At 67.4% G+C, this 114,795-nt stretch carries 91 protein-coding genes and 20 pseudogenes (1 of these 111 cut by a window edge); 54 read left to right on the plus strand and 57 right to left on the minus strand.

The window, feature by feature from the left end; all coding sequences use genetic code 11:
- Window positions 1–4 precede the first annotated feature (4 nt).
- Window positions 5–139 (minus strand): annotated as a pseudogene (locus ACZ4WQ_RS13790) (IS5/IS1182 family transposase); the annotation flags it as partial.
- A 90-nt stretch (window positions 140–229) separates the two neighbouring features.
- Window positions 230–1,159: an NADP-dependent oxidoreductase gene (locus ACZ4WQ_RS13795; RefSeq protein WP_385346870.1), complete on the minus strand. Its 930-nt coding sequence runs from the start codon at window positions 1,157–1,159 to the stop codon at window positions 230–232.
- An 89-nt stretch (window positions 1,160–1,248) separates the two neighbouring features.
- On the opposite strand from ACZ4WQ_RS13795, the gene ACZ4WQ_RS13800 reads away from it, so the two are divergent.
- The 3 genes and pseudogenes from ACZ4WQ_RS13800 to ACZ4WQ_RS13810 all read left to right on the plus strand — a co-directional run bounded on the left by ACZ4WQ_RS13800 (window position 1,249) and on the right by ACZ4WQ_RS13810 (window position 2,775).
- Window positions 1,249–1,629 carry a winged helix-turn-helix transcriptional regulator gene (locus tag ACZ4WQ_RS13800; RefSeq protein ID WP_385346872.1) on the plus strand — a complete coding sequence of 127 codons (381 nt, stop codon included), beginning with the start codon at window positions 1,249–1,251 and terminating at the stop codon, window positions 1,627–1,629.
- 335 nt (window positions 1,630–1,964) lie between these two features.
- Window positions 1,965–2,143, plus strand: a pseudogene (locus tag ACZ4WQ_RS13805) (transposase); the annotation flags it as partial.
- Window positions 2,144–2,190: 47 nt separating this feature from the next.
- Window positions 2,191–2,775 carry a hypothetical protein gene (locus ACZ4WQ_RS13810; protein WP_468022204.1) on the plus strand — a complete coding sequence of 195 codons (585 nt, stop codon included), beginning with the start codon at window positions 2,191–2,193 and terminating at the stop codon, window positions 2,773–2,775.
- Here the strand turns inward: ACZ4WQ_RS13810 and ACZ4WQ_RS13815 are convergent, their stop codons facing one another.
- The 3 genes from ACZ4WQ_RS13815 to ACZ4WQ_RS13825 form a co-directional block, all read right to left on the minus strand.
- Window positions 2,776–2,994 (minus strand): hypothetical protein, encoded by a 219-nt coding sequence (locus tag ACZ4WQ_RS13815; RefSeq protein ID WP_385346876.1) that lies wholly within the window; start codon window positions 2,992–2,994, stop codon window positions 2,776–2,778.
- A gap of 183 nt (window positions 2,995–3,177) precedes the next feature.
- Window positions 3,178–4,200 carry a zinc-dependent alcohol dehydrogenase family protein gene (locus tag ACZ4WQ_RS13820; RefSeq protein ID WP_385346878.1) on the minus strand — a complete coding sequence of 341 codons (1,023 nt, stop codon included), beginning with the start codon at window positions 4,198–4,200 and terminating at the stop codon, window positions 3,178–3,180.
- A 137-nt stretch (window positions 4,201–4,337) separates the two neighbouring features.
- Window positions 4,338–5,573: an MFS transporter gene (locus ACZ4WQ_RS13825; protein ID WP_385346880.1), complete on the minus strand. Its 1,236-nt coding sequence runs from the start codon at window positions 5,571–5,573 to the stop codon at window positions 4,338–4,340.
- Window positions 5,574–5,708: 135 nt separating this feature from the next.
- Between ACZ4WQ_RS13825 and ACZ4WQ_RS13830 the strand changes: the two genes are divergently transcribed.
- From ACZ4WQ_RS13830 to ACZ4WQ_RS13845, 4 genes and pseudogenes are all read left to right on the plus strand, one after another.
- The gene (locus ACZ4WQ_RS13830) at window positions 5,709–6,656 is read left to right on the plus strand and encodes a helix-turn-helix domain-containing protein (protein ID WP_385346882.1); all 948 of its coding nucleotides are present in this window, start codon (window positions 5,709–5,711) and stop codon (window positions 6,654–6,656) included.
- Between the two features lie 191 nt (window positions 6,657–6,847).
- Window positions 6,848–7,261, plus strand: a complete 414-nt coding sequence (locus tag ACZ4WQ_RS13835; protein ID WP_398372118.1) for a hypothetical protein — start codon at window positions 6,848–6,850, stop codon at window positions 7,259–7,261.
- 975 nt (window positions 7,262–8,236) lie between these two features.
- A pseudogene (locus tag ACZ4WQ_RS13840) lies at window positions 8,237–8,371 on the plus strand (integrase); the annotation flags it as partial.
- A 143-nt stretch (window positions 8,372–8,514) separates the two neighbouring features.
- Window positions 8,515–8,916 (plus strand): integrase core domain-containing protein, encoded by a 402-nt coding sequence (locus tag ACZ4WQ_RS13845; RefSeq protein WP_398372116.1) that lies wholly within the window; start codon window positions 8,515–8,517, stop codon window positions 8,914–8,916.
- On the opposite strand, the gene ACZ4WQ_RS13850 is transcribed toward ACZ4WQ_RS13845, so the two are convergent.
- Window positions 8,882–10,183 (minus strand): NACHT domain-containing protein, encoded by a 1,302-nt coding sequence (locus ACZ4WQ_RS13850; RefSeq protein WP_468022205.1) that lies wholly within the window; start codon window positions 10,181–10,183, stop codon window positions 8,882–8,884. The genes ACZ4WQ_RS13845 and ACZ4WQ_RS13850 overlap by 35 nt on opposite strands.
- 444 nt (window positions 10,184–10,627) lie before the next feature.
- On the opposite strand from ACZ4WQ_RS13850, the gene ACZ4WQ_RS13855 reads away from it, so the two are divergent.
- Complete coding sequence (locus tag ACZ4WQ_RS13855; protein ID WP_398372112.1) at window positions 10,628–11,509, plus strand: ISAs1 family transposase; 882 nt, start codon at window positions 10,628–10,630, stop codon at window positions 11,507–11,509.
- A 20-nt stretch (window positions 11,510–11,529) separates the two neighbouring features.
- Window positions 11,530–11,790, plus strand: a complete 261-nt coding sequence (locus ACZ4WQ_RS13860) for a hypothetical protein (RefSeq protein WP_385346890.1) — start codon at window positions 11,530–11,532, stop codon at window positions 11,788–11,790.
- 209 nt (window positions 11,791–11,999) lie between these two features.
- Here ACZ4WQ_RS13860 and ACZ4WQ_RS13865 read toward each other — a convergent pair whose 3' ends face one another.
- Window positions 12,000–15,323 (minus strand): S8 family peptidase, encoded by a 3,324-nt coding sequence (locus ACZ4WQ_RS13865; protein ID WP_398372109.1) that lies wholly within the window; start codon window positions 15,321–15,323, stop codon window positions 12,000–12,002.
- A gap of 503 nt (window positions 15,324–15,826) precedes the next feature.
- Between ACZ4WQ_RS13865 and ACZ4WQ_RS13870 the strand changes: the two genes are divergently transcribed.
- On the plus strand, window positions 15,827–16,507 hold the full coding sequence (locus ACZ4WQ_RS13870; protein ID WP_264349527.1) for a response regulator transcription factor: 681 nt from the start codon (window positions 15,827–15,829) through the stop codon (window positions 16,505–16,507).
- 25 nt (window positions 16,508–16,532) lie between these two features.
- Window positions 16,533–18,047: a sensor histidine kinase gene (locus ACZ4WQ_RS13875; protein WP_385343936.1), complete on the plus strand. Its 1,515-nt coding sequence runs from the start codon at window positions 16,533–16,535 to the stop codon at window positions 18,045–18,047.
- A 490-nt stretch (window positions 18,048–18,537) separates the two neighbouring features.
- Here ACZ4WQ_RS13875 and ACZ4WQ_RS13880 read toward each other — a convergent pair.
- Window positions 18,538–18,894: pseudogene (locus ACZ4WQ_RS13880) on the minus strand (transposase); the annotation flags it as partial.
- Between the two features lie 126 nt (window positions 18,895–19,020).
- On the opposite strand from ACZ4WQ_RS13880, the gene ACZ4WQ_RS13885 reads away from it, so the two are divergent.
- Entirely contained in the window at window positions 19,021–20,118 is a 1,098-nt protein-coding gene (locus tag ACZ4WQ_RS13885; RefSeq protein ID WP_398372106.1) for an integrase core domain-containing protein, read from the plus strand.
- Between the two features lie 30 nt (window positions 20,119–20,148).
- Here ACZ4WQ_RS13885 and ACZ4WQ_RS13890 read toward each other — a convergent pair.
- Window positions 20,149–21,039, minus strand: a pseudogene (locus ACZ4WQ_RS13890) (FAD-dependent oxidoreductase); the annotation flags it as partial.
- Between the two features lie 256 nt (window positions 21,040–21,295).
- Complete coding sequence (locus tag ACZ4WQ_RS13895; protein ID WP_468022206.1) at window positions 21,296–21,736, minus strand: hypothetical protein; 441 nt, start codon at window positions 21,734–21,736, stop codon at window positions 21,296–21,298.
- Window positions 21,737–22,200: 464 nt separating this feature from the next.
- On the opposite strand from ACZ4WQ_RS13895, the gene ACZ4WQ_RS13900 reads away from it, so the two are divergent.
- Window positions 22,201–22,614 (plus strand): hypothetical protein, encoded by a 414-nt coding sequence (locus ACZ4WQ_RS13900; protein ID WP_398372104.1) that lies wholly within the window; start codon window positions 22,201–22,203, stop codon window positions 22,612–22,614.
- A gap of 247 nt (window positions 22,615–22,861) precedes the next feature.
- Here ACZ4WQ_RS13900 and ACZ4WQ_RS13905 read toward each other — a convergent pair whose 3' ends face one another.
- Together ACZ4WQ_RS13905 and ACZ4WQ_RS13910 are read right to left on the minus strand one after the other, a co-directional pair.
- Window positions 22,862–23,254: a fic family toxin-antitoxin system, toxin component gene (locus tag ACZ4WQ_RS13905; RefSeq protein WP_385343779.1), complete on the minus strand. Its 393-nt coding sequence runs from the start codon at window positions 23,252–23,254 to the stop codon at window positions 22,862–22,864.
- Window positions 23,255–23,476: 222 nt separating this feature from the next.
- Window positions 23,477–23,854 (minus strand): peptidoglycan-binding domain-containing protein, encoded by a 378-nt coding sequence (locus ACZ4WQ_RS13910; RefSeq protein ID WP_385343782.1) that lies wholly within the window; start codon window positions 23,852–23,854, stop codon window positions 23,477–23,479.
- Between the two features lie 636 nt (window positions 23,855–24,490).
- Here ACZ4WQ_RS13910 and ACZ4WQ_RS13915 point away from each other — a divergent pair.
- Window positions 24,491–25,072: a hypothetical protein gene (locus ACZ4WQ_RS13915; protein WP_385343785.1), complete on the plus strand. Its 582-nt coding sequence runs from the start codon at window positions 24,491–24,493 to the stop codon at window positions 25,070–25,072.
- A 201-nt stretch (window positions 25,073–25,273) separates the two neighbouring features.
- Window positions 25,274–26,371 (plus strand): integrase core domain-containing protein, encoded by a 1,098-nt coding sequence (locus ACZ4WQ_RS13920; RefSeq protein WP_398372101.1) that lies wholly within the window; start codon window positions 25,274–25,276, stop codon window positions 26,369–26,371.
- A gap of 51 nt (window positions 26,372–26,422) precedes the next feature.
- Here ACZ4WQ_RS13920 and ACZ4WQ_RS13925 read toward each other — a convergent pair whose 3' ends face one another.
- The 3 genes from ACZ4WQ_RS13925 to ACZ4WQ_RS13935 all read right to left on the minus strand — a co-directional run bounded on the left by ACZ4WQ_RS13925 (window position 26,423) and on the right by ACZ4WQ_RS13935 (window position 37,402).
- Window positions 26,423–26,920, minus strand: a complete 498-nt coding sequence (locus tag ACZ4WQ_RS13925; protein ID WP_311729329.1) for a hypothetical protein — start codon at window positions 26,918–26,920, stop codon at window positions 26,423–26,425.
- 193 nt (window positions 26,921–27,113) lie between these two features.
- Window positions 27,114–33,587 carry an RHS repeat-associated core domain-containing protein gene (locus ACZ4WQ_RS13930; RefSeq protein ID WP_398372098.1) on the minus strand — a complete coding sequence of 2,158 codons (6,474 nt, stop codon included), beginning with the start codon at window positions 33,585–33,587 and terminating at the stop codon, window positions 27,114–27,116.
- An 83-nt stretch (window positions 33,588–33,670) separates the two neighbouring features.
- On the minus strand, window positions 33,671–37,402 hold the full coding sequence (locus ACZ4WQ_RS13935) for a LamG-like jellyroll fold domain-containing protein (RefSeq protein WP_398372096.1): 3,732 nt from the start codon (window positions 37,400–37,402) through the stop codon (window positions 33,671–33,673).
- A gap of 1,079 nt (window positions 37,403–38,481) precedes the next feature.
- Here ACZ4WQ_RS13935 and ACZ4WQ_RS13940 point away from each other — a divergent pair.
- Both ACZ4WQ_RS13940 and ACZ4WQ_RS13945 read left to right on the plus strand, forming a co-directional pair.
- Window positions 38,482–38,610, plus strand: coding sequence for a hypothetical protein (locus ACZ4WQ_RS13940; RefSeq protein WP_358849255.1), 129 nt, complete (start codon window positions 38,482–38,484; stop codon window positions 38,608–38,610).
- Between the two features lie 298 nt (window positions 38,611–38,908).
- On the plus strand, window positions 38,909–40,384 hold the full coding sequence (locus ACZ4WQ_RS13945; protein WP_398372094.1) for a tyrosine-type recombinase/integrase: 1,476 nt from the start codon (window positions 38,909–38,911) through the stop codon (window positions 40,382–40,384).
- 52 nt (window positions 40,385–40,436) lie between these two features.
- Here ACZ4WQ_RS13945 and ACZ4WQ_RS13950 read toward each other — a convergent pair.
- Window positions 40,437–40,985 (minus strand): annotated as a pseudogene (locus tag ACZ4WQ_RS13950) (IS1380 family transposase); the annotation flags it as partial.
- Window positions 40,986–41,338: 353 nt separating this feature from the next.
- Between ACZ4WQ_RS13950 and ACZ4WQ_RS13955 the strand changes: the two are divergent.
- The 4 genes from ACZ4WQ_RS13955 to ACZ4WQ_RS13970 are packed head-to-tail and all read left to right on the plus strand — an operon-like array spanning window position 41,339 to window position 47,183.
- Window positions 41,339–41,719: an SseB family protein gene (locus tag ACZ4WQ_RS13955; protein ID WP_468022207.1), complete on the plus strand. Its 381-nt coding sequence runs from the start codon at window positions 41,339–41,341 to the stop codon at window positions 41,717–41,719.
- Window positions 41,706–42,263 (plus strand): hypothetical protein, encoded by a 558-nt coding sequence (locus tag ACZ4WQ_RS13960; protein ID WP_398372090.1) that lies wholly within the window; start codon window positions 41,706–41,708, stop codon window positions 42,261–42,263. The genes ACZ4WQ_RS13955 and ACZ4WQ_RS13960 overlap by 14 nt, the downstream gene beginning before the upstream one ends.
- The gene (locus ACZ4WQ_RS13965; protein WP_398372088.1) at window positions 42,260–46,624 is read left to right on the plus strand and encodes a DUF6531 domain-containing protein; all 4,365 of its coding nucleotides are present in this window, start codon (window positions 42,260–42,262) and stop codon (window positions 46,622–46,624) included. Before ACZ4WQ_RS13960 ends, ACZ4WQ_RS13965 begins: the two co-directional genes overlap by 4 nt.
- 4 nt (window positions 46,625–46,628) lie before the next feature.
- Window positions 46,629–47,183 (plus strand): hypothetical protein, encoded by a 555-nt coding sequence (locus ACZ4WQ_RS13970; RefSeq protein ID WP_398372086.1) that lies wholly within the window; start codon window positions 46,629–46,631, stop codon window positions 47,181–47,183.
- Window positions 47,184–47,722: 539 nt separating this feature from the next.
- Here ACZ4WQ_RS13970 and ACZ4WQ_RS13975 read toward each other — a convergent pair.
- Window positions 47,723–48,244, minus strand: a pseudogene (locus tag ACZ4WQ_RS13975) (integrase core domain-containing protein); the annotation flags it as partial.
- Between the two features lie 69 nt (window positions 48,245–48,313).
- On the opposite strand from ACZ4WQ_RS13975, the gene ACZ4WQ_RS13980 reads away from it, so the two are divergent.
- Entirely contained in the window at window positions 48,314–49,399 is a 1,086-nt protein-coding gene (locus ACZ4WQ_RS13980) for an integrase core domain-containing protein (protein ID WP_398372084.1), read from the plus strand.
- A gap of 510 nt (window positions 49,400–49,909) precedes the next feature.
- Here ACZ4WQ_RS13980 and ACZ4WQ_RS13985 read toward each other — a convergent pair.
- On the minus strand, window positions 49,910–50,476 hold the full coding sequence (locus ACZ4WQ_RS13985) for a TetR/AcrR family transcriptional regulator (protein WP_398372082.1): 567 nt from the start codon (window positions 50,474–50,476) through the stop codon (window positions 49,910–49,912).
- Between the two features lie 76 nt (window positions 50,477–50,552).
- Here ACZ4WQ_RS13985 and ACZ4WQ_RS13990 point away from each other — a divergent pair, with 76 nt between their 5' ends.
- The gene (locus tag ACZ4WQ_RS13990) at window positions 50,553–51,836 is read left to right on the plus strand and encodes an MFS transporter (RefSeq protein ID WP_014181291.1); all 1,284 of its coding nucleotides are present in this window, start codon (window positions 50,553–50,555) and stop codon (window positions 51,834–51,836) included.
- 87 nt (window positions 51,837–51,923) lie between these two features.
- Here ACZ4WQ_RS13990 and ACZ4WQ_RS13995 read toward each other — a convergent pair whose 3' ends face one another.
- Window positions 51,924–52,859 carry a 2-dehydropantoate 2-reductase gene (locus tag ACZ4WQ_RS13995; protein ID WP_385343810.1) on the minus strand — a complete coding sequence of 312 codons (936 nt, stop codon included), beginning with the start codon at window positions 52,857–52,859 and terminating at the stop codon, window positions 51,924–51,926.
- Between the two features lie 64 nt (window positions 52,860–52,923).
- Window positions 52,924–53,412 (minus strand): MFS transporter, encoded by a 489-nt coding sequence (locus ACZ4WQ_RS14000; protein WP_361189479.1) that lies wholly within the window; start codon window positions 53,410–53,412, stop codon window positions 52,924–52,926.
- A 90-nt stretch (window positions 53,413–53,502) separates the two neighbouring features.
- On the opposite strand from ACZ4WQ_RS14000, the pseudogene ACZ4WQ_RS14005 reads away from it, so the two are divergent.
- The 3 genes and pseudogenes from ACZ4WQ_RS14005 to ACZ4WQ_RS14015 form a co-directional block, all read left to right on the plus strand.
- A pseudogene (locus tag ACZ4WQ_RS14005) lies at window positions 53,503–54,120 on the plus strand (transposase family protein); the annotation flags it as partial.
- Between the two features lie 82 nt (window positions 54,121–54,202).
- Window positions 54,203–55,270 carry an integrase core domain-containing protein gene (locus ACZ4WQ_RS14010; protein ID WP_398372078.1) on the plus strand — a complete coding sequence of 356 codons (1,068 nt, stop codon included), beginning with the start codon at window positions 54,203–54,205 and terminating at the stop codon, window positions 55,268–55,270.
- Between the two features lie 418 nt (window positions 55,271–55,688).
- Window positions 55,689–55,874 (plus strand): hypothetical protein, encoded by a 186-nt coding sequence (locus ACZ4WQ_RS14015; RefSeq protein WP_385343817.1) that lies wholly within the window; start codon window positions 55,689–55,691, stop codon window positions 55,872–55,874.
- A gap of 87 nt (window positions 55,875–55,961) precedes the next feature.
- Here the strand turns inward: ACZ4WQ_RS14015 and ACZ4WQ_RS14020 are convergent, their stop codons facing one another.
- Window positions 55,962–59,666: a S8 family serine peptidase gene (locus ACZ4WQ_RS14020; protein ID WP_468022208.1), complete on the minus strand. Its 3,705-nt coding sequence runs from the start codon at window positions 59,664–59,666 to the stop codon at window positions 55,962–55,964.
- A gap of 535 nt (window positions 59,667–60,201) precedes the next feature.
- On the opposite strand from ACZ4WQ_RS14020, the pseudogene ACZ4WQ_RS14025 reads away from it, so the two are divergent.
- The 6 genes and pseudogenes from ACZ4WQ_RS14025 to ACZ4WQ_RS14050 all read left to right on the plus strand — a co-directional run bounded on the left by ACZ4WQ_RS14025 (window position 60,202) and on the right by ACZ4WQ_RS14050 (window position 65,697).
- Window positions 60,202–61,307: pseudogene (locus ACZ4WQ_RS14025) on the plus strand (integrase core domain-containing protein).
- A gap of 211 nt (window positions 61,308–61,518) precedes the next feature.
- The gene (locus ACZ4WQ_RS14030; protein ID WP_385343822.1) at window positions 61,519–62,208 is read left to right on the plus strand and encodes a type 1 glutamine amidotransferase domain-containing protein; all 690 of its coding nucleotides are present in this window, start codon (window positions 61,519–61,521) and stop codon (window positions 62,206–62,208) included.
- On the plus strand, window positions 62,205–62,510 hold the full coding sequence (locus tag ACZ4WQ_RS14035) for a DUF1330 domain-containing protein (RefSeq protein ID WP_385343825.1): 306 nt from the start codon (window positions 62,205–62,207) through the stop codon (window positions 62,508–62,510). Before ACZ4WQ_RS14030 ends, ACZ4WQ_RS14035 begins: the two co-directional genes overlap by 4 nt.
- A gap of 519 nt (window positions 62,511–63,029) precedes the next feature.
- A complete protein-coding gene (locus ACZ4WQ_RS14040; RefSeq protein WP_398372982.1) occupies window positions 63,030–64,229 on the plus strand; it encodes a YbfB/YjiJ family MFS transporter in 1,200 nt (399 codons plus the stop codon).
- Window positions 64,230–64,335: 106 nt separating this feature from the next.
- Window positions 64,336–64,737, plus strand: coding sequence for a GlcG/HbpS family heme-binding protein (locus ACZ4WQ_RS14045; protein WP_385343828.1), 402 nt, complete (start codon window positions 64,336–64,338; stop codon window positions 64,735–64,737).
- A 189-nt stretch (window positions 64,738–64,926) separates the two neighbouring features.
- Window positions 64,927–65,697: an SDR family oxidoreductase gene (locus ACZ4WQ_RS14050; RefSeq protein WP_385343831.1), complete on the plus strand. Its 771-nt coding sequence runs from the start codon at window positions 64,927–64,929 to the stop codon at window positions 65,695–65,697.
- Window positions 65,698–65,799: 102 nt separating this feature from the next.
- Here the strand turns inward: ACZ4WQ_RS14050 and ACZ4WQ_RS14055 are convergent, their stop codons facing one another.
- From ACZ4WQ_RS14055 to ACZ4WQ_RS14065, 3 genes are all read right to left on the minus strand, one after another.
- On the minus strand, window positions 65,800–66,897 hold the full coding sequence (locus ACZ4WQ_RS14055) for a winged helix DNA-binding domain-containing protein (protein ID WP_385343834.1): 1,098 nt from the start codon (window positions 66,895–66,897) through the stop codon (window positions 65,800–65,802).
- Between the two features lie 7 nt (window positions 66,898–66,904).
- Window positions 66,905–67,936 (minus strand): aldo/keto reductase, encoded by a 1,032-nt coding sequence (locus ACZ4WQ_RS14060; RefSeq protein WP_311729965.1) that lies wholly within the window; start codon window positions 67,934–67,936, stop codon window positions 66,905–66,907.
- A 108-nt stretch (window positions 67,937–68,044) separates the two neighbouring features.
- Window positions 68,045–68,467 (minus strand): VOC family protein, encoded by a 423-nt coding sequence (locus ACZ4WQ_RS14065; protein ID WP_358644738.1) that lies wholly within the window; start codon window positions 68,465–68,467, stop codon window positions 68,045–68,047.
- A 158-nt stretch (window positions 68,468–68,625) separates the two neighbouring features.
- Between ACZ4WQ_RS14065 and ACZ4WQ_RS14070 the strand changes: the two genes are divergently transcribed.
- From ACZ4WQ_RS14070 to ACZ4WQ_RS14095, 6 genes and pseudogenes are all read left to right on the plus strand, one after another.
- Window positions 68,626–69,627 carry a helix-turn-helix transcriptional regulator gene (locus tag ACZ4WQ_RS14070; protein ID WP_398372071.1) on the plus strand — a complete coding sequence of 334 codons (1,002 nt, stop codon included), beginning with the start codon at window positions 68,626–68,628 and terminating at the stop codon, window positions 69,625–69,627.
- Between the two features lie 277 nt (window positions 69,628–69,904).
- Window positions 69,905–70,474 (plus strand): TetR/AcrR family transcriptional regulator, encoded by a 570-nt coding sequence (locus ACZ4WQ_RS14075; RefSeq protein WP_311729963.1) that lies wholly within the window; start codon window positions 69,905–69,907, stop codon window positions 70,472–70,474.
- An 88-nt stretch (window positions 70,475–70,562) separates the two neighbouring features.
- A pseudogene (locus tag ACZ4WQ_RS14080) lies at window positions 70,563–71,018 on the plus strand (transposase family protein); the annotation flags it as partial.
- 120 nt (window positions 71,019–71,138) lie between these two features.
- Entirely contained in the window at window positions 71,139–71,507 is a 369-nt protein-coding gene (locus ACZ4WQ_RS14085; RefSeq protein WP_311729961.1) for a hypothetical protein, read from the plus strand.
- A gap of 69 nt (window positions 71,508–71,576) precedes the next feature.
- Window positions 71,577–71,831, plus strand: coding sequence for a Rossmann-fold NAD(P)-binding domain-containing protein (locus tag ACZ4WQ_RS14090; RefSeq protein ID WP_311729960.1), 255 nt, complete (start codon window positions 71,577–71,579; stop codon window positions 71,829–71,831).
- Window positions 71,832–71,904: 73 nt separating this feature from the next.
- A complete protein-coding gene (locus ACZ4WQ_RS14095; RefSeq protein ID WP_311729959.1) occupies window positions 71,905–72,567 on the plus strand; it encodes an NAD(P)H-binding protein in 663 nt (220 codons plus the stop codon).
- Window positions 72,568–72,689: 122 nt separating this feature from the next.
- On the opposite strand, the gene ACZ4WQ_RS14100 is transcribed toward ACZ4WQ_RS14095, so the two are convergent.
- From ACZ4WQ_RS14100 to ACZ4WQ_RS14120, 5 genes are all read right to left on the minus strand, one after another.
- Window positions 72,690–73,883, minus strand: a complete 1,194-nt coding sequence (locus tag ACZ4WQ_RS14100) for an amino acid ABC transporter substrate-binding protein (protein ID WP_398372068.1) — start codon at window positions 73,881–73,883, stop codon at window positions 72,690–72,692.
- A 1-nt stretch (window position 73,884) separates the two neighbouring features.
- Window positions 73,885–74,544, minus strand: coding sequence for a hydrolase (locus ACZ4WQ_RS14105; RefSeq protein WP_311729956.1), 660 nt, complete (start codon window positions 74,542–74,544; stop codon window positions 73,885–73,887).
- Window positions 74,545–74,975: 431 nt separating this feature from the next.
- Entirely contained in the window at window positions 74,976–76,715 is a 1,740-nt protein-coding gene (locus ACZ4WQ_RS14110; protein WP_398372066.1) for a pyruvate dehydrogenase, read from the minus strand.
- Between the two features lie 218 nt (window positions 76,716–76,933).
- A complete protein-coding gene (locus ACZ4WQ_RS14115) occupies window positions 76,934–77,272 on the minus strand; it encodes a GNAT family N-acetyltransferase (RefSeq protein ID WP_311729954.1) in 339 nt (112 codons plus the stop codon).
- Between the two features lie 22 nt (window positions 77,273–77,294).
- Window positions 77,295–78,284, minus strand: a complete 990-nt coding sequence (locus tag ACZ4WQ_RS14120; RefSeq protein ID WP_358644758.1) for a pirin family protein — start codon at window positions 78,282–78,284, stop codon at window positions 77,295–77,297.
- Between the two features lie 122 nt (window positions 78,285–78,406).
- Between ACZ4WQ_RS14120 and ACZ4WQ_RS14125 the strand changes: the two genes are divergently transcribed.
- Complete coding sequence (locus ACZ4WQ_RS14125) at window positions 78,407–78,895, plus strand: carboxymuconolactone decarboxylase family protein (protein WP_311729952.1); 489 nt, start codon at window positions 78,407–78,409, stop codon at window positions 78,893–78,895.
- Window positions 78,896–78,980: 85 nt separating this feature from the next.
- Here ACZ4WQ_RS14125 and ACZ4WQ_RS14130 read toward each other — a convergent pair whose 3' ends face one another.
- The 5 genes and pseudogenes from ACZ4WQ_RS14130 to ACZ4WQ_RS14150 form a co-directional block, all read right to left on the minus strand.
- On the minus strand, window positions 78,981–79,508 hold the full coding sequence (locus tag ACZ4WQ_RS14130; RefSeq protein ID WP_311729951.1) for a MarR family winged helix-turn-helix transcriptional regulator: 528 nt from the start codon (window positions 79,506–79,508) through the stop codon (window positions 78,981–78,983).
- Window positions 79,509–79,572: 64 nt separating this feature from the next.
- Window positions 79,573–80,523, minus strand: a complete 951-nt coding sequence (locus ACZ4WQ_RS14135) for an NmrA/HSCARG family protein (protein WP_398372062.1) — start codon at window positions 80,521–80,523, stop codon at window positions 79,573–79,575.
- 581 nt (window positions 80,524–81,104) lie between these two features.
- A pseudogene (locus tag ACZ4WQ_RS14140) lies at window positions 81,105–81,982 on the minus strand (DUF5996 family protein).
- 94 nt (window positions 81,983–82,076) lie between these two features.
- Window positions 82,077–82,607: a MarR family winged helix-turn-helix transcriptional regulator gene (locus tag ACZ4WQ_RS14145; protein ID WP_311729947.1), complete on the minus strand. Its 531-nt coding sequence runs from the start codon at window positions 82,605–82,607 to the stop codon at window positions 82,077–82,079.
- Window positions 82,608–82,846: 239 nt separating this feature from the next.
- The gene (locus ACZ4WQ_RS14150; RefSeq protein ID WP_398372980.1) at window positions 82,847–83,677 is read right to left on the minus strand and encodes an NmrA family NAD(P)-binding protein; all 831 of its coding nucleotides are present in this window, start codon (window positions 83,675–83,677) and stop codon (window positions 82,847–82,849) included.
- A 297-nt stretch (window positions 83,678–83,974) separates the two neighbouring features.
- On the opposite strand from ACZ4WQ_RS14150, the gene ACZ4WQ_RS14155 reads away from it, so the two are divergent.
- A complete protein-coding gene (locus tag ACZ4WQ_RS14155) occupies window positions 83,975–84,160 on the plus strand; it encodes a MerR family DNA-binding transcriptional regulator (protein ID WP_394816878.1) in 186 nt (61 codons plus the stop codon).
- A gap of 455 nt (window positions 84,161–84,615) precedes the next feature.
- Window positions 84,616–84,759 carry a mycothiol transferase gene (locus ACZ4WQ_RS14160; protein WP_311729945.1) on the plus strand — a complete coding sequence of 48 codons (144 nt, stop codon included), beginning with the start codon at window positions 84,616–84,618 and terminating at the stop codon, window positions 84,757–84,759.
- 79 nt (window positions 84,760–84,838) lie between these two features.
- Here the strand turns inward: ACZ4WQ_RS14160 and ACZ4WQ_RS14165 are convergent.
- Window positions 84,839–85,036 (minus strand): annotated as a pseudogene (locus ACZ4WQ_RS14165) (NF041680 family putative transposase); the annotation flags it as partial.
- A gap of 2 nt (window positions 85,037–85,038) precedes the next feature.
- Here ACZ4WQ_RS14165 and ACZ4WQ_RS14170 point away from each other — a divergent pair.
- Window positions 85,039–85,414 (plus strand): annotated as a pseudogene (locus ACZ4WQ_RS14170) (ISAzo13-like element transposase-related protein); the annotation flags it as partial.
- A gap of 100 nt (window positions 85,415–85,514) precedes the next feature.
- The gene (locus tag ACZ4WQ_RS14175; RefSeq protein WP_385343860.1) at window positions 85,515–85,946 is read left to right on the plus strand and encodes a helix-turn-helix domain-containing protein; all 432 of its coding nucleotides are present in this window, start codon (window positions 85,515–85,517) and stop codon (window positions 85,944–85,946) included.
- A 26-nt stretch (window positions 85,947–85,972) separates the two neighbouring features.
- Here the strand turns inward: ACZ4WQ_RS14175 and ACZ4WQ_RS14180 are convergent, their stop codons facing one another.
- Window positions 85,973–86,887, minus strand: coding sequence for an alpha/beta hydrolase (locus ACZ4WQ_RS14180; RefSeq protein ID WP_398372978.1), 915 nt, complete (start codon window positions 86,885–86,887; stop codon window positions 85,973–85,975).
- A gap of 109 nt (window positions 86,888–86,996) precedes the next feature.
- Between ACZ4WQ_RS14180 and ACZ4WQ_RS14185 the strand changes: the two genes are divergently transcribed.
- A complete protein-coding gene (locus ACZ4WQ_RS14185; protein ID WP_311729942.1) occupies window positions 86,997–87,416 on the plus strand; it encodes a MarR family winged helix-turn-helix transcriptional regulator in 420 nt (139 codons plus the stop codon).
- A gap of 23 nt (window positions 87,417–87,439) precedes the next feature.
- Here the strand turns inward: ACZ4WQ_RS14185 and ACZ4WQ_RS14190 are convergent, their stop codons facing one another.
- From ACZ4WQ_RS14190 to ACZ4WQ_RS14200, 3 genes are read right to left on the minus strand one after another with little or no spacing between them, the layout of a single operon-like run.
- A complete protein-coding gene (locus ACZ4WQ_RS14190) occupies window positions 87,440–88,360 on the minus strand; it encodes an NADP-dependent oxidoreductase (RefSeq protein ID WP_385343866.1) in 921 nt (306 codons plus the stop codon).
- Between the two features lie 53 nt (window positions 88,361–88,413).
- A complete protein-coding gene (locus ACZ4WQ_RS14195) occupies window positions 88,414–88,824 on the minus strand; it encodes a (4Fe-4S)-binding protein (RefSeq protein WP_311729940.1) in 411 nt (136 codons plus the stop codon).
- 30 nt (window positions 88,825–88,854) lie between these two features.
- A complete protein-coding gene (locus ACZ4WQ_RS14200) occupies window positions 88,855–89,163 on the minus strand; it encodes a GNAT family N-acetyltransferase (RefSeq protein WP_398372057.1) in 309 nt (102 codons plus the stop codon).
- Window positions 89,164–89,453: 290 nt separating this feature from the next.
- Between ACZ4WQ_RS14200 and ACZ4WQ_RS14205 the strand changes: the two genes are divergently transcribed.
- Window positions 89,454–89,921 carry a MarR family winged helix-turn-helix transcriptional regulator gene (locus tag ACZ4WQ_RS14205; protein ID WP_311729938.1) on the plus strand — a complete coding sequence of 156 codons (468 nt, stop codon included), beginning with the start codon at window positions 89,454–89,456 and terminating at the stop codon, window positions 89,919–89,921.
- Window positions 89,922–90,187: 266 nt separating this feature from the next.
- Here the strand turns inward: ACZ4WQ_RS14205 and ACZ4WQ_RS14210 are convergent, their stop codons facing one another.
- The 4 genes from ACZ4WQ_RS14210 to budC all read right to left on the minus strand — a co-directional run bounded on the left by ACZ4WQ_RS14210 (window position 90,188) and on the right by budC (window position 93,202).
- On the minus strand, window positions 90,188–90,583 hold the full coding sequence (locus tag ACZ4WQ_RS14210) for a nuclear transport factor 2 family protein (RefSeq protein WP_311729937.1): 396 nt from the start codon (window positions 90,581–90,583) through the stop codon (window positions 90,188–90,190).
- Between the two features lie 2 nt (window positions 90,584–90,585).
- A complete protein-coding gene (locus ACZ4WQ_RS14215) occupies window positions 90,586–90,897 on the minus strand; it encodes a MoaF-related domain-containing protein (protein WP_311729936.1) in 312 nt (103 codons plus the stop codon).
- A gap of 114 nt (window positions 90,898–91,011) precedes the next feature.
- Entirely contained in the window at window positions 91,012–92,274 is a 1,263-nt protein-coding gene (locus ACZ4WQ_RS14220; RefSeq protein WP_311729935.1) for a serine hydrolase domain-containing protein, read from the minus strand.
- A gap of 154 nt (window positions 92,275–92,428) precedes the next feature.
- The gene (budC, locus tag ACZ4WQ_RS14225) at window positions 92,429–93,202 is read right to left on the minus strand and encodes a meso-2,3-butanediol dehydrogenase (RefSeq protein WP_398372054.1); all 774 of its coding nucleotides are present in this window, start codon (window positions 93,200–93,202) and stop codon (window positions 92,429–92,431) included.
- Between the two features lie 305 nt (window positions 93,203–93,507).
- On the opposite strand from budC, the gene ACZ4WQ_RS14230 reads away from it, so the two are divergent.
- Window positions 93,508–94,272: a helix-turn-helix transcriptional regulator gene (locus ACZ4WQ_RS14230; RefSeq protein ID WP_311729933.1), complete on the plus strand. Its 765-nt coding sequence runs from the start codon at window positions 93,508–93,510 to the stop codon at window positions 94,270–94,272.
- A gap of 17 nt (window positions 94,273–94,289) precedes the next feature.
- Here ACZ4WQ_RS14230 and ACZ4WQ_RS14235 read toward each other — a convergent pair whose 3' ends face one another.
- Complete coding sequence (locus ACZ4WQ_RS14235; protein ID WP_398372051.1) at window positions 94,290–94,913, minus strand: LysE family translocator; 624 nt, start codon at window positions 94,911–94,913, stop codon at window positions 94,290–94,292.
- A 388-nt stretch (window positions 94,914–95,301) separates the two neighbouring features.
- Between ACZ4WQ_RS14235 and ACZ4WQ_RS14240 the strand changes: the two genes are divergently transcribed.
- From ACZ4WQ_RS14240 to ACZ4WQ_RS14255, 4 genes are all read left to right on the plus strand, one after another.
- The gene (locus ACZ4WQ_RS14240) at window positions 95,302–96,372 is read left to right on the plus strand and encodes an LLM class flavin-dependent oxidoreductase (protein WP_311729978.1); all 1,071 of its coding nucleotides are present in this window, start codon (window positions 95,302–95,304) and stop codon (window positions 96,370–96,372) included.
- Window positions 96,369–97,037 (plus strand): NADPH-dependent F420 reductase, encoded by a 669-nt coding sequence (locus tag ACZ4WQ_RS14245; protein ID WP_311729932.1) that lies wholly within the window; start codon window positions 96,369–96,371, stop codon window positions 97,035–97,037. Before ACZ4WQ_RS14240 ends, ACZ4WQ_RS14245 begins: the two co-directional genes overlap by 4 nt.
- 422 nt (window positions 97,038–97,459) lie before the next feature.
- Complete coding sequence (locus tag ACZ4WQ_RS14250) at window positions 97,460–98,803, plus strand: glutaminase (protein WP_398372049.1); 1,344 nt, start codon at window positions 97,460–97,462, stop codon at window positions 98,801–98,803.
- 64 nt (window positions 98,804–98,867) lie between these two features.
- Window positions 98,868–99,710 carry an alpha/beta fold hydrolase gene (locus ACZ4WQ_RS14255; protein WP_069867377.1) on the plus strand — a complete coding sequence of 281 codons (843 nt, stop codon included), beginning with the start codon at window positions 98,868–98,870 and terminating at the stop codon, window positions 99,708–99,710.
- Window positions 99,711–99,883: 173 nt separating this feature from the next.
- Here the strand turns inward: ACZ4WQ_RS14255 and ACZ4WQ_RS14260 are convergent.
- Both ACZ4WQ_RS14260 and ACZ4WQ_RS14265 read right to left on the minus strand, forming a co-directional pair.
- Window positions 99,884–100,603: pseudogene (locus ACZ4WQ_RS14260) on the minus strand (IS701 family transposase); the annotation flags it as partial.
- A gap of 48 nt (window positions 100,604–100,651) precedes the next feature.
- Window positions 100,652–101,342, minus strand: a pseudogene (locus ACZ4WQ_RS14265) (ISAzo13 family transposase); the annotation flags it as partial.
- Here ACZ4WQ_RS14265 and ACZ4WQ_RS14270 point away from each other — a divergent pair.
- The 3 genes from ACZ4WQ_RS14270 to ACZ4WQ_RS14280 all read left to right on the plus strand — a co-directional run bounded on the left by ACZ4WQ_RS14270 (window position 101,263) and on the right by ACZ4WQ_RS14280 (window position 103,420).
- Window positions 101,263–102,051, plus strand: coding sequence for an IS3 family transposase (locus tag ACZ4WQ_RS14270; RefSeq protein ID WP_468022209.1), 789 nt, complete (start codon window positions 101,263–101,265; stop codon window positions 102,049–102,051). The pseudogene ACZ4WQ_RS14265 and the gene ACZ4WQ_RS14270 overlap by 80 nt on opposite strands.
- A 423-nt stretch (window positions 102,052–102,474) precedes the next feature.
- Window positions 102,475–103,134: a hydrolase gene (locus tag ACZ4WQ_RS14275; RefSeq protein ID WP_311729930.1), complete on the plus strand. Its 660-nt coding sequence runs from the start codon at window positions 102,475–102,477 to the stop codon at window positions 103,132–103,134.
- Between the two features lies 1 nt (window position 103,135).
- On the plus strand, window positions 103,136–103,420 hold the full coding sequence (locus ACZ4WQ_RS14280) for an ABC transporter substrate-binding protein (RefSeq protein WP_398372046.1): 285 nt from the start codon (window positions 103,136–103,138) through the stop codon (window positions 103,418–103,420).
- Window positions 103,421–103,618: 198 nt separating this feature from the next.
- On the opposite strand, the pseudogene ACZ4WQ_RS14285 reads toward ACZ4WQ_RS14280, so the two are convergent.
- From ACZ4WQ_RS14285 to ACZ4WQ_RS14320, 8 genes and pseudogenes are all read right to left on the minus strand, one after another.
- Window positions 103,619–105,546 (minus strand): annotated as a pseudogene (locus ACZ4WQ_RS14285) (carboxylesterase/lipase family protein).
- Between the two features lie 112 nt (window positions 105,547–105,658).
- Window positions 105,659–106,273, minus strand: a complete 615-nt coding sequence (locus ACZ4WQ_RS14290; RefSeq protein ID WP_398372044.1) for a response regulator — start codon at window positions 106,271–106,273, stop codon at window positions 105,659–105,661.
- Window positions 106,270–107,521, minus strand: a pseudogene (locus tag ACZ4WQ_RS14295) (sensor histidine kinase). The gene ACZ4WQ_RS14290 and the pseudogene ACZ4WQ_RS14295 overlap by 4 nt, the downstream one beginning before the upstream one ends.
- Window positions 107,522–107,550: 29 nt before the next feature.
- Window positions 107,551–108,366, minus strand: a complete 816-nt coding sequence (locus ACZ4WQ_RS14300) for an ABC transporter permease (protein WP_311729927.1) — start codon at window positions 108,364–108,366, stop codon at window positions 107,551–107,553.
- Window positions 108,363–109,342, minus strand: a pseudogene (locus ACZ4WQ_RS14305) (ABC transporter ATP-binding protein). Before ACZ4WQ_RS14305 ends, ACZ4WQ_RS14300 begins: the two are co-directional and overlap by 4 nt.
- A 365-nt stretch (window positions 109,343–109,707) precedes the next feature.
- Window positions 109,708–110,393, minus strand: a pseudogene (locus ACZ4WQ_RS14310) (SDR family oxidoreductase).
- A 171-nt stretch (window positions 110,394–110,564) separates the two neighbouring features.
- Window positions 110,565–111,185, minus strand: coding sequence for a response regulator (locus ACZ4WQ_RS14315; RefSeq protein WP_385343951.1), 621 nt, complete (start codon window positions 111,183–111,185; stop codon window positions 110,565–110,567).
- A 32-nt stretch (window positions 111,186–111,217) separates the two neighbouring features.
- Window positions 111,218–112,303: a sensor histidine kinase gene (locus tag ACZ4WQ_RS14320; RefSeq protein ID WP_311729925.1), complete on the minus strand. Its 1,086-nt coding sequence runs from the start codon at window positions 112,301–112,303 to the stop codon at window positions 111,218–111,220.
- 261 nt (window positions 112,304–112,564) lie between these two features.
- Here ACZ4WQ_RS14320 and ACZ4WQ_RS14325 point away from each other — a divergent pair, with 261 nt between their 5' ends.
- On the plus strand, window positions 112,565–112,930 hold the full coding sequence (locus ACZ4WQ_RS14325) for an MmpS family transport accessory protein (RefSeq protein WP_311729924.1): 366 nt from the start codon (window positions 112,565–112,567) through the stop codon (window positions 112,928–112,930).
- Between the two features lie 168 nt (window positions 112,931–113,098).
- On the opposite strand, the pseudogene ACZ4WQ_RS14330 reads toward ACZ4WQ_RS14325, so the two are convergent.
- The 3 genes and pseudogenes from ACZ4WQ_RS14330 to ACZ4WQ_RS14340 all read right to left on the minus strand — a co-directional run.
- A pseudogene (locus ACZ4WQ_RS14330) lies at window positions 113,099–113,526 on the minus strand (amidase family protein); the annotation flags it as partial.
- Between the two features lie 36 nt (window positions 113,527–113,562).
- A complete protein-coding gene (locus ACZ4WQ_RS14335; RefSeq protein ID WP_311729923.1) occupies window positions 113,563–114,315 on the minus strand; it encodes an SDR family NAD(P)-dependent oxidoreductase in 753 nt (250 codons plus the stop codon).
- Window positions 114,316–114,442: 127 nt separating this feature from the next.
- Window positions 114,443–114,795: the 3' portion of an ester cyclase gene (locus tag ACZ4WQ_RS14340; RefSeq protein WP_398372040.1), read on the minus strand. The gene runs 40 nt beyond the window's last position; only the last 353 of its 393 coding nucleotides appear in the window; its start codon lies off the right edge, out of view; its stop codon occupies window positions 114,443–114,445.

Raw genomic sequence — 114,795 nt, forward strand, 5'->3', positions numbered from 1 at the left:
TTCAGGCCGCGAACAGCGTCTCATCAGCGGTGTTCGCTGTTCCGCCACCCTGCGGCCGTGCCCGTTGCTGCGGGATCAGCGGCTCGGCGATCTCCCACAAGCCGTCCGGTACGATCCAGCTCCACGTTCCCCGCCCCATGCCGGATCAACGTCCGCCTCACCGCGTAGGACATGGTCTTACCAGCCGTTCATCAGTGGGGCCTCGCTCACGCGAGGCCCCACGACGGGATCAGACGGTGAGGACGAGCTTGCCCTGGAGGTGACCGGCGTCGAGCAGCCGGTGCGCGTCGGCGACGCGCTCGAACGGGAACGTCTCCTGCACGTGGACCCGGAGCCTGCCCTGTTCGATGAGTTCGACGAGACCTCGCAGGGCGACCGGATCGGGGTCGACCGCAATGCCGCTGAAGCGCATACCGGCCGCCTCGTACTTGGCGGCGAGCTCCGAATCCTCCTCGGCAACCGCCGTCACCAGGTGACCGCCTGGGCGGAGCACGTCGAGCGACCGCTCGACGGTGTCGCCGCCGATCGTGTCGAGCACGACGTCGATGTCGCGGACCGCCTCGGTGAAGTCGACCGCCGTGTAGTCGATCACCTCGTCGGCGCCAAACCCCTCGACGAACTTCCGCTTGCTCCCGCCGGCGGTCGCGATCACATGCGCGCCGAGCGCTTTCGCGATCTGGATCGCAACGTGGCCGACCCCGCCACCACCACCGTGGACCAGGACGCGGTCGCCCTCGCTCACGCCGCCGAGGTCGACGAGGCCCTGCCACGCCGTCAGCCCGACGACCGGCAGCGCCGACGCCTCGACGTGCGAGAGCGACGCCGGCTTGCGTGCCAGGTGCAACGCCGGCGCCGACACGACCTCGGCGTACGCGCTCGCCGCCCGCGGGAACAGCGGCATCCCGAACACCTCGTCGCCGGGCCTGAACCGCCACGTCCCCGGCGCCTCCTCGACCACGCCGCTGATGTCCCAGCCGAGGATGAACGGCGGATGGCCGATCAGCGGGAACTCGCCGGCGCGCAGGCGCGCCTCCAGCGGGTTCAGCCCGATCGCCTTGACGCGGACGAGAACCTCGGTCGGGAGGGGCCGGGGCTCGGGCGCGTCCACGATGGTGAGCACCTCGGGACCGCCGAGCGTCTGCTGGGTGATGACTCGCATGACTCTCCTGGCTTTGGAGGGGGAGAGAACCCAGGCTAGGTTTCCGATAGGAACCAGCAGGTACCTTTGGCGCAGGTACCTTTGGCGCCATGAGCGGTTTCGGTCCCGGTGATCCCTTTCTCGCCGACTGTCCGGCGCGTCTGGCGGTCGAGCTGATCGCCGACAAGTGGACGGTGGTCGTGCTCTACGGCCTCAGCGAGGGCCCGGTGCGCCATGGCGAGCTGATCGAGCTGATCGGCGGCATCTCCCGCAAGATGCTCACCCAGACGCTCCGACGGCTCGAGGCGCACGGACTCATCCGCCGCCACGCCTACGCCGAGGCGCCGCCCCGCGTCGAGTACGAGCTCACCCCGCTCGGGGCGACGCTGATCGATCCGATCCACATGCTGACCGAGTGGGCGAGGGTGAACGGCGACGCAGTGCTCGATGCGCTCGACGCCGATCCCGAGCCGGTCGCCCATAGCGACTGAGGCCCCCGCCAGGGCACTGAGTATCCTCTTGGCCGCCACTCGGTATCGGCCCGGCCGCGCTCGGTCTGCAGGCTCTCGATGCGTTGGACGATCTGCCACATCGGGGTGGTGGTCCTGGCCACGACCACGAGCGTCTCACCGGTCTCACCCCAAGTGCGGCGCACGAGGTCAAGCGCGTGGTCCACGGCGGACGCGACATCTCCGTCGGCGCCCGAACGCAGCCAGGTGCGCAGTCCGTAGTTGTGCGCGGCGAGGACGCTCACGGCGATGGGTACCGCCACACGACAGCCTTCTTTAGGCCGTGTCCTACGTGGTGAGGCGGACGTTGATCCGGTATGGGGCGGGGAACGTGGAGCTGGATCGTACCGGACGGCTTGTGGGACCCGATGAGACGCTGTTCGCGGCCATCATCTACGTACTGGTCAGCGGGTGCGCCTGGCGGGCCCTGCCGCCGTGCTTCGGCGTCTCGAAGTCAACCGCCCACCGCCGGTTTCTGATCTGGTCCAGAGCTGGTGGTGGGACCCGTACGTGACCGCCAAGTGCCCAGCATGATCAGTCCTCGTGCTGGTACGACTTGTCTACCTGATCGTCACGCGAATCTTCGCGTGGCTGTTCCTGGTGACTCGATCCTCTGCGGCCAAGAATGCGGAGATACTGATCCTGCGGCACGAGCTCGCGGTTCTGCGTCGGCAGGTCGCCTCGCCCAAGCCCGGCTGGCCGGACCGTGCACTGCTCGCCGCCCTGGCCCGACTGCTCCCCCACACCATCAGCCTCCAGCGCCTCTACGCGCTATTCGTCATGGAGGTACGCACCCACACCGTCCACATCCTCGGCGTCACCGCCCACCCAACCGCCGCCTGGGCCGCCCAGCAGGCCCGGCAGTTTCTGAGGCAACTCGGAGATCGAGCCTCGGAATTCACTCACCTCATCCGCGACCGGGACGCGAAATTCACCGCCGCTTGCGATGCCGTGATGCGCTCGGCGGCGCCGAGTATGGCCACTCATCCCGATCCCCTGCCGAACTCCGAGACCGTGAGCAGCGAATCCCTGGTGGACCGCAAGGGATACAGCGAGCGCTTCCTGGGACCGACCGTACCGCTGCCCTTGCCCCGCCGACCCAGGCACCGAGACGGTGATCCTCCCTGATCACTTCGGCGTGACGACCCTGGGGCCCTCACGCCGTACTGGTCCGTCCGTGACGGCACGCTCCGCAGCGTGTCCGCACCGCCCGAACAGCCATGCCCGGTGGTACCAGTAGCCGCCGGTGTGCGGGGTGATGTGGTGGTGGGTGGCGAGCCACACCTGTGTCCGGTGCCCGGCCACCAGATCGTCCGGGGCGCCGGCGCCGCCCATGCGGGTGGGCACCCACCCGGGGTCGACCGCGTGGCTGGAGGTTCCCTCCCACCAGGAGGCGAGCGCCAGGGCGAGGGTGGACCCACAGCTTGCAGGAGATGAGGGCGCGGCGGGTGGCCGGGACCAGCTCCCGGACACCCGCCGCACACGCCCTCGGATCGGCCTGCCCCGCGTGCACGGGCGGGGAGGCAGGTGTCAGAGGGTGAGGAGGACCTTGGTGGCGCGTCGCTCGTCCATGGCCTTGTAGCCTTCGGCGGCCTGCTCCAGGGGCAGGGTGAGGTCGAAGACCTTGCCGGGGTCGATCTTGCGGTCCCAGATGAGCTGGATCAGCTCGGGCAGGAACCGGCGGACGGGGGCTGGGCCTCCTTCCATGTGGATGCCGGCGAGGAACAGCTCGAAGCCGGGGATGTGGACGTCGTAGTTGACGCCGACGAAGCCCATGTGGCCGCCGGGGCGGGTGGCGCCGATCGCCTGCATGGTCGACTCGTGGGTGCCGACGGCCTCGACGACCGAGTGCGCGCCCAGCCCGCCCGTGAGCTCCTTGATCTTTGCCACGCCCGCCTCGCCGCGCTCTTCAACGATGTCGGTGGCGCCGTAGTAGCGGGCCAGCTTCTGCCGCTGGGGGTGGCGGGACATCGCGATGATCCGCTCGGCGCCGAGCTGCTTGGCGGCCAGGATCGCCATCAGGCCGACCGCGCCGTCGCCGACGACCGCGACGGTCTTGCCGGGGCCGGCTTCGGCGGCGACGGCGCCGTACCAGCCGGTGCCGAGCACGTCGGAGGCGGCCAGCAGCGAGGGGATCAGCTCGGGGTCGGGCTGTCCCGGGGTGGCCACGAGGGTGCCGTCCGCGTACGGGATGCGCGCCTTCTCGGCCTGGGTTCCTATCGTCCCTGCCACGAACTCGCGGTGCACGCAGCCGGACTGGTAGCCCGCCTGGCAGATCTCGCAGGTGTTGTCGGAGATGACGAATGACCCGACGATGAAGTCGCCGACCTTGACGGTCTTCACCTCGGAGCCGACCTCTTCCACGACGCCGATGTACTCGTGGCCCATGGCCGTGTGGTCTGCGGGCTCGATCCCACGGTACGGCCAGAGGTCGGAGCCGCAGATGCAGGTCGCGGTCAGGCGGACGATCGCGTCGGTGGGCTCGATGATCTTCGGGTCCTCGCGGTCCTCGACCCGGACGTCGCCGGCCGTGTGCATCACTACTCCACGCATGGTGGTTCTCCTTGTTTCGTGTTCCTGCCGCCTCGGGCGCCGGTGTGTGATCAGGAAGCATGGCTTCCTGCGGCATGGGCGGAAATGCTCCGCTGTGGCGTCATGGCAACGCCTGCGTCCTGGCCGCCGCCGGTGCCCTAGCCGAGGGCTGGCTTGATGCGGCGGCGCTGGACGAGTGCAATGGTGATCGTGGGGATGAGGGTCAGCGCGGCGACGGCGGCACCGACCGTGGCGGGACCGGCGGCCTGGAGGGTGGAGTCAAGGGCTAGCCCGGCGATCCACGAACCGGCCGCGGTGCCGAGGTTGAACGCCGACACGGTCAGAGCGGAGCCCAGCGTGGGGGCCCGGCCCGCGAAGCGGACGCCCAAGGCGATCAGGACCGGGGTACCGGTGAACCCGAAGAGCCCGAGCAGGGCGACCAGCACCACCGTGGGCACGGCGAAGCCCGACAGCAGGCCGAGCGCCGGCAGGACCACCGTGGCTGACGCCGCCGCCATGATCGTTGTTGCGTACGGGCGGATGTCGCCCAGACGGCCGCCGACGAGGAAGCCCGCCAGGGCACCGGCGCCGAATCCGACGAGCACCAGCGGCACAAGCCCGGCGGCGATGCCCGCCCGGTCGGTCAGCAGCGGGGCGATGTAGGTGTACGTGCCCAGCACGCCGGCGTTCGTGGTGGCGCAGGCCGCCAGCACCAGCCAGAGCCGGCCGGACCGCAGCGCGGACAGCTCGGACCGGATCGACACCGCCTGCCCGCCGCGGGTCTCATCCGGGACCCAGCGGATGATCAGCGCCACCGCGCCTGCTCCGAGACTCGCCAGGGCCCAGAAGGGTCCGCGCCAGCCCATCAGCTGTCCGGCGAACGCGCCGAGCGGAACGCCGACGACGTTGGCGAGCATGGCGCCGGAACCGACCACCCCCACGGCGCGCGAGCTCGCGGCCGGGCCGGCGGCGCGGGTGGCCACCACGTTGGCCACCGCCCAGAACGCCCCGGTCGCCAGCGCGGTGAGGAACCGCGCCGCGAGCAGCAGCCCGAAGCTGTCACCGACCGCGGCGATCACGTGCCCCGCGGCGAAGACACCCAAGGCCAGCACCAGCGTCCACCGGGCGGGCAGCCGCAGCGTCAGCATCGACATCAGCGGCGCGCCGACGATCATCCCGACCGCGAACACCGTGATCGCCAGCCCTGCCCGGGCCACGCTCACCTCAAGGTCACCCGCGATCTCCGGCAGCAGACCCGCCACCACGAACTCGCTCGTGCCCATCAGGAACGTGCCCAGGGCCAGCACATAGACGACGAAGGGAAGCCGGCACGACGAAGACGGTGGATCTTCGACGCGTACGGCGCCGGGGGCGTGGAGGGTCGCTCCTCGCATCGTGATGCTCCAAGAGTCGTGACTGCGGGGTGTGGATTCCAGAGAACTGGCATCCGCGCAGGTCAGGAAGGTCCCGTTTATAGGGGGGACAAGCTCCACCTCCCTTCCTGACGCACCGCGCCTACCGTGGAGGACATGGACAAGCGACCCGACAACCGCTCCGACATCCGGGACTTCCTCGCCGGCCGACGCGCCAGGATCACCCCGGAGCAGGCCGGGCTGCCCACCAGCGGCCGACGCCGCGTCCCCGGCCTGCGGCGCGAGGAAGTCGCCGTCCTCGCCGGAGTCAGCACCGAGTGGTACACACGGCTGGAGAAAGGCAACATCAACGGCGTCTCCGAAGACGTCCTCGACGCCGTCGCCCGCGCACTCCACCTCGACGAGGACGAACGCACCTACCTCTTCGACCTCGCCCGAGCCGCCCAACCGCCCAGCCGCACACCCCGCCGCCGCAAAGCCGTCGACGTCCCGCCCCGCGTCCAGTGGCTGCTCGACTCCATGACCCTGTCCGCAGCCCTCGTCACCAACGGCCGCCTCGACATCGTCGCCACCAACGCACTCGCCCGCGCCCTCTTCTCGCCCATGTTCGACAGCCAGACCGTGGACGACCGCGGCCGCCCCAGCTTCGCCCGCTACTACTTCCTCGACCCCGGCTCACACCACTTCGTCGCCGACTGGGACCAGGCCGCCACCACTACCGCCGCCCTGCTACGCGCCGAAGCCGGCCGCTACCCGAACGACAAGGCCCTGCGCGAACTCATCGGAGAGCTGTCCACCGTGAGCACGGAGTTCCGCACCCGATGGGCCGCCCACGATGTCCGCATCCACCACGGCGGCGTCAAAGCCTTCCACCACCCCGCCGCCGGCCCCCTGGAACTCACCTACCAGCCGCTGGACCTGCCCCTCTCCTCTCGCGAGGCCCACTCCCTGACCATCTACTCCGCCGAACCCGGCTCCCCCGACGAAGACCGACTCAAGCTCCTCGCCAGCCTGGCAGCCACCCCCGCCAGCCCCCGGACATCACCCGCCACCCGCGCCGGCCGCCACGACAGGACGGCCGATACCAGCGACTCGCCCCAGTGACGCCGGGCACGCCAGCCTGCCCGTAGAGTCACCGCGGCAGACCTGACGTGGACTGGGCGGGATGCCAGTCTCAGGGCGGGCGTGGAGGCGGGAGGACGTAGGCGTGGGGGATCTGGGACGTGAAGAGGGACGAAGCGCGTACGCGGTGGACGTTCACGCCGCCAGAGAGCATCGGTCCGCTCCGGCTTGGAATGAGCCCGGCCGAGGTTGCCGCCGCGCTCAATGACCCCCGTTCCCAGATCGACGGGTTCCCTCCAGGGCAGGAGAACTTCTCCGACGTGGGCGTGAGCGTGTACTACGCCTCCGGGAAGCTGGCGTGCGTCGCCGTCGACGCGCGGGTCGGCCCGCAGATCGTCCTGGCGGGCGTTGCGCTGACCGGACGGGTCCCCTCGGAGACGGAGGCATGGCTCTGCGGCTACGTCGAGGAGCACGGGCTGGACCTGCGGTACACCCACGAGGGCACCCCGGGTTCAGCAGAACTCGGCCTCCTCCTCCGCGTGCAGCGGGCGGGCGACATCCTGCTTACCCGACCGCTCGTCCTGCTGGGCGAGTGGTTGGAGAACTCGTGGGACTGCCTGCCCAGCTCGGAGTGGATGTCCCACTGAGTCCGGCCGGGCGGCGACCCCGGCTTGAGGTCACGAGAATGAGCGCCGCAGGTTCGGCTGGGTCAGGGAGCAATGTCGGGGTCGATACCCTGATCACCTGGGCCGCGATCACCCTCATGACCAGGCGCCTGGCCCGGAAAGGCGCCACCCCCAGCTGGCCGAGGAAACCGGCACCGGCCGGCTGAGTCCTACCCGGCGGACTCCGGTCCATCGGGCCGGACTTGGAGTTGAAGAACATCGCAACGCACACCGGCGCCAAGGATCCGGCAGTTGGTCTTCAGCTCTCGGCTTCGCACAGTGGTTGTGCGTCGCGTGACGTCAGCGCGTCGTACCCGTCGGTGCGATCCGTCTTCCGGCGCCTTCACGTCTGGGAGACTTAAGCGCGGGACAGACCGGCGGGGCCACGATCTCCTGCACTGGCGTGGATGGTCACCCGGGGGCCGCCCGGCGAGAGCGCCGTCAGCCCACGGTGGAAGGCGGACCCCGGCACAGCCGTCCGTGCGCTGGGGACCGCGCTCCGGGCCCTGCACGAGCGGCTGCCCGTGACCGACTGCCCCTTCAGCTGGCCGGTCGACCACCGCTTGGACGTCGCCCGGCGCGCGGGCATCGAGGTGCCCGCAGACCTACCCGAGGCGCCTGAAGGGTGTCTTTATTGCCGTATGGTGGTTGACCTGGAGCTTTGCGATCGCCCACGTGTGGGCGTGATCAGTGATCGTGGGTCTGCGACTGCTTTACCTGATCTTCTGTCGACTACTGGGCTGCTTCCTGTTGCTGGGCCGCTCGACCGCCGCGAACAACGCCGAGATCCTTGCCCTTCGTCACGAGGTCGCCGTGCTTCGCCGACAGGTCCAGCGGCCGCGGCTCTCATGGGCTGATCGTGCCGTGCTCTCCGCTCGCGCACGGCATCTGCCACCCGTCTTACGTCGCCATCGACTGGTCACCCCGGGCACACTGCTGACCTGGCACCGCCGTCTGGTGCGCTGGAAGTGGCGCCAAGCACCGGTCAGACCCGGTCGTCCACCATTGCCGGAAGAGACGGTCGCGCTCATCCAGCGCCTGGCGAGAGAGAACCCGACCTGGGGGTACGTCAGGATCCAAGGTGAGTTGCGTCGGCTTGGTCATCGGGTCGCCGCTGCGACTATCCGACGCGTTCTGCGCCGCTCCGGTCTACCGCCCGCACCGCAGCGCGCATCCCAGCAGACCTGGGGTTCCTTCCTCCGTTCACAGGCCCACACCTGCTGGCTTGCGATTTCATGCACGTGGAGACCGTCTTCCTCAGACGTCTGTATGTCTTCTTCGTCATGGAGATCGCCACCCGGCGCGTTCACGTCCTGGGTGTCACCGCCCACCCGACCGGCGCATGGGTCACCCAGCTCGCCCGCAACCTGCTGATGGATCTCGAGGAGAGGGCTGAGTGCTTCCGGTTCCTCATCCGGGACCGGGACAGTAAGTTCACCACCGCGTTCGACGCCGTCTTCGCCAGCAACGGCACAGCCGTCATCCCGACCCCGCCGCAAAACCCCCGTTCAAACGCAGTCGCCGAACGATGGATACGCACAGCCCGAGCCGAATGCACCGACCGCCTCCTCATCACCGGCGAACGACACCTGCGCATGGTCCTTACCACGTACGCGGAGCACTACAACGGGAAATGAGCACAGTTAGCACCCTCCCACTGATTCCGGTGTACACGTCATCCAGGACTTCAGATGGGGCTTGCCGCATCATACGAGTCGGATCTGCCGGATAAAGGACTGTGGCGTGAAACGTATTCATCATGCGGGCCATCATGATCAGACGACCGGAAACTTGAGCAAGGCTATATGGACTAGGAATGCCATCGCCTCGAAGAGAGCGGTCGCGACTGATCATCTTTTCCAGAAACGCCTCATAGATGAGCCCCCGACGTTCATCCAACGTGCCGGAGCTATAAACATCCATCTCCCCCACGCCGGAATATGCCATAGCGGCCACCCCCATCATGAGGGGCGTCGTGAGCAGGCGGGCGAGCTCTGGATCTGCTGCGGCAGCAGCTCGCAGTCCCTGCAACCTGGTCCCCGCCGCGTCAAGGAAAGCATGTACCACCCGAACAGGAATGGACTGGACGGTTACCGCCCCGTTAACAGTCAACCGCTCAGTAAGGCGATCGTAATCTGCGGCTCGACATGATACGGCAATTCCGCACTGAGGGTATCCGTCAACAGAAAGGAACCTGTTGATCTGGGCAACACACTCCTCATGGCGTTCTGGGTTCACCTCATCCAGAGCGTCGAGGATCAAGTAGATGCCAGCTTGAGATAATAGCGTACCCGTCGCATCGGGCGATACTCGGTAGCGCCGCTGGGCCTCCTCTATGATCCAATCTTTCATGGTCTCACCGCGCCAGTTGGTCAGCAGCAAGAACACGGGAACAGGGGCGCCTTCATCTGCCTGCGCCTCATCGATCAACGCTGCTGCCAATTCCAGCATATGCACCGTCTTACGTGCACCCGGCGAACCCAGAACCAGTAGCTGCCGACCGTGCTGCTCAAAAACATCTCGCATCTTAGTTCCTTGCGGCAGCGAGGTATCCGAAGCTGAGGTGAGCCGTCGAGAACCCCACGGGTCGTGGACCGCTGCTGGCGAATCCTCAAGACCGAGTTCAATCCGGACGGCGTCCTCCCATCGATGGTCAATGTCTCGGGTCCATGCGTGGTGCACGCGGTGCAGGAGGGCGGACCGGACACGTTCAAGGTGCTCTGGACTGATCTCAGGCTGCGAGAGGGGCGCCTGTGAACGAAGGTACCGGATATAAATGAAAAGTGCGGCCAGAATTAAGGTGACACCAGCTCCCACTGCCAGATTACGAGGCTTTTCACCGAAAACAGCCTTGTAGATATCCGGTAGGAGTCCAGCTCCAATCTCTGCAGCCAGAAAAAGCACAAACGCGGTGAGTAGCCCCCCTGCGATCCAGGTCCTGTCGCGCTGCCTCGGTCGTCCAGGTTCCAGAATTCATGCCCCCGCCGTACTGTCGCGTCGGCCCCACAGGATAGCAACACACACCTAAGGTCTAGAGGTCTCTCTCGGCTCATCCCGGGTTCTTAGTCGGCGCAGGCTGTCCTCGGACCAGCGAAGAAGCAAGCTTCAAGCAGTCACTGGGTTGTCTGGGGAAGCAACGGCACTGCCGAACAAACGGGCTCTGCCTTGGTGGCAGGGGCTGTTGCATGATCGCCATCTGTCCGGAAGACCGGGCTGGTCCGGAGTCGGGGTGGACGTCCCGGTTCGGGCAGGGGTCGAACGCAGTGCAGGCACGGTCTCGGTGATCATGTGAGTGTCGAAGTCCCATGAACACTTGGCGAGTCCGTGCCTGCTCCTGCATCTTCCCCCATGCTCACCGCGCTGGGCCAACTGGCCCAGACTTCCGCGCCGGCCCCACTGACGGACGCGGTCTGCCTGTCCGGCTTCCTGGACCTGGTCCCCGACCCACGCGGCGTCCGGGGCCGTCGCTATCGGCTGACCGCGCTGGTGGCCGCCGCTGCGGCGAGCGTCCTGGCCGGCGCCCGCTCACTCACCGCGATCACGGAATGGATCACGGACGCCCCATCCTGGGCCTGCCGGGCCCTCGGCTTCCCCGTCGACCCGCTGACCGGCACGGTGTCCGTTCCGCACCCCCACACCGTGCGCCGTCTTCTCGTCCAGCTCGACGGCGACGCCCTGGACCAAGCGATTGGAGCCTTCCTCACCGCCCGCGCCACTCCCTCGCCCGCCGGACTGCGGGCGATCGCCGTCGACGGCAAGGCCCTGCGCGGCTCGCGCACCGCCACGACCCCGCACGTCAGACTGCTCGCCGCGATGGACCACACCGGCCACGTCCTCGCCCAGCGGCAGGTCGCCGACAAGAGCAACGAGATCCCCGCCTTCAAGCCCCTGCTGGACACCATCGACCTGACCGACACGGTCATCACCGCCGACGCCCTGCACACCCAGCACGCCCACGGCGCCTACCTCCGTGAACGCGGCGCCCACTACATCGCCCATGTCAAGGCCAACCACCCCGGCCTGTTCGACCGCGTCCGCCACCTGCCCTGGCGGGAGATCACGCTCGACCACCACGAGCGCACCCGTGCCCACCACCGCACGGAGATCCGGCGTCTGAAGACCACCGCCTTCGCCCACCTCGACTACCCCGACGCCCGCCAGGCCTCCAAGTCGTCCGCTGGAGAAAGGACTTCACCACCGGCAAACTCACCATCGAACGGGTCTACCTGATCACCAGCCTGCCGCCCGGCGTGGCGACCGACGTCCAGCTCGCCGCCTGGATCAGAGGACATTGGAAGATCGAAAATCTTCTGCACCACGTCCGCGACCGAACGTTCCGCGAGGACGACTCCAAGATCCATATCGGCCGTCTCCCGCGTACCATGGCCAGCCTGCGCAACCTCGCCATCGGCGTCCACCGCCAGGGCGATCACACCAACATCGCCGCCGCCCTACGCCACACCGCCCGCGACTGCCGCAGACCCCTGACCGCCCTCGGCCTCACCGGATGAACCCGGACAGAAAGCGATCATGCAAGGGACCCTGGCCCCTACCCCGTCGCGATCACGCCCCGCACACGAAGAGGCCCCTGCTCATCGAACAGAGACTCCCTTTGCCGCAACGCACTCATACACGGACGGCCCGCCGGAAGCAGAGCTTCCGGCGGGCCGTCCGTGTATGAGTGCGTTCAGCGAACCTGTCGGTGATCCACCGGATCAGGTCACTTCCCGTAGTACGCGTTGTAAAGCGAGATCGTCGACTTGTTGCCCTTCTTGTCGGCGATCTTGGCGTGGAACGAGATCCCCTTGCCCTTGGCCGGGTTCGTGACCGCAATCTTGCCGTTCTTGACGGTGACCTTCTTCCAGGTCTGGCCGTAGTCGTACGACACGTACACCGACAGGGACTTCAGGTTCGAGCCCGCTGCCGAGCCCTGGACGGTCACCGGGACGGAGACCTTCTTGTCGGCCGGAGCCCTGCTGTCCAGGCCGACGGCCGCGTCGAAGCGGATCGAGGACGCGGGCAGCTTGGCCAGGTCGGCCTTCTTGGAGCGGAAGGTCCAGCTGGCGTCGACGCGGGTGGAGGCCGCGGCGACCTTGACGCTGCGCTTGACCGAGGTGGTCAGTTTGTAAGCGGCGTCACCGGCCGGAACCGTGAAGATGCCCGCCCCTTCCAGTGGGTCGCTGTTCGAGCCGACCTTGGCGCCGTTGCGATAGAGGGTCGTGGTGACCGACGAGTAGAGCGAGGAACCGGAGTGGGTCTTGCCGTCGGTGAACACCGGCAGGTAGCCGTAAATGCCGTTGCCCTCGCGGTAGATACCGAGACTTGAGCCGACACGCGGGCCGAAGACGGCCGTGTTGAAGGTCTTCCCGTAGCTCTTGCCCGCCTTCAGGGTCTGCGGGGTGCCGAGCGTGTAGAAGGCCTCGACGATCGGGAAGCCGGACTCGTCGACCCCGCCGTGCTGCTCGAAGTCGAGTTTCCACTTCGCCCCGCCCGCGGTGGACAGGCGCAGCGTGCGCGTGCCGGGCAGTTTCTGCTGGACCCCGGGTGCAAAGGTGCTTGTACTGCCGGGCAGCTCGCCCCAGGCGTAGATCACGCCCTTCTTACCGCTCGACGAGGCGCCCAGACCGGTCTTCACCGTGGCCAGTTCACTCGCCTTGTAGCGCTTGGTGTAACCGGTGGCGAGTTGCTTGACCTTGCCGCCGGCGAGGGTGTCGTACTCCTCGGCGGGCTTGACCCAGTGACCGCCCCACTGCTGGTACAGGCTGCCGTCGGTGATCTGCGGGCCGGCGTGCGCGGTACGGAAGTTGGCGTACGAGTCCAGCCACCAGCCGTACGAGTTGCTGCCGTCCGGCACGCCGACGGTGTACAACGGCGTAGCGACCTCCGACTTCGCCGCCGCGTCGGGCACGGTGATGTCCACCGGCTTCGCGGTCCGCGCGTCCACCGTGATCGTGGCCTTCTTGGTGATGCTCAGCTTCGGCTGCGTCACCCAGTCGAAGCCCTTGGCGGGGTCATCCGGGTCGACGTGGACGGCCGAGTTGAAGATGTAACCGCCCTTGGGAAAGCGGACCTTGACGGTGCCGGACTCGTCGTAGGGCGAGTACCACTTGCCCTGTGCGAGCCCGGTGACACCGTCCAGTTCGGCGTTGTAGTACTTCGCCGGGTTGCCGTCACGGTCGATGAACTTGAGCGTGACGTCGTACGACTCCACCTCGCGCTGCACCGTCGCCGCCGTGCGTACGCTCTGGCCGCCGCCGGTGGCGGTCACGTACGCGGAGTAGGCGCCGTCGAGCGTGCCGCCCTGCTTCGTGTTGACCGTGAGGTCGGCGGAGGCCGAGCCGCCCGCCGGGACGGTCAGCGTCTTGGTGCCGAGCGTGAAGAAGCCGGCCGGTGCGGCCTGCCCCTTCGGGTCGGTGGCCGTCACCGCGAGGGTCAGCGTGACATCGGTCTTCCCGAGGTTCTTGTACGTGACCTTGTCGGTGACCGGCTTGTCGTCGGTGTGCGGCCACTGCTGGAGGCCGAAGCTCACCGACGTCGGGTCGGCGACCACGGTCTGCTTGATGGCCTTGTCGACCTGGATCCGGCCCGAACCCTGCTGGAACGGCGTGTACTTGCCGCCCTTCGCGGAGCCGGTCAGCGCACCCTTGAGCTGGGTGTACGTCCAGTCGGGGTGCTGCTGCTTCAGGATCGCCGCGGCGCCCGCGACATGCGGGGTGGCCATCGACGTACCCGAGATGCTCACGTAGCCGGGCGGCTTCTCGCCGACCTCCTGGGCTATGACGCTGCCCGGGGCCGAGGCGGCCGTGGTGTCCACGCCGGGTGCGGTCACGTCGGGCTTGATCTGCCCGTCGAGGCCGGGGCCCGTGCTGGAGAACGAGGCCAGCTTGTCGGTGTCGTCGACGGCGCCCACGGTGAGCGCGGCCTCCGCGCTGCCCGGGGAGCCGATCGTCTGCTCGCCGGAGTCGCCGTCGTTGCCCGCGGCGATGGCGAAGAGGACGCCCTTCTCCTTGGACAGCTTGTTGACCTGGGCCTCAAGCGGGTCGATGTCGGGGGTGTCCCCGCCGCCGAGGCTGAGGTTCACGACGTCGGCGCCCTGCTCGACCGCCCACTCCATGCCGGCGAGGATGCCGGAGTCGTCGCCGGAGCCGTCGTCGCCGAGCACCTTGCCGTTGAGCAGCTTGGCGCCCGGTGCGACGCCCTTGTACTTGCCCGCCGACTTGGCTCCCGTACCGGCCGCGATGGACGCGACGTGCGTGCCGTGGCCGTACTTGTCGGTCGCGTCGGGGGACGTGGAGAAGTTCTTCTCCCCGACCACCTGCTCCTTGAGGTCCGGGTGGGTCGCGTCGACACCGGTGTCGAGGACGGCGATCTTGACGCCCTTGCCGTTGTACCCGGCGGCCCACGCCTTGTCGGCGCCGATCTGCGGAACGGACTTGTCGAGGCTGGCCTTGCGGACCCCGTCGAGCCACACGTGGGCGATGCCGGAGGCGGTCCTCGCGCCGCCGGACGGCGTGTCGGTGACCGCGGCCCACAGGTCGGGCGCGTCGCCCTTGGGCGTCAGCACCGCGTCCGCGTTCAGCGACTTCAGGGTCCTGCGGACCTTGGTGTCGCCGGCCTCCCGGACGTCCGCCTTCGCCGCGGCGGCCGTGCCGCTGTAGCCGACGATCAGCTTGAGGCCCTGCTTCTGGGCCTTGCGGTTGGCCGACTTGTTGAGCTCGGTGACGTCGAAGAGCCGCTGGTCGAGTCTGCCGTCGGCTATCAGCCGTGCCGCGTCGGCCGGCACGACGAGGGTGTGCCCGTCGGCCTTGCGGATCTGGACGGGTATCCCCTCGCGGCCCTTGGCCCGCTCCAGGCCGATGACGCGGCCCTCGGCGTCGACGACGACACGGTCGCCGGTGATCAGGGTGACGCGGTGCTTGGGCGTGGTCTGTACGGCCTGGTCACCGGCCGTACGCTCGGGCTCCGCCGACGCCGGGCTGGTCATGCCCGCCGCCAGGGCCACGGCTGCCGCCGTGGCGATCGTGGCCGCGCACGCTCTTCTCACTTGTCTGCGCAAGTCTCCCCCTGGAGGCTATCTGAGAACTTGTTGTCTTCCGGGTGTAATCACTGGGTTTCTGCTGGTCAGGCGTAAATCTTCCGCCGACCGCTTCGCCATCGACGCGGTGTTCCTCATGTCGGCTCGTAAGGGCAAGGGTTCGCTTTCGCTCGCCCGCTCGGACCTCCCCATCGCTTGTGGCGTGATGATGGCCCGTCGTGCCCTTGAGCTTGACCAACTCGGCTCAGCACCCCCGCGTCACCGCAGACGCGCCCGAGGCTGGGGACCGCCATCGGTCACAGGCCGGAGCGGTGACTGACGACGGGCGCGTGCGGGAGGGGAAACCGTCCTGGCCGCGGCGGGGGCACGTTCAGCAACGGACATCGGTGGCAGGGCCTTTCAGTAGTGGCGAAGAGACTCGGCCAGCATGCCGGGACCTCGTTGACCGGATGCTGATCCAACCTGACCGGCCGATCAGGAAGGCGGGCCGGCGCTGTGCGAGGCTGCACCGCATGCGCATCCTGGTGGTCGAAGACGAGGTGGACCTTGCCCACACCCTGCACACCGGTTTGACCGCCGAGGGCTACAGCGTCGACCTCGCCCATGACGGCCGGCAGGGACTGTGGATGGCCCGGACCGGCGAATACGCCCTTGTCGTACTGGACTTGATGCTGCCCGGACTCAACGGCTACAAGGTCTGCGCCCAGTTGCGCCGGGAGAACAACGCGACCCCCATCCTGGTCCTCACCGCCAAGGACGGGGAGTGGGATCAGGCGGAGGCCCTGGACACGGGGGCCGATGACTACCTGGCCAAGCCCTTCTCCTACGTGGTGCTCGTCGCACGGCTGCGGGCCCTGGTCAGACGAGCCGCCACGGTCGCCCCGCCCGTCCTTGCCGTGGGCGACCTCTCGTTGGATGTCGCCGGCCGGGTCTGCCGCCGGGCCGGGGCCCGGGTGGAGCTCACGCCCAGGGAGTTCGCGGTGCTGGAGCTGCTGGCCCGCCGGGCGGGCCAGGCGGTCTCGAAAACGGATCTGCTCTATCACGCGTGGCCCGACGAAGCCTGGGATCCCAACCTGGTGGAGGCACGCGTCAGCGCGCTACGCAAGAAGGTGGACGCCGCGTTCCACCGGCAGTCCCTGCAGACCGTGCGGGGTACCGGCTACCGACTGGTGGATGACCGTGAACGCGACTGAGCCGCGAGGCCGCTGGTGGCCGACCGTGAACGCGACCGGGCCGCGACGCCGCTGGTGGCCGCGTTCGGTACGAGCCCGCACGGCCCTGGCCGCCGCCTCGGCCGCCGCCGTCATCCTGGTCGGCATCGGCTGGTGGGTACACCACGACGTCTACCGCGAGAGCACGCAGATCGCCGAAGGGCAGGCGCAGGCACAATTCCGGGCTCTCGTCGATCAGGTGGAGGAGGGTGTGGTTCCTGTTCGCCGAAGCACTGTGCCGTACGAGGTCGTCGCGACCGACCGCCGCGGTGCTGTCGCCTACGGCGGAGGCATGGAGGAGTTCGATCCCGGCACCCGCCATGTGTTGCCCGCCCCGCCCAAGGCCGAGTTGCCCGCCCCACCAGATGACGAGTCGTCAGGCTGGGGCTATACGACCATTCCCACGCGCATGCCAGCGCGCCCCGACTCCGAGCCCGGGGACCGGTTCGGCAAGGACGGTGGGACCTACCTGGTCATGTACCACGATGTCAGGGCCGATGAACTGAGCAGCGACAGAGTCGCCGCTCTGGGTGTCGCCGCCGACGCCCAACTGCGGGTCTATGTGGTGGTGCTGCCGCACGCAGCCGAGGACATCGCCGAAACAATCACCGAGGCCACCGACCGCCTGCTGCTGCGAGCCGGGCTCGTCAGCCTCGTACTGATCGCCGCCGTCGCCTACTTCGCCGTCCGCATCGCGCTGCGGCCGGTCGAAGCCATCCGCGTCCTCACCGCCTCGGTCACCGCGAGCGACCCCCGCGAACGCGTCACCGTCCCCGCCACGGGACACGAGATCACCGCCCTGGCCACCACCATCAACACCACCCTCCAACGCCTCGACAACGCCGCCGCCGAGCAACGCCGCTTCGTCGCGGACGCCGCCCACGAACTACGCAGCCCCCTCACCACACTGCTGGCCAGCCTGGAAGTCGCGCTCGCCTACCCGGAACGTACCGACTGGCCCGCCGCGGTCACCACCGCCGCACGACAGACCCGCCGCCTCCACGCCCTCGCCGAGGACCTGCTGCTCCTCGCCCGCCTCGACACCCGCACCCCCATGGCCGGCCGCGACACCGTCGACCTGGCAGCCCTCGCCTCCCGGCTGACCGAGCAATACCCCCTCGCCGAAGGAGGGTTGACACTCACCTGCGACAGCACCGCCCCCGCCCCCGCGCACGGAAACCCCGACGAATGCGAACGACTACTGCGCAACCTCATCGACAACGCCGCCCGCCACGCCGCACACCGCATCCACATCACCGTCCGGAACCAGGACGGCTGGGTCGACCTCACGGTGCACGACGACGGACCAGGCGTGCCCACTGAAGACGCCGAGCGCATCTTCGAACGCTTCGTCCGGCTCGACGACGCCCGCTCCCGCGACCAAGGCGGCACCGGCCTGGGCCTCGCCATTGCTCGCGACCTGGCCCACCGCCACAAAGGCACCCTCACCCTCACCCCCCGGACCCTCGGAGCATGCTTCCAACTACGTCTCCCCCAAGCCCCAACCCCAGCCGAGGAATAGCGCGCTTCACCCAGGCAGCACTGGCCACCTGATGAGACACCGGTGGTCGGCCCAGCGCAAACGGCACGGGCGCCGCCAATTGCATCGGATGCGAACTGGCGACAGTTGCTGTGTCGGCACCGGCGAGGGCGGACAACACCTCGCTGAACAGGGATGTCCGGAACGTTGCGTCGCGCGACGGTAGCGGCTGGCGAGACCCGATAGTCAGCCGCTGTCACTCGTCCGGATGGACGACTGCGGTTTCGCTGTCGCCTCGCATTCGATGCGATTTTCTCGCATCGGATGCGAGCTACGGAGAGGGGTGGACAGTGAGGTTCAACGGGACGGCCCGGGGGCGGCGAGACTGTACCTCACGGACGGCGCCGAGGAGCTGTACAGCGACAGCGCGAGCAAGCTGTCCGACGGCATCGGCCGGATCTTCGACGCCATGACCGGATGTCCCACATTCAGGTTCGTCGCGGGCGGCACCCCGATCGACATGGCCTCGCGGCTGCCATTGACCGGCCGCGATCAGCCTCTCGACCACAGCCCGAAGCTGGTCGGCGGTGACGGCCGCGGCATCGTCGGCGGGCCCGAGCCGGACCACGTCCAGGATCTGCGTCCACGAAGTACGGTCCGGTGTCAGCGCGGCGATGAAGGAGTACGGCCAACCCGGGATGATCTGCTCGGCCTCCCGAGAACGGCCGTGGACGTGACAGAGCAGTCGCTCAGGCGAGCAGGCCGCGTCCGAGCGCAGCCACGGGGAGACGTCCACGGCGAGCACGATCCGCCCGTCAAAGCGCGGCATCGGCAGGGAAACCAGCAGGTTACGCGCGGCGTCGGTGTCGATCCTGCCATGGTTCAACGCTGCCCTTGCCGGAAACCTCATCCGCCCTGGTGGGGGGAGGTTCTTCGGGTTTCCCGGAATCTTGGCCGCGGTAGCTCGAACTGGCGCTCTCGCGCAGCTGCTATCAGGGCGTCATGATGATCGATCGTGCTGCTGCGACTGGCTTACCTGGGTGTGTCGAACGCGTTCGCGATGCTTCGCCTGCTGCCGATGACCGACCGGGACAAGGACGCGGAGATCCTCGCCCTGCGCCACCAGATCACCGTGCTGGAACGCCAACTCGGCAAGGAAAAGATCCGGTTCTCGCCCAGCGATCGGGCATTCCTGGCAGCGCTGCTGCACCGGCTGCCACTGCACGTCCTGCGACAGTTACGGCTACTCGTCCGCCCCGACACGGTACTGCGTTGGCACCGCAACCTCGTCAAACGCCGCCATGCCGCCTCCTGCCGACCCAAACGCCCGGGACGGCCCCGCACGGTGCGCTCGATCCGCATCCTGGTGCTGCGCTTGGCGAAGGAGAACCCGAGCTGGGGGTACCGACGCGTGCACGGCGAGCTGCTTGTGCTGGGGGTGAAGGTGGGCGCGTCCGCTGTCTGGGAGATCTTGAAGGAGGCCGGCATCGATCCGGCGCCCAAGCGGAACTCCAGTACCTGGGCCACCTTCCTTCGCTCCCAGGCTGATGCCCTGCTGGCCTGCGACTTCATGGAAACAGTCACCCTGTCGGGGATGCGGATGTACGTGCTCGTGGTGATCGAACACGACAGTCGCCGGATCCGGATCCTGGGCGCCACCACGCATCCGATCGCATCCTGGGTAGCCCAAGCGGCGAAGAACCTGGTCATGGACCTCGAAGACCTCGGCTGCCGGGCACAGTTCATGATCCGAGACCGGGACGGGAAGTTCCCCGAACTGTTCGATGCCGTACTCAAGGACGCAGGGATCGACGTCGTCCTCAGCGGCATCCAGATGCCGAGGATGAACTCGATCACGGAAAGGTGGATACAGACCTGTCGCCGCGAACTCCTGGACCGGACGCTGATCTGGAACCAGCAACACCTCCTCCACGCCCTACGCGAGTTCGAGCAGTTCTACAACGAACACCGACCACACCAAGGCATCGCGAACGCCAGACCGCTGCACCCCTTACCCCCACCGATCCACGACCCGGACACGTTAGCCCGCCTCGACATACGCCGGCACGATCGCCTCGGCGGTATCCTCCACGAATACCGGCATGCAGCGTGACCTGCGCGGATGAGATTTCCGGCAAGGGCAGGTCCAACGGTTGTCCAGGCCGGCCATCGCCAGGACGGCGGATCGTGGTTCCGGGGCCAGGTCGAGCCAGGCGGCGGTCGCGGGGAAGTGGCGAGCGACGGCCTCGAACACGGCAGGATCGGTGAGCGCGCCGCGGGTGGGATCACTCGTGGAGAGCACCAGGCTCACCGCGAAGGTGTCGTTGTCGGAAGGGAAGACGCCGCCGAGCGCGAACGGTGCGGCCGAGCCGGTCTTCACCTGGCCAGGATCACGCGGCCCGTCGGCACGCAGGCGGTACCAGCGGCACAGATAAGCGATCCCAGCGCGGTGACTGTCGACCACGGGCGGGCGGCATCCGGCCGCGATCAGCCAGGCCGGCACCGGCGAGCGACGACCGGACACATCGACGACGAGGTCCGCCTGGTGGACTTCCGCGCCCACCTGCACGCCGGTGACCCGGGGAGGACGGCCCTCCCGGAGGGTGAGCGCGCGCACCCGGCAGCCTCGCCGCACCTCAACGGTGGGTTCCCGCTGCACCGCCGCAGTCAGGGCGGCCTCCAGCACGATGCGGCGGGCGCGCAGGGTCACCAAGTCCTCATCGCCAGGTCGATGCGGCGGATGCTCACTGAACCAGTCGAACTCGTGGTACTCCCGGGCCCCCCGCGTCAGCAGGTCCGTATAGACATCAGGGGCTTCCGCGCGCAACACGGTGCGGACGGGTGCGAGCAGCGAGTGGGGCTGGTTGGCCTGCGGGACTCGGGGCCTGTCCCAGTGGAAGAAGTCCCGGTCCAGGTCGTCTCCGGCCTGCCGCGCGTCCTGCTCGAACAACGTGACCGTGTGGCCCCGCCGGCCAAGCATGAGCGCCGTCCCCAGCCCGCTGATACCCCCGCCGATCACCGCAACCCGCGCCACCGATCTCCCCTTCGCGTCGTGTTGCGGAATGAGCGTACTGCCTGCCGATCTCCAGCCCCGAACCAGCTCGTCCGTCGCGGTGCAGGGGCGAGGCTTCAGGTAGATATCCCACGGCCCCAGCCCCCGGCGCGGCGGTCGGGAACGACATCAAAAGTCACCTGCATTGATCTTGTCTGCCGCCGCGAAACAACTCCGCAAGTCACCTCGAAATGACTCCCATTGAAAGTGGCACAGCCAGAGCCGGGTTGGCCGTGCTCTATCTCAAGATGCGGTTGGGGTCGCTGCCGGGAGCGAAGCCGGCGAGCCTGCTCGGGTTCCGATCGGTCTCCATGTCCTCGTGCCAGCCGACGGCGTGGGTGATGACGTAGTCCTGGTCGTCTTCGGTCTCCAGGATGAGGCAGCGGGCATCGCCGTCGGTGCCGGTGTTCTCGGCCTTGATGCGCTCGACCTCGGCTTCGGTGGCGCAGCGGATGACGAGTCCGTCGTACTCGATCCTGACCTTCATGGCCTGGACGGGCTTGAAGACAACGTCGATGCGGGAGCTGCAGGATCCGTCGACCATGGTCGTTCGAGTGCGCAGCAACAGTTGGCTGTGGCTGATGGTGTAGGCCCAGACGGTGAAGGCCCGGTCGGAGCGGAAGAGCTCGGTTCCCGGGACGAATCGGTCCTTGGTGTTCAGCCAGGCTGGAGTCAGCATGCGCGGATCCTCCCAGTGATGTTGGTGGTTCTCCCAGTTGGTGCTGGTCATGGTGCTGGGGCTCTGCGTGGCATGCCGAGGTTGATCGCCGTGCTGCCGGACGCGCTTCGGTCGATCTGGGCGAGTTCGTCCTCGGCGCTGGCGAGGCTGACTTTGAGTCCTTCGATCTCGCCGAGCCAGCCTTCCTGTCCAGCTTCTCCGCTGTGCTCGCCTCCGGCCGCGTCGCGGCGCGTGTGTCCTGGCCAGCCCGATCTCGGCCTCCTCGGCCACGGGGCGGGCGGTGTCGGCAGTTGCCCGTAGAGTCACGGCGCCAGGCCTGGCATGGACTGGGCGGGATGCCAGTCTCAGGGCGGGTGTGGAGGCGGGAGGGTGTAGGCGTGGGGATCTGGGACGTGAAGAGGGACGAAGCGCGTACGCGGTGGACGTTCACGCCGCCAGAGAGCATCGGTCCGCTCCGGCTTGGAATGAGCCCGGCCGAGGTTGCCGCCGCGCTCAATGACCCCCGTTCCCAGATCGACGGGTTCCCTCCAGGGCAGGAGAACTTCTCCGACGTGGGCGTGAGCGTGTACTACGCCTCCGGGAAGCTGGCGTGCGTCGCCGTCGACGCGCGGGTCGGCCCGCAGATCGTCCTGGCGGGCGTTGCGCTGACCGGACGGGTCCCCTCGGAGACGGAGGCATGGCTCCTCGGCTACGTCGAGGAGCACGGGCTGGACCTGCGGTACACCCACGAGGGCACCCCGGGTTCAGCAGAACTCGGCCTCCTCCTCCGCGTGCAGCGGGCGGGCGACATCCTGCTTACCCGACCGCTCGTCCTGCTGGGCGAGTGGTTGGAGAACTCGTGGGACTGCCTGCCCAGCTCGGAGTGGATGTCCCACTGAGTCCGGCTGCCCGGCGGGCCGGGCGGCGTCCCCGGCCTGAGGTCGCGAGACTGAGCGCCGCACGTTCGGCCGGGTCAGGGAGCGGTGTCGGGGTCGATGCCCTGTGCACGGGCGAGAGCGACCAGAACCCGTTCTATCGTGTCCAGACGCTGGGTGACCGACCGGTCCCCCGTCGCGCCGATGGCGTCGGCGAGTGAGTCGATTGGCAGATCACGATCAGTTTCCCGGGCCGGGTGCCTGCCCGGTTTCAGGGGGCGGTCCAGTCTCGAAACTGGCGGGCGATCCGGGCGATGCCCAGGGAGCCTGCCGACGCATCGTGGACGAGTGCGACCGCGTCCTTCGGGGGGTAGCTGAGGCGGTGTCCGCTCAGGGCGAGGAAGGCTTCAGCGCTGTGCCAAGCGAAGGCCTCGTTCGAGTGCTCCAGGCACGGGAGTTTCACCAGGGTCTGAAGCAGCGCGGCGGCCTTGAGGTGTGGAGAGCTGTAGATGTCACGGTCCATGGCCCGGGCATACATGCGTTCGACGGCGGCGTAGAGCGGTCCGAGGTCGTCGACCTGTGGGTCGCCGGGGAGCCGCTCGACGGCATGCAGCAGGAACGGGACGTCAATGCGGGGTGGCTGGCGAGGGTCGGGCTGGCTCACGCGGCGTGGCCCTGCCCGTGGTGCCCAAGACTGCGGCGGGCTTCTTGCTCCGCGGCGCGCTGTTCGGCCTCGGGGATCAATGGAACCGTGGTTGGCGCTGAGATTGCTCATGGGAGTGCCGGCCGCACACGCTCAGCCACCCGCACAGCATGTCGCACGACGCGCCGCCGGAATCGATCCGGGCGGCGCGTCACAACAGGGCGAACGTTGCTTGATACGGCACTAGGCCCGGAGGTACCCCCAGGTAGTCGCGCCGACGATGCCGTCGGCGCGAATCCCTTCCGCAGTCTGGAAGCGTTTCACGGCGGACTCTGTGGTTGCTCCGAAGTAGCCGTCTACGCCGGTGGAGCCCACCGAGTAGCCCCGGTAGATCAGCAGCGCCTGGAGCTCCTTCACCTTCGCACCGGAGTCGCCGCGGTCCGTGTAGGCGTTGCTGCGGTCGTAGCCGCAGTAGAGCCCCGTGTCGACGGTGGATCGGCAGCTCACCGCCACCGCGGTCGGCGCTTGAGCGGTGGCGGGTGTGGCCAGAGCGGCACTGGCGGAGCCGACCGGGAGCAGGGCCGCGGCCAGTACGGCGGACGCGAGCAGGGAAAGTCTCACGCGCTGAGGCAACTGAGAGTCCTCCGAACGGGGCGGGGCAGCCCGCCGACTGGATTGGTTGAGCGCGAACATATCCCTGTATCGACCGTCAGGGCAGAGCGCACTACGGCGTGCGAGGGAGCGCGCGAAGCCCGGTCAGGAGTACCGTCTCCGGGATCTTCCGTGCTGGTGTCGAAGCTGCGCGTGACGCCTTCTTCGATGGAGGCTTCTAACGCCCGAACCTGCAACGCCACCGGCCCGGGCGAGCTGCTGTTCGCGCTGACGGCCCCGGGATCAGGCGCAGGGCAGGGTGTCACCGGGCATCATGCGGGACGGCGAGGAGTCGGCCCCCGCGCCGCCGACGCGGGTGACGACCGCGTGGGATCGACTGAACTTTACGGAACAGACGAACCGCCCCAGCCACCTCCCGCGCGGTGGGCGGGGGCGGGGGTGCTCCGCACCGTCCGTACGGGGCTCGGCCACCCCTTGGCTGGTGGGGAGGGGCGGGTCGTCTGTTCCGTAAAGTTCGGGGTGCCGGTAAGAACGCTGTCACCAGCCGCAAACGAGGGGTGTCACGTCCGGCGATGTGCGGGGCGACCGCGTCGACGCCGCGGCGGGCAAGAATGTTGCTCTGTCAGTGAGGTAGGAAGGTATCGGGTGGACAGCGACGAGTTGGCATTCGAGAGCAACTTGGATCAGGTCTGGCGGTTCGGCCGCTGGTTAGCTGTGATCACGAGCATCGTCATCGTGGTGGTGATTCCCTTCGTCTTCGGCATCTTCGACGAGGACCGCCTGAGGATGACCGACGATTACGCGGCCATGACCTCGGCCTGCATCGCGGCGCTCCTCCTGCTGGGCTTCGTTGAGCTGCACTTCTACTTGCAATCAGCCAAGGAACGCATCGAAGCGGAAGAGGTGCGGACGAAGAATGGGCCTGGATTGCCTGTGGCAATTACCGCTGCCACGCGCACAGTCGAAGAGAAAGTCGCCCTACGGCTGACCGCCGTAGTTGTCTGGATGCTCACTGCCGTACTCCTGGTCAGTGCGCTGACGATCACATTCCTCTGGGCAGCAATCGACGGCCACGGAGCGGCCCGATGGGCTGCCTGGTACGTCTTTCTCAGTACTGAATGGGGCCTCGCAGTCGTGACGTTCGCGGCCTTCACAAAGGTCCTGTCAGAGATCAACTCAATGATCCTCATGTACAGAAAGGTGTGTGAAAACCGCAGCAGCGTGTGATGTGCCCATCATCAATGTGTCGACACAGCCGCCGACCTCGACGCCTGGCAGATTGTCGTCCAGCGAGAGAAGACACTGCCCTTGCCAGAAACCTCATCCGCCCTGGTAGGGGCCGGTGCATCGGGTTTCCCGAAATCTGGCCGCGGTCGTCTGAGCCGACGCTCTCGCGCAGCTGCCGTCAGCACGTCATGATGATCGATCGTGCTGCTGCGACTGGCTTACTTGGGCGTGTCGAACACGTTCGCGATGCTTCGCCTGCTGCCGATGACCGACCGAAGCAAGGACGCGGAGATCCTCGCCCTACGCCACCAGATCACCGTGCTGGAACGCCAACTCGGCAAGGAAAAGATCCGGTTCACCCCGAGCGACCGGGCATTCCTGGCAGCGCTCCTACACCGGCTGCCGCGGCACGTCCTGCGAAGGTCACGGCTGCTCGTACGCCCCGACACGGTACTGCGTTGGCACCGCAACCTCGTCGCACGCCGCCATGCCGCCTCCTGCCGGCCCAAACGCCCGGGACGACCCCCTACAGTGCGCTCGATCCGCGTCCTGGTCCTGCGCCTGGCGAAGGAGAACCCGAGCTGGGGGTACCGACGCCTGCACGGCGAGTTCCTCGTACTGAGGGTGAAGGTGGGCGCGTCCACCGTCTGGGAAATCCTGAAGGAGGCCAGCATCGACCCAGCACCCGAGCGGAACTCCAGCACCTGGGCCACCTTCCTTCGCACCCAGGCTGACGCCCTGCTGGCCTGCGACTTCATGGAAACAGTCACCCTGTCGGGCATGCGGATGTATGCGCTCGTAGTGATCGAACACGGCAGTCGCCGGATCCGCGTCCTGGGCGCCACCACGCATCCGACCGCCTCCTGGGTAGCCCAAGCGGCGAAAAACCTCGTCATGGACCTCGAAGACCTCGGCTGCCGGGCACGGTTCATGATCAGGGCCAGGGACGGGAAGTTCCCCGAACTGTTCGATGCCGTCCTCAAGGACGCGGGGATCGAGGTCGTGCTCAGCCGCATCCAGATGCCGAGGATGAACTCGATCACGGAAAGGTGGATACAGACCTGTCGCCGCGCGCTCCTGGACCGGACGTTGATCTGGAACCAACGACATCTGCTCGCCAACCTGAGCGAGTTCGAGCAGTTCTACAACGGACACCGACCACACCAGGGCATCGCGAACGCCAGGCCGCTGCACCCATTGCCCCCGCCGATCGACGATCCGGACGAGTTAGCCCACCTCAAGATACGTCGACACGATCGCCTCGGCGGCATCCTCCACGAGTACCGGCATGCGGCGTGACCTGCATGGATGACGTTTCCGGCAAGGGCAGCACCCCGGTCGGACAGGATTTCAACCCTCCTCAGCCCTCACCTGATTTCTACTTACGATAATCCGGCAACGCTCCCCTAACTCCCCGACTCCCACCACTTCGCCATCCAGGGTGTGATTGAATGTAAATTCCAGAAATTCAGGTGCATAGTATCTGTTTTTTATCGGTGTCGCCATCTCGTCAGCCAGAGCAGCCCCAGGCTTAAGAAATTGGTCAATTATATAAGACATCCACTCCGCCGCAAACGGAAATTTACTGCGCCGACTCCATTCCAGGGAAGCACCCGATTCGCCGGGGATCCATTGGCAATACAGGCCAGGCTGGCCGGCAGGGGGCTCATTAATGTCCAGGATATCACCATCCGGCACAACAAGACGTCCAGTTGCAACGGTGGAGTAGGGACCAGAGATACGCGCCATCCTGCGAGTATTCGAGAACCTTTGAAGGTAGAGGACTTCGCTCTCATTCAGTGGCGGCTCAATCGACACAGATCCGATGAAGTTCGTAAACTCACTCATACTATTTCCCATTTCAATGACAGAGGGAGAGGGAGCCATCAACAGCAGTCGAGCCAATTCAACTGCCGTTGACGCCTTCCATAAGATCTGAAGCCACTGCCACCACCTGCTGAACAGTGTTAGTCCTCCACACCATCTCTGCCCCTGAAAAACTTGGCATTCCACCCCAGGGGAGCCAGGGGCTACAGGGATCTTACGGAGTCGCAGCACCGCCAGTCAAAATGGTGAGAGCGATGCCTGCAGCGGTTGCAGTCCCATAAGCAATGCCTTTTTTGATGTTTTTCACCGCACTCGGGCTGGGATTCCAGTCCCAGACTCTGGCCGGGACGGTTCTGGGATAGGGTTTCAACGACGGGTCCTTGGGGCCAGAACTCCTGCGCGTCCACCAGCTTATTGCCCCGTCGTGCTTACCTTTACCCACGAGGTCGGCCCGCTTCTTGTTCGTTGAAACAGTCACCAGGACGCGGTCCTTTTGCACAACATCAGGGGTCACAAGTTGAGGGATGTCGAAACCTGCCTGAACTTGTAAATGTTGCCCTCCTGGGCCGGTTTGGAGAATTCTCTCCATTTTAACATAGTGCGCTACCTCGGCCGCAGCCACCTTCTCATCCTTACCGCGTCGCCCGGACTTTACTTCCCATATGTACAGAACTCCGTCTTTCAGCATCACAATGTCGGCCGAGCCATCGGTTGCACCATTCTTCCCTGCCCCTAAAATCTCGTATTCAGCCTGCACCGTGGCCCCGGGGTTAGTCAGACGTAAATACTCAATAGCGACACGCTGAGCTTCATTGTGCCGCTTGTTGGCTTCAGAGCTATTTATAAGTTCACCTGTACTGCTCGACTGAGCAGTACCCGAGCCTGAACTGCGGCCGGTGCCGTTACTGCTGCCTCGAGGGTAGCGGTCCTCCGGTGGGGCGTCTTTGCCTGCATCGCCGCCATTGGTCGGCATGCAGTGTCCGTTGCCGGGGTCCATGCACAGGCCGGTGGGATCGGAAGCGCTGACAGGGTTTTGGTTGGCATAGCTGTAGCCGTTGAGGGATTGGGCTTGCTCGGGGGTGAGGAGTGGGTCGATGCTGAGGAATTGGCCGAGGGTGAGGTCGTATTCGCGGGCGCCGATGTGGGTGAGGCCGGTGGTGGTGTCGGCGGGTTTACCGAGGAAGGATTTGTCGTCGGGCCAGGCTTGTGGCTTTTGGCCGCGCGGGCCTCCGAAGGGGGTGGTGTAGCGCTTGGTGATGGCGGAGGTGGTGGCGTCCAGGGCGATACTGGAGGTGCCGTGGTGGTCGGCGGCCAGGAAGGACAGTTTGGTGCCGGTGGTCGCCGTGCTGGCGGTGCGGACTGCGATGGTCTGGCCGTTGGCCGTGTAGTAACGGGTTCCGGACAGGGTCTTCGTGCCGCCCTTGACGGTGAGGCGTACTTCGGTGGCGCCGAGGTAGAGGACGGTGTCGCCGTCTGTGCTGGTGGCGCGGCGGATGAGGAGTTCGCCGTCGGCGTCGTAGAGATAGCCGGTGGCGGTGGCGGGCTTGCTGCCAGCCGCGGGTTCCGTGGTAGCGGCGAGTTTGCCCTCGGGGTTCCAGGTCAGGGTCTGGGTGGCCTGGGTGCCGGGGCGGCCGGTGGTGTTGCCGGTCTTGTCGTAGATGTAGGTGCGGGGTGTGCCGCCGTTGGTTTCGGTTTTGGTGAGCGGGTGGGGCTGACCGGTCTGCGTACCGTACGTGTATTTGGTGATGGTGTCGCCGACTGTGGTGTGTTCGGTCTGTTCGCTGCGTTGGCCCGCGGTGTTGTAGTGGTAGCTGGCCCAGTAGGGGGCGGCGCCGGCGAGGTTGGCGGTGGTGCGGCCGGTGGTGGCGCAGTTGGCGGTGGCCGGGGTCCAGGCTTCGGTCATGCGGCGGTAGCCGTCGTAGGTGAAGCACTGGTAGTCGGCCTTGCCGGTGCCGCCGAGTGTCGCGTTGTCGAAGATGGAGGTGACGTTGCCCGCGTCGTCCTGGGTGAACTTCAGCTCCTGCGGCATGTAGCCGTGGACGTCGTCGGTGACGTAGGAGCGGGTCAGGCGGCGGGTGCCGGGCTCGTAGTCGTAGTTGAGGTAGGCCTTCTTCGCCGAGTTGGTCCCAGACATGCCCACGGTCAGCTGCCGCAGATCACCTTGCGGAGAGAAGGTGGCGCCCTGGAGGTATCCGGTGGTGCCCAGGGAGGTGAGGTGCTGGCCGGTGGCGTTGTAGGTGTAGGAGACGGTCTCGGCGGCGAGTCCGCCTACGGCCGGTTCACGACTCTGGCTGATGGTGCCGTCGAGCCGGTAGCCGGTGGTGAAGGCCAGGGTCTTGGGTACTCCCGCCTTGACGAGCGGATCCTCGTCGGGGAGCGTGAGCTCGCTGCCCTTGACCTGGTAGAGGCTGTCGTACTCCGTCACTTTCCGCGTGTACGCCTTGCCAGCCAGGCCCCCGTCATAGCGGACGGCGGTGTCCTGCTGCCCCTTGGCCAGAGTGTCGAAGGTCCAGGCGGCGAGCTTGTTGGCATCCGTCTTGGTGCCACTCCACATGCCCGTCTTGCGGCCGAGCTCGTCATAGTCGTAGACGAGGGTCTGCTTCTCGGCGTTGGTGCTGCTGGTGACCTGATCGAGGGTGTTGTAGCTGGTGGTGGTCTTGCCCTTGTCCGGGTCGTCCGTCTGGACCTGCCGACCAGCCAGGTCGTAGGAGTAGGACCAGGTGGCCTTGTCCGGACCGGTGATGGTCTTCTGCAGACCGCCGGGGGTGTAGGTGAAGCCGGTGGTGGCGAATTCAGAGCCGGTCGGCTTGGGGCTCGCGTATTCGCGCCGCTCGGTGGTCTGCCCGCGGACATCGGTGACCTCGGCGACGCCCTGACCGCCGACGGGGGCGCTGGTGGCGACGGTGTCGCCGGTGTAGCCGGTCTCGGTGGTCCAGCGGGTGACACCGTAATTCTTGGTGACCGTCTTGGTGGCCCGCCCGGCGCCGTCATAGGTGGTATCGGTCTGGACGGGGGCCTGGCTGCCCTCCGTCTGCACGGGTGTGCCCGACGGGGACGCGGTCTCGTCCCAGATGTCCGCCTGAGAGCTGACCGCGAGCCCCCGGTCGTCATACAGGGTCAGGCCGATCAGCCGGCCGCCGACCGGTGTGGGTGACTGGACCTGGCGGGTGCGCAGGAGTGAGTCGTAGATCTCGTAGGTGGTGTTGTACCCGGAGCCGTCGCCTTTGAGTGCGCTGGTGGATATCCAGGGCAGCGAGGTGCTGTTGAGGTGGTAGCCGTAGGTGTAGTTCGGTGTGGTCGGCCACAGGACCTTGGTGTGGTTCGGCAGCCAGACTTTAGTGACCCGGCCGAGCGCGTCGTACTCGCTCTCGGTGATCTTGTTATTCGGGTCGGTGACCTTGAGCGCGGCTCCGGTGGCGAAGTCGAGGGCTGTGGTGGTCTTGAAGCTCTTGGCGTCAGCCACTGTGGTCGACGTCAAGGGGCCGATGCTGGTTGGTGTGTAGGTCGTGGCGGTGGTGGTGTTGTCCAGCGCGTCCTTCACCACGGTGGGCCGGCCCAGCGTGTCGTATGCGGCGGTGCCGGTCTGCTGCCAGGCGGGGGCGTTGTCGGTCCCGTAGCTCTTGGCCCGCCCGGTCCACTGGGCCTCGCCCTTGGTGGGTTTCTGTGACGCGTTCCAGGTGGTGGTGTCGTAGGCGGTGGCGGTGTCGGAGATGATGTCGCCCTGGCGGCTGGAGTCCGCGGGCAGGTCGAGGTCTGTGTCCGGGGTGTCGCAGGGCTGTGCGGTGGTGCGGGTGCGGGAGATCAGCGCGTTGATGCCCTTGTCGTCATTGCGCGCGTACCAGGTGCGGGTGCAGGTCTCGTCGTTGGGCTTGGCGTCGTTGGGCTTGGCGTCGTCGCCGCGGTCCTCGACCGTCTGGGCCATGCCGTAGTCGTCGTACGTGGTGGCCGTGGTCCGCACACGGTCCACGGGGGTGAGGCCGCTGGTGATGCGGGTGCGGGTGTGGGTGGCGGCGGTGCGGACGTAGTAGGCCTCGGTGTCGGCGTACGACTTGTGCTGGGTGGCGGTGCGCTTGGACCACGGGTCATCGACCGTGCCCGTCACCTCGATGTCCCCGTTATAGGTGACGGTCTCGCGGGTGAACCCGGCGTACTGGTCCGAGTCGGTGATGGCCTCGCCCTTGATGCCGGTGACCTTGGCCTGCCTGCGCCTGTCCGGGTCGGGCGTCTTGCCGTCCGTGCCCAGTACGCGGTCGCCGTTCATCCCGCGCAGATAGACGGTGACCGTCTTCAGCTGTGTACTGTCGCGGTCCCCGGTGAGGTGGGTGACTTTCCCGAAGCCGCGCCAGATGGACCAGGTGCGTTCCTTGGCCGGGGTCATCGGGTCGTCGTTGTAGTGCCAGGCACCCCCGCCCTCATAGCTGTAGGTGTGCTGGACCGCCTCTGAGCCGCCGTATGGGTCGGTGGTGGACACGGAGGTGACCCGGTACTTCTGGAACCAGTCCAGGACCGGGTCCTTCTCCCCGTTCGGCGACCAGTACACCGGGTAGCAGCGCCGGGTGTTCTCGTCGACCTTGGGCATCGTCTGCCCGGCCACGCAGTCAGCCTCGGCATAGCTGACGATGGTCTGGGCCCCGGCCTCGGAGGTGACCGTCTTCAGACGCGGCTTGTCGAGGGAGAGGATGTCGTCACTCGCCCCGTCAACACGGTTGGGCAGGAAGACGTGGGTGAACTTCACCGGGTCCAGGGCCAGGTCGCTGCCGCGTTTGCCGGTGTGCTTGATCTCGTCCAGCCACAGAGACTGGTCAGCGGTGTCACCGGTGTCGCCCGGGTCGAGGTAGAGCTGCTTGAGAGTCCAGTTGTCGACCGCGGCGTAGCCGGGGGTGGAGGCGGCGGCGTCCCACGCGTAGGTGGTGATGCCCGTCATCCGCTTGCGGGTGAAGAAGAAGGGGCTGACCGTACCGGTGCACTTGTCGTCGTCCTTGCACACCGCGTCGAAGGGCACATCCGGCCAGTTGTCGCGGGTGTCCTTGGTGAGCGAGTCGCAGCCGGTGCCGGAGGCCAGGCACCGCTCGGCGTAGTCGAAGACGACTTTGTTGGAGGCGGCGGGGGTTGTGGAGAACAGGGCATCCTTGCGCTGGCCGTAGCGGATCTCCTTCAGGTAGCCGCCGCGGGTGTAGCCGGTGCCGGTGTTGTCGTCGCCGAGCTTGTCGTAGTTGTTCTCCTCGGCCTTGTACCAGTAGGTCATGGCGTTGCCGTGGGTGTCCTCGACCAGGTCGAGGCTCCACCGCCAGGCCTGCTTCTTGTCCCGGCCGGAGAAGCTGCTGCCGTCCGCGTAGCCGGGTTCCCCCTCGTCGTCGCCGAAGACCGGAGCGGTCCACACCGATGCGGTGCGGTCATCCGCGCCGGCCCCGTCGAGTTTGTTGAGGCCGAAGGTGTAGACGGTGCCGTCGCCGGTGGTGACGGTCCAGTACTCGCCGTTGTCGTCGCCGTTCTCGGCGCCGGTGTGGTGCTCGACGGTGGATGCGTCGTCGTTCTTCAGCCGCCACCGGTCACTGGTGTCGTCCTTGACCAGCTCGGTGGCCTTGCCGTTCAGGACGAGGGAGGCGTTGTCGTACTTCCAGCAGAGGTCGAACTTGTCGTCCTGTCCGTCGTCGTCACAGGAGCCGTACTTGCGCTCGATGAAGGACGAAGTGAGGTCGAAACCCTCACCGATCGCGGTCCCCTGGTTATTGGTGGACGCGGTACGCCCGTCCACGCTGCCCGAGTCGTAGGAGATCGACAGGTCCGGGGACGGTCCCGCCGCGGCGGGCGGCGTCCGCAACGGGTACGACCAGGTGAAGCTGCCGGACGAGCCGCCGGCCTCCCAGGTAGAGGAGGCCGCGAGCGGCGTGGCCTTGTAGTCGCCGGACCCCGACTTGGTCCCGGCTGCCAGGGCCAGCACCGCTGACTGGCCGGCAGGCGCGGAGGCGAAGGACAACGTGGTCTCGAGACGCCGGCCAGCCCGGTCATTGGTGAAAGGCACGGTCTCGCGGCTTCGGCAGTGCGCTTGTTCAGGGTCTTTCAGTGCGCAGTCCGGAAGCTTCACGATCTGGAGCCGCCCGGCCCAGTCACCGCCGTAAGCGGAAGCGAACGCCGAGTAGTCGACGCTGATCCGGGCTCTGCCTCCGTCCGTGGGGCCCGTGGCGGTGAGCACGACGCCCTTGACACCGAGCTCGCCGGCCGCCTTCTGGTCGAGGACCTTGACGGTGACGGTGCGGGCGACGTGTCCCTTCTTCCCGTCGTTGCCGACTGCGGGTGCGATCAACGTCACCGGGAGGGCGCCTGGTTCCGCGGTGGCAGTTTTCTTGGCGCCGAGTGTGAGTGTTTCCTGGCCCTGCCGGGGCCAGGAAACCGACCGTTTCTGATCCGCCTTCGCCCGCCTGGCCGCGGTCAGGTCGGCGGCCTCGGTGGCTTTAACCACGCGGGCGTTCTTATCGTTCGCCTTCTTGGTCAGCGGGGAGACTGTTGAGGACCGGGGTGCCTTCAGCTTCGGCTTTCCGAGCGGGTCCGGAGCGTCAGCGAAAGCGACCGGAGACAGCAGCCCCGGCACCAGGGCGAACCCCGCTAAGACGGCGAACCGTCTCTCCCAGGATCGTCTCCTGCGTGCCGTGCCGCCTATCCGGGGCATGCCGGACCCGAACTGGTTCATGGCAAGTCTCCTCGTGTGCGGGCGCCGACGCGCCCGCACACCGTCAAAGGTCTGCGAAGGGTGGGGTACGAAGGCCGAGGCGGCTATGTCGAAGGTTGCGCGATCTGCGAAGCCACTTGCTCGGGCGTCATCGCGCCCGTCCACACACGTACCTTCGCCAGATCACCCGGAAGGTAGTGGCCCGTGGCGCCGACGGCCGAGCCCCTGCCCGCGGAGAGAGCTCCACCGCCCTGCTGAGGCACCTCAAGGCCGATGTCTGATGGGCTTTGCTGAGCGAACTGGCCGATGAACAACTCCGCTACCCCGAGCTGCTGATCGCCGTCACCATCGGTGAACGGGAGCCCCGCGTCGAAGACCCCGGTCACATCGACCCAGGTGTCCCACTCCTTCTCGCCCACCGTCTCCTGGGCGGCAGCAAGCGCGGTGTCCGTCACTTTCCCGCTGCTGTCGACTGCCGTCCGGCCGAACTTCCACTGGTAGGTGTCCTCCGCAGGCTTCTCCACCCACAACGCCCACGACGACTCCTTGCCGACTGGTGTGGCCTGCGCGGCAACCAGTCCCCGGTAACCGACCGGCTTGACCGCCAGCAGCGCCTTGTTCAGTCGCACCCGCGCCGACACCGTGAACGAACCGGTCTCGTCAACCACCGGACCCGTTGCCGAGGCGTAACCGGAGCTGCCGTTGAGCACCAGCGCCGTCGCGTCCTCGCCGGTGAGTGCCGCGCCTGACCCGGACAGCGTCATGGGGCCGCGCCGGTAGGGGAAGGTGGTGCTGACCAGGTCGTCCGGGTCCTCCGGGCTCTCCACCACCTGGCTGCCCTGGGAGATGGTGGCGTCCCAGTGCGCCACCAGTTCGTTCGTCGGCGCTCCGTCCTTGTCCAGCCGGTCTTCTTCCCGGATCTGCTCAGGGGTGCGGGCGTCCTGCCAGACGGCGATCTCATCGACGCGGCCCAGGAAGTACTCGCCGTACGTTCCTGCCACCTTGGATCGGCCGATCATGAGGTTGCGGTCGGCCGTCCACGGCTCGTACGTGGGTGCCACGTCGGCCAGGACGACCGGGTTGCCCTGGGGACGTCCGTTGATGAACAGCTGGATCGTGTCGTTGCTCTTGTCGGCGTCGTTTTGTGTGTCGAAGACGCCGGTCAGGTGCGTCCACACCCGCAAGGGAGGACTTTCCGCCTCGGCCAACGAGCGGATGTACACCGGATCGTTCTTGTCCCGGTCGGTCCGGTTGAACACCCACTTCTTGTACGCGGACGAGTAATACAGGGTGAACGCCGATCCGTACTCCCCCGGTGCCGACAGCACCACGTGATTCGCCGACGCGTCGGTGAGATACGCCCAGGCGGAGACGGTGAACGAATCCTGCGTGTTCACGGCCGCGCCGTCCGTCGACGCATAGCCCACCTGCTTCGACGGATCACTCAGGTTGTCGTTCAGACGCAGCGAATAGTCACCGGCCCCTCGCCTGGCGAGGGTCGACCAGCCGGTGCCGGCCTCGTCCCGCAGCACCAGGTCGTGGCGGGAGCCCACCTCGCCGGTGTCCTTCGCCACCGTCAGCCCCGAGCCGGGGCCGCCGTCGTCGAAGCGCCACCGCCCGGTCGGCCCGGGAGCAGCCGCCACCTTGAAGGCCAGCTCCGCTGGCGGGCCCCAGCGCACCCGTCCTTCCTTGTCCAGCTTCAGATCGCTGGCTTCCACCGACAGTGTCTGTGCGCCAGGCAGGCCAGGCTTGACGTCCTTGACCTGCACCGAAGCATTCGTGGTCGGGGCGGTCACCCGCTTGGTCGCATCAGCGTCGGAGGTCAGCAGCCGCCACCGGTAGGCCTTCACGTCCTTGTCGGCCGTGTTCGGTTTGAAGGTGAAGGTCCCCGGCTTACCCGGGCCTCCGTGTGCTGCACAGTCGTTGGCCGTGCACTCGGTGTACGGGGCGCCGGGCACGATGACCGGCACTTTGGGCGCCGTGGAGTCGATCCGCAGATAACACCAGGAGGAATACGGCGAGAACAGATCACCCGACCTGCCGTTGTAGGCCCAGTGCGACTGGGTCCGGGCGCGGAACCGGTACAGCCCCCCATCGGCCCGCTTGTCCGTCGTCGTCCTCTCCAGCGTGCCATCCGGATCCCAGCCGCTGTCCGGCTTGTAGTCGCTCCACACCTGCGACCAAGAGCCCGAGTTGGTGTCCGTGCTGCTGCGCTGCATGACGAACTCGGCTTGCAGTGAGCCCTCTTCGTCGCCCTCGTGAGCCTCGACCTTCGTCTGCACACGTGCCTGGACCGTCGGGGTGTCCACCGTCACGGTCAGCGGATCCGACGAGGACCGGCACTGTGCCTTGTTGCCCGTGCCCGGGATGGCCCCGACCGAGGTCGGCACGCCGGGCTTGTGCGCGTACCACACCTTCAACTCCGCGTTGGAGTCAAAGCGCTTCCACGCCCGCGGCTCACCTTCGTCCTTGGCCCGCAACATGAGCGTCAGCCGGGAGATCTTGCCGTCAGCCAGGGACCGCACTGTGGAGGTCAGGTTCTCATCCGGCTCATCCGGGTTGTCGTTGAACTCGATCCACTTGTTCGGCTGCTCCGGGCTGCACAGATCCCCCCGACCCGCCGACACGTAACGGTCGCCCATCTGGTCCAACTGCTTCGGCCCCGGCCAGCGCGTCCCCTCGGAGATGTTGTCGGTCCGCTCGAGGTCCACCCAGTACGGGTTGCAGTTGAACGACCACGTCTCATACGCCCGGAACGTCGCGTCCAGCACATGCTTGCCCGCCAGCTTCGACGCCCCGAACTCGAAATACATCCGGTCCCGGTAACCCGACCCGCAGTAATAGCCATCCGCACTGCCGCACAAGCCGACACCCTTCGGCTCATCGAACTTCCAGAACCTGTCCCCGTCAGAGGACAGCTTCGTCCACTCCGAAGCCCCCAGACCCACGGACGGGTCGATGAACACCGGGTACTCGGTCTTCTCCCCCCGCAGCAACTCCAAGTCCGGCTCCACCGAAACACTGCCGTCCCCGACGGTCACCGGCAATTCAGCGGTCGCATCACCCTCGCCCGGCTGAGCCAATTCATCTTTGGTGTCGCTCAATCTCCGCTGCTTCCCGGACGGTACCGTCCGGAACTCGGTGTGCGAGCCCGTGGCGTCTTCCCCTGCCGAGTCCCACATCCGCCCTGCCGGTCCCCGGAATACGGCGTTGCCATCCGCGTCAACCGCCCGCACCCCACCGCCGGCACCCGGTACCACGCTCAGGCCGTCCCCAGTGGCGGTGAGCTTGATCTTCTCCAGCTCCGGGTTGGCCGCCGCCTCAGCCGTCTTGACCACCAGCACGTCGCGGTAGCCCTCGGCCGTCGCCGTCAGCTGCAGATCCACCCCCGCAAAAACGTCCGGGTACGTGGCGGTGGCCCCATCCAGCGTCGGCGCCGGCAACGAGTCGGGCCAGCCCAGCCGTAACTCCCGCTCACCACGCCCCATGGCCAACATGCCCGAGCCGCTCCCGCCACCGGAGAACGACAACTCCACCACCGCGGACTTCGGCCCCACTCTGCCGTCCGGGTACCTCTGCAACGTGACATCGATGTCGCGCCATGTACCGTCAGCAGCACGCGCACGCTGCGGCTCCGTCGACTGCGTAAGGGTGAAGGTGCCGTCCGGGTTCGCCACCGTCTGCGAGTACTCACTCCGCGCCGAGGTCACTTCCACAGGCTCGCCTGATGCCACTGCCCGCGCAGACGCCGACTCCTCCGACAACGCCGACGCGGGCGCCGCCGCATGCGCGGCAGGCGAGAGGGACGCGACCGACGACAGCACGGACAGCAGCATCTCCGTCGCGAGCGCCCCACCGACCACAGGAAATAACCAGCGTCTTCGCGCTCGCGCACGCCACGGTCTCCACCCCAACTCCACAGTCCCCACCCCAGAGTCACAAGATTTTCAAATGCGCAGCGAGTTAACGGCCCTCTGGCTCCCTCCGTCAACGTGAAGCAGATCACGTTTCCACTGGACGGGTGACTTACAGCCACCCGTCGGACACGACCTCCAGCAAGCCTTCAGATGATCACCGAGCCCCCGCCCCGTCGGCCGTAGGCGAGACACCAGAGATGTGCGGGCCCCCTTCCACGGCGAGAGAAGAACCCCACCCTCAGATGACCAGCGTGAACAACTGGTCGGGCCGGGAACCCGGTGCCAAGCCCCGCCCGAGTTTCCCGCCGCAGTCAAGCTGCGCATACTTACCGAGGTAGCTCCGTCCGGACAGAGGAACGAGGCAGTGCTGCACCGAGAACGGTGACACCGCTCCCCCATCGTCGAGCGGCAAGCCATCCAATGCGCCCTGGCAGTGATTGCTCTCAACGGCGAACACACCAGCCCGAGCCCGGCCGAAAAAGACCACGCTCCCGCCGAGCCGGCGTGGCTGCATAGGGATGTGGCCTGGCTGGAAAGCTCTGGTACCGGGGCAACCGAGGCCCCAGCCGCAGGGTAGGACTTCACGCGGTCGGAACTGTTTGCCATGAGCAGCTGGCTGAGGAACATCGCAGACACGGGGTGGACGAGCGGTTGCGAGGCGGCAAGCGCCATCCGCTATCTCCAAAGGACGTAGAGATGGTGGCAGGATCGCCCACCCATGAACAGCCCCCGCACGGGACCTCCGTGCGCCCCTCCCCCAGCACACGCATCAGCCCTGCACCCCGCTGCACCACGGGGCACAGTCGGCCACATGCTCGCCGGGTCCAACGGCGCGTGGGCACTCGCGTGCGCGCCGTCCGCGATCCGCGGAGGCTCGAAGAGACAGGCAGTGCCGCAGACGCCCTCAAAGACGTTGAGGTTGGAGGGGAGCGGAGGATACGTCCTGATTGGTAGCGAAGAGTTTCCGGCGCGCATGTTGCGCCTCGGCCATAAGAGTCGTGTCGTCGCCGCGTCACGTCGGCGAGGTGCTGCTCGCGAAGCCGGACCGCAATGAGCCTGCCGATCTCGGCGAGCTGCTCGTTGAGGCCCATCACCTCCTCGCCAGGGTGATGATCAGCCCTGCGTGATCATCCTCTCCTCTGGCAGGGCGGTGTGCTGCCGGTCGACCGCCTCGAGGGCGGCTTCGGCCAGGGCTTCGGCCTAGCTGGCCTAAAACCGCAGGTCACCTCGGGTGACGCAGTTTCCGGATGCTTGGCACACTATTTTTGCGCCTCCGTAGCCTGAACAGCAGCTCTCCGCACTTGTGGCCACGACAAGGGGAACACCCAGCTCAGAGGCCTATGGAGCCTGAGGTGATCGCGTGGTGTGCCCGTCGACGGAGACTGGGATCGTCGGCACATCGCACCACCTCAGGAGGCGATCACCATGCGCTCCGCCACCCACCGTGGCCGAATCTACCGGCGCTGCGGATGCCGCGACGCACACCGCCACCAGCTCGGAACCCACTGCCCGCGACTGACCACCGACAGTGACCACGGCAGCTGGACCTTCGCCGTCGACCTCCCCTCCCCCCACCACCACCGCACCACCATCCGCCGCGGCGGCTTCCCCACCCAGAACGCCGCCCAGGCCGCGCTGCAGCGGATCCTCGAGGGCGAGGCCGGCGGGTTCAACGGCGACCCCAACCAGAACGTCGCCGACTACCTCACCACCTGGCTGGAGACCAAGGCGTACGTACTCAAGCCGACCACGCTGGCCCGCTATCGCGACTACGTCACCGGCGACCTGATCCCCGCCCTGGGCACGCTCAAGCTTGACGAGCTCGGCCACCGCCACATCGCCGGATTCGTTCACACCCAGCTCGCCGCAGGCCGCGGCCAAGTGACCGTCTACCGGTGCCTGGCCACCCTCTCCAGCGCCCTGGGCGACGCCGTCCGCCAGCACCGCCTCACTCACAGCCCCGCACGCCCAGCCGTCCTGCCCCGCCCGGCAGCGGCCGAGCGTCGGATCTGGACGGCCGGGGAAGCAGCCCGCTTCCTGCGCTACTGCCACCAAGCCGACCCACTCATCGCGGATCTGTGTGAACTTCTCATCGGTACTGGCATGCGCAAGGGGGAAGCGCTCGCCCTCCACTGGCACGATGTCCACCTCAACGAAGGGGTGCTCTACGTCCGTTACACCCTCTCAGCCATCAACAACGCCCGCCTGGTCATCACCTCACCCAAAACCCGCAGCAGCAAGAACTGGGTCGCCATCTCCCCACGCGTGGCAGCCGCTCTCACACGCCGCGCAGCCGACGCGCCGCAGTCAGCATTGGCTAACCGCTCCGACGATCCGTTCACCGGACTGGTCTTCTGCCGACCCGACAGCCGCCCGCTACGGCCTCAGACCGTCCTGGATCGCTTTCGCCGACGCGCCAAAGAAGCAGGCGTCCCCCGCATCACCCTGCACGACCTGCGACACCTCGCCGCCACCCTCTCCATCAACGCGGGCACCCCGCTCACTGTGGTCTCCAAAACCCTGCGGCACTCCACCCTCTCCACCACCGCCAACCTCTACAGCCACCTCACCCAGCAAGCCGCCCACGACGCCGTAGACGCCATCGACACCGCACTCGCCCAAGCCGATCCGGCCGTCGGTAGTCATCCGCACTGGCCAGACTGGCTGCGACCACGCCCCGACCACCCGAACAGGCCCCGGGCACGCCTCACGCTGCCCTACTTCGCCACCCCGACAGCCAGTTCACCCAACGCCTCCACACCTCAAGGCACGCGTGCGACCACAATGCGACCACCACGTCGCACAACACAAAGAAGGCCGCTTTCCCATCTCTGGAAAAACGGCCTCCGACCTGCGAAAACGCTGGTCGGGACGACAGGATTTGAACCTGCGACCCCTTGACCCCCAGACACAGCCACGGGGGGTAGCCGAATCCGCGCTTGTAGGTGGCGGCTGTCTGCTCCTTCTCCGAATGGCAGGTGATCAGCGTGGCGTCGAGGTCCAGGACCAGGCCCGGCAGGTCGCATCCCCCAGCGCGGGCTGCCGGTATACCTGCCCCGGTCTCGGCAGCCTGCAGCCACGCGACCTCCCGGGCGGCGGTCCTGGCGGAGCGCAGGAGGGCGCGCGCCGTCAAGTCGATGTCGGCCAGCAGGCGCCAGGTGGTCGGAGTGAAGGCGACGGGGCCGAACACCTCCGTCTGGTCACGCAGCACGGCCAGGTCCGCTATCGCCTTGCCGCCGTCGGCGAGCAGGACCGCGAGATCGACCGCGATCCGGCCGGGGTCGTGCCCGGTACGATGCGGCCGCAGTTGACGCAGCGCGTTCGCGAAGGCGCCGGTCAGACCGGCGAGATCGGCCGGCAGGCGAAATCCGGCGTGGCTCACCACCCCGTAACCCTCGGCCGACACGACGAGCTTGGGACGCGACCGGGTAATGGGCACCCAGAAAGTGCCTTCCTGCTGTAGTGATTGAAGCCCTAGACGAGCCTCATCTTCCCAGCTCACAAGGCACTTTTGTTTTTCCGCTCAAGATCCGGACACTGCGACAAGTGAAACGCGCAGGCTAGTCGTACGTCACGTCCGAGTTCGGTGACGATCTGCGCAGCACGCGGTAGCGGCTCGGATCGCGACAACTTCCAGTGCACCCAACCAGTACCTCGTACCGTCGGCAAACTGCCGGGCTCCCACCTCCTGCTGTCACCTGGAGCTTCCGGTGGCCGCCAAAACAGCCGGAGCGATGTCCGCTTCGAAGCATCCACTCACCCGAGCCTCAAGGAGATACAAAGTGCTCCGTGTCGATTGCTCAGAGTGTGGCTCGCCCGTGCGAAACTGCTGTCATGTTCAGGGGAGGGGACATCTTGTATTCGCTTGGGCACGATGGCAGGCCAAGGCTGGCCGACTTTGTGCGGCAGGAAGTCGCAGGGCAGATGTCGGAAGGCGAGAAGCTCGCCGCGTTGTGTTCCGCGCGTCTGTATTTCCAACGGCCTGATGAACCGGGCTTTCTGGTCTCCAAGACAGAGTGGGGCCCGGTGGTGCCGGTCTTCACTTCTTTGGAGCGGCTTGCGCTGTTCGCGGGTGTGTGTTCTTGGGCGTCGACGACGGTCGAGGACCTGGTGGAGCTACTGCCCGAGGGAACACGGGCGGTGGTGGATCCGGTGGGGCCACGGACGTTCGTCCTGGATGCAGAGTCCTTGCAGGTGACCGGGGAGCGGGGAGAGCAATCCGATGTCGGGGCATGACAAGGGTGGTTCGGCGGCGGATGGTCCGAAGCCGGGTGATGGCTACCGGATCGAGATCACTTCGGTGCAGAAGGTGCTGGCGCCGCTGGAGGAGTCGGTCGTCGCCGCACGGAAGATCAAGAGGGACTGGAAGACACTGGCCGAGAGCATTGGGAACTCCGCCGACTTCGACATCTACGACTCCTCGGAGAAACTGCTCTCCGCCTGGGGCTTCGGCATGGGCCGCGTGGCCGACCACGCCGACACGGTGGTGCAGACCCTCCGGCAGGTGATCGCCGCCTACATGCTCGCCGACCTCCTGCGCATCAAGGACTTCGCCCCGACCGAGCACAACATGTCCAAGCTCCCCTTCGGCGAACAGGGCATGAAGGCATGGGAAAACGGCTACCGGCCGAAGTTCGACCCGCCACCGGAGATCTACCGGGAACCCTGGCTCGACGACGATGACGACGGCAACTACACCGGAGGCGTGCCCACCAACCCGCGGCTTCGCTACGACGGCGGCTGGGAAGTCGACGGCGGTTCCAAGGGAGTGACCGCATGACCCAGAAGGACTCGACCGAGGGCGGCACGACCGAGCGCATACCCCTCAACGCCAAACCCTCCGAGGTCATCCCCGGCAGCCCCACCGAGATCGAGGACCTGGCGGTCAAACTCCGCGCCTACGCGGGGGCATTCCAGGATGGCGTGGATCAGCTCGACGTCCTGTCTCTGATGAACTGGACCGGCGCGGCGTCGGAGAGCTTCCAGGGGGCGACGGAGAAGCTGCCCAAGGAACTGGGCTCAGCCAAGACCTACTTCACCTCCGCCGCAAGCGCACTCGATTCATATGCGGAGAAGCTGCGGTCGGTGCAAAAGCGCGTCAGGCCCATCATCGACGACGCCGACGACGCGCGGGCGGCGTCGAAGCGCCACATACAGAGTTGGAAGGACTACAGCGAGGCGGCTGACCGCAAGGACGATCCCCTGCCGGAGAAGCCCCCGGAGGACGATCCGGGGATGGCCGCGCTAGAGGGCTGCTACAAGCGCCTGGACAAACTGGAGGCGGAACTCCAGCTCGTTGTCGACGCGGCCAAGCGCAAACTCGACACCGCCAAGGAGAAGGCTCCGGACAAGCCTGCGGCCCCCAAGGGCGTGGATTGGTTCAAGCAGAAGCTCGGGGATTTCGGCGACGGGGCGGGCGACTTTCTTTATGACCGCTACGTAGACCTCAACGACCTCATGCACGACGGGGTCGGAGGTGTGGGTCTGCGGCTGGCCAACTTAGCCGACGGAGCCACCTACGCCGCTGCCGACCCCAAGGGGTTCGCCAAGGCCGCCGTCAACTGGGAGGAATGGCAGCGCAACCCCGCCCGCGCTTCCGGACAGCTCACGGCCGGGCTGCTGCTGGCACTGGCCACCGGCGGCGCCACCGGAGCTTTCCGCGGCGGCAGCAAGGTGGCGAAGACCGCCGCGCAGCGCCTGCTCAACCGTGAACGTTCCCTTGGCCGCGACGGCAGCGCCCGCAAGCGGAAGAACAGCGACCCGGACAACAACAACGCACCCAACGGCGAGCGGCCCAAGAAGGGTGAGCCGATCGATGTGGCCACCGGCGAGATGGTCATGTCCGCCACCGATGTCACCCTGCCCGGGGTACTTCCACTGATCCTGGAGCGGCACTACGTCTCCGGGCACCCGTGCGGCGGCTGGTTCGGCCGCACCTGGGCCGGCACCCTCGACCAACGCCTGGAGATCGACGACGAGGGCGTCGTCTTCATCACCGACGACGGCATGATCCTTGCATACCCGATCCCGGAACCCAACGTCCCCACCCTTCCCACCTCCGGCCCTCGCTGGCCACTGCGCTGGGACGGAAAACCGGACGGCACCTTCACCATCACCACCCCGGAACACAACCGCACCCTCCACTTCGCCCCCCTCCCGGCATGCGGCCGAGAGCTGGCCCTGACGGCGATCACCGACCGCACCGGCGAAGGCGACCGCATCACCCTTAGCTACGACGAGCAGGGCGCGCCGAAGGAGATCACCCACTCCGGCGGCTACCGCATCGCCATCGACACTGATCCGCAGCTGCTGCGCATCACCGCCCTACGGCTGCTCCACGGCGCAGAGCATCAGCACAGCACCCCCCTGATCTCATACGGCTACAGCGAAGCCGGAGACCTGAGCGAGGTCATCAACTCCACCGGGCTGCCGCTGCGTTTCCAGTACGACGACGCACGTCGCATCACGTCCTGGACGGACCGCAACGGCACGACCTATGCGTATGTCTACGACCGTCGTGGCCGCGTCCTGCGGGGCATCGGCCCGGACGGCATCCTCTCCGGCCGCATGCACTACGACGCCCAGACACGCACCAACCGCTACACCGACTCCCTCGGCAATACCACCACCTACCTCTGCAACGAGGCATACCGGGTCATCGCGGAGACCGACCCGCTGGGCAACACCACCCACACCGAATGGGACGACAACAACCGTCATCCCGTCGCAATCACTGACCCGCTGGGTCACACCACCCGCTACCACTACGACGATCTCGACCGCCTGATCGTCGTCGAACGCCCTGACGGAAGCGTGACGGAGGCGGCTTACAACGACCAGGACCTTCCACTTGAGGTCCACGAGCCCGGTGGTGCGATCTGGCGCCAGACCTACAACGACCTTGGGGATCGTACTTCCGTTACCGATCCCACCGGTGCCACCACCCACTACACGTACGACACATCTGGACACCTGTCGACGATCACCGATGCTCTCGGCCACACCACGCAGGTCACCACCAACGCGGTCGGCCTCCCCATGGCCATCACCGACCCCCTGGGCAACACCACCCGCGTACGCCGAGGCCCGCACGGACTGGTCACCGCCGTCACCGACCCCCTGGGCAACACCACCCGGCACGGCTGGACCATCGAGGGTGAGCCCGCCTGGCGCGAGGGACCGGACGGAGCCCGTGAGGTGTGGCAGTGGGACACCGAAGGCAACCTCGCCCGCCACACCGACCAAGCCGGACACACCACCACCCACACCCACACCCACTTCGACCGGCCCGCTACCCGTACCGATCCTGACGGCGCGCAGTACGCCTTTGGCTACGACACCGAACTGCGGCTGACCACCGTCACCAACCCTCAGGGCCTGACCTGGACCTACACCTACGACGGGGCCGGACGCCTCACCTCCGAAACCGACTTCAACGGTTGCACCCGCACCTACGAACACGACGCCGCCGGCCGCCTCACTGCCCAGACCAACCCACTCGGCCAAACTCTCCGCTATACCCTCGACCCAGCGGGACAGCCCATCACCCAGCGGGACGAGACCACCGGTGAAGAGACGACCTACGCCTACGACGCCCACGGCGCCCTCATCCGCGCCACAAACGCGGACGCCGAACTGGTAATGGAACGCGACCGGTTGGGCCGCCTGGTCGCGGAGACCGTGAACGGCCGCACCACGACCTACGGCTACGACGCGGCTGGCCACCAGACCCATCGTTCCATGCCCTCCGGCCTGATCTCCACTTGGACCTACGACCCCACAGGCCGCCCCGCAACGCTCACCACCGCCGACAACACCCTCACCTTCACCTACGACGCGGCGGGCCGCGAAACTCAGCGGGCCATGGGAGCTGCCACTCTCACCCAGGCATGGGATTCAACGGAGCGCCTGGCGGCCCAGTCGATCTCCTCCTCCCCGGATTACCTTCTCCAACACCGCACCTACACCTACCGTCCCGACGGCCACGTCACCGAGATTCGCGAACTGACCACCGGCACCCGACACTTCGCCGTCGGATCGACAGGCCGCGTCACCGGCGTACAAGCTCACGGATGGTCCGAGACCTACGCCTACGACACAGCCGGCAACCAAACCCACGCCACAGCCCCTGCACATGGCTCAGGGGGCGACCGGGCATACAGCGGCACCCTCATCCGCCGTGCGGGCCGTACCACCTACGAACACGACGCCGCCGGCCGCCTCATCCGCAAAGCCTGCAAACTCCCGAGCGGTCAAACCCGCTCTTGGACCTACACCTGGAACGCCCAGGACCAGCTCACCAAAGCCACCACTCCGCTTGGCGAGGAGTGGATGTACGCCTACGACCCTCTGGGGCGCCGCATCACGAAAACCAGCCCGGACGGAAAACCCCTGACCTTCACCTGGGACGGCACCCGTCTCGCCGAGCAAGCCACCTGCGACGGTGCCACCACCACCTGGAACTACAGCCCTGGCACCCACTGCCCGCTGACCCAAACTCATTGCGAACTGGGCGCCACCCGCCACTACGCCATCATCACCGACGCTGTCGGCACCCCCACTGAACTCCTCGCCGCCGACGGTCGTCTGGCCTGGCAGCACCGCACCACCCTCTGGGGCACCCCGCTCCCCACCCCACCCGTGGATGATGGGAGGAGCGTCGACTGCCCCCTGCGCTTCCCCGGCCAATACGCCGACCCCGAAACCGGCCTGAACTACAACCACTTCCGCTACTACGATCCCGAAACTGCCCGCTACCTCACCTCAGATCCGATCGGTCTCGCCGGTGGCTACGCGCCGCACAGTTACGTTCCCAACCCGTTCATGTGGCTTGACCCTCTCGGACTGTCCCTCCTCGACGTCAGCAAGAACGGCGTGCGCATCGTCGTGCACGAGTACGACGTCGACAAGCCAGCGCACGCTCATGTCACCGGTGGCGGGGGCCGCGAGGTGCGGATCGGGCCGAACGGCCACCCCCTGCACAACCAACCGGAGCTGAACAGTCGACAGCGACAGGTGGTGGAACATTACAAGTCGGAGATCAGGAGAGCCGTCAAGAAGCTCGGCAGGCGAAATCTTGCGGAGCAGGAAGAAGAAGAGCGGCGTAAGGCCGCCAAGGACCAAACGTGCGGCAAGGGATAAAGCGATGACATTGCATTCCGATGTGGCCGAGTTGCTGGCGGGGGCCGGCATCGTCGACGTGGACGTCGACGATGCCGTCGCGGACGAGCACATCCGATCGTCCGCCTACCAACGCGTCGTCTCGGTAACCGCTTCCTCGCGGAGCCGCGACCGAGACCGCGCGATTGTGGCCACGATCCTGCGCGACCCCATCGACATCGTGTCCAAGACGGCGGTGGTCGCCCTCGTGGACAAAATCGCGATGAAGGTGACCGGTTCCGCCGAGTTCCGGCAGTGGTCGGCCGCACTACTGCCAGAGATCGACCAGCTCAAGGCAGAGGGGTACCGCGAGTTCATCCGCCGCCGCATCCACGACTGGCTGTTCCACCTGTCCATCAAGGACGGCCATACGCCGACACCAGCTGAGTTGGCGAAGGTCACGGACTGGATGCAGCGCCGCCTCGCCGAGCATTCGATGTCGCCGGCGGTACTCACCCTGCTCGCCGAGTCGGGCAGAACCAGGAAGACACGAAACATCGCGCAGAACCGAGCCGGAAGCCGCGGCCTGAGAACGAAATGAGAACTTCTTCTTGGCCCTAATGAGTCGGTAGCGGGTGCCGCTCGAAAAGTCGTCGCTGCATGTCATGCTGCATATCTGTACTCGTTGATGAGGCCGCCGAGGATCCGGGTGCGCAGGACTTTGCCGGTGCGAGGCCATGCGCCGCGGCGGGTTGTTCGTGGACGTCGGGTGGTAGCTGGTTACGGGCCTGGTGGGGGCGGTGCGAGTTGCCTGAAGGGTGTCAATATTCCGATCAGGCTGCTGAGCTGGGCTTCCCTCGCGAGGGATGAGGCACTCGGGCTGACATGGTGTGGTACTCGTTGAGCAGTCCACCGAGTACCTGCTGGCGCCTGACCGTGGCGGCGGGCAGGGGGATGACGTTCAGAGCATCGTTCGGCGCCCGTAGGCTCAGGCTGCGGTGGGCCCGTCCTGCGTTGTAGTGCTCGGCGTACTGGTTGAGGACCGTACGCAGGTGTCGTTCACCGATGATCAGGAGTCGGTCGGTGCATTCGGCACGGGCTGTGCGTATCCTGTGCCGTTCAGAAATTCATCGCGGCTGGTCAGGCCGTGTACCTGTACTCGTTAATCAGCCCGCCCAGGACGCGGGTGCGGAGGATGGGCTGCATGGTTCTCACGTTGGGTCTCGGCACTGCCCGGTCGTCGTGGAGGGGAGGCCGCTGCTGTCGGGCTTGGTGCGGGCGATGGCCGTTGTAGTGGCAGGCGTACGTGTCGAGCACCCGTCGAGCGTGGGCTTCGTTCAAGATCAGCAGGTGATCGAGGACCTCGCGTCGGAGCGTCCCGATGACCCTTTCACAGTGCGCGTTCATGCGTGGGGACTGCGGTGCCGTCCTCACGACCTCGATGCTCTCCGACTCGAAGACCGTGTCGAAGGACCCGGTGTACTTGCTGTCCCGATCGCGAATCAGGAAATGCAGGGCCTCCAAGCGCAGGCCCAGTTCGAGGGCGAGGTTGCGGGCTTGCTGCACCGTCCACCGCGCAGTCGGGTGAGCGGTGACGCCGGCGATATGCAGTCGGCGCGTGCCATGTTCGAGGAAAACCAGCGCGTAGACCCGACGGAGATCCTGTGGGGCTCGAAAAGTCGTCACTGCAGGTGACGTCATGGATTCGGTCTCGACTGGCAGCATGTCCGCGTGACCGTCTCACTGGTGTACAAGGTCGTTTGCAAGCTGCTGTCCATCCCCTGGGTACTGCTGCGCCGCGAGGCGACGAAGGACGCGGAGTTGCTCGTGTTGCGGCACGAGAACGCGGTGTTGCGTCGTCAGATCAACGGCCGGGTCCGGTATGAGTCCGTTGACCGGTTCTGGCTGGCTGCGCTGTCGGGCCTGATACCCCGCTACCGGTGGCGTGGGGTATTCCTAGCCACGCCCGGCACCCTGCTGGCGTGGCATCGCAGGTTCATCGCGGCGAAATGGGACTACAGCGCGCGGCGCGCCCGGTCCGGGCGACCACCGACCAGGGCGGCGCTCAGGGAGCTGGTCCTGCGACTGGCCCGGGAGAACGCGGGGTGGGGCCACAGGCGGATCCAGGGCGAGTTGATTGGCCTCGGCCATCCGATCGCCGCATCCACGGTATGGGAGATCCTGAACGCTGCGGGTATCGATCCGGCCCCACGCCGCACCGGCCCAACCTGGCGCGAGTTCCTCACGAACCAGGCCGAGGGCATCATCGCGGCAGACTTCTTCCATCTCGACACCGTGCGCGGACGCCGACTGTACGCGCTGGCCTTCCTCGAACACAGCACCCGACGCCTTCACATCTCAGGCGTCACGGCCCATCCCACCCAGGAATGGGCCGCACAGCAGGCCCGGAACACAGCCGCCGACCTCGGCATGCGGACGGAGTCCCTGCGGTTCCTGCTACGTGACCGCGACGGCAAGTACGGACAGTCCTTCGACGCCGTCTTCGAAGCCGACGGCATAGACGTGATCAAGAGCGCGCCACGAACACCGCGCATGAACGCCCACTGTGAACGGGTGATCGGCAGCATCCGGCGCGAAACCCTCGACCACATCCTGATCACGAACGAGGCACACGCCCGACACGTCCTGGCCGCCTACCAACGGCACTACAACACACACCGCCCTCATCGAAGCCGAGGCCAGCTACCTCCTGACGCCCACCAACAGCCCACCACCGTGCACGACCTCGACACACCCAAACTCCTGCGCACACATGTCCTCGGCGGCGTCATTAACGAATACCGCTATGCCGCTTGACCAGCAGCGATGACTTTTCGAGCCCGACAGGACTCTGTCGCCCGATTCTTGAGAATCTGCTGACCTGCGGGTTCTCGGGGTGGGCTGGTATTGGGAATCGGTCTGCTCGCGGGGAAGCCAAGAACCCCATCCGCGCTGATGGGAAGCGGTGAGCGGGTTGTTCGGACTTCGACGACGATCGCTTGATCCTACCCTCTCGCGTGGGTATCGATCGCGCGGAATGATGTTCGGTCGTGCTGCTGCGACTGGGCTACCTGGCTGTGACTCACGCGTTCGCGATGCTCCGCCTGCTGCCTACGAGCGACCTGTGGGACTCTGTCGCCCGATTCGGTCGACCTGGCCCAACCGGTAAGCCGCTGACGCTGAATGCTCAGGTCACGCTGATCGAATCGGGCCTCACCGCGAATCGGGCGACAGAGTCCCACAGGTACTGCGCCTGATACCGAAGGGGCCGCCCAGGCGAGATGCCTGTGCGTGCGCCACGCCGCGCCCCCGCAATCCGTGTGCGGCTCAGGGCGTCCGGAGCGTCGCCAGATAGGTGGACACCAGTGTGCGGGCCCAGTCGGCGGAGGCAGGCTCGGGGGTGAAAATGGCGCGGTAGTAGAGCGGGCCGAGGAGGAAGTCCGCCGCGGTCTCCACGTCGAGTGCCGTCCCCCCGCGGTCCTGTTCGCGCCGGATGATCGCGCCGAGCTGGCGGTGGCGGTCCTCGACGCAGGCGCAGCCGCCCGCCGGGCCGGAGCCGATGGTCGCCCGCATGAGGGCGAGCGTGTCCGGGTCGGCGACGTCGGTGACCACATCGGCGAGCCAGCGCTGGAGGTCGCCGGCGAGGGAGCCGGAGTCGGGGACGACCAGGTCACCGGTGAAGCGGCTGGTGGCGACGTCGTTGAGTAGCTGGGCGGCGGACCCCCAGCGCCGGTACAAGGTGGTGGGGTGCACGCCGGCGCGCGCGGCCACGGCGGGCAGGGTCAGGGTCTCCGCACCCTCCTCGGCGAGGAGTTCTGCGACGGCACGGTGGACGGCCGCCCGCACCTTCGCGGAGCGGCCGCCGGGACGTACCTGGGGCGACGAGTCAGCCATGGGGAAATTATCGCACTGATCATTGCGTTAGTGGTAGCGTACTAAACGCATCGATCACTGCTTTTGGAGTCGCGTCGTGTCCGGTCCCGCCCCGTCCCAGCTCCAGCCCTCCCCGCCGCCCACCGCCCGGGTGGCGCCACCGGAGGAGAGGCGACGACGGCTGAGCCGTCCCGTCGCCTTCGCCTCCCTCGCGGTCGTCTTCGTGCTGTTCATGGCCGCCTCCAGCGCGCCCTCCCCGCTCTATGTCGTCTACCAGCAGGAATGGCACTTCTCCGCCACCACCCTTACCACGGTCTTCGCCGTCTACGTGCTCGGCATGATCGGGGCGCTGCTCGTCCTCGGCGCCCTCTCCGACCACCTCGGCCGCCGTCCGGTCCTGCTCTCCGCGATCGCCCTCGAAGCGGTCTCGATGGTCCTGTTCCTCACCGCGGGCAACGTCGGCCTGCTGCTGACGGCACGCTTCATCCAGGGCATCGCCACCGGGGCCGCCATGACCACGCTCGGCGCCGCCCTGTCCGACCTCAACCCCGCGCACGCCCCGCACCGGGCGGGCCTCGTCACGGGCACCGCACCCACCTTCGGACTCGGACTGGGCTCGCTCGGATGCGGGCTCCTCATCGAGTACGGGCCGCACCCCACCCGCCTCGTCTACGTGCTGCTGCTCCTCGCCCTCGTGGTGGCCGGCGCCCTCCTGTCGGCCCTGCCCGAGACCTCGCTGCGCCGCCCCGGCGCCGCCCGCTCGCTCCAGCCCCGCCTGCGGATCGCCCCCCACCTGCGGGCCGACCTGCTGAGCCTGGTCCCGATCCTCATCGCGAGCTGGGCGCTCGGCGGCCTCTACCTCTCCCTGGGCCCGTCCGTCGCCGTCGGCCTGTTCGGCCTCTCCAGCCACGTCGTCGGCGGACTCGTGGTCACCCTGCTCACCGGCCCGGCCTTCGTCACCGCTCTCGCCCTGCGCGGCTGGCCCGTCGGACGGACCCTCGCCGTCAGCGCGACCCTGCTCCTCGTCGGCACGGCCGTCGCCCTGACCGGTGTGGAGGAGCACTCCCTGACCGCGGCTGCGCTCGGAACCGCGATCGCGGGCGTCGGCTTCGGCGGCTCCGCCCTCGCCAGCTTCGGCACCCTGGCCCGGATAGCCCGCCCCGCCGAACGCAGCGAGCTGCTCTCCGTCGCCTTCGTCATCTCCTACCTGGCCTTCAGCATCCCGGCCGTGATCGCCGGCATCGCCGCCACGCACGCCGGTCTGCAGGACACGTTCGTCACCTACGCGGCGACGGTCGCCGCCCTCTGCGCCCTCGCCCTGCTCGCCCAGCGCCTGCGCGCGACCCGCACCCCCGCGACCGGAGGTGTTCCCCAGGCGTGAGGAACCGCCCGGGAACCGGTCGCCGCGGCCCGCTCGAGGCCGCGGCGAGCGCGGTGCGTCGGACGTTCGGTTGCCGTCCGCCCGGTCTCAGCCCGGCCGGGAGGCGTTCGCGACGCGCTGGTTGTGCACCCGGAGGCGGACCACGGCGGCGTTCAGCAGCGGAGCGGACAGGTCGAGTCGCTTCGCCGCACGGGCAAGGGAGGCCAGGACGTGCTCGACCTCCGTGGGCCGCACGTCCAGGACGTCCCGGTACATCGACGGGGCGAAGGGCGAACCCTCCTGCGTCACGGTGGCCTGCAGCGCGACGTAGGCGGCGTCGGGCAGGGGGTGACCGGCCGCGCCGGACACGGCGGCGGCCTCGGCGAGGGCCGCGTCGGCGAACCCCTTGCCGCCGCTCACCGCCGCCACGTCACCGATGGTGCCCTGCGCGATGCAGGTGATGGTGGTGGTCGTGGCGATGAAGACCCACTTGTGCCACATCGACGTGAGGATGCGGTCGGAGACCTGGACGTCGAAGCCGGCGACGTCCAGCGCGGCGGCCGTGTCGCGTAGACGGGCCGTGTGCCCTCCGTCGAGTTCACCGATCTCGAGGCTCGCGCCCGGTGGCGACACGGTGATCGCGCCGTCCGGGGTGAGCTGCGCCGCGACCTTCGCGACGGCTCCGAGGACGGCTGAGGGGAACTGGGTGTCGATCACGTCGAGGTGGTCGATGCCGTTGAGGAAGGGGACGATCGCAGTGCGCGGGCCGACCGCCGGCTTGAGGTCCTGGAGGCCAGCTTCGAGGGAACCGGCTTTCACGGTCAGCAGGACCAGGTCGTAGGGACCGTCGAGTTCCGTGGCGGTGACCAGCTTCGGCTCCAGGCGTTCGGATCCCTCCAGTGTGGTGATGCGCAGCCCGTCGGCGCGTAGTTCGGCGGCGCGACGGGGGCGGACCAGGAACGTCACGTCGCGCGCCGCGCGGGCGAGTCGGGCGCCGAAGTAGCCGCCGGTGGCACCTGCGCCGACGATGAGGATGCGTGTCATGTCTCCGTGTCCTTCACTGCGTTGCCGAGGTGCGGAGGCTCCAGCGGGTGTGTGGGTGAGTGGTTCAGCGCGGTTCGGTGAGCGGGGTGGCCGGGGCCCCCGCCGGGGCGGCGGTCTCGCGTGTGCGGGTGGCGGTACGGGTGATCCGCACGCCGACGACGGCCGTCGCGACGCTCAGCGCCGCCGCCACCAGCCATGCGGCACGGGAGTCCTGTCGCTGCGCGGGGCCGACGTGCGTGCCGACGATGGCGACGAGGAGCGCGACGCCCACGGTGGTGGATATCTGGCGCACGGAGTTGACCAGGGCCGATCCGGTGGCCGCCCGGTGACCGGGCAGGGAGCTGACGCCGGCGGCGACCAGGGTGCCGAGGGTCAGTCCGACGCCCACGCCGCCGAGGACCTGGCTGGGCAGCAGATCGAGCCAGTAGTCGGCGTCGACGGAGGCGAAGCAGGTGCGCCAGAGCATGGCGGCGGCGAAGAGCAGCCCGCCCGTGGTGACCAGCGGCCCGTGACCCAGGCGCTGTGCGGCGCGCGCGGTGAGCAGGGTGACCACGGGGACCAGGGCGGGTCCCGGCTGTGGGGCTCGGAAAGTCGTCGCTGCAGGTGACGTCAGGTATTCGGCCTCGGCTGCGAGCATGTCCGTGTGACCGTCTCACTGGTGTACAAGGTCGTGCGCAAGCTACTGTCCATCCCCCGGGTACTGCTGCGCAGCGAGGCGACGAAGGTCGCGGAGTTGCTGGTGTTGCGGCACGAGAACGCGGTGTTGCGGCGTCAGATCAACGGCCTAGTCCGGTATGAGCCCTTTGATCGGTTCTGGCTGGCTGCGCTGTCCGGGCTGATACCCCGCTGCCGGTGGCGTGGGGTCTTCCCGGTCACGCCCGGCACCCTGCTGGCGTGGCATCGCAGGTTCATCGCGGCGAAATGGGACTACAGCGCGCGACGCGCCCCGGCCGGGCGACCACCGACCAGGGCGGCGCTCAGGAAGCTCATACTGCGACTGGCCCGGGAAAATACGAGGTGGGGCCACAGGCGGATCCAGGGCGAGCTGGCTCGCCTGGGGCACCCGATCGCCGCATCCACCGTATGGAACATCCTGACAGCCGCGGGCATCGATCCAGCCCCACGCCGCACCGGCCCAACCTGGCGCGAGTTCCTCACGAACCAGGCCGAGGGCATCATCGCGGCAGACTTCTTCCATCTCGACACCGTGTTCGGACGCAGACTGTACGCGCTCGCCTTCCTCGAACACGGCACCCGGCGCCCGTAGCGCTCCAGAATGGCTTCACCGGTTCTGACCCGGAATAACGTACGTGACCGCCAGGTGCCCAGCATGATCAGTCCTTGTGCTGGTACGACTTGTCTACCTGATCGTCACGCGGATCTTCGCGTGGCTGTTCCTGATGACTCGATCCTCTGCGACCAAGAATGCGGAGATACTGATCCTGCGGCACGAGCTCGCGGTTCTACGTCGGCAGGTCGCCTCGCCCAAGCCCGGCCGGCCGGACCGTGCGCTGCTCGCCGCCCTGGCCCGACTGCTCCCCCGAGCCCTGCGCGAACACCGGATCGTCTCACCACGCACCCTGCTGGCCTGGCATCAGCGCCTGGTGAAGCAGAAGTGGACGCAGCCGCCCTCTACCGGGCGCCCGCCCCTGCCGGAGGAGACCCGCGACCTGATCACCCGGCTCGGCGTCGAGAACCCCCGATGGGGATTCCGGCGCGTACACGGTGAACTGCGCCGCCTCGGGCACAAAGTCAGCCCCGCCACCGTCCGGCGGGTGCTGCGTGCCGCCGGTCTCGGCCCCACGCCGCACCGCCAGCCGGCGCGCGGCGAGTGGGCCGGCTTTCTCAAGGCCCAAGCCAGCGGCCTGCTCGCCACCGATCTCTTCCATCTCGAAACCATCAGCCTGCAGCGCCTCTACGCACTGTTCGTCATGGAGGTACGCACCCGCACCGTCCACATCCTCGGCGTCACCCCCCATCCCACCGCCGCATGGGTCACTCAGCAGGCCCGGCAGTTCCTGTGGCAACTCGGAGATCGGGCATCAGAATTCACTCACCTCATCCGCGACCGGAACGCGAAATTCACCGCCGCTTTCGATGCCGTGTTCGCCAGCGAGGGCATCGGCGTGGCCAAGACCCCTCCACGCAGCCCCAACTGCAACGCACACGCAGAACGCTTCGTCCGCTCAGCACGGGAAGAGTGCACCGACCGTGTCCTGCTTTTCGACCGTGGCCACGCAGAGAAGGTCCTCTACGACTACGCACGCCACTTCAACAGCCACCGACCTCACCAAGGGCGAGGCCAGCTCGCGCCCAACGACAACCCGAACGTCAGTCCCCTGCCCGCAGCCCGGATCAAACGTCGAAAGGCCGTCGCAGGCCTCATCAATGAATACCACCGAGCCAGCTGACCATAGGAAAAATCCCAGCTCACAACCGATGAAGCAATTCTGAAGCGCTACGGGGCTGTTCCAGGAGAAGGGCGGCCAGGAGCGGCTCGCCTTCAAGGACGGCAAGCTCCTCCTCGCCTCCGACCCCACCGTCGCCTACGAGCGGCTGCCCTGGTACGAATCCCCGGTCCTGCACCAGCGGCTGCTCATCGGCTCCCTGGGCGTCCTGCTGCTGTCCGTCACCGCCTGGCCCATTGCCGCCCTGATCGGCCGCCGCCGCTCCACCGACGCCGCCGCCCCGGCCCCCGCGGGCGCCCGGCTGGCCCGCCTGCTCGCCTGGGCCACCGGCGCCCTCCTCGCCGTCGCCACCGTCTGCTTCGCCCTCCTGGTCTCCGATCCCAACGCCCTCAACCAGACGGTCTTCCTCGGCGACTCGCCCATGCTGACGCTGGTCCCGGTCCTGGCGAAGGCGGCGCTGGCCACCACGGCGGCCGTGCTGGTGTGCGCCGTCATCGCCTGGTGGCGCCGCTGGTGGGGCAGGGCGGCCCGGATCCACTACAGCGCGGTGGCGCTGGCCGCGGTGCTCTTCCTGACGGTCGCGGGCAACTACCACCTGCTGGGCTGACGCCCTGCGGGTAAAAGCGGGCGGTGCGGTGCTGTAGATCAGCGCCGCACCGCCCTGTGTATGACCTATGGGATCAGGCGAACGGGATCAGGCGATGCCCACCGCGCGGGTGATGGTCTGGCTCACCGTGTCGCCCTGGGTGTCCGCCGCCTTGACGCGCAGCGTGAGGAATCGGGCACCCTTGGGGGCGTGCAACCGGATCGGAGCCCCTGCGGCCACGTCCGCCCGCTTCCAGGTCGCCCCGTCGTCGTAGGAGAGCTCGACACTGGTCGTACGGAGCGCGGCGCCCGGACCGCCGGGCAGATGCGACGGGGTGACGACGAGCTTCGCGTCACGCCGTGCTCGTCCGTCCTGTGCGGTCGGGATCCGGTAGTCGAGCTGGATGAGCGGCAGTTGGCTCACCGTCTCACTGTCCTCGACCGCGGCCGAGGTGAAGGTCCATTCGGTATGGGTCTTGGTGGAGTAGGGATAGGTTCCGGTCCGGGCGGTGCTCGTCACCAGACGGTAAGCGGCCTTGGCCGGCCGGGTTTCCGCCTCGATCCAGGCGCCTCCGGTCGAGGCGAGAACGTCGCCGTCCCGGTAGAGCTCGGTGGTCTGGGTGTTGGGTCCGTACCCGAAGGTGCCGACGTGGTTCTCGCCGGAGTCGCCCCAGCCGGGAACGTACGCGACGAGCTTGTCACCCGTCCGGTGGGGAAGTTCGATGCTCCGGTTGACCCGTGGCCGCTGGATCGGGCCGAACCAGTCGACCTCGGTGGTCCGGCCGGCCGGGTAGGTGAGCCGATCCGAGTACTGCCAGGTCTCGGGGACCTTGCTGACCTCGTACACCTCCTCCATCCACGGGACCGACTTGTCGGCGGTGAGGTAGTCGGTGCGGCGGGTGCCGGTGTTGGAGATGGCGGTCACGCCGTATCTGAGGTCCGAGTACGGCTGGATGTCGTAGCGGTACTCCTGCACCTCATGCGACGGGTCGTTGCGGAATCCGACCTCCACCCGGGCCAGCTGACGCCCCGTCGGCGCGTAGGTCAGGTCGGCCGGGATCCGGTCGCGCCAGCTGTGGACCAGGTCGTAGAGGTAGGTGGTGACCGGGTGGGACACGGAGCGCATGGCCACGCTCCCGGTCTTGCTGCGCTGGATCCGTGAGATCAGCTCTTCGCCCTCCGTCCTGGACAGTCCGACGACCGTCAGCGGGGTACGGCCGACGGCCTGGCGCAGCCGCCCGTACCCGCCGTTGACGAACAGCAGGACCTTCGCGCCCGCGTCCTCGGCCGCGGTGATCTGCTCCTCGCCGCGGCCCCGGATGACGACGGCCTTGCCCCGGGCGTCCAGGGAGGCGTAGTCCTCCTTCTTGCCGGCGCCGGCGAACACGGTCTCAAGCGTGCTGCTGCCGGCGGGTAGTTTGCCCGAGCCGGGCTGTAGCCACAGGTCGTCGAAGGACTGGCCGCCGGAGGTCAGGCTGAGCAGCGGCTGCTGTTTGCGCCAGCGTACGGTGTAGATCTGGGAGCCCGCGGCGACCTTGCCGGTCTGCTGCGCCCAGACGCTGTCATATTCCGCGCTGACGAGGAGCGAGGTGCCGGAGCTCTCGTCGCCGCCGAAGGAGCGGTAGTAGTCGATCCGGCCCTGGGCGTCGCTGGTGCTGGGTCTGGGGGTCGGAGCGTCGGTCAGATGGAGCGCGGACCCGCCCAGGACGACGTCGGTGTCTTTGCTCACGTCGATCTCGGGCTGGGCGAGCAGCGCGACGCCCAGGGAGTACTTTCCGTGTACGCCTTCCACGGGCGCGTAGGTCCAGGCGGCGTAGGTGCCCGGCGGGACGATCCGGTCGACCACGCCCCCTTGGCTGTAGGCGAGGAAGTAAGCGCCCGCCCCGGCGCCCTTGCGCAGGAACTCCACCAGGCCGTCGACCGGGTTCCCGGCCCGGTCCTGGAGCTTGACGCGCAGGTGATGCGGCTTCTCCTGGGTGCTGACGCCGATGAGCGTACGGGTCACCACCGCGCCGGAGAGGGAGGCGGTGATGTGGCCGGTGTACCGGCGCGCCGCCGGCATCTTGTCCAGCGATGTGGTCAGGGTGGCCGAGACGCTGCCGTGGGCGGGCACCGTGAGCTTCGAAGCGGAGAGGGCGAACAGCCCGTCCGGGGCGCCGGGCGCGTCGACCGCCAGGTCCAGGGTGACGGGCTGGTCGGCGGTGTTGGTCCACCGCACCGGCTTCTCGACGGTCTCGCCGGGCGCGCCGCCCAGGGAGTGCATCCCCGCGTCGGCGGTGCCGGTGGCGAACAGCGTGGCCTTGGTGGCGGCCGCGGCGTCCACCCTTCCGTTGCCTCCGTCGTCCGCGCTGATCGAGTCGGTCACGCGCGCGGTGCTCACCAGGGCGTCCTTGAGCTGGGCGCCGGTCCAGTCGGGATGCTGGGCGGCCAGCAGCGCGGCGGCACCGGCGACATGCGGCGTCGCCATGGAGGTGCCGCTCAGCTTCGTGTAATACCCCTCGCCCATATAGAAGTAATGGGAGCGGGCCGCCAGCACGTCGACGCCGGGCGCGGTGATCTCAGGCTTGAGCCCGTCGTCACCCAACCGCGGGCCCCGGCTGGAGAAGTCGGCGATGCGGTCCTGCGAGTCGACCGCGCCGACGGTCAGTGCGGCGCTCGCCGTACCGGGCGCCCTGACGGTGTGGTCGCTGGGACCCGAGTTGCCCGCGGCGATGGTGAACAGCGCCCCGGTCTCGGCACTGAGCTCGTCCACCGCCTGGCTGAGCAGGTCGGTGCCGTCGCTGGGCTCGTCCGTCCCCAGGCTCATGCTCACCACCCGGGCCTTCGCATCCCGGGCGGCCCACTCCATGCCGGCCAGAATCCAGGAGTCCTGGCCCGATCCGCCGTTGTTCAGCACCTTCCCGACGTGCAGGGAGGCACCGGGCGCGACGCCCTTCTCCTTGCCGCCCGAGGCCGCGCCACTGCCCGCGATCGTGGAGGCGACGTGGGTGCCGTGCCCGTGCTGGTCGTCGACGTCCTCGTCGGGGACGAAGCTCGCGGACGAGGCGACCCCCGCGAGGTCGGGGTGGCTGACGTCGTACCCGGTGTCCAGAACCGCTACGTCGACGCCTTCTCCGGTGTTCCCCGCAGCCCATACCTCGGGGGCGCCTATCTGGGCCGTGGTGTCGGCGAGTTGACCGCTGGCCTTTCCGTCCAGCCAGACCTTGGCCACGCCACCGGTGAACGTGGCGGCGTCGAAGGACCGCAGCCCCGCCCCGCCCTTGCCGCCGGTGAGGGACTCCCAGAAATCGGCAGCGTCCTTGTGCTCCTCGGCGAGCGCCGCGCCGTTGACGCTGGTGAGCGCCCGGACGTCGGTCGCCTCGTCCGGGAGCGCCGCGGCCTGCTTCCTCGCGCCGCTCGCGGAGCTGCCCAGGCCCTTCGCATAGGTGACGATCAGTGGCACATGCTTGATGTGCGCGTCGTCGTAACCGTCGGCGATGAGCTCGGTGATGTTGAACAGCCGCGAGTCCAGCTTGCCGGCCGCCAGGTATTCGGCAGCCGAGGCGGGGTAAACGTAGGTGTCCTTGCCGACGTTGCTAATTCTGGCGTCGGCGTCTCGTCCGTCGGGCCCCTGCACGGTGATGGTGGCGGGATTCTTCCCCGCCGGGGTCATGGTGACCTTGTCGCCGGTCAGCAAGGTGACGGAAACGGGCTTCGGAAGGCCGGTGGCGGAGGGGCCTGCCGCGCTGCCGCGGACTTCGGCGGATGGAGGCTGAGCAGTTGCGGACAGAGGCGGGGTCGCCGCTATGACCAGCAGGGCTGCTCCGAAACCCAACAGGCATTGCCTGCCGGACCAGTTCATTGCCAAGATGTTTCCTGACTCACAAAGGTGGATGGGGCGGGAGGAATCTAAACCCTGATGATCAAACAAGGAAGAGTTTTCGACGAACGGGGGAAACCGGAAACGCAGCTGTAACCGCGGGGAATTCGGTACCGGACCGCCGGGCGCGGAAACCGCTGTTCGGTTTTCGCAGCGCGTGCTCACTTGTTCGCACATAGCCGACGTACGCCGCCGCACAATTTACGTCTGGTTCACATGTCGCGATGTGTTCGGCCCACATGGGTCCTTGGGACGGCACCGGATTGTCCGGCGAGTCCAACCAGACCCGCTCGCCCTCGCCGTCCACGGTCAGCCCGAAGCGGCCGAATGCGCTCCTTGAGGTCGGCCACCCACTCGACGTACGTGGCGTAGTTCTTCCAGAACCCGTAGTGGTGCAGCGACAGGTAGGTGCCTGAAGGGTGTCTTTATTGCTGTGCGGCGGATGACCTGGGGCTTTGCAGTCACCCAAGTATGGGCATGATCACTGATCGTGGGTCTGCGACTGCTCTACCTGATCTTCTGCCGACTGCTGGGCTGCTTCCTTTTGCTGGGCCGCTCGACCGCCGCAAACAACGCCGAGATCCTCGCTCTCCGCCACGAGGTCGCTGTGCTGCGCCGGCAGATCGACCGACCGCAGCTCACATGGGCTGATCGTGCCGTACTCTCCGCTCTCGCACGGCATCTGCCTTGCGCCGCCATCGGCTAGTCACCCCGGGCACGCTGCTGAACTGGCACCGCCGTCTGGTGCGCTGCAAGTGGCGCCAGACGGCGGTCAGACCCGGCCGGCCACCGCTGGCAGAAGAGACTGCGGCACTCATCCAGCGCCTGGCGCGAGAGAACCCGACCTGGGGGTACGTCAGGATCCAAGGTGAGCTCCGACGGCTTGGCCATCGGGTTGCCGCCGCCACGATCCGGCGCGTCCTGCGCCGCTCCGGCCTACCACCCGCGCCGCAGCGAGCATCCCAGCAGACCTGGCGTACCTTCCTCCGAGCCCAGGCCCACACGCTGCTCGCCTGCGATTTCATGCACGTGGACACCGTCTTCCTCAAACGCCTCTACGTCTTCTTCGTCATGGAGATCGCCACCCGGCGCGTTCACGTCCTGGGCGTCACCGCCCACCCGACCGGCGCATGGGTCATCCAACTCGCCCGCAACCTGCTCATGGACCTCGAAGACAGAGCTGAGTGCTTCCGGTTCCTCATCCGTGACCGGGACAGCAAGTTCACCGCCGCATTCGACGCCGTCCTCGCCGGCAACGGCACAGCCGTCATCCCGACCCCGCCGCAAAGCCCCCGGTCCAACGCGCTCGCCGAACGATGGATACGCACAGCCCGCGCCGAATGCACCGACAGAATCCTCATCACCGGCGAACGGCACCTGCGCACGGTCCTTACCACGTACGCGGAGCACTACAACGGGGGACGAGCCCACCGCAGCCTCGGCCTACGAGCACCCGACGACGACCCGAACGTCATCCCCCTGCCCTCTGCCGGGGTCAAGCGCCAGCAGGTACTTGGCGGACTGCTCAACGAGTACCACACCATGCCACCCCGGCCGCCGCATCATCCACAGGAAACGCCCAGCTCAGCAGCCTGATTGGAATAAAGACACCCTTCACCTGTACGACATGTGGCTCGGCGCCAGCGTCATGGCCAAGATCCACCGCAGTCTGGCCCCGCTCGACACCGTCACAGCGACAACCTGCAAGCTTCTGCACCTGTAGAAGGCCCGCGCCCCATGCCCGGTCCGGTCATGGGGACCCAGTTTCAACATCAATAGTAGACTGGTCTACTCACGGGAGTGTGTCATGAAGGTTCTGATCGTTCTCACCTCGCACGACGAGCTGGGGGACACCGGTCTCAAGACCGGGTTCTGGCTGGAGGAGCTGGCGGCGCCGTACTACCGCTTCAAGGATGCCGGCTGGGAGATCACCCTCGCCTCGCCCAAGGGCGGGCAGCCGCCGCTGGACCCCAAGAGCAACGAACCCGGCTTCCAGACCGACGACACCCGGCGCTTCGAGGCCGACCCGGAGGCGACCAACGCACTGGCGAACACCGTGCGCCTCGACTCGGTCGCGGCCGGCGGCTTCGACGCGGTCTTCTACCCCGGCGGGCACGGGCCGCTGTGGGACCTGGCCGAGGACACCGTCTCCGCGCGGCTGATCGAAACGACCCTCCGCTCGGGCAAGCCGGTGGGACTGGTGTGCCACGCCCCCGGCGTCCTGCGGCACACGGTCAACGAGGACGGCACCCCGCTGGTGGCGGGTAAGAAGGTCACCGGATTCGCCAACTCCGAGGAAGCGGCCGTCCAGCTCACCGACGTCGTCCCCTTCCTGGTCGAGGACGAACTCACCAAGCTCGGAGGCGTCTACTCCAAGGCCGACGACTGGACCCCCTACGTCCTGCAGGACGGTCTGCTGATCACCGGGCAGAACCCCGCCTCCTCCGCTCCCGCGGCCGACGCCCTGATCGAGCTGGTCACCAAGGGCGGCGTGTGAGCGCCTACGTGGTCATGCTCCGCGAGCGCGTGACCGACCCGGCCGAGCTGGCCCTCTACGCCGGCTCGGCCTGGGCGGCCCGGACAGGCCACGACGTGACACCCCTCGTCGGATACGGGGCGATCGAAACCCTGGAGGGCGCACCGTTCGACGGTGTGCTGATCCACCGCTTCGAAAGCGTTGCGGACGCGCGCGCATGGTACGAGAGCCCGGCCTACCAGGCAGCACTGCCCCACCGCCGGGCCGGTGCGGACTACCGCGCGTTCATCGTCGAAGGAGTCGACGACACCCAGGCCCGCTGAGACGACAAGGTGTCCGTCTGCACCGCAGTCCGGCGCAGACGGACACCGTCCTAGCCGCAGGCGCCACACCGGTCAGCGGCGACGGGAACTCGCAGCCAGAGTCGAACTCACCGACGGCGACACCCCCATTGCCGGAGCCGCCACCGCACTGACGACGCCGCGGCCACTGGGCCCAGTCGGCGCCCGCCGCGGCTTCGGCCGGTTCGAGCAGACCCCAGGCGGGGAGCCGGCCGGGCGACGAGCAGGCGCCCCGCTGCACGGGCGACACCTGGACCAGATGTCAGACACACCAGGCTTTCCACCCTGTTGATGCCCCCCATGGGCCGCGAAGGGTCTCCGTGGCGTTTCCGCCGCGGAACTGGCGCCGATGCTGCCGCCGCCCGATTCGGCCGCAGCACCGTGCCAGGCACTTCCCGAAAGGACCCTTCCATGACTCTCACCCTCGAACGAACATCGGCGGCCGAACGACGGCTTCCCGGACCCGCACCCTAGGCCACAGCGCTCCAGGGAGCCGCGGCGCTGGCCGCCAGCAACGGGGTCGCCCGCTTCGTCTACACCCCGATCCTGCCGCTGATGCACGATCAGGCAGGCCTCTCGGCCACGAGCGGGGCAAACCTGGCGACAGCCAACTACGTCGGCTACCTGGCCGGCGCGCTGACCGGCAGCTTCGCGCCCCAACTGGTCCGCTCACGCCTGGTGATGCGTGCCTCGATGATCGCGATGGCTGCCTCGCCCGCCCTGATGCCCCTCACGCAGAACGTCACGGCCTGGTCAGGGCTGCGCCTCATCGCCGGGTTCACCAGCGCGCTCGCCTTCGTCCACGCGGTCGGGGCGCTGTTGTCCGGCTTGCGCCGGTCGGCCCCGCACCTGGTCGGCTGGGGATTCGGTGGTATCGGCGCGGGGATCGTGTTCTCGGGACTGCTGGTCCTGGCCGTTCGCGAGGTGGCGACATGGCGTACGGCGTGGTGGATCGCCGCCGTCCTCACGCTGCTGTTGACCGCAGTCTCGTGGAACCTCGCCCCGCCGGCCTCACCGGCGTCGGCGGCGGTCGGCGCGGCGAAGGCCCGCCCCCGTACGCACCGTTGGTTCGCCGCACCGGCGCTGAGCTACACCCTCGAAGGCATCGGCTACATCATCGCGGGCACCTTCCTCGTCGCCTCGATCACCCAGGACGCCCCCGGCTGGGTCGGCGCAGGCGCGTGGGTCGTCGTCGGACTGGCCGCGATCCCCGGTTCGGCATTGTGGACGGCCCTGGCCCGGCGGTGGAGCCGCCCCACCCTGCTGGCCGTCGCCCTGCTGCTCCAGGCCGCCGGTATCGCCCTCACCGGGCTGGTTCCCGGCAACATCAGCGCGCTCGTCGCCGCGGCCGCCTTCGGCGGCACGTTCGTGGGCATCACCTCCCTGGCCCTCGCCCTCGGTGAGCACCTCCAAGTGCCGCGAGCCGTCGCACTGCTGACGGCGGGCTACGGAACCGGGCAGATCATCGGCCCCCTGATCTCCCGGCCCCTGCTGGGAACCGGCTACTCGGCACCCCTGCTGCTGGCCAGCACCGTCCTGGCCGCCGCGACGCTGGCGGCCGCAGTGCTCAGGATCCGCTATCCGCACCGGGTGGGCCACATGAGCGAACCGTCCCACCTGGCACGGAAGTCGTCCGCGTCGCGCCCCCCACACCTTCATGTTCCCTGGCCTCCCCACACCCTCCAGGACCGGAGCAACTGAGGAGAAAAAGCAGCTCTGGCCCCAACGTTCCTGGGTGGGTGGCGGCCCCAGGAACGTTGGGGTCGGCCACCGCGTGCAACGGCTCACCCCAACGAAAGGCCACACCATGTCCACCATCAGCCTGAATGTCGCGACTAGCCTCGATGCCGCCGCCCAGAGCGCAGCTGAGGAGATGGGCACCGCGATGAACATCGCGATTGTCGATGCCGGCGGCCACCTGCTGCACTTCACGAGGATGGACGGCGCCTGGCTCGGCTCGATCGACCTGGCACTGAAGAAGGCCAAGACCTCAATACTCTTCCCGAAGCCCAGTGGGGCCCTGGGTGAGATCTCGCAGCCCGGCGGTCCTGTCTACGGTATCGAGCACAGCAACGGCGGTCTGATCTCTTTCGGTGGCGGGGTGCCGATCGTGGACGCGGACGGCCGCATGGTCGGTGCCGTCGGCGTCTCCGGCGGCACCGTCGACCAGGACGTCCGCGTTGCCGAAGCCGCCGTCCAGGCGTACTGACCCTTTCACCGTCTGCCGCCGGCCCCCAGGCAGTCCCGGCGATCGACGCACTGTAAACGGAAAAACTGCCTCGCGTTGCGAATTGGCGACGCTCCGGGCCGGGCAGCATGCCGCGGTCGGCCCGAATGATCTCTGCAGCGGCGAATACCCGACCGCCGCACCCGACAGTCGTGAAGGAACTTTCGCCCCATGTCTGAACTGATCAACGACAGCACGCTCGCCGGCCGGATCGCCGTGGTCACGGGCGCCTCCAGCGGTATCGGCGAAGCCACCGCCAAGCGCCTGGCCGCCCGCGGCGCCAAGGTCGCGCTGCTGGCCCGCCGCGCCGACCGGCTCCAGGTGCTGGCCGCCGAGATCGAGAAGAGCGGCGGCACCGCCCTCGCGCTGGCCGTCGACGTCACCGACGCCGATGCCGTACGTGCGGCGGCCGAGCGGACCGAGCGGGAGCTCGGCACCGTCGACCTGCTCGTGAACAACGCCGGAGTCATGCTCCCGGCGCCCATCGAGGAGCTGCGCACCGACCAGTGGCAGCGTCAGATCGATCTGAACATCACCGGCCTGATGAACGTCATCGGCGCGTTCGTCCCGCAGCTGGTCACGGCGGGCGCCGAGCGCGGCGGCGCGGACCTGGTCAACCTGTCCTCGATCGCCGCGAAGAACATCTTCCCGAATTTCGCCGTGTACTCGGCCACCAAGGCATACGTCACGCAACTCTCCCGCCACCTGCGGGCCGAGCTCGGCGAGAAGCACGTACGGGTGTCGGCGATCGAGCCCGGCATGACGCACAGCGAGCTGCACGACCACGTCACCGACAAGGGCGTGCGGGAGTGGACGGCCGGTATCCACGACATCATGCTGCACTCCGAGGACATCGCCGAGACCATCGTGTTCGTCGCCTCGCTGCCGCCGCGCGCCAATCTGCAACAGGTCACGATCATGCCCACCGGCCAGCCGGCCTGAGCTTTTCTTTATGGCCTGAGGTCGAAATGGGCCTCGAACTAGGCCACTCACCTGGGGGGTGTGTCGGTGGGAAGCAGCAACGTCTGACGGTGAGTTTACAGCTCAGCTCTCGGTGCCGAGTTGGATGTGCTCGATGTCTTCGTCCAGGAAGGTGGCCAGGTCCTTGGCTTCGGCCTGGACGGCTTCTTGTTCCAGGGCGGTGAGGGGACGAAGGGGGCTGACACGAAGTAGGTGGTCGCGTGCGGTCCAGGTGGCGGTGACGCGTCCGTCGACGAGGACGGTGCGGTGGCCTGCGACGGACAGGCCGAGGTGGGCGTCGTCGATGATGCGGCTGCGGTCATGGTAGCCGAGGATGGCGTTGTCGAAGGCCGGGAGGAACCGGACGGGGGCGGGGGTGTCGGGGTGGGGGCGGGGTGCGTCGGGCAGGTCGAGCAGTTCGCGGCCGCGTTCGTCGCGGAAGGCAACCAGTTCTTCTCGGATGGCTTTGACTGCGGCGGGAAGGCCGGCGAGGCCGCACCAGGCGCGTAGGTCCGTGCTGGCGGCGGGCCCGTAGGCAGCAAGGTAGCGGCGCAACAGCTGCTGCCCAACGGGATCGCCGTCCTGGGCGGGCAGGGGGTCGATGTCCCGTTCCAGCCAGGTGGCCAACGGCAGGTTGCGTACGCCCGCCCTCTGGTGCCAGAGGCCGCGGGGCGGGAGTTGGGCCATGGGGATGAGGGCTGCGACGAGCAGCTCGCCCAGGACCCTGCGTGGTGGGCCGGGCCAGCGGTCTTCGACGGCTTCTTGTACGAGCTCGCTCATGGTGCGGGGCTGCCGGTCGGCAACGGCCGCGCGGCCGGCTGCGGCGACCTCGTCCACGTCGATGCCGGCCAGTTCGCGCCGCCAGGTGCCCAGCACTCGCTGGCGCAGCATGGTGTCGTGGCGGGCTCGCCAGGCGAGCGCGTCGTCGGAGGTGACGAGGTGGACGGTGCGGCGCATCAGGTGGGTGCGTACCACGGTGCGGCCGGTCAGCGCGTCGTCCAGTTGCCTGGGATTGAAGTCGGTCAGGCGGGACCACAGCCCGATGAAGGGTTCCTGGGGTTCTTGGGCCTGCAGGCCGCAGAGGTGGGCCACCGTCTCGGGCACGGATGTGTCGGTGCGCGTGAGCAGGTGCTGGCGGGCGAGGGTGGCGCGGTTGAGGGCGCGGCTGTCGAGAACGGTCATGAGGTTCTCAGGCGGCGGCCCGCTCGTGGGGCGGGCGTCGGCGCAGGTCCGTGCGGGTGAGGGAGAGGGGTGTGTAGGAGACGTCCAGAGGGCTGATGTCGGTACCTGGCGGGACGATGGTGTCGATCTTGTCGAGGATGTCGTCGTCGAGGGTGAGGGTGGCGCCGGCGAGCAGGTCGTCGAGCTGGTCCATGGTGCGTGGGCCGATGATGGCGGTGGTGACGTCGGGGTGGCTGGTGGCGAAAGCCATGGCGAGGTGGGTGAGGGAGTGGCCGGATTCTTCGGCGAGGGTGAGTAGCTGCTCGACGGCATCAAGCTTGTGTTCGTCGGTGAGGTGTCGGGGGACCCAGTGCATGCGGGCGTTGTCGGGCCGCGGGGCGTTCTTGCGGTAGCGGCCGGTGAGCAGGCCCATGGCGAGCGGGCTCCACACCAGAACGCCGATGCCGTAGCGGCGGCAGGTGGGCAGGACCTCCCGCTCGATGCCGCGGTTGAGGATGGAGTAGGTGGGCTGCTCGGTTCGCAGGCGGTGCAGTCCACGCTGCTGGGACACCCACTGGGCCTCGACGATTTCCGAGGCCGGCAGGTTGGAGGAGCCGATCGCGCGAACCTTCCCGGCACGCACGAGGTCGGTGAGCGCGGAGAGGGTCTCCTCGATGTCGGTGTGCGGGTCGGGGTGGTGGATCTGGTAGAGGTCGATGTAGTCGGTTTGCAGCCGCTTCAGTGAGCCCTCGACCGCCTGGACGACCCAGCGCCGGGAGCTGCCGCTGCGGTTGGGGTCCTCGCCCATTGGTCCGTTGAACTTGGTTGCCAGCACGACCTCGTCGCGGCGCCCTTTGAGGGCCTTTCCGACGATCTCCTCGGTCTCGCTGTAGCCGTACACATCGGCGGTGTCGACAAGATTGATGCCTGCATCCAGCGCCCGGTGGATCATGTGCACGCAGTCGTCGTGATCAGGATTGCCCATTTTGCCGAACATCATGGTGCCCAGGCAGTAGGCACTGACTTCGATGCCGGTCCGTCCCAGCTTCCGCATCCTCACGGTGTCCCGTTTCCTTCCGCTGCCGTACGTGTTCGGTGCCTGCGCCGTCCGGGCCGCCCGTGCGGCTGCGGCCCGGACGGCGCAGGCATGTCAGGTCGGTCGGTTGGTTTAGCCGTTGTACGGAGCGGTGACGTCCAGGACCCAGGTGATGCCGAAGCGGTCGGTGAGCATGCCGTACAGCGGTGCCCACTGCGCGGGCTCCAGCGGACGCACGATGGTCGAGCTCTCGGCAAGCTTGCCCCACAGGGCGCTGATCTCCTCGGCGTCGTCGCCACGCACGGAGACGAAGAACGGGTTCTCGCCCTGGTTCCAGGGCAGCTGCGAGGGCACGTCGTAGGCCATCACGTGGAAGCCGTTGTCGCCGGCCACCTCGCCCCACATCACCCAGTCCGCCTCGCTCTCATCCTGCACGGCGCCCGCGTCCTTGTAGGTGACCGCGACAGTACGTCCGCCGAAGACGGACTGGTAGAAGTCCAGCGCCTCACGTGCGGCGCCCCGGAAGTTCAGGTGAGTGGTGGTCGTGACGGACATGACCTGCTCCTTGCTCGATGTTATGAATACACCGCCGACCGTCCCAGCTCCAGCGGCCGCTGCCGTGACCAGGAGCGATGCCTCCCGAACGGCTCGTATGCCACGATGGCAGAGGTAGAGGACAGGTTGTGTCCGGTACTCCAGGGAATATGGGTGCCATGCATAAAACATCTGCCCGGCTGCTCGCGCTGCTCTCGCTCCTTCAAACGCCCCGTGACTGGTCCGGCGATGATCTCGCCGAGCGTCTCGGCATCACGTCGCGCACAGTGCGCCGTGACATCGACCGCCTGCGCGAACTCGACTACCCGATCAAGACCCTCAAAGGACCGGCCGGCGGCTACCGCCTGGAGGCCGGCACTCACCTGCCGCCCATGCTGTTCGACGACAACCAGGCCGTCGCCCTGGCCGTCGCGCTGCAGACCGCGGCCGCCGGCACCACCGTCGCCGAAGACGCTACCCGCGCGCTGGCCACCCTCCGTCAGGTCATGCCACCCCGCCTGCGCCACCGCATCGACCTGTTGCACATCACCGCCGTCCAACCGCCCGCGGCGTTCGGCCACACCTTCCAGGTCGACGCTCAGGTCCTGATGGACCTGAGCCGCGCCATCCACGCCCGCGAGGAACTGCGCTTCGACTACGCCCCGGGTCCAAGCACCTCGGCCGATGACGCCCGCCGCGTAGAACCCCACCACCTGGTCACCTGGCGTCATCGCTGGTACCTCGTGGCCTGGGACCTCCACCGCGAGGACTGGCGTACCTTCCGCGTCGACCGCATCCGGCCCCGCACACCCACCGGCCCCCGCTTCACCCCTCGTGACCTCCCCGGCGGCACCGTCTCCACCTTCATCACCAGCCGATTCCGCGGCAACGACGGCACCACCGCCGACTGGCCCTGCCAAGGCGAAGTCATCCTCCGCCTCCCGGCCGCCGATGTCGCGCCCTTCGCCCAGGACGGAATCGTTGAGGAACTCGGCTCCCGTCACTGCCGGCTCATTCTCGGCTCCTGGTCATGGACCGGTCTCGCCGCCGCCATCGGCCGCTTCGACACCGATATCGAAGTCATCGGCCCACCCCAACTGGCCACCGCATTCGGGGACCTCGCCGCCCGCTACGCCCACGCCGCCCGCACCACAAGACCAGAGACCGGCCCGGCGCGGTGAGAACAGAACTCACCACGTTGCTCAAGCCCTCCGAACCTCCGGGGCCGACCCAACACTCAGTTACACGCGATCCGAGAGCAGGGAAGGGGTTCGCATAAACGAACGACCGTTTGTGCGAGTCGCGGCGCGGGGCCCGTGCGCTTCGCGTGCCCTGGGCCGCCGCCACGCTCACCATCCCACAGAGCTCGCCACGCCCTCGCTACATCACACTCCGATTTGCCGATAGCATGTAGGTGTATGCATACTTAGCATAGGAACCTGAAGGTGGGTGATAGCTATGGTTCGGGCAGGACTGAGCCCGGAGCGGCTGACGCTCGCAGGTGCGGAGCTCGCCGATGAAGCTGGTTTCGACCAGGTGACCCTGTCGGCGCTTGCCCGGCGTTTCGATGTGAAGCCGGCGAGCCTGTACTCGCACCTGAAGAACTCCCACGAGCTCAAGACCCGCATCGCGCTGTTCTCACTTACGGAACTGGCCGACAGGGTCGCGGACGCCGTGGCCGGCCGCGCGGGCAAAGACGCTCTGACGGCCTTCGCGAACGCCTATCGAGACTACGCCCGCGCGCACCCCGGCCGGTACGAAGCAGCCCGGTACCGGCTGGACCCGCAGACCGCCGCAGTTAGCGCCGGCCCCAGGCACGCGCAGATGACGCGGGCCATCCTGCGTGGCTACGACTTGGCCGAGCCGGACCAGACACACGCGGTCCGCATGCTGGGCAGCGTCTTCCTCGGCTACGCCACCTTGGAGGCGGCCGGTGCCTTCGACCACACTGACATCGCCGCGCAGCAATCCTGGACCTGGACCCTAGACGCACTCGACGCCGCGCTGCGGAGCCGGTCCATTCCCTGACCTGGCATGTTTCATCCGGCGACCGGTCCTCACACACCGACCCGACACCCCATCCAGAACCAAGAGGCTTGAGGCCATGAGCACCTTAGCTGGCGACTCCGACTCCTTCACCCCCCACGACTTGCGACACCCCGAACTGACCGGCATGACCCGCGAACAGCTCAGCGACCTGACCCACACCCTGATACCCGGGCTGGAAGAGCATCGTGAGCGGGCCCGCCATGCAGCCCGCGGCGGACCACGCTGTATCGCCCGCGGCACAGGCCGCAAACCTAGCCTCACACCCGCCGACCAGATCTTGGTCACCATCCTCTACCTGCGGAAACACTCTCGCCAGGAGCTCCTCGGTCGACTCTTCAACACCACCGCTATGACCATCAGCCGCGCAGTGAAAGACGTCCGCCCGCTCCTCGAAGCCCACGGTTTCACCGTCACCGCCTCCACAGCCCGATTCCGGACACCGGACGACATCACCGCGTTTCTCGACTCTGAGGCATGCAAGATCGAACCAGACAGGGTCGAGCTGCCGAACAGTGACCCCTGAGCCCGTACACCACGAAACAGGTCAGCGAAGACGTCCACTCCCGCGAGGAGAGACGAATACACAGGCAATCGAGCTCTTTACCCATGGAATCGTCCGCGACGGCGCCGTTGAAACGCCGCCATGGACAACAGCACAACTCTCGTTCTCGACGCCACCGGCAAGACCGGCCGCCGGGTCGCCGCCCGGCTGCGGCTGCGTGGCACACCGGTGCACGCCGCCTCCCGGTCCAGCCGGACTCCGTTCGACTGGACCGACCTCGCCGGATGGGACCGGGCGCTGCGAGGCATCGCCACCGTCTGCATCGTGCCGCCGACCGTGCCTGGCCCGGTGCACGACTTCGTGACACGGGCCGAGGCCGCCGGCGTGCAGCGTCTGGTCCTGCTCTCCACGCCCCGCTGGTCGTCGGCGAGTTGGCACTTCCGTCCGGTGCCGTCCCCGAGCCGTTCGTCGACCTGGAAGATGTCGCCGACGTCGCGGCTGCGGTGCTGACCGAGCGCGGCTGCCACGCCGGACGGATCTACGAGCTCACCGGGGCGCGCGCTGACCTTCGCCGAGGCCGTGGAGCTGATCTCGCGAGCGTCCGGGCAGCCCATCACCTACAAGCAGATCAGCCCGGCCGAGTACACCGCGACGCTGCTCGACCAGGGCTGGAGCCAGGACGACGCCCACCACCTCACCGAGATGTTCGTCATGATGGAACGCGGGGTGATCGCCGGTACGGCCGACGGCGTGGCCACCGTTCTGGGTCGCGCGCCCCGGAGTTTCGAGGACTACGTCGTGAGGGCCGCGGCGGCGGGAGCCTGGCGGCGATGAGGACATGGTGTCTGCTGCAGCAGGTCATGCCCGAACGAAGCTTGAGAGCTGCGACACGGAGAACGGAGCATCCATGATGGACGTCTTCATCATCGGCGTCACCGGCGGCATCGGTGGTCTGCTCGCGGAGAAGCTGCGCTCCCGAGGAGACACCGTCCACGGGCTCGTTCGCCGGGATGCGCAGCGGGCCGAGCTCGCCACGCGGGGCGTGGACGCACGAGTCGGTGATCTGTCCCGCATGACCGTGGAGGAGTTGGCTGCAACCTTCGGCGGTGTCGCTGCGATCGTCTTCAGTGCCGGATCGAATGGCGGCAGCAAGGAGATCACGAAGGCTGTCGACGGCGACGGGGTCGTGAAGGCGATCAAGGCAGCACACCTCGCCGGTGTCGAACGCTTCGCACTGGTGTCGGTGCTCCCGGAGTCATGGCGGGAACGCGACCTCGGTGACGAGGTCGAGTACTACTTCGCGGTGAAGAAGGGAGCAGACATCGAGCTCAGCCGCAGCGGGCTGAACTGGCTGATCCTGCGTCCATCACTGCTTCTCGACGGTCCGGGAGTCGGAACCGTATCCCTCGGTCCGGCAGAGTTCCACGGCCACATCACTCGCGACGACGTTGCCGGCACCCTCGCCGAACTGCTCCACGAGCCCCGAATCGGCCGGCAGATCCTGGAACTCAACACGGGTTCGACACCGATCGACGAGGCAGTCCGAGCCAACGTCCGCTGGTCGTACTGACCACCAGCGTTGCCGGCACCGAGCGGTGAGACGGGTAGGCGATCGCCTTGCCGGAGCCGGCTTGCGCAGAGACGGGCCGCCGGAAGATGTGGCGGCCCGTCTCGATGACTGCGATGTCCCCCTTACTCAGCAGTGAGAGCTTCCGCGTAGGGAAAACTGAGATCTCCGGAGGACGATTCCGGTGGCGACACCACGATCTGCCGTGATCCGTTCTGGAACTGACCGACCTCGTGGCCGGAAATTCCCTGGAACTGGACCTGGAGAACCCTCGGTTGCAGCCATTCGCCCTTCACGCCGAACCGGACATCCCCCATGACGGTCGGGAAGCTTTCCCCCCGCGTGTACGCCGAGAGGCTCTCGTCGTTGAAACCGCCGGTCGCCTCGACGGCTTGAGCGATCACCTGCATCTGGGCGTACGCGAGCGGCACCATGTAATGCCCGAGCAGATCGACACCGGCGTCGGCCGCACGTTCCTGGTAGGTGTTCAGCAGTTCCTGAACACCCGGGAACATCATTTTCGGGACCGGAGCCCAGTACTCGTAGTTCACGAAGCCGTTGAGCAGCGGTCCGAGTGTCGTCTTCACCGCTGTATTCTGCGGGCCGATCATGGCACCGCCGACCATCTTCGGCCGGTATTGGTGAGATCGGATAGTCCGTACCAGGCCGATCGAGTCGTCCAGGTAGGAACACAGGAATAGCAGATCGCTGCCGGTTTCCGCGACGGCGTCGATGACGGGCTTGAAGTCCTCGGTCGACAGCGAATAGGTGGCCTCGTGGACGACCTTGATTCCGTACTTCTCGGCGTTGGCCTTGGCGCCGAGAACGGGGTTGCGGGAGAACTCGGCATCCGCAGAGACGAGCGCCACGGTCGTCGGCCGCGGATTCTGCTGCGCGGCGAGTTCGAAGAACCCCTCGGTGAGCGCCGCGTTCGGATCCGGCCCGGTCGGGATCATGGCGAAGTAGTTCGGACAGGCGAGCGCATTGTTGACGCCGAGGCCCATGAGCCCGACGAAGAAGCGCTGCCGCTCCACAACCAACGGCATGGCCGGCAGCAGGGTGTTGGTGCCGTATCCACCGATGACGAGGTCAACCTCGTCCTCGTCAATCAGCCGTTCGTACAGCGCGTGGACCAGGGAGGCGTCTCCGTGGTCGTCGTAGCGGACGAACTCCACCGGACGGCGGAGCAGTCCACCGCGAGCGTTGATGTCCTCGCGCCAGATCTCATGGGCGAGCCGGGCTGACCGGCCGTTGTCCGCGAGGGGACCGGTCAGCGACAGACAGTACCCGATGCGAACGGGAGCCTGTTTCGCGGCCATGTCAGGCGTTGTTTCCAGCGCGTCCTGCGGCGAGCAGCTGCATCTCCCAGCCGAAGGCGACGCCGGTGGCGCCCCCGTGCTCGAGCTGGACCTCGGTCAGGGCCGGGATGGTCTTCTCGCGGGCCCAGTCGCGCTGCCACTCACTCGCTACGGCCATCCAGGTGATGGGTACCACTCCCGCCTGGACCATGCGCCGCACGGCCATGTCATGAGCTTCCTTCGAGGCGCCGCCCGAGGCATCGGTGACGACGAAGACCTCGAAGCCCTCACCCGCCGCCTGTATCGCGGGCATCGCGACACAGACCTCCGTCCACAGGCCGGCGATGATCAGTTTCTTGCGGCCGGTCGCCTTGACGGCGTCGACGACGCGCTCGTCCTGCCAAGTGTTGACGAACGTGCGGTTGATCGGCTTCTGCTCCGGGAACACGTCCTGCAGCCCCTTGATGAGGTAGCCGCCGCGCTCCTCCAGCACGGTCGTCAGGATAGTCGGCACGTCGAACGCCTTGGCAGCCTTGGCGAGGCCGACAGCGTTGTTCACGATCATCGTGGGCTCGTGGCTGTTCAGGTTGGCGAACTGGAACGGCTGGTGGTCGATCAGGACGACGACGCTCTCCTCGGGCGTCAGCAGCGCCTGCAGTCCGGACTTCGCTTCTTTGCTCATGCTGGTCCCTCTCCGGGTGTGTGTATCAGCGTGTTGAGAGTGCTCGGACGGACGTCATCGATCTCGACAGCGGAATACGGCGGCCGCATGCGTCCGCGCAGGCACCCCTGAAACCGAGTCGACCACCACGCCGGACCGGCTGACGCCGCGGCACCACTGGGCTCGGCTCCCGCATCGAGACGGTTCGCGGCGCTGGTAACGGGCCCCCGGCCCGCTCAAGTGGATGACGTGTCACCTACATTAGCACCAAGGCTTGATACGTCAACTAGATGTCGATCCGCCGCCCACACCTCGTCAACCGGCAATCCGCTGCACGGGCTACGTCGAGAACCAGCGGTGCGGCGGGCCAGGCGCCCCTAGTTGGCGTGAAGTCACGGCCGGGCCCCTGGCCGATGCCGTGAGGGCGGACCTCGACGAGGACGGCGACCATCTCAGGGTCGGGGAATGTTCCGCAGGTTGGCGCGGGCCAGGTCGAGCATCTTGCCGACGCCCCCGTCGAGCACGGTCCGGCCCGCGGCGAAGGCGAATCCCTTGACCTGGGCGGCCGAGATGTGCGGCGGGATCGACAGCGCGTTGGGGTCGGTCACCAGGTCGACCAGGAACGGGCCGTCGTGGGCGAGCGCCCGCTTGAGCCCCTCGACGACATCCCCGGGGCGCTCGATGCGGATCGCCTCGATGCCCGCGCCGCGAGCGATCGCCGCATAGTCCACCGGCTCGTGGTCGGTCTCGTGCTCCGGAAGCCCCTCGACCAGCATCTCCAACTTCACCATGCCCAGGGAGGAGTTGTTGAAGACGATCGTCTTCACCGGCAGATCGTGCAGCTTCACTGTGAGCAACTCACCCATCAGCATGCCCAGTCCACCGTCACCCGACATCGAGATCACCTGGCGGCCGGCGTAAGCGAACTGCGCGCCGATGGCGTGCGGCAGCGCGTTGGCCATCGTGCCATGCAGGAACGAACCGATCACCCGGCGCCGCCCATTGGGGGTCAGATAACGCGCCGCCCAAACATTGGACATGCCGGTGTCCACCGTGAACACGGCGTCGTCAGCCGCGAGATCGTCCAGAACCGAGGCCGCGTACTCAGGGTGGATCGGGGTGTACCGCTCGACGTCGTGGGTGTAGGCGGAGACCACCTTCTCCAGCGACTTGGCATGGTTGTGCAGCATCCGGTCCAGATAGGTACGGCCCCGCTTCGCCTCCACCAAGGGCAGCACAGCCCGCAGCGTCTCCCGGACATCGCCGTGGACCCCGAGTTCCAGCACAGTACGACGGCCGAGGCGGCCCGCATCGTGGTCGATCTGTACGGTCCGTGCCTGCGGCAGGAAGTCGTTGTACGGGAAATCGGTGCCGAGCAGGACGACCAGGTCGGCCTCGTGCATCGCGTCGAAGCAGGCGCCGTAGCCCAGCAGACCGCTCATGCCCACGTCGTACGGGTTGTCAAACTGGATCCACTCCTTGCCCCGCAGGGTGTGCCCGATGGGGGCGGCAGCCTTCTCGGCGAGCGCCATGACCTCGGCGTGCGCGTCCCGCACTCCCGCACCGCAGAACAGCATCACCTTCCGTGCCGCGTTCACCTTCTCGGCCAGCGCCCGAACCTGTGTGTCCGGCGCGACGACCCGGCCGCGCTCAGTGACCAGGTCGCTGCTTCCCGTCGGGTGAGTCGCCTCGTCGTGCGCGACATCGCCCGGTATCACCAGGACCGACACCGCGCTGTTGCCAAGAGCCCGCTGCATGGCGATCCGAAGAACCCGGGGCATCTGCCCGGGGGTGCTGATCATCTCGCAGTAGTCGCTGCACTCGGTGAACAGCCGCTCCGGGTGGGTCTCCTGGAAGAAACCGGTGCCGATCTGGTGGGACGGGATGTGCGAGGCGAGCGCCAGCACGGGCGCACCGGAGCGGTGCGCGTCGTACAGTCCCTGGATCAGATGCGTGTTTCCGGGGCCACAGCTTCCGGCACACACCGCGAGCCTGCCGGTCAGCTGTGCCTCCGCTGCCGCAGCGAAAGCGGCGGCCTCCTCGTTCCGTACATGCACCCACTCGATGCCGTCGGCCCGGCGCACCGCGTCGACCACCGAGTTCAGGCTGTCACCCACCACGCCGTAAATCCGCTCCACGCCCGCCTGGCGCAGGATGTCCACCATTTGCTGGGCCACGGTCAGCTTCCGCATCGCCGGACTTCTCCCCTCGGGCTGCACACCTGTCTCATGTGACTGTCGGCAGCCCAATATAGTTGATGCGTCCACTATAGAAGCATGGGCGCCCGGGGGGCCTTGGCCTCAGGGGAAGGCATGCATACGGGGTTCCTGCACCCGAGCTGATCCGCACCGTGCGCGCCGGAACCCGTACGTGGGACCCGAGTTGGCCGCCGAAGAGTCGAACGGACTGCTTAGCCGAGCTGCGCCTTCAGCCACCGCAGGACGTCGGGTGTGACAGGGTCGGTGATGTCCGCGAACTCGTCGTGCCGCTTGAGGAACTTGGCGACGTAGGGGCAGACGGGGACGATCCGCATTCCGGATGCGCGCACGTCGGCGAGTGCCTGCTGGACCAGCTGCGGGCCCAGCCCCTGGCCGGCGAACGCCTCGTCGACCTCCGTGTGGAAGAAGACACGCTGCACGCCCAGGTCACGGTAGGCGGTCAGTCCCGCGCGTCGGCCGTCGACCAGGATCTCGTACCGGCGATCGGCGTCCGCCCGCTCGACGACCGTAGTGGTGGAGGACTCACTCATGGTGTGCCTTTCGTGAGGGAGGTCAGCGGGTCGGTGGGTTCCGGCGCGGTGTGATGACGGCGTTCGGCAGGGCCGGTGCGGGAAGGCGGCCGCCGGGAAATTCCTTGATGACGCCGAAGCGGTCGGAGGAGGCTTCCCAGTCCTCGCGGGCCTTCACAATGTCCTCGTGGCTGCGACCGATGAAGTTCCACCACATGACGATCTCCTCCCCGAAGGGAGGTCCCCCGAGGAGGACGACCCGCGCCGGGGCGTCGGTCTCGTTGACCGTCGTCAGGACATCCGCGCCGCGAGGGACGTAGCCGAGTTCGGCAGGCCGCAGCACAGTGTCGATCAGGCGGACGTCCCCGCTGTCCACGAGGAGGCCGTGCTCGAAGGTCGCGTCCACGGCGAGGGTGAGCGTCCTGTGCGGTTCGATGACGATCTCGGCGCCGAGCAGCGGCGTGAAGGCCCGGACCGGGGAGGTCCGGCCGGCGAGCGAGCCCAGGAATACCCTGATCTCGGCCCCGTCGACCTGCGCGGGTTTAGGCACGTAGTGCTGGAAGTCCCGGGCGGTGTTGCGGTGTTCCTCGGGCAGCGCGACCCACAGCTGGACGCCGTGGATGACGGTGGTGTTCGGGGTGGAGACCTCTGAGTGGGCGATGCCGTATCCGCCGGTCATGAGGTTCATCTCGCCGGGCCGGACCAGGGCGTGGGTGCCGAGGGTGTCGCGATGCTCGACCTCTCCACTGAACAGCCAGCTCACCGTCTGCAGTCCGGTGTGCGGATGCGGGGGCAGGTCCATGCCACCCGACGCGGCGACCTCGTGCGGACCGTAGTGATCGGCGAAGCACCAGGCGCCGATGAGTGAGCGCTCCCGCTGGGGCAGCGTCCGCCGCACACGCATCGCGCGCGGACCACCGAGGGGGACCTCGCGCGCCGACAGGACGTCGACCCGGGGGGCTCCGGTCGGCCGGTCGCCTTCGACGAGCGCACCACAGCGTAGGGCCGCGGCATCGGTTTCCGTGTTGCTCACCGAGAGCACCTCCCGCTCGATCTGGTTGTCGCATCAACTATGATGCCACGAGGGCAGGCCGATAGCCACAGCACCCGCACGAACACCGGCCACTTTGAGCGTGGCCCGAAGGAGGCCCCGCCGTGAGCAACTACCCCAACAGTTCCCCACCCCGCAGGATCTTCGTCGACAAGCAGAGCCCCAAGGCATTCCTTGCCCTGGTGCAGGTTTCGGAGGCGGTCCGGGCAACAGCCTCCGAGGCCGGACTCGACCGCACCACGGTGGAACTGATCAACCTCCGTGTGTCGCAGCTCAACGGCTGCGCCTACTGCCTCGACGTGCACACCAGGGCGGCCCTGCGCGCCGGTGAATCACCGCAGAGACTCGGTGTCCTGAGCGCATGGCGGGACACCGGCCTGTTCACGCCCTCGGAGCGTGCGGCCCTGGCGCTGGCCGAGGCCACAACCGATCCGGTGAACACCGCGGCTCAGACATCCGCCTACGAGGCCGCCCGGCAGGTTCTCCCCGAGGCTCAGATCTCAGCTGCGATCTGGGTGGCGGTCACCATCAACGCGTTCAATCGCGTGTCGGTCATGAGCAAGCACCCGGTGCCCTCGCCTTCCGCCAAGTAGGGGCGGTCGGCCCGCCGCACCGGGCTGTCGAGGTCGCAGCGGCGGCGGGGCAACCCATGGCCCCCTTCGTTCTCTTCCCGCTCTCTCAGCGGCCACCGCGGCGACGCTCACGCCGGCCACATGGCGCAGGCCGGGCCGCCCGTTCGCGAGAGGCTGGTTCCTCGCCGAGCTTCTCCATCACGCGCTCGGAGATCCGAGCCAGCAACCGCAGCTCGGACGGAGTGACATGGTCGAGGAAGAGCTCACGCACCGCCTTCACATGACGCGGGGCGGCGGCTTCGACCACCGCTCGCCCCTCGTCCGTGATCGCCACGAACGTGCCACGGCCGTCTTCGGCACACTCGTCCCGCACCACCAGACCACGCTGCACCATCCGGGTGATGTGGTGGGACATCCGGCTCTTCTCCCACTCCAACGCCCTGGCGATGTCCAGAAGCCGCCGCCGGTCCGGTACGTCCGTCAGCTCGGCCAGTACGGCGAAGTCCGCAGGCGAGACGTTGAACTCCGTCTGCAACAAGCGAGACAACCGGCCCATGAGTCTCTCATTCATACGGACGAAGCTCCGCCACGCACGCTGCTCCTCCGCCGTCAACCTACCCACCGCCTGTTCCATGAAGAGGCTGCGGCCGCTCGTCGGTGGTCCGGCCCCCGGGGCATGGCCTGTCAGCGGTAGCGGGTCAGTCCACCTGGATGTTCGCGGCGTTCTGGGCGAGCCAGTCGTCGAAGCTCTCGAGTGCCGGGGTGATCTCCCGCAGGAGGCCCAGGTCGCGCGCGCCGGTGAACTCCTGGTCGAAGTCGCCGTAGTACTGGAACATGTTGGCGATCTCGTCACCCGCCGGTACGCCCAGGGAGCGGAAGACGTCGTAGGGCACCGACTGGAAGCGCACCGGCTCGCCGATCGCGGCACCCAGCTTCTGCGCGTACTGGGCGCCGGTCAGGTGGTCGCCGGCGAGGCCGATGGTCTGGCCGATGAACCGCTCACTGTCCTTGAGGATGGCGAGCGCCGTGCGGCCGATGTCGTTCACGTTCACGCCGGCCAGCAGTTTGCCGTCCTCAAGCGGCAGGGTCAGCGTCAGTACGCCGTCCTCGGCCCGCTTGGGGCCCATCATCGACAGGAAGCCCTGGAAGAAGAAGGTGGTGTTGAGGAAGGTGGTCGGCACCCCTGCCTGCCGGAACAGCTCGTTGCCCTCGCCCTTGGCGTCGAAGTGCGGGACGTTGTACTTCCCCTGCAGGACGGGCATCCGCTCGTCCTGCAGCGGCAGCAGTTCGCGGGTGTCCTCCAGCGTCGACCACACCACGTGCCGCAGCCCGGCGTTCTTCGCGGACCGCACCAGGACCTCGATCTCCTCCGTCTCCTTGGCCGCCGAACCGTGGGCCCAGAAGTTGGTGACGAGGAAGGCGCCGTAGGCACCCTCGAACGCCTCGTGCACGGACGGCTCGTCATGGAAGTCCGCCCGCACGACCTCCGCACCGAGCTGCGCGAGTTCCTTGGCCGCGGGCGAGTCGGGGTTTCGGGTCAGCGCACGCACCGTGAACCCCGAGTCCGGATCGGCGAGGATCGCCCGCGCAGTGCCGCCTCCCTGGGCACCGGTCGCTCCGGCAATCGCGATGACCTTCTTCTCACTCATGCCATTACCCCTACACACAGAGACATTGTTGATGCATCAACTGAAGCGCATCCTGGTTGATTAATCAACCAGCGGCACGAATTTCAGCCGCGATCGCTGCGAAAGTCACCTGAGTGGCACAACACGACCGGCCAGACGCCCGGCTCAGCCAGACCGGGATGGTTCCCGTGATGCACGCGCGGGCGGCGTCCGGAGTTGCCACGCCCGCGAGGGCGCCATCCACGGACGCAAGAGGTAACCCCGTGGCAAGCACCTGGCTCACACCGATGCTCCGGCACAACTTCCCGACCACCTTCAAACGTTCCCGGCTGCGGCCCTCTCCCCCGCGGCCTTCGTATCCGCCGCACGGGACGGCTTGGAGAGGCTCGGCGAGGGGGGGACTCGACCTTATAGACGGCGGGCGGGTCGTCCGACGCACCCGGACCGAACGTCGTGCCGCCGGCGGGCGCATTACCGACCTCCTTCTCGTCGTCGCCGCCCAGGCCGAGCACGAGGAACGGTCTTCGGGTCGTGGAAGGGCGCCCACAACCGGCTGCGGACGTGGGCCGTCGACGTGGGGATGGACAACTTAGCGATCCTGGTTAGTTCGAAGCCCGCCGAGGCGAAGAAGTTCCGTCCCACCGGAAGGGGTCGTCTTCCAGCGCGGGGCGGTTCCATTGGCCGCGCACTGCGGCGGCTTCGTAGGTGGTGGGGAGAAACTCGGTGACAGCGCGCTCAGGGTCGAGCGCCACGCGGACGGCCTCGTAGGGCAGAAGGAACTGCTTGAACTCAGAGCTGAAGTAGGCGTCCTTGGGGCCGACTGGGTAATCGGCGAACCCGTCGGGTTCGGCGTAGGCGTAGGCGTAGGCGTAGAAGACACCTTCCTCCTCCGCCGCCGGGGTGCGGAGGGGCCGACCGCCCGGACAAGCGGGTGCAGGCGAGATCCATCGCACCCCAGAAGAAGTGCACCGGGCTGACCTTGCCGACGAAGTGCGACCGGAACTCGCCCATTACCCGATTGGCGTGCAGCAGCTGTCGCCAGAACAGGGCAGCCGCTTCGCCGTCGTAGGAGGCGTGGTCGTGGTCCTCGGCAAAGGGGATCGCCGACTCGAGCTCGTTGGGGTGCGGATGGATCGGGGCCTCGATCCCGAGCTCATCGAGCGTGCGCAGGGTCCGGGTGTAGAACTCGGCGATCGGCATGGGCCGGAGCGGGGAAGCTTCGCGCGCCGTTGTCGCTGCTGCGGACTTCGAGCTGGTGGCCGACGAAGTCGAATTCGACCTGCCCCGGCGCGGTACGGGATGGTCGACGTCGTCAACCAGCGGGGGCTGACGTACAAGGTCACCTGCCACAGTGGTTGATCAGGGGTGCGTGGGCCATCCGGATCTTGCCCACGATCTGGGTCCACATGTGCAGAGTGTCGCGGGTGGCGGTCCAGTCCGAGACCCGGAGGCTCGGCCAGTTCGTCGCTGGTGCGGTCATCGCTGCTCACATCCGACGCGAGGTGGAGCAGGTGGCGAACGCCACGTTCAAGCCCGAGGTAGGCCGGGGCCCGTTCCGTCACAGGGCGGTCGGGTCACTCCCCCCGATCATCCAGGTTCGCGATGATCCTCTCGGCGATGGTGCGCAGTTGCGTGACCTCGGTCGCTGTGAGGCCGGAGAGCACCGTGTCATGGGCGAAGACGTCCTGCAGCGGCAACACTCGCTCCACGAGGTCGAGGCCACGACGTGTGAGGACGGCCTGGTAGGCACGGCCCTTTTCAGGAGTGTCCTCGCGGCGGAGCAATCCGGAAGCCTCGAGTGTTCGGAGTGCATGTGACAGCCGGCTCTTGTGGAACCGCAGCGCCCGACTCAGTCGGGTGAGGCCCATCGTGTACCGATCCGCGCCGGCGAGCAACGCGAGAATCTTGAAGTGGCTGTGCGGGATGCCGGCATCGTCCTGCGTCTTTCGCTCGAGCTCGGCTTCGACCAGGTGCGCGAGAATCACCAGTGACTGCCAGTTCTCCCGCTGCTCCTGCGACACCCGGGGCGTGGCGACCTTGACCGATTCGGCCTGAGAGCGGGCCCGCCCCCGCCCGCCCGGCCGCGGCGACGTGAGATCAGACAATCGGTCATCCACCTCTCCCGGCCTGCCGGACGACCGAGCCTTCGTACTGTAAGCCCCGTAGTGAGTTGTGAGTTCAACTCACTAGGGCAACCACCCTGCCGAGAGAAGTCTAGTCCTGCCAACCCATCTGTCCCGTGACCGGAGCAGCGCGCAGATCACCTAACCACGGAGGGTGACAGCGGGCTGCGGAGTGGCCGGCCACCGTCAGCCCACCAGGGCCGGGCCCACCCGGGGCCTCGTCAGCGCGGGGCGATGCCCGTGTCCGAGGAACGGAGCGCCTGATCGAGGAGGCCCGCACCAGGGCCTGCCAACCAGCGGTCGAAGCGCAGCAGGAAGGGAAACTCCGCGCGCAACGCGTCGAGGTTCGCGTTCCCCGCCAGCGTGCCGTCGTCCACAAGCGCTTCCAACTTGCCGAGGACCTCGTCCTGTCCCGGCAGCGTCGTCGGCAGACGGCTGTAGCTGATCATCCGGCCGGCGGCCCGGGTCAGATTCTCGGCCAGGGCATTGCCGGTGAGAGCGTCACCGGCAATCTCCATGGTTCGACTGGCGTAGCGGTCGGGTGAGCCGAAGACCACGGCGACGATGCGGCCGATGTCGCGTACTGCGATGAACTGCATGGCCTGGTCCGAGCGCATCAGGAAGGACAGGTGCCCCCGGTCGAGGCCCATTTCGGGGGTCACCAGGAGCTCCATGAACGTGGCCGGCCGAATGATGGTGCCGGCGATGTCCAGATTCCGGACATGGGCCTCGATACGGCTCTTGGTGTCGAGATGGTCCACGCCCGTTGTCGAACCCGCGGTGACCGCCGAACTGTAGACGAGGTGGGCGACGCCGCAGCGCTCGGCGAACTCGGCCACCGCCGCGCCGAAGCGGACCTCGTCCTCGTTGCTCACGTCGGCGCCGGCCTGGCCGGAGTTCGGCTGGACACTGAAGACGCCGTGGGCGCCGAAGAAGGCCGCGCGGAGCGACTCCGGATCGCCGAGGTCACCGCGGACGGTTTCGACACCGGCGGCGGAGAGGGACCGGGCCCGGTGGCCGGACGGGTCCCTCACGACCGCGCGCCCCCCCAGCCGTCGGCCCGCAGCGCCGCGGCGACCGATCCTCCCTGCTGCCCCGTGGCGCCCAGGACGACGACGGTTTTGTCGATGTGGGTCATGCCGACCACACTGCGCTGTCGGCGATCAGGACGTGCTCCTGATGAACATTTACTGATTCTTCCTGAGGCCTTGAGAAGTGAGTCGGAGACGTGCTGGTCATAGGCGTGCTCCAGAGGTCGGACGGGATGGTTCCCATCGGTGTCCGCTACGCTAAAACCTGACGCCAACGTCAGGTGCAAGCGGGACGGGGAGTCGAGTCAGGAGGTCGGGATGCGGATCGGAGAGGTCGCCGCGAAGGCGGGCGTCAGCGTCAGGGCGCTGCGCTATTACGAGCAGCAGGACTTGCTCCACTCCTCCCGGAATCCGGGTGGCCAGCGCCGGTATCCGGACGGTGCCGTCGACCGGAACTGCTGGAGCTGCTCGGCGCCGAACGCGACCGCCTCGACCGGCAGATGACGGATCTGCAAGATGTGCGCAGGCGGCTGCACGACTGCATCACCGAGGCGCGCAATCATGACGGAACAGGAAGTTCGTCCTGAAGCAGGGGGCGGCGCCCAGAGGGGGCAGTTGATACGTCGGCGGCACCAGGGGCGCGCCCAGGAGGCGGCCACTTCCCTTAGCTTGTTGTTTATCGTGCGGATGCGACCTGGCCAGTGGCAACGGGTGTGTCCCTGGTGTTCTTGTGAATTGTTCGGTCAGGGTAGGCGCATGACATGGATAGCGCCGCAGGTTGAACGCACTACGCAGATCGGTGACCTGGCCACCGTACCTGAGCGTCGGCATCGGGAATGTCTTCGCTGACCCGGGAGACGGCGATGAGGGCATTGAGGGAGTCCACGAGGTCTACGCGGAACGGGACTTCCAGAGGTTCCGGGCCGAGGTCGCCGCGTGCGAGGCAGCGGCAGCCGGCCATGACCTCGACGAGACTTTCACGTCCGCGCGGCACTACCCTCAGCCTGCGCTGGCTCTACATGCAGATGATCCAGGAGTACGCCCGCCACAACGGACACGCCGACTTCCTGCGAGAGCGCACGGACGGGAAAACGGGCGACTGAGCTGGCGTTTCCAGCCGGTACGTCGTGGCTTGGTGCCCACCTTGTGGTGTGTGGGACGGCTGTGGGCTTGCCCGGTGGCGAGGACGCGTCCCACGTCGTAACGCGTCGCCGTGCGGCGGTTTTTCGAGCCGGGAGGGCGTCCGGGGCCGGGCCGGGTGGGTTTCGGTGCACCGGCTGGTGAACCGGTCTTCGCACGCAGGTTCCTGAACCCTCTGCGGACTCGGGCCGGGGTGAGTTTGTTCGGCTCCGCCGGTCTCTCCCAGGGACGCCGCAGGTCGACTCACTGCCGACGGCGGGGGCTCCAGCGGCTACCGCACCCGCGGCTGGAAGACCCACCTGGCCGACCTCGCCGGCGAAACGAGCCTGAAGATCACCGTGTGCCATCTGCATCCCGGCACATCGAAGTGGAACAAGATCGAACACCGGCTGTTCTCCCACATCACCATGAACTGGCGTGGCAGGCCCTTGGCCAGCCATGAAGTCATGCTGCGGACTATTGCCGCGACGACCAGCCGCACCGGTCTGACGGTGCACGCCGAACTCGACAGCGGTGAGTACCCCACCGGCATCCGCATCAGCGACGAGGCCATCGCCGCCCTGCCGATCACACGCCACCGCTTCCATGGAGACTGGAACTACACCTTCCACCCCGCAGATCACCAACCGTGTCCGGACCTTCCCCGCAACGCGGCCGGTCAGCCAGCGGCTTTGACTCCCTCACGCCCCACGACCTGCGGCACCCCGAGCTGACCGACATGTCCCGCAAGCAACTCAGCGACCTGACTCAAATCTTGATCCCCGGCCTGGAAGAGCACCGCGAGCAGGTCCGCCACGCAGCCCGCGGCGGACCACGCCGCGTCGCACGCGGCACAGGCCGCAAACCTACCCTCACTCCCGCCGAACAGATCCTGGTCGCCATCCTCTACCTGCGGAAACACGCTCTTCAGGAGCTTCTCCGCCAGCTCTTCAACACCACCGCGATGACCATCAGCCGTGCAGTGAAAGATGTCCGCCCGCTCCTGGAAGCCCACGGTGTCACTGTCCCCGCCTCCACAGCCCGTTTCCGCACGCCGGACGACATCGCCAGATTCCTTGACCCGGACAACACCAGGATCAAACCAGCGTGTCGATTCCCGGCAAGCCCTTACTGGCTCAGGAGAAGCGGTCAACGCCCGCCGGCGCTGTGACCACATGGGTTCGCCGGTTTGGATGCCTACAGGTTGTTGACGTAGAAGTTGGTGAGCCGTTCGACGGCGGCGTCGACGTATTCGGGCTCGTCGTACATCTCGTAGTGGCCGGCGCCCTCGATCACCATGAGGTCGACGGGGTTGGGGGCCAGCTTCCACAGCTGCATGCCGGCATCGTAGGTGCCGGTGTTGCCGATGCGTCCAGCGAGGATGACCTGGAGTGGCTGGGTCATGAGCTGGTCGACCAGGTGGAACGCGTCGTAGCCCAGCAGGAGGGAGTCGCTGCGCGAGAGGCGGCGGTTGGTGGAGTACTCGTTGCCGCCGCGCTCGGTGCGGTAGTAGGTGATCGCCTGGGTGGTGTCGATATCGGTCAGACCGGCTGCCGCGGCGTCCTCCAGGGTGTCGGGCAGCCAGTTCACGCGGGTGAGCTCACCGGAGCGGGCCTCTTCGATGCGCGCGTCGGCGAGGGCGTCGAGTGCGGCGGCCGGGCCGTCGGGCTGGAAGCTGCGGAACGAGGTGCCCATGTTGCCGGGGACCACGGTTCCGACCGCTTTGATGCGGTGGTCGGTGCGGGCGGTGTGTACGGCGTAGCCGCCGCCGGCGCAGATGCCGAGGACGCCGATGCGCTGCGGGTCGATGCCGGGGGTCGTGGTGAGCGTGTCGATGGCGTAGGAGATGTCCTCACCGCGGCGGTAGGGGTCTTCGAGGTCGCGGGGTTCGCCTCCGCTCTGCCCTTGGTGGGCGGGGTCGAAGACGAGCGCTGCGATGCCGCGGGCGGCGAGGCGGGACGCGTAGTTGGCGCCGATCTGCTCCTTCACGCTGCTGCCGGGCGTGGAGAGCACCACGGCGCGCAGCGGCGCGGTGCTGTCGGCGTTGTCGGGCAGGTGGAGGTCGGCCGCGAGCTCGATCGGTCCGCGCGGGATCGTGATGTGCTGAAGCATGGACAGCGCCCTTCGTGAGACCATTCTTCCATAGCTGCACCAGTACAAAAACGATACTTGTACAGCTTGGAACTAATACAGAACGGTACCACTTGGTTGGGGGACTCACATGTCGGCCGACGGTGCGCAGCTGTGGACGCTGAACCAGCGGCTGCTGAGTGTCGTGATGGATGCCTGCACGGAGGAGCTGGCTGATCTCGGGCTGGAGACGAAGGAGTTTTTCGTCCTGGCGGAGGTGGCCGCGTCGCCGTACCCTGCGGAGATCGCGGCGGCACTGCTGCTGCCTAAGGCAAGCGTGACGGTCTATGTCCGCAACCTCGTCGCCAAGGGGTTCATCCGGCGCGAGATCGACGACGCGGACCTGCGGCGTCACCGCCTCGTACTCACCTCCGTGGGCACAGAGGCGCGAGATCGTGCGCTGGCAGCCCTGGCGGCGGAGTACGACCGCAGGCTGGCGAGAATCACCCCGCAGGACCGCACCGAGCTGCAGCGCATCCTTCAGGAGATGCTCTCCTCGCCGACCGGGTAGAGGTCTGACTACGCAGGCCCAGGCTAGACCGGGAGTACTACGAGCTTGCCGCTCAGGTGCCCGGACTGGCTCACTGCCAGTGCCGCCGCAACCTCGTCGAGGGGGTAGGTACCCGCGATGGGCATCTGCAGCCGTCCCGCCTCGATGAGGGCGAGGATGTCACCGAGCGCTTGGATATCCCCCGCTCCCGGCTCGGTCATGTGCACCTGGATCCCGGTGTCCGCGGCATCGAAGGCCACGAGTGACAGGACGCGTGTCGGACCGCCGACGAGTTCGATCGAGTCCGGGATTTCACCGCGGCCGGAGGCGTCGAGGACCGCGTCGACTCCGTGGGGGGAAATCGCTCGTACGCGGTCGACCAGGCCCTCGCCATAGGTGACCGGTTCCACACCGAAAGAGCGGAGCTGTTCATGGTTGCGTTCGCTCGCGGTGCCGATGACACGCGCACCGCGAGCAACGGCCAGCTGTACGGCGAACGTGCCCACGCCACCGGCTGCGCCATGGACCAGCAGCGTCTCGCCCGTGGAGATCTTCAGCTTGTTGAGGACCTCCCGGGCGGTGATACCCGAACCGGCCAGGGTTGCGGCAACCTCCCACGGGACGGAGGCCGGTTTGGCGACCAGTGCAGCGGGGTCAGCGAGCGCCGACTGCGCGTAGGAGGGTGTAAGGGAGGCCCCCAGCACCTCGTCACCGACGCTGAAGGCGGTCACGCCCTCGCCGACCTGGTCGACTACACCGGCCACGTCGGAGCCGAGGCCGCCCGGGAGATCGACGGGCATCACCTGGCGCATGAAGCCGTGCAGGATCTTCCAGTCGATCGGATTGACACCTGCGGCGCGCACCGCGAGCCGTACCTGCCCGGGGCCCGCGGTGAGCGGCGGAACATCGACGACACGCAGCACATCAGGGGTGCCGTACTCGGAGAACTGCACTGCAAGGGACATCTGCTCGACTCCAAGATCTTGGGTGGTACACGCGGGAAGCGGGCACGGCCGCGTCACTCACCGCAGGGCCCCGCATGGTCGCAGTACGGCTGGAGGCGGCTCTGCCCGCAGCCGCACAGCATGACCCTGGTCTCGGCGCGCGCGCCTTGCGGCGTGTCCACACTCAGCTCACCGCGCACGGTCAGCTGCCCGGCGGCACTGCGGGTGATCGTGGTGGGCCGGTCGGGGGACTCCGTCCCGCCCTCCACGAGTTCGTACTGGAGCGCGCCCGAGGGACAGCGCCGCACGACCTCCGCCAGGCGCTCGGCCGTAGTCTTGTCCGGCTGGATCCACGGTCGCTTCGTCGGGTCGAACACCTCGGGCAGGCCATGGACGCATTCGGCGGCGTGCAGGCAGCGCCTGGCCTCGAAGGTCACCGTGATCGACTCCGTCCGGTACGCCTTCTGCTCCGATTCGCCGCTCATGCCCGCCTCCATTACTGCCGTGCTCGGCTTTCAGTCACTGACCCTGCTGCGGGACTGGTACAGCAGGTCCTGGTACTCGGGGTGCCGGCTGATCCAGCCCGCGAAGAAGGGACAGGTGGCCAGCACCCGCAGGTTCGCGGCACGTGCCTCGTCAAGGGCTGTACGGACCAGTGCGGACCCGACTCCCGCGCCCTCGCGCTCCGTCTCGACCTCGGTGTGCACGAACGCAACGAGTTCCGTCGTGCGGATGTATTCCGCGACGCCCGCCACCTTGGACTCTCCATCGACACGGGCCTCGTAGCGCTTCGCCTCGGGCACGTCGCTCACTTCGACCGTCATGTGTCCTCCTTGTGGGGTCTGATCCCGCTCAACTCGGCAGAATCCCGTCAGCCAGGACATCAGCCTAGCCTCGCAAGGTTGATGCATCAACTTAACCCATGACGAAGGCATCCGCAGCGCCGAGCGAGCACGGAGTGCCGGCCTCCATGCCTGCAGGAGACACGGCTCGAGCACTCGCCGGCCGGGCGTGAACCGAAGCATCCCGGTCACGACGCACGCACCCTCGCTGAGGGTTGCATCGCCGCCACCGCCAGTAGATGAGCTGTCAACGATTTCGTTAGACTGCCCCCATGGACGCACAACCGCGCTGGCTCGACCCAGAACAGAAGGCCGCCTGGGACAGCTTCATCCGAATGCAGGAGACACTCATCGGACGGCTGTCCCGGCGCATCCAGGCCGACTCCGGATTCTCAGCAGCCGACTACATCGTGCTCGTCAGCCTCACCGAAAGAGGCAACGGGCGGATGCGCTTCCTGGATCTGGCCAAACTCGTGGAGTGGGAGAAGAGCCGAATGTCCCACCAGGTCACGCGGATGGCGAAACGCGGGCTCGTGGCCAGGGAGGAATGCCCCGACGACGGACGCGGAGCATTCATCGTCGCCACCCCGGCCGGCTACAAGGCGATCGAAGAGGCCGCACCCCCGCACGTCGAGCACGTCCGCCGCCTGTTCATCGACGCCCTGACCCCGAACCAGCTCAGCACACTCGGCCGGATCTCCAAGCGCGTCCTGGACCACATGGAGAAGCAGCCGGACTGACCGGGCGGGGGACGCGACTGCCTGGATCACGAGAGGTCTGCCCTGCGCCGACCCGAAGGGACGTCCTGATGCACGGGGCCGCCGGTCGATGGGGGCCTCCCCCCTCTCCTCCCACGCCAGGACTGGAAGGGCGCAGGGTTGGCTGAGCTTTCACCCGGAACCCTAGGGCAGCATGGTTGACCTGTCAACCTCTGAGGATCGGGGCAGAAGTAGCCGCACGTCGGCCGCCCTTGGCGGCGGCAAGGCCGGCGCCGGGTGGCGCGGGTCTACACCATAGTGTTGCCGTTGGCGGATTCTTCGGGAGAGACGATGTCCTGGACGACGTCCCAGTGCTCCACGATGCGTCCGTCGTCCAGCCGGAAGATGTCGACGATGGCCACGGGGTGCGGGGCCCAGCCGTGGACGATGCTGTGGGTGAAGACCAGATCGCCCTGGGCGGCGATCCGCTGCGGCTCCCAGGAGAAGCCCTCCAGATTTGGAACGACATTGCGCAGGGCGTCGAGCCCATTGGGCATCTGCGGGCTGTGCTGAATGTAGGGCTCAGCCCAGTATCGATCTATCGCGGTGAGGTCCTTGTCGGCGAACAACTCCCGCATCGCGGTGAGCACGATGTCGACGTTGCCTTCTGCCTGATCGTCCTGCGCGGCGGCGTACTGGGTCATGGTCAGGCCTCCTTGATCGTTCCGGTGAAGTGGTGGAGCTTGCCGTCGACGGTCACGTTGGAATACAACGTCCCGTTTCCAAAGTCCTCCAGGTGCGTCACCGTGGCCCCGCTCGCCTCGGTCCAGGAGTTCAGATAGACGCCTTCGCGGATCTCCCGCAGGTTCAGAGCCACCGTTTCGGCGTGACCGTCAGGGGCGAGCCCCGCACCGTGCACCACCACGAAGCTGCCCTGGGTCGGCGAGTCGAAGGTGAAGCGCACCTTCAGATCGCCGAGGTCAAAGCGGTAGCTGCGGCCGGTCAGTTGCTCGGCCATGACACGTCCTCCAGACAGAGGATCACATCCTCGATGACGAGTTGAAGTTTCAACTCACGGCCGGTGTTTGCGCAAGTCTTCTGAGACGTGGAACACACTCAAGTGCTTCGCGAATCAGAGGCCGGAACCCCTGGAGGCCGGGTCGGGCCGCTGAGGCCGCTCGCCAAGGACCCGCGCGAAGAGCGCCTCCCGCAGGGCCACTTCACGAGGATCGTCCCAGAGCCGGAAGCCAGTGCGGTTCATCGCGTACGCGAAGCCCGTACCGGTGTCCGGGTCTGCGAAGGCGAACGACCCGCCCAGGCCCATCGTCCCGAAGGCCCGGTCCGACTCGGAGCCGAACCTGAACGCCGGGAACGGCTTGACGTACCCCAGGGAGAACCTCGTCTCGACGCGCAGCACCTCGTCGAACAGTCCGTTCTCCGGAGGTGGGGCAGCGACGCGCAACGCGTCCATTGTGGCATCGGTGAGGCCCAGGGCGGCGCCGCCGGTCGCCACCTCGCCGTAGAGCTTGGCGATCGACCGCACCTGGCCGACGCCGTTGGCCGCCGGAATCTCCGCGGCCTGCACATCCGGCCGGTTGAAGTTCTCCACGGTGCCCAGCACCCGCGGATTGCCGAACGCCCTGGCGGTCAAGCTCCGCGGATTCGCGTATGCCCGGACGAATGCTGCCGGCATCGCTCTCAGGTGCAGCATCATCTCCCAGGAGCGAAATCCGTGGATACGGGCGACCCGATCGCGATCAGTGTCCTGCGGCAGGCCGAAGTGGAAGTCGAGGCCGAGCGGCGTCGCGACCTCGTCGGCGAAAAACCGGCCGATACGGCGTTTTCCAGGGTCGATCCGGCTGATGAGCTCGCTCTCGTACCAGCCCAATGACTGGCCGTGGTAGCCGTGCCGGGTGCCCGGCTCCCATGCCGGACGCTGCTCGGCAAGAGCCGTGGCGAGGGTGCGGGAGCCAGTCAGGTCGCCGAGCCCGAGTGGCCGGTCGATCACCGCCAGCCCTGCCTGATGGGCGAGCAGTTGACGGACGGTGACATCGCCCTTGCCGGCGGCGGCGAAGTCGGGCCAATAGGACGCCACACGCTCATCGTGGTCGAGCAGACCACGTGCGTGCAACACTGCGAGCGCCACTGCTGCCACGCCCTTGGACGTGGAGAAGACCGGCACCATCGTTTCCGCCTCCCAGGGAAGACGGTTGCGGCCGTCCCGGTAGCCGCCCCAGAGGTCCACGATCTTCCGCCCGCCGTGGTAGACGACGCAGGCAGCGCCGATCTCGTTGCGTACGGCGAAGTTCTCGCGAAAGGCGTCGGCCACTGCGCCATAGCCTTCATCCACGTCACCGCGAACCATGCGGCCTGGTACATCCAGCTTGAAGACCACTGCTTCCCCTTCATTTCGCGGCTCCCACCCTGGTGTGTGGGGTGACCCGCTGGTGTCGATTCGAGGCGTCACAGCTGCACGCCGAGGGCGCGGGTCGCCGATCCGGTCGCGGCGACGCCGCCCCCTACAAGGGTGAAGCCGTGGTCGCGTCGCGTCAGCGGAAGAGATCGGTCTGGCCGTTCGACGCGGTCAGACCACCATCGACGGCGATGTGCGCGCCGTTGACGTACGAGGCGCCGGAGCCGGCAAGGAACGCCACGACAGCGGCCACCTCGGCGGGATCGCCGGGCCGGCCCATGGGCACCCGGTCGTCGAACCGGTCGCGCAACGGCGTACCTTCGGCGAGCGCCATCCGGATCTCCTCGCGGCTGGTCGTCACACCGGGATGGACCACGTTGACCCGAATCTCCCGGCCATGGTCGAGGGCCATCGCATTGGTCAGATTGGCCACCGCTCCCTTGGTCGCGTTGTAAGCAGCCTGCGTCCAGTCACCGCGCACGCCACCAACGGATCCGATATTGACGATGCACCCGCGGACCTCGCGCAGATGGGGCAAGGCGGCGCGGGAGGCAAAAAACACGCCGTCGACGTTCACGCTCATCATGGCACGATAGGCATCCTCACTCGTGCTCTCCACGGTGCCCGGCACCGCCAGCCCCGCGTTGTTGACGAGGACGTCCAGACGCCCGAACCGCTCGGCCACCCCGTCCATGAGTGCGGTGACGGCAGCCAGGTCGGAGACGTCGCCGGCCCACGGGTGCATGTCGCCCCTGTCCGGGCCGCTCTCGACGGCCTGGCGCAAGGCCGATTCGGTGCGCCCCACCAGTACTGTGGTATATCCGTCGGCGGCGAAGCGGTACGCGATATGGACGCCCAGGCCGCCCCCGGCGCCGGTGATCACGGCCACGCGGCCGTTCTGGTCGTTCACCAAGTCCTCCTGATGTGTGCGTGCTTCGAACACTAGGAAGATCACAGAAGTCTCGGCATGCATCAGGGCGACAACCGACCGGAACATCGGCGACAAACACATCCTGAGAGCAGACTCGTAGGACGATGGACGACAACAAGACGGCATCCTTCTCGCTCGACTCACGCCGCGCGGCCACGACCGGTCGGGACGACTTCGAGCGGAGCTGGCGTACCCACGTCGGAGATGAGTTCCCCCTCCCCCGGTTCAGCGCGGCGACAGCGACCGACTTCCGGGTCCGCTTCCGTGCCGCCAGGGTGCGCGACGTGGCGATCACCAGCGTGGACGGGGCATCGGCAGCGCAGACGGCGGACGGACCGAGTCATGACGCCGACCAGGTCCGCCTATGGCTGGTGCACAGCGGAGCCTGGGCGCTGGGCAGCAAGCGCAACACCGTGGAACACACCGTGGTGGCGGGATGTTTCCTGCTGCGGCATGCCGCGCGGATGCATCACTTCGCTCTCCCGCCCCACACGAGAGCGCAGTGCATCGTACTGCCCGCTGCTCCCTTCTCTCTTCTACTCGGTGGCCGCGAAGTCGCCGGTCACGCCGACGCCGCCGAGGTACGCCTCCTGGTGGCGCACGCCAACATGGTTGAGGAGGCGCTGCCCGATCTGAGCCCGGCCGGTGTCCAGGCCGCGCGAGACACGCTGGTCGAGTTGGCCACCGCGGTGACGCACCACGGCTTCGACGATGTGAACACCCGCCTTGCCCCGGCCCTCGCCCAGGCGGCGAAGAACCTCGCAGAGCAGCGGCTCGCCGACGCCGATCTCTCGTCGGCGATGCTGGCCCGGGAACTGAACGTTTCCGTGCGTACTTTGCAGCGCGCGTTCGCGGCGGGTGGGGAATCGGTGACCGCCTACATCCGGGAACGGCGCTTGGAGTTGGCCAGGCAGGCGCTGTCGGCTTCTCGGCTGGCCGTCTCGGAAATCGCCGCGCACTGGCAGTTCGCCGACAGCAGCCACTTCAGCCGCGCCTTCAAGCAGCGCTATGGACTCGCACCCACCGAGTACGCCCGACAGAACACCTGATCAGAGGCGGACCCGCGTCAAACACTGCTCAAGGCCAACGCACCCGAAAGTGCGAGGATGCAGATTCCCGAAATCTGGTCGACCCGACGAGCGATCGATCCCTTGTACGACCGAAGCCGCCATCGAAGATTCCTCCCGGCTCCGACGTAGAGGCCGCCAATGACGGCTTCAACGCCCATGTAGGCCAGGCCCAGAACGGCAATGTGCAGTTCCGCATCCTGTCCGCCGCTCGTGAATTGAGGGAGGAGTGCCGCGAAAAGCAGAAGCGCTTTGGGGTTGGTTATTGCGACCATAAATTCCTGGCGGGGGATCCGCCACCGACCGGTGCGGCCCTCTTCGTCCTCGACCACCGAAGCGGCCTCCGGCCTGCTTCTCAGCGCTGCCACACCAATCCAGACCAAATACGCTATTCCACTCCATTTAATTACGGTCAGCACACCAGGAGACTGTGCGAGGACCGCGCCGAGACCCAGTACGACGATGCCGATCAGCAGAGTGAAGGCAGCGAGGCGCGCGAGGATGCCGGCAAGAGCCCAGGAAGCGCCGGATCGGATGGCGTTACTCAGGCCCAACAGCTGGTTCGCGCCAGGGATTATGGATATCAATACGGCAGAGGGAAGGAAGTCCATCCAATAGATCACGCTCCTAGCATCGGGCATATGGCCAATGCTGGGGACGGAGGCACCGCGAGATATTGATCACGCAGTACGGCAAACTTTCGATGTCGAGAAGCTCGATAATGCGCGCACCGATGTCGCCGAGTGCGAAAGCACCAAGCCCGCCTATCAAGAGGGGCGCTCCCGGCTGGCGACGTGCAGCTGCACCCACCGCGACACAATCTAGTTGACATGCCAACCATAGAAGTGTCATGGTTTACGTGTCAACTAGACCGGCGGAGGTGGTGTGGGCGCGGGACCTGACCGGCGGGGAACTCGCGCAGGTCGCCCGGGACGGACGTCCCGCCCTGTCGTCACGAACCACGCACCGCCACACCCTGACACAACGAAAGCGTTGAGCGAAGTGAACACGATGGATGTTTCGCAAATCGAGTTCGGTATCGACAGCTTCGGAGACCGGCCCCGAAACGACCAGGGCGTGATCGTCTCGCACGCGCAGGCGATCCGCGCCGCGGTGACCGAAGCGGTCCTTGCCGACCAGGTCGGTATCGACGTTGTTGCGTTGGGCGAGCACCACCGGCCCGAGTACGCGATCTCCAGCCCTGAGACAGTGCTGGCGGGCATCGCGACAGCCACGAAGCGCATCCGGCTGGCCTCGGGCGTGACAGTGCTGTCCTCGGACGACCCGGTGCGAGTGTTCCAGCGGTTCGCCACGGTCGATGCGCTCTCCAACGGCCGCGCCGAGGTGATCCTCGGACGCGGTTCCTTCACCGAGTCGTTCCCCCTGTTCGGGTACGACCTCAAGGACTACGAGGTGCTGTTCGAGGAGAAGATCGACCTTTTCCATCGGCTCCTGGACGAGAAGCCGGTCAGCTGGGAAGGCACCACGCGTGCCGCCCTGCACGATGCGGACGTGTACCCGAAGACGGATTCGGGACGTCTCAACACCTGGGTAGGGGTTGGCGGGACACCGCAGTCCGTGCTCCGCACCGCTCAGTACGGCTTCCGGCTCATGCTCGCAATCATCGGCGGCGCCCCCGACCGGTTCGCTCCCTACGTGGATCTGTACCGGCTTGCCAGCCAGGAGTTCGGCACGACCGCACAGCCGATCGGCACGCATTCGCCCGGCTTCGTCGCCTCCACTGACGAAGAGGCCAAGGAGCTCTTCTACCCTGGGTACAAGGAGATCCGCGACCGGATCGGGGGGCAGCGCGGCTGGCCGCCGCTCCGCCGGGAAGAATTCGACGCCGAGGTGGACCGCGGGTCGCTGTACGTCGGCTCGGTCGAGACGGTCGCGGCCAAGATCGCCCATGCCATCCGGGTCCTGAACGCGGGCCGGTTCGACTTGATCTACTCCGCCGCCGGCACCGTTTCAGCCTCCGCACGTCTGCGTTCGGTCGAGCTGTACGGCACCCAGGTCATCCCTCGGATCCGCGAGCTTCTGGCCGAGCAGCCCGCGGCCACGGCGGGAGCGGCGCGATGACCAACCCTGTCACCACTGTCGGGATCCTGGGAGCCGGGAAAGTCGGCACCGTCCTGGCGCGCCTGGCGGTCGCCGCCGGCTATCGAGTCCTGATCTCCGGGTCCGGTGATCCCTCCAAGATCGCGCTTACCGCCAAGATCCTCACCCCCGGAGCGACCGCCGTATGGCCGGCCCAGGCCGCGGATGCCGCCGACGTGGTGGTCCTGGCTCTCCCGCTCGGCAAACACCGCGACCTCCCAGTCCCGAAGCTGGAGGGAAAGCTGGTCATCGACGCGATGAACCACTGGTGGGAGGTCGATGGTCCCCGCGACGCGATCCTCCCTCCCGACACCTCTTCGAGCGAAGTCGTTCAGCGGTTCCTGATAGGCGCACGTGTCGTGAAAGCCCTCAACCACATGGGTTACCACGACCTCGAGGACGGGGCTCGTCCAGCCGGCGGCCTCGGACGCAAGGCCATCGCGATCGCCGGCGACTCGCCCAAGGATCTCGCCGTCGTGTCTGCGCTGATCGACACTCTCGGATTCGACCCACTCACCATCGGCGACCTCGCAGCGGGCGTCCGGCTCGAGCCCGGAACCCCCGCCTTCGGAGCCAATGTCGACGCCGACCGGCTTCGCGTGCTTACCGCCACCCCCGCTCCGACAAGACTTTTTGAGCGCTCGTAACAGAAGAACAGAAGCACCTCAGCCGGACCGGAGAACCGTGGCCACGCCGTGACGCTCTCTGCAGAAAGACAGTCAGATGACTCAAGGGTTGGCTGACAACCCCGCCGCATCCGTGGCGGTCGAGCTCGATCTCGCTGGCCCGATCAGCTCCTACACAATTGTTCGTGCCGTTGTGCCCGATGTTCGCTCGCTATCTGCGGGTGCATGGCGACGAATTTGTCGCGAACGGTGGTGTGTTCCGTCAGCCGATACCTGACGACATAGGAGTAATCACGCGCGCCGCGCTCGGCGAAGCGTGAGGTCATCTCCCTGGTTGCATCGACAATGTGACGCAGTGAAGTGCCGCCAGGTGCCTCCTGGTACCAGGGCGGACGCAACGCGGTTCTCACGGCGTGAAGATGGCAATTATGCATGGAGGACGAATGCGGCCAATCATTCCCGACTATCTGGCCGAGGTACTGAGAGATGTGGAGTCGGACACGTCCGGAGAGCCGGCGGGATACATCCCTGAGCTCGCAGCAGCGGACCCCGAGCGCCTCGGTGCGGCCTTTGCTATGATTGACGGAGAGGTCTATGGCGCCGGTGACATCGACATCGAGTTCACAATCCAATCGATCTCCAAGCCGTTCGTGTATGCGTTGGCCCTGTCTGATCGCGGATTCGACCCCGTGCTCGCCAAAGTCGGTGTCGAACCGTCCGGAGAGGCGTTCAACGAGATCTCTCTCGAAAGCGATACGGGGCGCCCTCTCAATCCCATGATCAACGCTGGCGCGATCACCGTACACTCACTGGCCGGCGCGGAGGACCTGAATCCGACGGAGCGTGTGGAACGCGTGCTCCACGGCCTCTCGGCGTTCGCCGGTCGTCGACTGAAGATGGATGAGGCGGTATGTGCGTCAGAGATGGAGCACGCGCACCGCAACCTCGCCATTGCCCACATGCTCCGCAGTCACGATGTCCTCACCAAGGACCCAAGGACCATCGTGGACGGCTACACGCGCCAGTGTTCCGTGCTCGTCACCACGCGTGATCTGGCCATGATGGCCGCGACGTTGGCCAACCGTGGGATCAACCCTCTCTCGGGTGAGCAGGTGGTACCGGAACCGGTGGTGCGTCAGGTGCTGAGTGTCATGTTCAGCTGTGGAATGTACGACGCCGCTGGTGACTGGGCGACCCAGGTCGGTATTCCGGCAAAGAGCGGGGTGGCCGGGGGCCTGATCGGCGCGCTCCCCGGACAGATCGGCATTGCCACGTTCTCACCACGACTGGACGGTCACGGGAACAGCGTTCGCGGGGTGTCACTGTTCGAGCGATTCTCTTCGGACATGGGTCTGCATGTGATGGAGGTCCCCGCCGCCGCGCGTGCCGTCGTGCGGTCCCACCATGTCGTTGGCAGCGGACCGAACGCGCTCCGGGTCCTGCAACTGCAAGGTGGCGTCGGCTTTGCCGGAGCCGAGAGAGTTGTTCAGGAAGCCATGGACATTTTGCCTTCGGACGTCAGGGTGGCTTTCGACCTGACAAGGGTCTATTCGATCGACGATGTGGCACGGCGCATGCTGCTGGAGGTCGCACGCCGGCTGACGCTGACTGGTCACGAGGTCTACCTCGTCGACCCAGAATCGACCATGCCCGATCCCGATCCCGGCGATGGTGGCCGAGTCACAGTCGTAGACAACGTGGATCAGGCTGTGATCCCGACGCAGGGCAGCTCAGCACAGGAGCCAGCCGGATACGGATCGGCGAATCCTCTGACCCGCCTCCGATAACACAGGGTTCTCACACACAGATATGGGCCGGTGTTCGTTTCGTCGGCCAGAAGGGAAAGAAATCATGGGTTACATCACCGTCGGCACGGAGAACAGTACGCCGGTCGAGCTCTACTACGAGGATCAGGGTTCCGGGCAGCCGGTCGTCCTGATCCACGGCTACCCGCTGAACGGGCACAGCTGGGAACGTCAGACGCGCGAGCTGTTGGCCCAGGGCTATCGGGTCATCACCTATGACCGTCGTGGCTTCGGCCAGTCGTCGAAGGTGAACTCCGGTTACGACTACGACACCTTCGCCGCTGACCTGAACACGGTCCTTGAGACCCTCAACCTCCAGGACGTCGTCCTTGTCGGTTTCTCGATGGGCACCGGGGAACTCGCCCGCTACGTGAGTCGCTACGGTCATGAGCGTGTCGCGAAGCTCGCCTTCCTCGCCTCGCTCGAGCCGTTTCTCGTCGCCCGCGACGACAACCCCGACGGAGTGCCGCAGGAGGTCTTCGACGGCATCGCCGCGACCGCAAAGGCGGATCGGTACGCCTGGTACAAGCAGTTCTACGCGGACTTCTACAACCTCGACGAGAACCTCGGCACCCGTATCAGCGAGGAGGTCGTGACCGGTAGCTGGAACGTCGCGATCCGCAGCGCCCCGGTGGCTGCGTACGCTGTGGTACCGGCATGGATCGAGGACTTCCGCGCCGACGTCGAGGCGGTCCGCGCGAGCGGCAAGCCCGCACTGATCCTGCACGGAACGAAGGACAACATCCTCCCGATCGACGCCACTGGGCGCCGATTCCACAAGGCACTCCCCGAGGCCGACTACGTCGAGGTCGAAGGAGCGCCTCACGGCCTGCTCTGGACCCACGCCGACGAGGTCAACACCGCGCTGCGCGACTTCCTCTCGAAGTGACGGTGGACGACCGGCTGTTCCCCTGACGGCTTCTCATGACGCGGAACTGCGTCATCGCCGCCGACGAGAGGCGTATGTGGCGCCGAACTGTTGTTGAGGCGCCACATCCACGTTGATGCGCCGTTCTCCCGATGCGACTCTCCGGCACCGTCGCACGACCAGTACCTCAGCGATTACCGGTAGTTCGTTAAATCCGGAGGTGGAGGTCGATGCCGTGTCCGGTGGTGACCGCGTCGATCAGGGCCTGGAGCTCGGAGGGTGGGTCCGTGTCCGTCCAGGCTCGCCGCCATCGGTTGAGGGTGACGGCGGGGGTGAGTCAGGAACGGATGGCTCGTAAGCCCCGGGGCCAACAAGGCGGTTGGGGCTGGTGGGACGGGGCCGGTCCCCCTCTCTGGCCCCTCGTCGGGGCACGGGTCCGGCGCGGTGGCATCCAGGGGTCCGGGTGGGGCGAACCATTGGTCCCAGCAGAAGGAGAAGGCGCAGTTGACCAGGGTCTGGTGGCGGCGGATGGCGCGGTCGGAGCGGACTTGGAGGTCGGCCCAGCCGAGTTCGTCCTTGATCTGCTTGTAGCTCTGCTCGATCCACGGACGCAGGCCGTAGAGGCGGATGATCTCGGCGAGGTCGGCCGGCGGGTGCGGGCTGGTGGTGGTATGGGGTGCGTTGGGGTGGGGCAGGTTGGTGGCCAGGTACCGGGTGGCCTTCTCCGGGAGTCCGACTGGGTCGGTGGTGGCCACGATCAGGCGGCAGGGTGAGTCGGGTCCGTAGCCACCCAGGCGGGCATCGGCGGCCCACCAGGTGTCGGTGTGCCCGTCGCGGAAGTGACGCTCCACGGGTGTCCAGTCGCCTGGACACTTGGCATCGCACCAGGTCAGGGCGTGGGCGGCCGTGATCAGCAGACGGGGGGCGTCCGGGTAGCGGTGCCGCCCCTCGCTGTCCCACCAGCGGCGCAGAGTGGCCACGGCGAAGGCGGCGGTGTCGCCGTCGCAGCCGGCCGAGACCCAGCCGGCATCCGCGCCGATGTCATAGATCCCGTACGGCACCGCCTTCAACGGGCCCTTCTCGGGGAAGTCGTGGGCGCGGACCTGGACGGGCTGTCCGGCCGGGTGCCACTCCCGCCCGTGGCCGCGTAGTTGCCCAGGGTCTCCTTCTTCTTGGCGGACACGCTGATGACCGGCTGCCCGGCCGCGGTGAACTCCCCGACCCGCTCGTTGATATAACGGAACTGAGCGTCCCGGTCAGGATGCCGGGCCCCCCGGTGGTACGCGAGGTGCCCTGCAGCGAGAAGCCCTCGGTCTTCAGCAGGGCTGCCACTGTGTCGTGCCCGATCCGGTGGCCCTGCCTCGACAGCTCCGCGGCCGGAGCCCGGGTGGACTTCACCGTCCACCGCAACGGCGATTCCGGATCGCCCCGCTGGTCCGGCTCCACCAGCGCCAGCAAGGCCGGCACCAGCTCCGGATCGACATCCCGTAGTCGCTTGCGGCCCCCACCCACCGCCCGGACCCGGCCACCGGGCTCCTCACCCTGATTCAGTTCACGCAGCCCACGCGACACCGTGGACGTCGCCACTCCCGCAGCCTCAGCCACCAAACGAACTCCACCGTGCCCCCGTACCCGGGCGGCAGCCCCCAGCACCAACCGCCGTTGCCGCTCATCCAGGTGCGGCAACAGCAGCTCGAACACCCCTGCCAGATTCGCCTCGGTCCCCTCCGTAACACCCACATCCTACGAGCCAACAGCCCGCCGAAACCGAGGAGTTATTTTCCGTCAGCTCCCTGGCAAGCGACCGGCCGCCCCGGACTTCGTGCGCCGCGACTTCACCGCCGAGGCACCCGACCTGGTCCGGTGCGGGGACATGACGGAGATCGAAACCGGCGAAGGCAAGCTGTACTTGGTCACGGTCATCGACCTCTTCTCCCGCCGCCTGCTGGGCTACGCGATGGGGGCACGCCACGATGCCGAACTGGTCGTCGCTGCCCTGCACATGGCCGCGACGACCCGTGGCGGTGACGTGCACGGCCTCATCTTCCACACGGACCGCGGCAGCGAGTACGCCTCACGGAGGTTCCGCCGGGCCTGCCGCCGGCTGGGTGTTTTCCAGTCCATGGGCCGGGTCGGATCTTGTCTCGACAACGCCGTCAGCGAGGCGTTCAACAGCGTACTGAAGGTCGAGTACGTCCACCGGCACACCTTCACCACCCGCACCGCGGCCCGGATCAGGATCGCTACCTGGATCACCGACTTCTACAACACCCGTCGGCTATACAGCGTGTGCCATTGGAAAAGCCCGATCGACTACGAACACGACTGCTGGGCCAGCTTCACCGAGGAGCTGGCTGCATAGGAAGGTCTCCACAGTTCGAGGGGATTGACAATCCCGGAGCGGTTCACCCTCGACGCTTCCCGCGCCATGGTCACACCAGGCACGACAAGGTCATCTCACTCCTGTCCAGGAGTTATGGGCCACCATCTGGTGCGACAACTTTTGAGCTGACCTGGCGAGTTTGCATCTAGAGGTGGATCGACATCTGGTTGACACGTCAAGTTGCCTGTGTCTAACGTAGGTGTCACGTCATCCAGTTGAGGTCGGTAGTCACCTGGTACCGCGGGCCGTCTCTTGCGAAGACCGCGGCGGCTTGCGGAGCAATCTTGCCGATCGGGCTGGTGGCCGGCCAGTTCGCCTTCAGGGCGCCTGTGCGGATACGTGAAGCCATATCGGCGTGGCGCCGTCTGGGCGCGCATGATACATACCCCGGAGAGGGACCCCATGAGCAAAGAAGCCAAGTCCGGACTGCAGGCGCTGCTGACGCCCGAGGAGAGCGTCGTCGTCCTGATCGACCACCAGCCGTTCCAGTTCGCCAACCTGAACAGCCACGAGCCCACGATGATCGTGAACAACGCTGTCGGCCTCGCCAAGGCCGCCAAGGCGTTCGACGTACCGACCATCCTGACGACCGTGCTGGAAGAGCGCGGCGGCTACCTCATCAAGGGACTGCAGGACGAGTTCCCGGAGCAGAAGCCGATCAACCGCACGTTCGTCAACACCTGGCAGGACGAGCGCGTCGTCGACGCCGTCAAGGCGACCGGCCGCAAGAAACTGATCATCGCCGGCCTGTGGACGGAGGTCTGTGTCGCGATGCCCGCGATACAGGCGGCGGGTGAGGGCTTCGAGGTCTTCGTCGTCACCGATGCCTCGGGCGGCGCCTCGAAGGAAGCTCATGACATGGCCGTGCGGCGCATGGTCCAGGCGGGAGTGGTACCCATCACCTGGCTGGCCGTGATGAGTGAGTGGCAGCGCGACTATGCGCGTGAGGAGACCCTCCCGGGCTTGACCGAGGTTATGCTTCAGCACGGGGGCGCCACCGGCGTCGCCTTCACCTGGGAGACGCAGCTGCTCGCCACGGGACGCCCCGTAAACGACGCCTGACATGGCTGCCGCCCCGGCACCGATCCGTATCGGCTGCTGCCTGTCGCTGACCGGTCCGCTTGCGGACAACAGCCGGTCGGCCCGTCTCACCCATGAGATCCGGCAGCAGGACATTAACAGCCGGGGCGGCCTGCTCGGCCGCCCGGTCGAGCTCGTCTGCCACGACGACCACGCAGGCGCCTCCCTGGTTCCCGAGATCCATGAGCGGCTGATCGAGGAAGACAAGCCGATCTCATCATCAGTGGTTACGGCACCAACACCCTCCTGTCGGCCATGCCGTTGGTGATGCAGCGGCAGCGCTTCTACGTCGGGCCTGCGACCCGGCCGCACGCGTGACGCCACGGCCGCCCGCAGCGAAGGCATCGCCGACTGCTTCCAGCACTTTCCCGCCGGTCAAGCCTACGGGCGGTTTCTGCCGGGAGGCTTGACCGGCTGACGGTACTGTCGGCAGCCTGGTTACAGGGCTCGCCAGATCGCATCGTTGCTACGGGATCGGTCCGTCGTAGTCCATCCAGAAGTCGATGGCGTCCGACCGCGGCCGGGTTGCCGGCGCGCTGCCTTCACCAAATTCCATGACTTGCTCGGGTGCTCGCTCCACCGTGGGCCAGACCGGCAGGCCCGATGCGTTCGGGTCGCCCGTACGCACGAAATTGACACAGTACGCGCTCATCTGGTCGCGCAACCTGTAGTCGACCTCTTCGTATGCGGCGTCATTGTCCTTCCCGAGGTTGTCATAGGCGTACATCACCTCCGCACCGTGATAGGCGCCGAACTTCTCGAGGCCTTTTTCCGGCGGGACGCGAGTGAAGTAGTAGAGGTACGCGGCTGACTCGCCCGTTTGAGTCTGCAGCCGCGCCCAGCGGTGCATGGCGCGAGTCATGATCTTGTCGGTGTCGGCCTGCAGACGGGACTTCAGCACTTGTTCCTGGTTCTCACCGGGGTACAACCGCAGGAAGCGCTCGGCGTCCGCGCCGTACGTCTTGCGGACCGACTCCTGATACTTGTCCGCGTCGGTGTCCGGTGGGCTGGCCAGAGCGAGCGAGGCCTCGTCCGCGTTACTGCCGAGAAGGGTCGGCACGTCCAGCTGTTCTCCGGATGCGTAGATCTCCGCCGGCGGCCGGTCCAGGAGGTGGCCGTCGAGGAGGGACGCCAGTGGGCGTCGAGTGACTTGGCGGCGTCGAGGATGCGCTTGACGGGCATCTTGCGCATCTCCTCCACGGAGGCGCCCCCCAGGTTCTCGCTCAGACGTCTGCCGGCGTCCTCTGCCGCCGCCCTGGTATCGGCCTGATCGTCCTTCTCGGTGCTTCCGGCCGTGCCCATGCAGGCCCCGCTCCCGGCAATGATGCCGTCCACCAGTCCTTCAGCGAGTGGCGTCGCCCCCAGAATGCACACGCTCGCGCCGCCGGCGGACTCTCCCGCGACCGTCACTTGGGCCGGGTCACCGCCGAACGCCGCGATGTTCTGCCGGATCCATTTCAGCGCGGCAATCTGATCGAGGATCCCGTAATTACCCGAAGCGTTCTCCTTGGATTCTGCCGCGAGTTCCGGATGGGAAAGGAATCCGAGCACTCCCAGCCGGTAGTTGAGTGTGACGACGATCGCCTCACCCCTGGAAGCGAGTGCCTCGCCGTCGTAGAGCGGCAAAGCTCCCGAACCAGTCGTGAACCCCCCGCCCGGAACGTAGACGAGCACGGGAAGCTTCGCCGAGGCGGGCTTCGTGCTGTGCCAGATGTTGAGGGTGAGACTGTCCTCGCTGACCGGATACGGGTTGAGGAACGTGTCCTCCAGAGGTATGTCGACGACCTGGGAAAGCGCTCGAGTGAAGAAGGTTGACGTGCCTTGAACGGGAACGTCCGAGAACCGGTCGGCGGTGAACACCTCGGAGCGCGGCTCGGGAGGCTGAGGCGGACTCCAACGCAAATCTCCCACGGGGGGCCGGGCGTAGGGGATGCCCGCGAATATCTCGACCGTGCGCTCGTCGTTGAGGACGCCTGGCACGGGCCCCTCCCGCGTGGAGACGAGCGCGGAAGGCTGGGGATCGGTCCCGCCCGCGATGCGGTTCTGCGGGGGTGGGTAGGCGAGAACGGCAGTGGTACTCACGAGTGCTCCGGCAAGCAGCCAGCCCCCCACTTGGAGCAGGGCCCGCCCTCGAAGCCACCAGTGTGCGGTCACACCGAGGGGCGCGAGCAGCGCGCCCACGACTGCCCAACTCCACCACGGGCTCCGGTTGAGCCATGCAAGCACGGCCGCGATCGCGGTCAGGGGAAGGAGGGGTACCCAGTATTTGGGAGATCGAGTGAACCTTCGACGCCGACCTGGGCCTACAGTGGCGTTTACTTGATCAACGCCCGTTGGGTGAGTCTTTTTCCGGTTCGCACTAAACCAATCTTTCGTTTCCTGGATAGCGCACACCTGCGTGCCGGCAGTCGATCGGGCCGGTGACGCGCAATGCCTGGCCGTTCCCGGCCTCGCCGCCCTCTGTTGCTACAAGCGACTCGTCCGCCTCACCCCACACGACACGGTCTTATATCCAACCCCGCTCCCGTGCGAGATGCACCGCCGCGTGGCGGTTCTCCGCACCGAGCTTGCTCGCGGCCGACGACAGGTAGTTCCGTACGGTCCCCTCGGCGAGCGCGGCACGCTCGGCGATCCCCGCGAGAGGCGCCCCGTCGGCAGCGTGCCCCAGTACTTCGGCCTCCCGCGCGGTCAGCGGCGAGTCCCCGGCGGAGATCGCGTCGGCGGCCAACTCCGGGTCGACGTACCGGTTTCCGGCGTGCACCGTGCGGATCAGCTCGGCGAGCCGCTGGGCGCTGACCGTCTTGGGCACGAACCCGCGCACACCCGCCGCGAGCGCCCGCTTCAGATGCCCCGGGCGACCGTGACCGGTCACGATCAGCACCTTGCAGGCGGGCAGCTCGGCCCGCAGCGATGTGGCGACCTTCACACCGTCAGCGCCGGGCATCTGGAGATCCAGTACGGCGACGTCCGGCGCGTGCGCCCGTGCCATCGCCAGCGCCTCCGGGCCGGTGGCCGCCTCGGCGACGACGACCAGGTCGTCCTCCAGGGACAGCAGGGCCGCCAGCGCCCCGCGGATGAGGTGCTCGTCGTCGGCGAGCAGGACCCGCACTGTCGTCGTCACAGGGCGACCTCCAGCGCGGCCCCGGTCGCGGCGGACGGCAGCGGCACCTGGGCCGTCAGGCGGAACACACCCTTGCCGACGGGCCCCGCCTCCAGCGTCCCGTCCACCGCGGTGAGCCGCTCCCGCAGCCCCGCGAGCCCGGAGCCGCCCGAGCCCGCCGAGGGACCGTCCGTCGTCGCCGTCACCCCGTCGTTCTCCACCGTCAGCACTACCCGCCCCTCCGGCATCTGCACCGTCACGGCGACCTTCTTCGCGTCCCCGTGCCGCAGCACGTTCGTGGTCGCCTCCCGCACCACCCAGCCGAGCGCCGACTGCACCTCGGAGGGCAGGCCGGCCGTCTCGCCGGTGACCTCCGCGACGATCCCGGCCGCCGAGAGCACCCCCCGGGCGCCGGCCAGTTCGACCTCCAGGGCGGCCTCCCGGTAGCCGCGCACGACGTCCCGGACCTCGCGCTGCGACTCCTGGGCGATGCGCTGCACCTCGATCATCTGCTCCACCGCCTCGGGCCTCCCGCGCCGGGACAGCTGGACGGCCAGCTCGCTCTTGAGCGCGATCACCGACAGGTTGCGGCCCATCACGTCGTGCAGGTCCCGGCCGAACCGCAGCCGCTCCTCGGCGACGGCGAGCCTGGCCCGGGTCTCCTTGGCGTCGTCGAGTGTGAAGACCGCGTTGAGCAGCCAGACGGAAAAAGACCGCGGTGGCGGCGAGGAAAGCCCCGACCAACAGCAGGACGCACGCCGTGATCAGTGTGGCAAGCCACTGCAGGCCCGCCGCGAACGCCACGATCCCGGCGCCCGCCGCGAAACCGCTCACGAGCCCGATGACCCGCCGCCGGTCGTGATGCACCGCGAGCGCTATCACGCCGGCGCCGAAGCCCTGCAGCCCCACGAACACGCTGAGGGCCGTACTCTCGACGTTCTCGCCCGCGGGGCCGTGCTCCCCGATGACGACGGCGACGACCGCGAGGACCTCGGTGAGGGCGCCGAGCCCCCACAACCCCCGCACCGGCAGTGCACGACGGCCGAGGGTCCAGTCCAGCACCCGTGCGACGGTCGCCATGGACGCCACGGCATGGGTGACGACCATCAGCGACAGCACGGTCGCCAGCCGTGGTCCCACCTGCGTGTACGTGGACAGACCGATACCGACGATCTCGCACACCCCGAGAAAGAGGAACGACCCTCGGGTGTACGTCTCCACCTTCCCCGGGGTGCTCTTCCGCCGCCACCATCCCCATGGCCTGGGCATGAATCCGCCGTTCCCACTCGGTCCGTACGTCAGTGCCGCGGTTCCCACCGGAACCGCCGCCGTACAGCGAACAGCGCCAGCACGGTCCAGGCCACCGCCGTCGCCACGGCGCCCAGCGTCTCGGCTCCGGACAGGTCACCGGTCCAGCCGCCGCGGACGAGGTTGATCACGGGCGTCATCGGCAGCAGTTCGCAAACGGAGGCCAGCCGGTCGGGGAGCATCTCCAGCGGGACGAACATGCCGGAACCGAGCATGGAAACGAACATGAAGGGCAGTGGTGTGACCTGCGCGCTCTCACCAGTCCTGGTGAAGCTTGCGGTGACCGCCGCGAGCGCGGCGCACATCACCAGGCCGAGCAGCAGCCCGAGAACGGACAGGTGGATCGCGGACGGCGCGGACAGGTCGAGCAGTACGGCGCAGCCCACGGCGAGCAGCAGGGACTGCGCGAGCCCGCTGAGCAGGGCCGGCGTCGCGGATCCGGTGAGGATCTCCACGTCCCGCAGTTCGCCGGTGCGCAGCCGCTTGAGGACGAGTTCCTCGCGCCGGACGACGAAGACGCCGACGAGGGCCGAGTAGACGGCGAACAGCAGGGAGAAGCCGACCGCGGCGGGCAGCATGAGCGTGCCGGTGGTCAGCCCGGCTCCCGCGAGATCCATCTCCTTGGCCGTCGACTTCACACTGAACGGCAGCACCAGCGGCACGAACAGCGCGGCGATCAGGGTGCCCTTGTTCCGTCCAAAGAGGGTCAGCTCGGCGCGGGCGAGGGCGACCATGCGCGACCTCGGCGTGCTGATCGCGCCACGCCGCACCGAGGCGCTCGGGGTGGCCGTGGTGGTGGTGCTCATGCCGCGTACTCCTTCGCCGTCTCCGGTGCCGTTCCGTCGCTCGTCCGTGAGGAGACCTCTTTGGCGATGCTCAGGAAGGCTTCCTCCAGGGACGCCGAGCGCACGTCCAGGCGGCGCAGCTCGACTCCGGTCTGTCCGGCCCACACCAGCAGTCCGGTGGCCGCGCGCTGGAGTTCCCGGGTTTGCAGCTTGACCATCCGGCCGTCGACCTCGTGGTCGCTCACGCCCAGTAAGGCGAGCGGTGGCAGGTCGCCCACGAAGTAGTCCGCGGGGAGTTCGAAGGAGATGTGGGACGGCTGAGCGGCGGTCACCTCGGCCGGAGTCCCGGTGGCGGCGATCCGTCCCTCGTGCATGATCGCGAGCCGGTCGGCGAGGTGCTCGGCCTCTTCCAGGTAGTGCGTGGTCAGCAGCACCGTCGTACCGGCGTCACGCAGTGCGCTCACCAACTCCCAGGTGTCCCGGCGGCCTTCGGCGTCAAGCCAGCGCTGGGCTCGTCGAGGAAGAGCACCTCGGGGTCGCCGAGCAGCGCGAGCGCCAGGTCCAGGCGGCGCCGCTGGCCGCCGGAGAGCTGCTTCACGCGGGTGTCGGTCTTCGACTTCAGGCCGACCAGCTCCAGGACTTCGGCCGGCGGGCGGGCGCCGCTCACCCACCCCGCCCACATGCGGGCGGTCTCCGCGACGGTCAGCTCGGAGGGAAAGCCGCCCTCCTGGAGCATGACCCCGGTGCGGGGGCGTACGGCGGCCCGCTCGGTGTACGGGTCGTGCCCGAGGACACGCACCCGTCCGCCGGCCGGAGCGGCCAGTCCCTCCAGCAGCTCCACGGTCGACGTCTTGCCGGCGCCGTTGGTGCCGAGCAGGGCGAAGACCTCTCCGCGGCGCACGGAGAAGTCGACACCGCGCACGGCCTCGAACCCGCCCCCGTACACACGCCGCAGGTCCGTGACCTCAATCACAGATTCGTGTCCGTCTGTTCTCATGTTTCAACCCTCTCCGTGGAAGCGCGGGGAACCAGTGCGCCCTGTCACCAGCCGGCATGACAAACGTCATACGGCGGTTGTGTGCGAGGGCGGCATGCCTGTTCAGTACTCCGGCAGCGGTGCGGCCCTAGGCTGGTGATCGTCGTTGACCAGGCGTGAAGGGCGTGGCTGAGGTCGGCTGCTGGACTGGGGAGTTGGAGTCGGTGTTCGAGAGCGGGTGACAGGCCGGTTCGGTCGGGCGGATCTGCGGTGGCGCATGCGTGACTACGTCCGCGGTCCGCTGGGCCGAGCGCGAATCAACACCCTTGTCGAGACTGACAGCCCGTAACTGCTCATAGCTCGGTTCGCCCTCGGGTGAACCGCGTTCAGAACTCCTGCCCGGCCGACCGCGCCAGGACCTCGTGCACCGCGAACCGCGGGTGCCTCGTCACGGCGAAGACAACGACCTCCGCGACCTCGGCGGCGGTGACCTCCACCTGCTTCCAAGCGTCAACGGCCGCCGCACGCGTCTCCGGATGCGTGATGTGCTGGGGCAGTTCCGTGGCGACGCTGCCTGGCTCGATCAATGTGACGCGGATCTTTGGTTTCAGCTCAAGGCGCAGCGACTCGCTCCATCCGTTGACACCCCACTTCGTCGCGGCGTACACGCCGCCGCCGGGTTCGGCGCTCCGGCCGGCCACGGAACTGATGTTGACGATGTCGGCGTGCGCGGCGGCTTTCAACTGATCGAGGAAGACCTCAGTGGCTGTGATGGTGCCGAGGAGATTCACTTCGATCATGCGCCGATAATCGTCACGCCGCTCGCTGCCGAAGGGCCCGACGAGCGCCACACCTGCGTTGTTCACCAGCACGGTGGCTCCGCCGAGTTCGGTTCGTACGCGATCGGCCGCGGCGACGACTCCTCTGCGATGGCGGCGATGCGATCGAGCCGGCGCGCCAGAAGTGCCACGGTGAATCCGGCCGCCGCGAGTTCTCGGGCGGTCGCGGCGCCGATCCCGGAGGACGCACCGGTGACGACGGCGACACCAGCCGAGGTGCGGGAATCGGTCATACGTCTCTCCCCTTTCGATTCTCCTGCATCCGATCAACAATTAGCTGACATGTCAACCACTGGAGAGCGCGCACCGAAGCATCGGAGGATCTCGTACGCCGCACCGACCCGGCCCATCGAGCCTCGCAGTCTCAGAAGAGGCGACTGTTACTCATGCGCCTTCCGTTCGCGTCAGTTGACGACTCCGTGCTCCCACGCCCATGCGGCGATCTCCACACGGTTGCGGGCCCGCAGTTTGTCCTGGATCCGGCTCAAGTGGCTTTTCACCGTGCTCAGAGAGAGGGTCAGCTCCTCCGCAATCTCGTTGTTCGTGCGCCCTCGCGCCACGAAGCGGACGATCTTGTGCTCCTGCGGGCTCAGTCGCTGTGTGGCGGCCGAGTTCTCGGTGTGCTGCGGTGGGCTCAGGTGCTCCAGAAGCCGCACCGTGACAGACGGGGAGATGAGAGAGTCCCCTCCGGCCGCGGCATGCACCGCCTCGATCAGCAGCCGGGGGCCGGAGTTCTTGACCACGAAGCCGTTCGCGCCGGCGCGCAGCGCGCTGTACACGTACTCGTCGAGGTCGAAAGTGGTCACGATGACGATCTGTGTGTCGTCCGTCGCGTTCCCCGGCGTCCGCCGGAGCTGCCGGGTGGCCTCAAGCCCGTCCAACTTCGGCATCCGGATGTCCATGAGACACACGTCGGGGCGCAGCCGACGCACCGCCTCGACAGCCTCCACACCGTCGGACGCCTCACCGATCACGGATATATCGTCCTGTGCCTCCAGGATGAGGCGGAAGCCCGTCCTCACCATCTCCTGGTCGTCAGCGATCACTACTGAGATGCTCACCGCGGTTTCCTGTCTGCCCAGTTCAGGGGTATCGATGCGGATAGTTCCCAGCCGCCTTCCGGCATCGGTCCGCTGCTGAGTTCACCGCCGAGTTCGTGGACTCGCTCCCGCAGACCGATCATGCCGAACCCACTGGGCAGGAACCAGGACCGTCCGTGGTGCTGGCCGGTCCCGTTGTCCCGAACGTGGATGACCAGCCGGCCTGCCGCGACCTCCATCCTTACGTGTACGGCGGACGCGGTGCGGGCGTGTTTGCGCACGTTGGTCAGACCTTCCTGAACCAAGCGCTTCGCGGTCTTGGCGAGCTGCGGTGGCCAGTCGTCGGCCTTCACCTCCTCGGCGATCTCCAGCGAGACACGCTGCCCTGCTGAGTCGGCACGCCTGATGAGTTCCTTGATGCTCGTCATCACGGGTGTCACCGGGGCCTGCGCCGTCGCGGTCTCAGACGTGCGCAGGAGTCTGACCATGCGTTGCATCGCCACCAAACCGTCCTGGCCGGTCTGCTCGATGTTGCTGAACAGGCTCCGTGCCGTCGCGGGGTCCTTCTCCACGATGTGCTCGCCGGCCTGGGCCTGAACAACGATGGCGGTGACGTAATGAGCCACGTGATCGTGCAGATCCCGAGCGAGGTCCAGCCGCTCGGCCCGCCGGACGTCGCGTGCGGCCGCCCGGCGCCTGCCATCCTCACTGCGCAGATAGCCACCCAGCAGCACGAAGGCCATGGGGAGGAGGACGAACAAGCCGTCGATGTCCCTGAACACCGGCAGGTCCGATACCACCGGAGCACGCTCCTGCGTCCGCATCGCCGCGACGAACAGTGGAACCGAGCACACCATGACCAGTGACGGCCGTGCATAGCGACAGGTCAGACACAGCAGGGCCAGAAGGCCGCACAGCTCGGCCCAGCCGGGGGTGCGCTGCAACACCGCACCTTGCACCAATGACGTGGTGAGCAACGAACAGGCCGCCACGCAAAGGCTGAGCCCGCACGCGATGACATGCCGGCCTGTGCCGTACATCCATGTCTGCGCCGCTGCGACCCCCAGGGCCAGGGCTCCGCTTGCCAAGACCGCCAGTCCCACATGACTCCTGCTCACGACAGACGCGTCGAGCAGGAAAGACAGTAAGCACAGGCCCGTCATGACGCTGGGCCCGACGGCGGGACGGTGGGGTACACGGAGCATGGGCAGAGCCTCAGGCAGCCCTTCAGTGACGAGGAGAGTTTCGTACTTTCGGCCGCCCCGAAGGCGGCGGATTCCGCCTTACGACCGAACCGACGCGGTCGCGCGCCACGAACAATAGGTCACACAAGACGAGCGAACCACCTACCCCCAGGAGTTGCCGTGACATCCGCCAAGACCCGCCCCCTCGGCAAGGTGCTGCTGGCAGTGGGAGCCCTGTCACTGACCGCAGTGATCGCCTGGAGCGTGTCCGGAGAGAGCTGGGACGTCAAGCTCGAAGTGGTCGGCGCTGGCAGCGGCAACGTCAGCTACTCCTTCTCCGGCGACAACGAGGGCGAGTCCGAGAACGACCAGGAGCTGCCCTGGAGCAAGGCCCAGAACGTCGGCTTCGGCTTCAACGACGTCACGGTCACCGACGCGGAACCGGGCACCGCCTGCCGCATCTACGTCGATGGAAAGCTCAAGGACGAACAGCGGACGCCGAATGCCGAGGGCAAGATCTCCTGCTTCGTGAACCTCCAGGACTGAGCCGTCCGCGTCACACCGTCTGCCTGGCGGACATCCAGTGGGAGATGCGGCTGGTGGCCGCCTGTGGCGACACCAGCCGCATCGCCTGTCAGCACGCGATGCCAGGCACGGGCCGGCTGGGACTTCCCTGTCCGGTGGGGGGCCGGCGCCGCCCATGACGGCCGGCCCCTGCGCGTACGGCCGGGATGGCTCCTGGGCGAAGTAGGGGTCGCCCCGGTTCCCGGCCGCGCATCCGGTCGGGCAGCGCCGCACTGTCAGGTACCGTGCGGCTGACGCCGAGTTGTACGGCCAGTCTGTTGAAGACCTCGTCGAAGTCGGGGCCCGCGGAGACCCGGCCGCGGGTGGGCTTCAGCCCGAAGAGGCCGTTGTAGGCGACGGGGACGCAGATCGAACCGGCGGCGGTGGCGTCTGCGATCGGGACCACTCCGGCTACAACGGCAGCGCCCGCTCCTCCGCTGGACCCGCGCGCTCTGCGCTGCGGGTCCACGGGTTGCGGGTCGCGCCGTACAGCACTCCGTCGTGCTGCTCCAGGCCATCTCCGGTGTCGCGGTACGCCCGAACGTCGCGAGGCCGACGCGTCGGAAGCGGCATGGAAGCTGGGACGCTTCAGATGCCACCCACCGTGTGGTGTCTCAGGTCTGGTTCTCGCCACCGTCGACGTAGACGTTCGCGCCGACGACGTAGCTGCTCTGGTCCGAGGCCAGGAAGGCCACGACCGCGGCGGCCTCCTCGGGCTGGCCCATGCGGCCCTTGGGCACGGTCGCGGCGACCTGCTCCTTGATGGCCCGGGCGGTCTCCTCGTCGCCAAAGGCGGCGGTGCCCCCGGGAGTCTCGATCCATGCCGGCGAGACCACGTTGACCCGGATGCCACGGCCCTTGAGCTCGGTGGACCACGTCCGCGCGAAGGACCGGACGGCCGCCTTCGACGCCGCGTACGCGCCGAACGCCTCCATTCCGCGGTCAGCGGCCGTCGAACCGACCAGGACGATCGAGGCTCCGTCGTTGAGCAGCGGCAACGCCTTCTGCACGGTGAACAGCGTGCCTCGGGTGTTGACCGCGAAGGTCTGGTCGAAGTGCTCCTCGGTGGTCTGTTCCAGCGTCATGAACGAACCGATCGCCGCGTTCGCCACGAGCACGTCCAGATTCTGGCCTCGCGCCCGGACCGCCTCATAGAGCCGGTCCAGGTCCTCCGGCTTCCCGATGTCGCCGACGACCGCGGTGGCCCGGTCCGTTCCGATGGTCTTGACGGCGGCCTCCAGCTCGGCCTCTCGTCGCCCGGTGACGAACACGTACGCACCCTCGGCCGCCAGCCGTACGGCGGTGGCCAGACCGATACCGGTGCTGCCCCCGGTGACCACCGCCGTCTTGCCTTCCAGCTGTCTCATGTGGGTGTCTCCATCACTTTCTCGTTGCCGATCCCTTCGAACATCGATAATGCAGGAGATCGCGGATACTATCCATGATGCAGAGTCCACAAATCTTTACGCATCGTCCAGGAGGAGCCCGAGTGGGTCAGCCCGCGAGCTGCTTCTTCAGGGCCTCGACGTCGTGGACGTTGGACATCTGCACGAACTTTCCGTCACGGATCCGGTACAGGGCGAACTCGTCGATCTCGATCGGAGCGCCAGTGGGGGCCACCCCGAGCCATTCCTTGGTGGGGGTGCCGTGGTTGACGGAGTGGCAGGCCAGGGTTTCACCGTGGATCGCCACCTCCTTGATCTCCCAGTACATGTCGGGAACCGCGTCCGTGATGCTCTTGAGCGCCGCGACTACGTCCGCGCGAGTGGCCGCCTCGCCGTGCGAGAGGATGGACTCGTTGACGAACTCGTCCATGCGGTCGAACTCATGCGCGTTGAGCGCCTCGC

It is taken from the genome of Streptomyces sp. NPDC028305, from assembly GCF_055569495.1.

Bases quoted from the DNA above. Each gene is read 5' to 3' on its own strand.
- ACZ4WQ_RS14055 (WP_385343834.1), bottom strand. From the start codon at position 66,897: ATGACCGTTCTCGACAGCCGCGCCCTCAACCGCGCCACCCTCGCCCGC.
- ACZ4WQ_RS14160 (WP_311729945.1), top strand. From the start codon at position 84,616: ATGACCTCGACGAGACTTTCACGTCCGCGCGGCACTACCCTCAGCCTG.
- ACZ4WQ_RS14300 (WP_311729927.1), bottom strand. From the start codon at position 108,366: ATGAGCACCACCACCACGGCCACCCCGAGCGCCTCGGTGCGGCGTGGC.
- ACZ4WQ_RS14195 (WP_311729940.1), bottom strand. From the start codon at position 88,824: ATGAGCGGCGAATCGGAGCAGAAGGCGTACCGGACGGAGTCGATCACG.
- ACZ4WQ_RS13945 (WP_398372094.1), top strand. From the start codon at position 38,909: ATGCGCTCCGCCACCCACCGTGGCCGAATCTACCGGCGCTGCGGATGC.
- ACZ4WQ_RS13800 (WP_385346872.1), top strand. From the start codon at position 1,249: ATGAGCGGTTTCGGTCCCGGTGATCCCTTTCTCGCCGACTGTCCGGCG.
- ACZ4WQ_RS13985 (WP_398372082.1), bottom strand. From the start codon at position 50,476: ATGGCTGACTCGTCGCCCCAGGTACGTCCCGGCGGCCGCTCCGCGAAG.
- ACZ4WQ_RS13820 (WP_385346878.1), bottom strand. From the start codon at position 4,200: ATGCGTGGAGTAGTGATGCACACGGCCGGCGACGTCCGGGTCGAGGAC.
- ACZ4WQ_RS13825 (WP_385346880.1), bottom strand. From the start codon at position 5,573: ATGCGAGGAGCGACCCTCCACGCCCCCGGCGCCGTACGCGTCGAAGAT.
- ACZ4WQ_RS13795 (WP_385346870.1), bottom strand. From the start codon at position 1,159: ATGCGAGTCATCACCCAGCAGACGCTCGGCGGTCCCGAGGTGCTCACC.
- ACZ4WQ_RS14155 (WP_394816878.1), top strand. From the start codon at position 83,975: ATGCGGATCGGAGAGGTCGCCGCGAAGGCGGGCGTCAGCGTCAGGGCG.
- ACZ4WQ_RS13925 (WP_311729329.1), bottom strand. From the start codon at position 26,920: ATGAGTGAGTTTACGAACTTCATCGGATCTGTGTCGATTGAGCCGCCA.
- ACZ4WQ_RS14335 (WP_311729923.1), bottom strand. From the start codon at position 114,315: ATGAGACAGCTGGAAGGCAAGACGGCGGTGGTCACCGGGGGCAGCACC.
- ACZ4WQ_RS14245 (WP_311729932.1), top strand. From the start codon at position 96,369: ATGACCAACCCTGTCACCACTGTCGGGATCCTGGGAGCCGGGAAAGTC.
- ACZ4WQ_RS14050 (WP_385343831.1), top strand. From the start codon at position 64,927: ATGTCTGAACTGATCAACGACAGCACGCTCGCCGGCCGGATCGCCGTG.
- ACZ4WQ_RS13900 (WP_398372104.1), top strand. From the start codon at position 22,201: ATGAGCCCGGCCGAGGTTGCCGCCGCGCTCAATGACCCCCGTTCCCAG.
- ACZ4WQ_RS13870 (WP_264349527.1), top strand. From the start codon at position 15,827: ATGCGCATCCTGGTGGTCGAAGACGAGGTGGACCTTGCCCACACCCTG.
- ACZ4WQ_RS14135 (WP_398372062.1), bottom strand. From the start codon at position 80,523: ATGAGTGAGAAGAAGGTCATCGCGATTGCCGGAGCGACCGGTGCCCAG.
- ACZ4WQ_RS13965 (WP_398372088.1), top strand. From the start codon at position 42,260: ATGACCCAGAAGGACTCGACCGAGGGCGGCACGACCGAGCGCATACCC.
- ACZ4WQ_RS14110 (WP_398372066.1), bottom strand. From the start codon at position 76,715: ATGCGGAAGCTGACCGTGGCCCAGCAAATGGTGGACATCCTGCGCCAG.
- ACZ4WQ_RS14115 (WP_311729954.1), bottom strand. From the start codon at position 77,272: ATGAGTGAGTCCTCCACCACTACGGTCGTCGAGCGGGCGGACGCCGAT.
- ACZ4WQ_RS14275 (WP_311729930.1), top strand. From the start codon at position 102,475: ATGAGCAAAGAAGCCAAGTCCGGACTGCAGGCGCTGCTGACGCCCGAG.
- ACZ4WQ_RS13895 (WP_468022206.1), bottom strand. From the start codon at position 21,736: ATGCTGACTCCAGCCTGGCTGAACACCAAGGACCGATTCGTCCCGGGA.
- ACZ4WQ_RS14175 (WP_385343860.1), top strand. From the start codon at position 85,515: ATGTCCCGCAAGCAACTCAGCGACCTGACTCAAATCTTGATCCCCGGC.
- ACZ4WQ_RS14315 (WP_385343951.1), bottom strand. From the start codon at position 111,185: ATGGTGAGGACGGGCTTCCGCCTCATCCTGGAGGCACAGGACGATATA.
- ACZ4WQ_RS14105 (WP_311729956.1), bottom strand. From the start codon at position 74,544: ATGAGCAAAGAAGCGAAGTCCGGACTGCAGGCGCTGCTGACGCCCGAG.
- ACZ4WQ_RS13935 (WP_398372096.1), bottom strand. From the start codon at position 37,402: ATGCTGCTGTCCGTGCTGTCGTCGGTCGCGTCCCTCTCGCCTGCCGCG.
- ACZ4WQ_RS14185 (WP_311729942.1), top strand. From the start codon at position 86,997: ATGTCGGCCGACGGTGCGCAGCTGTGGACGCTGAACCAGCGGCTGCTG.
- ACZ4WQ_RS14210 (WP_311729937.1), bottom strand. From the start codon at position 90,583: ATGACCCAGTACGCCGCCGCGCAGGACGATCAGGCAGAAGGCAACGTC.
- ACZ4WQ_RS14190 (WP_385343866.1), bottom strand. From the start codon at position 88,360: ATGTCCCTTGCAGTGCAGTTCTCCGAGTACGGCACCCCTGATGTGCTG.
- ACZ4WQ_RS14070 (WP_398372071.1), top strand. From the start codon at position 68,626: ATGCATAAAACATCTGCCCGGCTGCTCGCGCTGCTCTCGCTCCTTCAA.
- ACZ4WQ_RS13960 (WP_398372090.1), top strand. From the start codon at position 41,706: ATGTCGGGGCATGACAAGGGTGGTTCGGCGGCGGATGGTCCGAAGCCG.
- ACZ4WQ_RS14130 (WP_311729951.1), bottom strand. From the start codon at position 79,508: ATGGAACAGGCGGTGGGTAGGTTGACGGCGGAGGAGCAGCGTGCGTGG.
- ACZ4WQ_RS14205 (WP_311729938.1), top strand. From the start codon at position 89,454: ATGGACGCACAACCGCGCTGGCTCGACCCAGAACAGAAGGCCGCCTGG.
- ACZ4WQ_RS13970 (WP_398372086.1), top strand. From the start codon at position 46,629: ATGACATTGCATTCCGATGTGGCCGAGTTGCTGGCGGGGGCCGGCATC.
- ACZ4WQ_RS14075 (WP_311729963.1), top strand. From the start codon at position 69,905: ATGGTTCGGGCAGGACTGAGCCCGGAGCGGCTGACGCTCGCAGGTGCG.
- ACZ4WQ_RS14215 (WP_311729936.1), bottom strand. From the start codon at position 90,897: ATGGCCGAGCAACTGACCGGCCGCAGCTACCGCTTTGACCTCGGCGAT.
- ACZ4WQ_RS13830 (WP_385346882.1), top strand. From the start codon at position 5,709: ATGGACAAGCGACCCGACAACCGCTCCGACATCCGGGACTTCCTCGCC.
- ACZ4WQ_RS14015 (WP_385343817.1), top strand. From the start codon at position 55,689: ATGCTGACGCTGGTCCCGGTCCTGGCGAAGGCGGCGCTGGCCACCACG.
- ACZ4WQ_RS14280 (WP_398372046.1), top strand. From the start codon at position 103,136: ATGGCTGCCGCCCCGGCACCGATCCGTATCGGCTGCTGCCTGTCGCTG.
- ACZ4WQ_RS14250 (WP_398372049.1), top strand. From the start codon at position 97,460: ATGCGGCCAATCATTCCCGACTATCTGGCCGAGGTACTGAGAGATGTG.
- ACZ4WQ_RS13995 (WP_385343810.1), bottom strand. From the start codon at position 52,859: ATGACACGCATCCTCATCGTCGGCGCAGGTGCCACCGGCGGCTACTTC.
- ACZ4WQ_RS14065 (WP_358644738.1), bottom strand. From the start codon at position 68,467: ATGTCCGTCACGACCACCACTCACCTGAACTTCCGGGGCGCCGCACGT.
- ACZ4WQ_RS14095 (WP_311729959.1), top strand. From the start codon at position 71,905: ATGATGGACGTCTTCATCATCGGCGTCACCGGCGGCATCGGTGGTCTG.
- ACZ4WQ_RS14180 (WP_398372978.1), bottom strand. From the start codon at position 86,887: ATGCTTCAGCACATCACGATCCCGCGCGGACCGATCGAGCTCGCGGCC.
- ACZ4WQ_RS13855 (WP_398372112.1), top strand. From the start codon at position 10,628: ATGCTCACCGCGCTGGGCCAACTGGCCCAGACTTCCGCGCCGGCCCCA.
- ACZ4WQ_RS13845 (WP_398372116.1), top strand. From the start codon at position 8,515: ATGCACGTGGAGACCGTCTTCCTCAGACGTCTGTATGTCTTCTTCGTC.
- ACZ4WQ_RS14255 (WP_069867377.1), top strand. From the start codon at position 98,868: ATGGGTTACATCACCGTCGGCACGGAGAACAGTACGCCGGTCGAGCTC.
- ACZ4WQ_RS14085 (WP_311729961.1), top strand. From the start codon at position 71,139: ATGGACAACAGCACAACTCTCGTTCTCGACGCCACCGGCAAGACCGGC.
- ACZ4WQ_RS14030 (WP_385343822.1), top strand. From the start codon at position 61,519: ATGAAGGTTCTGATCGTTCTCACCTCGCACGACGAGCTGGGGGACACC.
- ACZ4WQ_RS14045 (WP_385343828.1), top strand. From the start codon at position 64,336: ATGTCCACCATCAGCCTGAATGTCGCGACTAGCCTCGATGCCGCCGCC.
- ACZ4WQ_RS13930 (WP_398372098.1), bottom strand. From the start codon at position 33,587: ATGAACCAGTTCGGGTCCGGCATGCCCCGGATAGGCGGCACGGCACGC.
- ACZ4WQ_RS14200 (WP_398372057.1), bottom strand. From the start codon at position 89,163: ATGACGGTCGAAGTGAGCGACGTGCCCGAGGCGAAGCGCTACGAGGCC.
- ACZ4WQ_RS13835 (WP_398372118.1), top strand. From the start codon at position 6,848: ATGAGCCCGGCCGAGGTTGCCGCCGCGCTCAATGACCCCCGTTCCCAG.
- ACZ4WQ_RS14240 (WP_311729978.1), top strand. From the start codon at position 95,302: ATGGATGTTTCGCAAATCGAGTTCGGTATCGACAGCTTCGGAGACCGG.
- ACZ4WQ_RS14100 (WP_398372068.1), bottom strand. From the start codon at position 73,883: ATGGCCGCGAAACAGGCTCCCGTTCGCATCGGGTACTGTCTGTCGCTG.